This is a genomic window from Paraburkholderia sp. CI3 (assembly GCF_050436505.1).
GTDB classification, from domain to species: domain Bacteria; phylum Pseudomonadota; class Gammaproteobacteria; order Burkholderiales; family Burkholderiaceae; genus Paraburkholderia; species Paraburkholderia tuberum.
Window position 1 is genome coordinate 1 of sequence record NZ_JBNDMI010000004.1, and the last position, 114779, is coordinate 114779.

Below are 114779 nucleotides of genomic sequence, written 5' to 3' on the forward strand. Positions count from 1 at the left end.
CGGTGCCGGGTAGTGGTGGTTCAGGTGGTTCAGGCGCGGCGGGTTTGGCGGACCGATCTTTAAAAACTAACAGCCGATAAGTGTGGGCGCTTGATGCGGAATGCGGCGGCGGATTCTCCGGAGTCTGCTGTCAGGCAGAAGTATCAGAAGCCTCACACAGTATTAGAGGAAGGTTTGTCTGTCGAAAGACGGATCAATCATCGTCAGTACGTTGAGTGAGCGACCGGGTTCGAGAGAGCCCGAACACAGTAACAGGTTTGAACTGAAGAGTTTGATCCTGGCTCAGATTGAACGCTGGCGGCATGCCTTACACATGCAAGTCGAACGGCAGCACGGACTTCGGTCTGGTGGCGAGTGGCGAACGGGTGAGTAATACATCGGAACGTGTCCTGGAGTGGGGGATAGCCCGGCGAAAGCCGGATTAATACCGCATACGCTCGGGAGAGGAAAGCGGGGGATCTTTCGGGACCTCGCGCTCAAGGGGCGGCCGATGGCAGATTAGGTAGTTGGTGGGGTAAAGGCCTACCAAGCCGACGATCTGTAGCTGGTCTGAGAGGACGACCAGCCACACTGGGACTGAGACACGGCCCAGACTCCTACGGGAGGCAGCAGTGGGGAATTTTGGACAATGGGCGCAAGCCTGATCCAGCAATGCCGCGTGTGTGAAGAAGGCCTTCGGGTTGTAAAGCACTTTTGTCCGGAAAGAAAACCTCGTGGCTAATATCCGTGAGGGATGACGGTACCGGAAGAATAAGCACCGGCTAACTACGTGCCAGCAGCCGCGGTAATACGTAGGGTGCGAGCGTTAATCGGAATTACTGGGCGTAAAGCGTGCGCAGGCGGTGCTGTAAGACCGATGTGAAATCCCCGGGCTTAACCTGGGAACTGCATTGGTGACTGCAGCGCTGGAGTATGGCAGAGGGGGGTGGAATTCCACGTGTAGCAGTGAAATGCGTAGAGATGTGGAGGAACACCGATGGCGAAGGCAGCCCCCTGGGCCAATACTGACGCTCATGCACGAAAGCGTGGGGAGCAAACAGGATTAGATACCCTGGTAGTCCACGCCCTAAACGATGTCAACTGGTTGTCGGGCCTTCATTGGCTTGGTAACGTAGCTAACGCGTGAAGTTGACCGCCTGGGGAGTACGGTCGCAAGATTAAAACTCAAAGGAATTGACGGGGACCCGCACAAGCGGTGGATGATGTGGATTAATTCGATGCAACGCGAAAAACCTTACCTACCCTTGACATGTATGGAATCCTGCCGAGAGGCGGGAGTGCCCGAAAGGGAGCCATAACACAGGTGCTGCATGGCTGTCGTCAGCTCGTGTCGTGAGATGTTGGGTTAAGTCCCGCAACGAGCGCAACCCTTGTCCCTAGTTGCTACGCAAGAGCACTCCAGGGAGACTGCCGGTGACAAACCGGAGGAAGGTGGGGATGACGTCAAGTCCTCATGGCCCTTATGGGTAGGGCTTCACACGTCATACAATGGTCGGAACAGAGGGTTGCCAAGCCGCGAGGTGGAGCCAATCCCAGAAAACCGATCGTAGTCCGGATCGCACTCTGCAACTCGGGTGCGTGAAGCTGGAATCGCTAGTAATCGCGGATCAGCATGCCGCGGTGAATACGTTCCCGGGTCTTGTACACACCGCCCGTCACACCATGGGAGTGGGTTTTACCAGAAGTGGCTAGTCTAACCGCAAGGAGGACGGTCACCACGGTAGGATTCATGACTGGGGTGAAGTCGTAACAAGGTAGCCGTATCGGAAGGTGCGGCTGGATCACCTCCTTTCCAGAGCTGTGCATTCATTGCACTCAAGTGCTCACGCTTATCGGCTGTGGTTAGAAGCAACGCAGACAGACTTCAGGGGTCTGTAGCTCAGCCGGTTAGAGCACCGTCTTGATAAGGCGGGGGTCGATGGTTCGAATCCATCCAGACCCACCACGGTCTTGTCTGGTGAGCTGAAGGGCTGGGGCCGCTGGAATATCTGTGGGACTGGGGGATTAGCTCAGCTGGGAGAGCACCTGCTTTGCAAGCAGGGGGTCGTCGGTTCGATCCCGTCATCCTCCACCAATCCTCAATGCGCAGGGTTCTGCATGAAGGCAGAGCGTTGCGCATTGGCGATTGAGCCAGTCAGAGCGGTATGAGGCACAGGCTTCATACCGGCTGCCGTTCTTTAACAATCAGGAAGAAGTAGTAAAGAGATTCACGAAAGGCGCCTGGAGATGGGTGCCGAGTAGGTGAATCAGGGTTGTGATTGTATCGATGTATTTTAAAGGTGATCGAAAGATTGCCTTGGAATACGGCGCAACACGAATACTCAACCTGTAGCGAGTGCGTCTATCCCCTCCGGGGATGGGACCCACGTAAGCGCTAAAGCGCTAACGTGGGTCGACACAGAGACACACCCGTTATAGGGTCAAGCGAACAAGTGCATGTGGTGGATGCCTTGGCGATCACAGGCGATGAAGGACGCGGTAGCCTGCGAAAAGCTCCGGGGAGCTGGCAAACGAGCATTGATCCGGAGATGTCCGAATGGGGAAACCCACTCCTAATGGAGTATCCGTAGCTGAATCCATAGGCTACGTGAAGCGAACGCGGTGAACTGAAACATCTAAGTAACCGCAGGAAAAGAAATCAACCGAGATTCCCAGAGTAGTGGCGAGCGAAATGGGATCAGCCGGTACACGTTATCCGTATTGTTAGTCGAACGCTCTGGAAAGTGCGGCCATAGCAGGTGATAGCCCTGTAGACGAAAACAGCATGGAAGAACTGGGTGTACGAGAAGTAGGGCGGGACACGTGAAATCCTGTCTGAAGATGGGGGGACCATCCTCCAAGGCTAAATACTCGTGATCGACCGATAGTGAACCAGTACCGTGAGGGAAAGGCGAAAAGAACCCCGGGAGGGGAGTGAAACAGATCCTGAAACCGCATGCATACAAACAGTCGGAGCCCCGCTTTAAGCGCTTTCGGCGCATTCATGAAATGAATGCGTCAAAAGACATCAAGTCTGAAACATGACCACTGCGCGCTTGAAGTGGATTTAAGCGCGAGAGCGCTTAAAGCGGGGTGACGGCGTACCTTTTGTATAATGGGTCAGCGACTTACATTCAGTGGCGAGCTTAACCGATTAGGGCAGGCGTAGCGAAAGCGAGTCCGAACAGGGCGTCCAGTCGCTGGGTGTAGACCCGAAACCAGGTGATCTATCCATGGCCAGGTTGAAGGCACGGTAACACGTGCTGGAGGACCGAACCCACTAACGTTGAAAAGTTAGGGGATGAGCTGTGGATAGGGGTGAAAGGCTAAACAAACCTGGAAATAGCTGGTTCTCTCCGAAAACTATTTAGGTAGTGCCTCGTGTGTCACCTTCGGGGGTAGAGCACTGTCATGGTTGTGGGGTCCATTGCGGATTACTACGCCATAGCAAACTCCGAATACCGAAGAGTGCAATCACGGGAGACAGACATCGGGTGCTAACGTCCGGTGTCAAGAGGGAAACAACCCAGACCGCCAGCTAAGGTCCCCAAATATGGCTAAGTGGGAAACGAAGTGGGAAGGCTAAAACAGTCAGGAGGTTGGCTTAGAAGCAGCCACCCTTTAAAGAAAGCGTAATAGCTCACTGATCGAGTCGTCCTGCGCGGAAGATGTAACGGGGCTAAGCCATATACCGAAGCTGCGGATGCACAGTAATGTGCATGGTAGGAGAGCGTTCCGTAAGCCTGCGAAGGTGCACTGGAAAGTGTGCTGGAGGTATCGGAAGTGCGAATGCTGACATGAGTAGCGATAAAGGGGGTGAAAGGCCCCCTCGCCGTAAGCCCAAGGTTTCCTACGCAACGTTCATCGGCGTAGGGTGAGTCGGCCCCTAAGGCGAGGCAGAAATGCGTAGCTGATGGGAAGCAGATTAATATTTCTGCACCATTGTGAAATGCGATGGGGGGACGGATCGCGGAAGGTTGTCCGGGTGTTGGAAGTCCCGGTCCTTGCATTGGAGAAGGCGCTTTGGCAAATCCGGGCGCGCAATTCAAGGGTGCGAGGCGAGTCGCCTAGGCGACGAAGCAACTGGAAGGGGTTCCAGGAAAAGCCTCTAAGCTTCAGTTTCACAGTGACCGTACCGCAAACCGACACAGGTGGGCGAGATGAGTATTCTAAGGCGCTTGAGAGAACTCGGGAGAAGGAACTCGGCAAATTGGTACCGTAACTTCGGGATAAGGTACGCCCTCATAGCCTGACTGGCCTGCGCCAGAAGGGTGAAAGGGTTGCAATAAACTGGTGGCTGCGACTGTTTAATAAAAACACAGCACTCTGCAAACACGAAAGTGGACGTATAGGGTGTGACGCCTGCCCGGTGCCGGAAGATTAAATGATGGGGTGCAAGCTCCTGATTGAAGTCCCGGTAAACGGCGGCCGTAACTATAACGGTCCTAAGGTAGCGAAATTCCTTGTCGGGTAAGTTCCGACCTGCACGAATGGCGTAACGATGGCCACACTGTCTCCTCCCGAGACTCAGCGAAGTTGAAGTGTTTGTGATGATGCAATCTCCCCGCGGCTAGACGGAAAGACCCCATGAACCTTTACTGTAGCTTTGCATTGGACTTTGAACCGGTCTGTGTAGGATAGGTGGGAGGCTATGAAGTTGGGACGCCAGTCTCAATGGAGCCGTCCTTGAAATACCACCCTGATCTGTTTGAGGTTCTAACCTTGGCCCGTGATCCGGGTCGGGGACAGTGCATGGTAGGCAGTTTGACTGGGGCGGTCTCCTCCCAAAGTGTAACGGAGGAGTACGAAGGTACGCTAAGTACGGTCGGAAATCGTGCTGATAGTGCAATGGCATAAGCGTGCTTGACTGTGAGACTGACAAGTCGAACAGGTGCGAAAGCAGGTCATAGTGATCCGGTGGTTCTGTATGGAAGGGCCATCGCTCAACGGATAAAAGGTACTCTGGGGATAACAGGCTGATACCGCCCAAGAGTTCATATCGACGGCGGTGTTTGGCACCTCGATGTCGGCTCATCTCATCCTGGGGCTGTAGCCGGTCCCAAGGGTATGGCTGTTCGCCATTTAAAGAGGTACGTGAGCTGGGTTTAAAACGTCGTGAGACAGTTTGGTCCCTATCTGCCGTGGGCGCTGGATATTTGAAGGGGGCTGCTCCTAGTACGAGAGGACCGGAGTGGACGAACCTCTGGTGTACCGGTTGTCACGCCAGTGGCATCGCCGGGTAGCTATGTTCGGAAGAGATAACCGCTGAAAGCATCTAAGCGGGAAACTCGCCTTAAGATGAGATATCCCCGGGGCTTCGAGCCCCTTGAAGGGTCGTTCAAGACCAGGACGTTGATAGGTCAGGTGTGCACGTACAGTAATGTACTGAGCTAACTGATACTAATTGCCCGTAAGGCTTGATCCTATAACAGGTGTGTCTCGACCCGCGTTAGTGCTTGAGCACTTACGCCGGTCCGATCCCCGAAGGGGATTGGTGTGAACTCCCGCGGGAGCCAACAGAAACGCACGGTTGGGATTCAGTGTTGTGCCAGAAACAACACAACCCCCACACTCGAATCCTTTACGCTTCTTCCCGATTGGCTGTGGCGCAAGCGGTTGACTCCAGCCCTGCGACGCAGCAACCCGTCATGCCTGATGACCATAGCGAGTCGGTCCCACCCCTTCCCATCCCGAACAGGACCGTGAAACGACTCCACGCCGATGATAGTGCGGATTGCCCGTGTGAAAGTAGGTAATCGTCAGGCTCCCCTCCAGTCAGAAACCCCACCCGCCGCGGTGGGGTTTTTGCGTTTACGCGGCCCAAATCAACAGCAACATGCTCGACCGAGCACGAACAATAAGCGTGGTCGGACGCCGTTGCCAGCCACTGCCAAAAGTAGCCTGTTGATCGACGCTTTTTTGCGCATATGACCTGCGCACAAACAAGCGTCTAGCTCGTCCCGAGCGCTGCTCGGCGGCGTTCCCGCGCTCAACGCTAGCCTCCCGCACGCACGCATCTAAGGACACAAGGACTCTCTTACTATATCGGATAGTCTTATGCGTATCAGTAAGCCAAATCATTACGTGGAAAGGGCGATTTCAAGGTCGAAGCGCAACGGCGGGTTTAATTGTAGTGGTCAAGTTATTTCGGACAGGCTGATAGGTTCTTTTACTGTCGGTTTTGCCTCGTAGGCAACGGGCGACAGATAGCCCAAAGTCGAATGCGGACGACTCTCACGCTACATAGGATCTGATTGTTCGCTGGGTCGCTGCGCGCTGGCCAACGTGCGGCCGCAATCATGAGCCTCATCCGCTCAGCGCAACTCAACGGTCACGAACCCCACGCATATCTGAAAGACATCGGGACACGGCCGCCCACCCACAGGGCAAGCGACATCGCCGCATTGCTGCCACATAACTGGCAACCTCTTACCGCTGTCGCCTGATTCACCGTCCGTCAACGTGGGTTCGCCAGCCGCTTACCGCACGCACGTAAGGTGCCGGATCATACGGAAGTTGGCCTGTCCCTGCCACGGAAACGCGGCCAGCACCAGCCGGATCGCCATATCGAAAGGCGTGCGTCGGCCGATTCCGAGTACCTCTAAACGGCTCGATGCCAGATGACAGTTGTGCGGGCGCGGCGTCGCGTCGGTGGGTGTGCGCTGGGGCGTCAGACGCGCGTCGAGTTGAAACGCTTCTGCCAGGCGCACGGCGATCTCGTACTTGTTCATCGGTTCGTCGCCCGACCATTGCACGATGCCAGAGACCGTTTCGCCGCGCGCGTGCCGCTCGAGCATCTGTCGGATCACGAAAGCGACATCGGGCGTGAACGTAGGATAGCGGATCGCCCAAGCGTCCATCCTGGCAGCCTGGGCCCCCGGCACCGCCGCCGCTGCAATCGACGGCACGAGGCTAGTCACGGCCGATTCCGACCAACTGACGATCGGACCATATAGCAGCGGCAGACGCAGCACGCATCCGCCCTCGGCCGTGTCGGTCAGCGCTCGCTCGCCTTCGAGCTTGCTCTGTCCGTACGCGTTCAGTGGCGCAGGTGTGCTGTCGTGACGATAGGGCGGGTGCGTGCCGTCGAACACGTAGTCAGTCGAGATCGACAGTGTCCACGCGCCGTGTCGGTTCGCCGCCCCGGCGATCATTCGCACGGCATCGACGTTCAGCGCGCGAGCAAGCGCCGGGTCGCGCTCGCATACATCGGGACGGCGCTCCGCCGCGGCAATCACGACGGCATCCGGCGCTACGCGGTCGACGAAACGCTCGACCGCAACGCTATCGCGAACATCCAACGCGACCATTCGCGGGGACGTTCGGCTATATGCGGTGGAGACGGTCTGCCAGCCGGTCTGGCGCGCGAGTTCGTCGTTGAGCGCGCGGCCGAGCAATCCGGAACCACCTATTACGGCAACCTTGAACATGCGCGGCACCCTCAGCGCACAGACGTGACCGTGTATCCGGCCTCGTCAATCGCGGCCTTCAGCGCATCGACGGGTTGCGCCGACTCCACGAGCACGCGGCCGGTCGCGAGATCCACCTGAACCTGCGCGGCGGCGTCGTGCTCGCGAATCGCGCTCGTGACAGCGGCAACGCAGTGCTGGCAGCTCATGCCTTCTACATGGAGTTCGATTGTCATTGCAAAGACCTCGGCGGAATCAGATTGCGGATAGTCGAATTATGCCTGCCGTACCTTGTTTGGGTAGCTGACCTTCCCACCATGGGAAGGAGTACGATCGACTGGAGTTCAGCCGCAACCTTGAGGAAAGAGTCATGAACATAGGCGAAGCGGCCCGCGTGTCGGGCGTTACGGCAAAAATGATCCGCTACTACGAAAGTGTCGGCCTATTGACTGCGAAGGCGCGCACGAGCGCCGGTTATCGCGTGTATGGCCCGCAGGAAGTGCATTCCTTGCGCTTTATTCGCCAGGCTCGCCGGCTCGGATTTCTGGTCGAGGATATCCGGCGGCTGCTTGCTCTATGGCACGACCGCTCGCGTGCAAGTGCCGAAGTAAAGCGGATCGCGCTCGAACATGTCGCCGAACTCGATCGCCGCATCGCCGAACTGACGGACATGCGCGACACTCTCGCGCATCTGGCCGATCATTGCCATGGTGATGACCGGCCAGATTGTCCGATTATCGAGCGACTGGCGGACACCGATCTTGTATCGGGACAAGGTTGCCGTCCGCTTTAGCGGCTAATCGAAGTGCAACCCGGCCTGCCGATTCTTAAGGTCGAGCGATTCATGCACCGAAAGTGCGCATAAAAATTGCGGAAATGACGTCCACTTAAAGGACGCCTGGATGAATCCCAATAAAATCAGGAACTGCATTGCACCTTGCCGGTGCGCTATTCCAAAACGGAATGCACACCATGCGGGCATTTCACTGTTCAGGTTGCACCTTAAGGCTATAATGCGGGTTAACCCTTTTACGGGAAATCCCTGATGTCAAATCACCGGGGATTCGATCTGATCCTTGGAGAACATCATGTTTGCATTCATTCTTGAGAAGCTCAGCACCTGGTTCGAAACCGCGGAACGTAGCCGTCGTGAGGCATATCTCGCCTCGTCGTCGGATATCGTTCAGCTCGAACAGCGCATCCGTTCGCTCGAAACCAACGGCTATTCGCTGTAAGTTTCCGCTTTGAGTTTGACCTGGCGGGGCTGCTTTTGCGCGGCCATTGCAGTACCAATGTCGAGCCCCGTCAAAGCGGGGCTTTGTCGTATCTGGACATCGAAATCCGCGTGTGCCTTCGACGTTCTTTCGAGTGAACGGCGCAAGAAAGCTGCTGATGGCGAATATCGACTAGCTTCGTAACGCGGCCCGCGGTAATGTATGGCGTTTTTCGCGCAAGACGGCATTCATAACCAATCGGGCTGTCCATGTCCTCCGTCCGTTCGCTGCAAACTTTCCGAGCCGTGATGGCCGCGGCCGCCATGGCGACGCTCGCCGCCCTCTGCGCCGCGTCGGACGCATTCGCGGTGTCCGATAACGGGCGCCCCCCCGTGATCCTCGATACGCTTGGCGGCGTCAATAATGGCCAGAGCGGTACCGTACTGCTGAGCTCGCCGCCTGCGCCGGAGCCGATCGTCGCCGCGCCGCCGATCGCGGCACCGGTCGAGCTGCCTCCGGAATCGTCGCCGCCGTTCGTGGTCGCGCCGTATATCCAATTGCCGGCGGGTGGTGGCGTGCCGCCGCGGTCGATGCCTCGAGCGGTGCCCCTTCCGCAATAGGTACCGACGGCGCGAAAGATCGTCGGCGGTGCTTCTGCGGTCCCGTTTCTCCCCCATACGCCAGCTTGCCTCGCACCCGACAATCTCATTCGGGTTTGGGCGCATGGCGTCCGTGAAACCGTCCGACGACAATCGTTGCACGCCTCGCCGCCGTGAGCTTCGATCTCGGCATGTGCGCCTGCGTCACTGCTTCGAACGGAAAACACAACAAGGAGACGTCACCATGCTCAATCAATGGATGCAGCGTGCGACGCGCACCTGCGTGATGCTGCTCGCACTGGCTGCGTTGCCCGGCGCTGGGTTCGCGAAGGACACGCCGGAAATGCCGACACTGACGATGGCCGTCGGCGGCTTACCTGGCCTCTACTATCTGCCGGTCCTCGCCGCACAGCAACTCGGCTACTTCAAGGACGAAGGCCTGAACGTCACGCTCGAAGACTTCGCGGGCGGCTCGAAAGCGCTCGAAGCGGTGGTGGGCGGCAGCGCCGAAGTCGGCGCGGGCGCGTTCGAGCACACGTTGTTCATGCAGGCGAAGGGTCAGCACTATCGCGCGTTCGTGTTGATGGGCCGCGCACCGCAGATCGTGATCGGCGTGGTGAAGTCGAAGGCCGATCAGATCAAGTCGCTCGCGGACTTCAAAGGCGCGAAGGTCGGCGTGAGCGCACCGGGTTCGTCGACGGATCTCGTGCTCACTGTTGCGTTGCGCAAGGCCGGCGTGCAGCGCAGCGACATTTCGGCGATCGGCGTCGGCAGCGGCGCGACGGTGCTGGCCGCGGTGGGCAGTGGGCAGATCGACGCGCTGTCCAATGTCGATCCAATGATGACCAAGCTCACGCGGAGCGGCGCCATCAAGGTGCTTGTCGATACGCGCACGGTGAAAGGCACGCAGGAGGTGTTCGGCGGCATGATGCCCGCGGCGACGCTTTACGCGGCCGAAAGCTTCATCCAGAAAAATCCGAAGACAACGCAGGCGCTGACCAACGCGATCGTGCGTGCGAATCATTGGCTGCAGACTGCGAGCGACGCGGATCTGCTGAAGATGGTGCCGCAAGCCTATCTATTGGGCGACCCGACGCTCTATCTCGACGCCTTTCACAACGTGCGCGACGCGTATTCGCCGGACGGACTGATGCCCGCTGATGGCCCGGCGACGTCGCTGCGCGCGTTGTCGTCGTTCGATAGCCGGCTCGATCCGAAGAAGATCGATCTGAGTGCTACCTATACGAACCAGTTCGCGAGCAAGGCGGCGGCGCAGTTCAAGTGAGCGTATGCGGAGATCGGGTTGCGCAAGACAGGTGACGGGGAACCGCGCGCGGCACGCTCACGCGCCGCTCATCACGTTCAATTGCCGCGATATTCGACCTTGAACGTCGCAGCCTTGTCCTCGCCTAGCGTTTTGACGAGCCATGGCATCTGATCCTTCAGCGTCTTGGCGAGCGTATACGGCGGATTCAGGATGAACATGCCGCTACCGAACAGCCCATAGCCGTCTTCCGGGGGATTGCTGACGGTCAGGCTGACGTGCAGCCAGTTGTCCTTCTGCAACTGCTTCAGTTGATCGGGAAAGCGCTGCGACTCAGGGCGCTTGACCTGCGGATACCAGACCGCATACGTGCCGGTCGGAAACCGCTTCAGACTTTCCTCGACACAGCGCAGCGTGCGCCCGTAATCGCGCTTGTCTTCATACGACGGGTCGAGCAGGATCAGCGCGCGGCGCGGCGCGGGCGGCAACAGCGTGAGAATCCCGTCGAAGCCGTCGCCCGCATACAGCATTGCGCGTCGGCCCGCGTCGCGAAAATTGTGGCGCAGCACGTCGATCTCGGTGCTGTGCAATTCGAAGAGCCGCATACGATCCTGCGCGCGCAGTTGTCGCCACGCAAGATACGGCGAGCCCGGATAAAAATGCAACTGGCCATCGGCATTGAGCGCGCTGACTTCATCGACGTATTCAGCGAACAGCGGCGGGAGATCGTTGCGGCCCCACAGTTTCGCAATACCCGTCTCGAACTCGCCGGTCTTCGTCGCGTAGCCTTCCTTCAGCGAGTAAACGCCGGCGCCCGCGTGCGTGTCGATATACCAGTAGGCCTTGTCCTTCTGGCCAAGGTAGCGCAGGAGCTGCAACACGACGGCGTGTTTCAGAACGTCGGCGTGATTGCCGGCATGAAAGGCGTGGCGGTAGCTGAGCATGATGAGAGGACGCTGAGAGAGCGCAGGCTGGCCCGAAGGAGCCGGCGACGCGCGGTCGCGTATTGTACGCGACCGCGCGTGCCCGGATAGCCACCCGGTGCGTGGCGCTGCGTGCGCGATTACTCGTGCGCGTCGCCGATGATCTCCTCGATCCGCTGCTTTATCTCCGGTGTGATGCGCTTGGCCACCTCGGCGGACTGCATGTTTTCGCCGATCTGTTCGACACGCGAGGCGCCGGTGATCACCGTGCTGACATTCGGATTCTTCAGAATCCACGCGATCGCGAGCTGACCGACCGTGCAGCCGAGTTCGTCGGCGACCGCGCCGAGCTGGCCGACCACGTTGTTCCGGGTCGGGTCCGTGAGCTGCTGGCGCAGCCAGTCATAGCCCTGCAACTGCGCGCGACTGTCGGCTGGCACGCCGTCACGATATTTGCCGGTGAACAGACCCGATGCGAGTGGGCTCCACGTGGTCAGGCCGAGGCCGATGTCCTCGTAGAGCCGTTTGTATTCCTGCTCGACGCGTTTGCGGTGAAACAGGTTGTATTGCGGCTGCTCCATGACCGGCTTGTGCAGATGATGCCGCTCGGCGATTTCATAGGCGGCGCGAATCTCGTCGGCGCTCCATTCCGAGGTGCCCCAGTACAGCGCCTTGCCGCGCGCGATCATGTCGCTCATTGCCCACACCGTTTCCTCGACCGGCGTGTTCGGGTCCGGACGATGACAGAACACGAGATCCACATAGTCGAGCTGCAGGCGCTTCAGCGACGCGTCGATCGCGTTCATCAGGTACTTGCGGTTCAGCGTGTGGTACTGGTTCGGCGCTTCGTTGAGTCCCCAGAAGAATTTCGTCGACACGACGTAGCTCACGCGCGGCCACGCGAGCTCCTTCAACGCATGGCCCATGATCTCCTCGGATTTGCCGCCCGCGTAGACTTCGGCGTTGTCGAAGAAATTGACGCCCGCGTCGCGCGCCGCGGCAAGCGATTCGCGCGCGGCGCGGTGATCCACCTGGTTGCCGTACGTGACCCATGAGCCGATGGACAACTCGCTCACTTGCAGGCCCGAGCGGCCCAGACGTCGATAATTCATGCATGTCTCCTGATTGGTGATGCCACGGGAATGGAGCCCGGATTCAGCCCGAAAGCGTCCAGTTTAAAGAGATACGGTTCGATGTGCGTTTTACCTATGTCGTTCGCAGGGTTCATGCACAATAGCAAAGTCGGCCGCCGCGCTGCATCCGCCGAACGGTCTATACCGTTTGGCCGACTTCTCGCCGCGCGCGGTCTCGTGGTCTCATTGCTCATCAACTGCATGGAGGTTCTGGATGTCGTCTCTGAACTCGAATCTGAACGGCAAGGTTGCCGTCGTCACTGGCGCCGCGAGCGGCATCGGCAAACAGATCGCGTTGACTCTGTCGGCCGCGGGTGCTGCGGTCGCGATCGCCGACCTGAACCAGGACGGCGCGAACGCCATGGCTGAAGAAATCAGAAAGGGCGGCGGTAAGGCAATCGGCGTGGCAATGGACGTGACGAACGAAGATGCCGTCAACCAGGGGATCGACAAGGTCGCCGAGGAATTCGGTTCGATCGACATTCTCGTTTCCAACGCCGGCATCCAGATCGTCAATCCGATCGAAAACTATTCGTTCTCGGACTGGAAGAAGATGCAGGCCATTCACGTGGACGGCGCGTTCCTGACCACCAAGGCCGCGCTCAAGCACATGTACAAGGACAATCGCGGCGGCGTCGTGATTTACATGGGCTCGGTCCACTCGCATCTCGCCTCGCCGCTGAAGTCGGCGTACGTGACCGCGAAGCACGCTCTGCTGGGCCTGTCGCGCGTGCTTGCCAAGGAGGGCGCTGCGCATAACGTGCGTTCGCACGTCGTGTGTCCGGGCTTCGTGCGCACGCCGCTCGTCGACAAGCAGATTCCCGAGCAGGCGAAAGAATTCGGCATCAGCGAAGAGGAAGTGATCAAGCGTGTGATGCTGGGCGGTACCGTCGACGGTATCTTCACGACGGTCGAAGACGTCGCGCAGACCGTGCTGTTCCTGTCGACATTCCCGAGCGCGGCGCTGACCGGCCAGTCGTTCGTCGTGAGCCACGGCTGGTACATGCACTAAGGGGCGGCCCATGGCGCAACGCAATCTGAAGCGGGCGCGGGCGGGCGTGTCGGGCGACGGGGAGGGCGCGGGTCCGTCGGTCGCCGCCCGCCCGCGCCGGCATCTCCGGTTGCCCAACTACGAAACCGTCGCGCTGATGCTGCAAGGCGGCGGCGCGCTCGGCGCCTATCAGGCCGGCGTCTTTCAGGGACTTTACGAAGCCGGCATCGAACCGAACTGGATTGCGGGCATCTCGATCGGTGCACTGAATACGGCGATCATTGCGGGCAATCCACCGGAACGACGCGTCGAGCGTCTGCTGCAATTCTGGGAGACGATCTGCCAGCCGGCGTTCGGGCCGCCCTTGCCGGCCCCGATCGAGCACCTGCTGTTCAATTCGAGCGAAGCGGTGCGCAAGGCATTTACGGCAGCGCAGGCAATGAGCGCGATCGTCGAAGGGCAAAAGGGCTTTTTCGTGCCGCGTTTCCCACCGCCGTTGCCCACGGTGTCCGGTCCGCCGCAATTGGCGAGCTACTACGACACCACGCCGCTGAAGGCCACGCTCGAGTCGCTGTGTGATTTTGACCGGATTAATTCCGGCGAAATACGCGTGTCGGTGGGCGCGGTGAATTGCGGCACGGGCAATTTCGCGTACTTCGACAATACCCACACCACGCTCAGGCCGGAGCATTTCATAGCGTCTGGCGCGTTGCCGCCGGGCTTCGCGGCTGTCGAGATCGACGGTCAGTTCTACTGGGACGGCGGCCTGATGTCGAATACGCCGCTCTACGAGATGCTCCAGTCCACGCCGCGTCGCGACACGCTCGCGTTTCAGGTCGACCTATGGAGTGCGATCGGGCCGGTGCCGGACAACCTCACCGACGTGCAGGGGCGCATGAAAGACATCCAGTATTCGAGCCGTACGCGTCTCGTGACCGACATGCTGCAGCGCTCGCAGCGTTTCCGCCACGTACTGCGCGAGGTGCTGGACCGTGTGCCAGAAGACCAACGCGACGATCCGTGGTGCAAGCTGGCCGAAGATCTGTCGTGCTCAAAGCGCTACAACGTGATTCACCTGATCTACCGGCACAAGGAATACGAAGGACACTACAAGGACTTTCAATTCGGTCTGTCGACGATGCGCGAGCATTGGCGAAGCGGTCTCGAAGATATTCTCCGTTCTCTCGAGCAGCCCGACTGGCTCGATATGCCGGAAAACGATGCCGGGTTCGTCACGCACGATATTCATCGGGATTCGCGCTGATTCCTCGCGGAGAGCCCCGACGCTGCGCCAACCAAGGCCGAACCGTCAGAAAATAAAAAAACGGCGCCCTTTCAGAAAAGGGCGCCGTTTTTACAGGCGGTGGCAGCGGCGAACCTGCTGCACTTGCACGGCAAGCCTCCGCGCTGTGAATCGCCTTACTTCAGCACGTGAGCAATCGCGGTGGCGACGACGTCGAGGTTGCGCGTATTGAGCGCAGCCACGCAGATGCGGCCCGTGCTGACCGCATAGATACCGAACTCTTCGCGCAGACGGTCCACTTGCGGTGCCGTCAGACCCGAGTACGAGAACATGCCGCGCTGTGCGTTCACGAAGCTGAAGTCACGATCAACGCCGCTTGCCTTCAGACGCTCGACGAGACCATTGCGCATCGCGCGGATGCGCTCGCGCATTTCGCCCAGTTCGCTTTCCCACGTCGCGCGCAGTTCCGGCGATGCGAGCACGGCCGCGACTACCGAGCCGCCGTGCGTCGGCGGGTTCGAGTAGTTGGTGCGGATCACGCGTTTCAGTTGCGACAGCACGCGCGCCGCTTCTTCCTTGCTCGCGGTGATGATCGACAGTGCGCCGACGCGCTCGCCGTACAGCGAGAACGACTTCGAGAACGACGAAGACACGAACACGTTCAGTTCCTGCGCCGCGAACAGACGCACGGCTGCCGCGTCCGCTTCGATGTTGTCGCCGAAGCCCTGGTAGGCGATATCGAGGAACGGCACGAGGTTGCGCGCCTTGACGACCTCGACGACCTGCTTCCACTGCTCGACGCTCAGGTCGACGCCGGTCGGGTTATGGCAGCACGCATGCAGCACGACGATCGTGCCCGCCTCATAGCTGTTCAGCGCGCTCAACATGCCATCGAAGTTCACGCCGTGCGTCTGCGCGTCATAGTACGGATACGATTCGACGACGAAGCCCGCGCCTTCGAACAGCGCGCGGTGATTTTCCCAGCTCGGATCGCTGATCGCGACCTTGCTATTCGGATTCACGCGCTTCAGGAAGTCCGCGCCGATCTTCAGCGCGCCCGTGCCGCCCAGCGCCTGCGCCGTGACGACGCGGCCGGCCGCGATCAGCGGCGAGTCGTTGCCGAGCAGCAGCTTTTGCACGGCGGCATCGTAAGCGGCGATACCTTCGATCGGCAGATAGCCACGCGGCAGCGCGGCTTCGACGCGAGCCCTTTCCGCCTCGCGCACGGCGCGCAGCAGCGGAATCTTGCCTTCTTCATTGAAGTACACGCCAACGCCGAGGTTGACCTTGGTGGCGCGCGTATCGGCGTTGAAAGCTTCGTTCAGGCCCAGAATCGGGTCGCGGGGAGCAAGTTCGACGGCGGAGAACAGAGACATGATGGGTGGGCAGCAGTAGTGAAAAGAGGGCAGCTTCGCGCGCGAGCGGCCTCATCTGGGGCGTCTGCGGCGTTTCGCGGGTGGGCGTGAGTTCGACGAAACGCGAAAATCGGGGACGGCCTATGGACAGCGGCGAGCGAGCGCAACTTCGCATTGTAACGAATCCGGGCGCTTTTTTCGGACGACCAGACGGGCAAAAGGCGATTATTTGCTTGAAAAACAGGCACTGGAGAGCCATGTGGCAGTAAGGAATTCGAGCGGGCGTGGCGATGTCGACGGCGCGAACAGGCCGAGGTGCGCTGTCCATTGGCGCTGACTGCGCCACGATGACGCGTGGCGTGGAGGACAGAGCCCGGGATGGGAGTTCGCGGTAAACCCCGTCAGGGCGCGCAAGTCCGCAAAGGGCCATAACACACCGGCGCCCAGGTCCGCCCTACGTAAGCCCGCTCGATCTTCGCTTTCCGCAACCCGTTAGAATGATTCTTTGCCCAAGGCCCGGTGCCGCCCCTCATGTCCGAACACCATCTGACTGAAGCCGACGATACGCTCGACGAATCAAAATTCATCACGTTCGAAGGTTCGCCGTTCAAGCTCTACCAGCCGTATCTGCCCGCCGGCGACCAGCCTACGGCCATCGACACGCTCGTCGAAGGCGTCGGCGACGGTCTCGCGTTCCAGACGCTGCTCGGCGTGACCGGCTCCGGCAAGACTTTCACGATGGCCAACACGATCGCGCGGCTCGGCCGCCCGGCGATCGTGTTCGCGCCGAACAAGACGCTCGCCGCGCAGCTGTATTCGGAGTTCCGCGAGTTCTTTCCGCGCAACGCGGTCGAGTACTTCGTTTCGTACTACGACTACTACCAGCCGGAAGCGTATGTGCCGCAGCGCGATCTGTTCATCGAGAAAGACTCGTCGATCAACGAGCATATCGAGCAGATGCGGCTGTCGGCGACCAAGAGCCTGATGGAGCGGCGCGACGTGGTGATCGTCGCGACGGTGTCGGCGATTTACGGTATCGGCAATCCGTCCGAATACCACCAGATGATCCTGACGCTGCGCACCGGCGACCGGCTCGGTCAGCGCGACGTCATCGCGCGGCTGATCGCGATGCAGTACAGCCGCAACGAAGCCGACTTCCAGCGCGGCTCGTTCCGCGTGCGCGGCGACACCATCGATATCTTCCCGGCCGAGCACGCCGAGATGGCGGTGCGCGTCGAGTTGTTCGACGACGAGGTCGAGACGCTGCAGCTATTCGATCCGTTGACCGGCCGCGTGCGGCAGAAAATTACGCGCTTTACCGTCTATCCGTCGTCGCACTACGTGACGCCGCGCGATACCGTGCTGCGCGCCGTCGAAACGATCAAGGCCGAGCTGCGCGAGCGCCTCGAATTCTTCTATAGCCAAGGCAAGCTCGTCGAGGCGCAGCGCCTCGAGCAGCGCACCCGCTTTGACCTCGAAATGCTGCAGGAGCTCGGTTTCTGCAAGGGCATCGAGAACTATTCGCGGCACTTCTCGGGCGCGGCGCCGGGCGAGCCGCCGCCGACGCTCGTCGATTACCTGCCGCCCGACGCGATCATGATGCTCGACGAATCGCACGTGCTGATTGGCCAGCTGAACGGCATGTACAACGGCGACCGCGCGCGCAAGGAAAACCTCGTCGACTACGGCTTCCGGCTGCCGTCGGCGCTCGACAACCGGCCGCTCAAGTTCAACGAGTTCGAGCGCAAGATGCGCCAGGTCGTGTTCGTGTCGGCGACGCCTGCCGATTACGAGAAGAGGACCGCGGGGCAGGTCGCCGAACAGCTTGTGCGTCCGACCGGCCTCGTCGACCCTGAAATCGAGGTGCGGCCGGCGCGCAGCCAGGTCGACGACGTGCTTGGCGAGATCAACGAGCGCGTCAAGGCCGGCGACCGCGTGCTGGTCACGACGCTGACCAAACGGATGGCCGAGCAGCTCACCGAGTTCCTGGCCGACCACGGCATCAAGGTGCGCTATCTGCACAGCGACATCGACACGGTCGAGCGCGTCGAGATCATCCGCGATCTGCGTCTCGGCGCGTTCGACGTGCTGGTCGGGATCAACCTGCTGCGCGAGGGGCTCGATATTCCCGAGGTGTCGCTCGTCGCGATTCTCGACGCGGACAAGGAAGGCTTCCTGCGCGCCGAGCGTTCGCTGATCCAGACCATCGGCCGGGCGGCGCGTAACGTGAACGGCAAGGCGATTCTGTACGGAGACAACATCACGGACTCGATGCGTCGCGCGATCGACGAAACCGAGCGGCGCCGTACGAAGCAGATCGCGTTCAACGCCGCGCACGGCATTACGCCGCGCGGCGTCGTGAAACGGATTCGCGACATGATCGATGGCGTGTACAACGTCGACGAAGCGCGTGCCGAGTTGAAGGAGCAGCAGACTCGCGCGAAGTTCGAGGACATGTCCGAGAAGCAACTCGCCAAGGAGATCAAGCGCCTTGAAAAGCAGATGATGGAGCACGCGAAGAATCTCGAATTCGAGAAGGCCGCGCAGACCCGCGACCAGCTTGCGCTGCTGCGTCAGCGCGTGTTCGGCGCGAACGTCGGCGACCACGTGTCGGGCGTCGAATAGCTAGCGTCCCTCCACCGCTTTTGTCCACCACGAAAGGGCGCGGCCATTCGCCGCGCCTGTTCACATCGGCCGGCGCTTTAGGTCCCCCCGCAGCCGTCGGCGCGGCCAACCTGGCCGTGACGAATTCCGCCCCTGTTTCCCCGCCGCACGAGCGTTTCTTAAGCGAGCCTTAAGACCCTGCTGACATCAGGCAGAGCGTGCTGACAGGTTTGTTCTCATCAGCGATCGATGATAAACTCGTCCAATATTGAGAATCGTTCGCATTTAAATTTACATCTGACTTGCGAGCGCAGTGTTTCAACGAAGTCGATTCCCAGTCTGATCAAAACAAGGAGCTTCAATGCGGATTTCTTCCTTTGTGCGCGGTGGCGCGGCAGCGGTAGCTGCTGTCGCGGCGCTGTCGGTCTCGGCCGCCGAATATCCGATTGGCAAGCAGCAGATCCAGGGCGGCATGGAAATCGGCGCGGTCTACCTGCAGCCGGTCACGATGGAACCTGAAGGCATGATGCGCAAGGCGTCGGATTCGGACATTCACCTCGAGTCCGACATCCACGCGGTCAAGAACAATCCGACCGGTTTCGCCGAAGGCGACTGGATGCCGTATCTGCAGGTGCACTACGAACTGACGAAGGCCGGCTCGAACCAGCCGTTGAAGGGCGACCTGATGCCGATGGTCGCGAACGATGGTCCGCACTACGGCGACAACGTCAAGCTGCGAGGCCCGGGCAAGTATCACCTGAAGCTGATCGTCGAACCGCCGATGCAAATGGGCCACATGGCGTTCGGCCGTCACGTCGACAAGGAAACCGGCGTGGGTCCGTGGTTCAAGCCAATCACGCTCGAATACGACTTCACCTTCGCTGGCATCGGCAAGAAGGGCGGTTACTGATCGGCGCGCGGCGCCAACGCGGTCGCTCAACATATCAGTGAATGCAGCAGACGGCGCGCGGACAGTCGGAGTCAAATCTGGCGTTGGTGCGTCGCGTTTTCCGGAAAGGGCAATGAGAATCAACCGAAAGATCGCGATGCTTGGCGCCACGTTTTTCCTGGCGGCCACGGCTCATGCAGCCGACCTGCCGACCTTCAAGCTCGAAATGAACGACGGCAAACTGAACCCGGCCCGCATCGAAGTGCCGGCAGGCCAGCGTATCAAGATCGAAGTACGCAACACCGGCAAGGGCGCGGCCGAATTCGAAAGCGTGCAGTTGCGTAAAGAGAAGGTTCTGGCGCCGGGCGCCGATTCGTTCGTCGTGATCGCTCCGCTGGAGCCGGGCGAATACAAGTTTTTCGACGACTTTCACCAGCAGGCGCAGGGCGTGATCGTCGCGAAGTAAGCAGTGGTCTCGATCGAATGCGAACGCGAACTCGCCACGGCAAGCGGGCGCTGTCGGTCGCGCGAGGCAACGGAAGCGGGCAGTAGAAGGATCGAAGGGAGAGCTTGAATGGGTCAGATTCTGTTCATCGTGTGGCGGGAGAGCGTCGAGGCGCTGCTGGTCGTCGGCATCCTGTACGCGTGGTTGAAAAACGGCGACGACGACGCCCGCCGCGGCTTGCCGTACCTGTGGGGCGGCGTGGCGGCCGGCGTGATCGCGGCGGTGGCGCTCGGCGCGGCGCTGGTCGGCTTCACCGAGGTGCTCTCCGGTGACGCGCAGGATTACTTCCAGACCGCGATGGTGCTCATCGCCTGCGTGCTGATCGTGCAGATGGTGCTGTGGATGAAGCAGCACGGCCGCACGCTGAAGCGCGACATGGAACAGTCGCTGCAAAAGAGCCAGCGCGATTCGAACTGGTGGGGCGTGGCGCTGCTGGTCACACTGGCGATCGCGCGCGAAGGCAGCGAAACCGTGATCTTCCTGTACGGCCTCGGCTTTGGCCAGTCGGGTCATGTCGACGGCAGTCAGATGCTCGCTGTCGTGATCGGTCTCGCGCTTGCGTTCCTGACCTTCTACGTGTTGCAGCTCGGCGGCAAGATCATCTCGTGGCGGCTCTTTTTTCGCGTCACCGAAATCATGCTGCTGTTCCTCGGCGCGGGGCTGTTCCAGACCGGCGTCGACAAGCTGATCGACAAGGAAATCCTGCCGACGCTCGTCGACCAGCTGTGGAATTCGTCGGCGATTCTCGATGACTCGAGCACCTTCGGTTCGCTCGTCGCGACGCTGACCGGCTACCGCGCGCATCCGGCGCTGATGAATCTGCTCGCCTATGCCGTGTATTGGGCGGTCGTTTATCTGCTCGTGCGCCGCGCCAGTCGCAAGCCCGCGCAGCAGACGGTAGGGCGCGCGGCATGAGCGCCGTGATGGCTTCCCGGCCGGGCCGCCTCGCGGCGGCCGGCCAGTGGATGCAGCGCCACGGCGCGGTGATTCGCGGCATCCAGTGGGTCGTGGTCGCGGTGTATGCGTTCCTGATCGTCGTGCCCGCGCTGATGCCGCTGCCGGACGACACCGCGCATCTGTGGAACAACCTGACGCTCGCCGCGCAGTTCGTGTTCTGGGGCATCTGGTGGCCGTTCGTGTTGCTGTCGATGGTGATGCTCGGCCGCGTCTGGTGCGGCGTGCTGTGTCCCGAGGGCGCGCTCGCCGAATTCGCGAGCAAATTCGGCCGCGGCCGCGCTATTCCGCATTGGATGCGCTGGGGCGGCTGGCCGTTCGTCGCGTTCGGCATCACGACGATCTACGGGCAGATGGTGAGCGTCTACCAGTATCCGAAAGCGGTGTTGCTGGTGCTCGGCGGCTCGACCTTCGCGGCAATCGTGATCGGTCTGCTATACGGACGCGAGAAGCGCGTCTGGTGCAAATACCTGTGCCCCGTCAACGGGGTTTTTTCGCTTCTGTCACGGCTCGCGCCGTTTCACTACAAGGTCGACGAAGACGCGTGGCGCCGCTCGTACACGAACGGCGAGCATGGGCATCGCGTGATTCCGATCAACTGCGCGCCGCTCGTGCCGTTGCGCAACATGAAGGGTGCGGCGGACTGCCATATGTGCGGCCGCTGCAGCGGACACCGCGATGCGATCGCGCTGACGTGGCGCAAGCCGTCGACCGAAATCGTGCAGTTGGGCGACAAGAAGGCGAACCCGTGGGACACCGCGCTGATCCTGTACGGCCTGCTCGGCATCGCGATCGGCGCGTTCCACTGGACCGCATCGCGCTGGTTCATCGACCTGAAGATGTTCGCCGCGACGTGGCTCGTCGATCGCGACATCACGTGGCCGCTCGACACCAACGCGCCGTGGTTCCTGTTCACGCATTACCCCGATCAGAACGACGTGTTCTCGTGGCTCGACGGTTCGCTGCTGATCGGCTACATCCTCGCGACGGCGCTCGTCTACGGCACCGCACTGCTGCTGTTGCTGACGGGCGCGACGCGCATGCTCGGGCGCTTCGACGCAACGCGTCTGCATCACTTGACGCAGGGGCTGATTCCGATCGCGGGCGCGGGCGTATTCCTTGGTCTGTCGGCGACGACGCTGTCGCTGCTGCGCGCCGAGCACGTGTCGCTGTGGTGGGCGTCGGGTCTGCGCATCGCAATTCTCGTGATTGCGAGCGCGTGGAGCGCATGGCTCGCGTGGCTTGTCACGCGCCGCTACAGCGAGCGCTTCGTGCAACGCGCGCTGGCGATGTTGTGGTTCGTCGCGGCGCTGGCGGTCGTCAATAGCGCGTGGTGGCTGATGTTCTGGGGCTGGGCGTCGAAGTAAGTCCTTCGCCTGTATCCGGTGCGAACGCAGGCACACGCAAAAAAAAGCCGTGGGATGGTGACATCCCACGGCTTTTTCATTTTCAGCTTCAGCGATGTACGCCGTTGCGCGCATCGGCTTTCGAGCGAGAACCAAAAAAGCGGCCTGGCTTGCTGCGACGGCTGGCTTGGTGTCTGCACGAAGGGGTCTAGTTCTCGCGTGCAAACCGTCGTGGCTGGCTAATGCCTAACACCTCTCTGGGAGGTGGTCCCCACAATACCCGGTACTTACCTCGTGTTGCCTTGCTACTTCGTCAGGATCAGCTTGCCGAGGCGCGTCGCACGCAGTTGATACGTGTCGCCGTTGTGCACGATGCTGATGTGACTATGGCCTTGCAGCAGCGCGTCGCTGCGCACGACCCGTTCCGACGTCTCGCTCTGGCCGGCGGTGCGTTGCGCGCCGGGTTTCGCCGCGGGCGCGGCCGTCGTCGACGATTTCGGGCGGCTGGTTAGCGCGGCCGCCGAGCGGCGCAGGCTGAGCGTGGAGGAGCGAGTCATATCGGTCATTCGTTTTAGCTTGTTCGTCGATTCGATGCGATCATCCTAAATGATAACCATTCCTATTTGCAAGATCGAGAAATTGATCGGATCCGACTTTTGATAGCTGAATGAAAGTGCGTCTAGATGGCGATTCTGGAAGCCATTCTGACATGGCCCCGCGAAAGCGCGGGCAGGGCGCCCGCGCGGTATGTCAGTGCAACGGTCCCGGTTCCTGCCCGGCCGCGACGTACTGGCGGATCAGCCGCACCGTATCGATATCGTTCTCGCGATACGCGGACTTGACGATCTCCTGCGTCTGCACGGCGTCCTGGTCGGTCGAGACGGGCAGCGTGGTCGCGTACTCGAAGCGTAGGAACAACTGCAACTCATCGGGCTGCTCGATCGTCATCGTCAGGGAGCCGCCGACGTGCTCGGCGGTCGGCAGGATGTCGTAGCGCACGCTTTCGGTTTCCTGCAGCGTGACGCGATCGCGCACAGTGGCGTGGCCGTAGTGCAACTCACGCTCGAGCACATTGCCGTCGCGCGACAGGATCGTGCAACTGTCGAGACCCATCACGAACAGTTGCGGCTGCTCGGCGCGCAGCACGAGCCCTTCCCACAGCTGCTCGCGGGTCATCGATTCGACGAAGGGATTCAACGGATCGTTGATCTGAATAAGGTGTTCGAAATTCAAGACGACTGCGTCCTATGAAAATATTGCAATACCCGTGACCCGAACGGACGGCGTCCGACCGTCCTATGCGCGTTTGCTGCGGCTGTTAAGCGACCGCGAGCGCGGAACGGATCGAGATCGTGTGCGTGAGGATCTTGTGCACCGGGCACGCATTGGCAATTTGCAAAAGCCGTTCCCGCTGCTCGCCGGAGAGTTCGCCATCGAGCATGATCTGACGGTCGATCGTCGAGCCTGCGTCGCCGGTTTCCATCGACAGTTTGACGCGTACGCCCGCGAGCGGCCAGCCTTTGCGCTGCGCGTACATCTTTAGCGTGATCGACGTACAAGCGCCGAGGCTCGACAGCAGCAGCGAGACCGGCGTCGGGCCGCGGTCGCCGCCGCCTAGCGATTCGGGTTCGTCGGCAAGCCAGGTGTGCTTGCCGTCGTCGAACACGACCTGGAAATTCGTCGAACCGATGTGGGCGGTGACGGTGGGCTCTGCCATACGCGCTCCTCTGATAGGGATCGAATAGCGTCGCGCGCCGCGGACTGTCGAAATCAATGCGGGCCGCGCGACATGAGCCGTTATTGTGAACGAATTTATCGGCGTTCGCGGCCCGTGGCGGATGATTTGGCGGCGCGCGCGTGGCTGGTGGCAAGCTTCGCCTCGCGCCGACAGGCGTGACAAACGCGCGGCACGCGCTCGCCTGTCAGTGCGTGATCGCGCCCATCCGCCCGGCCTGATAGTCGATCACTGCCTGACGGATCTCGTCTTCGGTATTCATCACGAACGGGCCATAGCGCACCACCGGCTCCTTCAGCGGCACGCCGCCGAGCAGCAGCACTTCGAGTGGTTCGTCGCCGGCCGTGATGGTCACCGCGTCGCCGTCGTTGGCGAACACCACCATCGTGCGCGCGTCGATGTCCGCGCGCGCGTCGCCTTCGCCATACACGCCCTTGCCGGACAGCCCATACGCGAACACGCGATAGTCGGCCGGTACCGGCTGGCGAATCGTCGCGCCCGGCTGCAACGAGAAATGCTGATACAGGATCGGCGTGTGCGTTTCGATCGCGGCCTTGACGCCGAGCGCTTCGCCCGCGATGACCTTCACGCGCACCTGACCGTCTTCGGACGTCGCGGCCGGAATGCGTGTCGACGGAATTTCCTGGTAGCGCGGCGCGATCATCTTGTCGCGACGCGGCAGGTTCACCCATAGCTGCAGGCCGTGCACGCGACCGCCGGTGCGCGTGAATTCCGGGTCCGGCATTTCGCTATGCACGACGCCCGCGCCCGCGGTCATCCATTGCACGTCACCGGCGTGCAGCGTGCCGGAATGGCCCGCCGAATCCTTGTGGCCGAACTGGCCCTCGAGCACATAGGTGACCGTCTCGAAGCCGCGATGCGGATGATCGGGCGCGCCGATGGCCTCGCCGGGCGCATAGTCGACCGGCCCCATTTCGTCGAGCAGCAGGAACGGATCGAAGTCCATCAGCAGACGCGTCGGAAACGGTCGATGAACGATGAATCCGCCGCCCTCTACTGTGCGAACCGACGGGAACGTGCGTTCGATCGTGCGTGACGTAGTCATCAATATCACCTCGAAAAATGGGGAATAGCGCGATTTCTGAAACATGGGGCTATTATAGGGACCGTTTTTGGCGGTGCCAGCCGTCCCTCAGCAATGGATTGTTCTATTCATGGAACGATGAGATGAAGATCGATTCACACAATCTGAACGACCTCATGTACTTTTCGCAGGTCGTCGAACATGGCGGATTTTCGGCCGCCGAGCGGATGCTGGGCATCTCGAAGTCGCGCCTGTCGCGTCGGCTCACGGAGCTGGAGGCGTCGCTCGGCGTGCGCCTGTTGCAGCGTTCCACTCGCAAGCTCGCACTGACCGAAGCGGGCCAGCTGTTCTACCAGCACTGTCAGGCGATGCTCAGCGAAGCGCAGGCGGCGGTCAATGTCGTGCAGCAGCTGCGCTCGTCGCCGCGCGGCACGGTGCGCGTCAGCGTGCCGGTTACGATCTCGCAGACGATTCTGTCGACGATCCTGCCGGAATTCATGCACCGCTTTCCGGAGGTGCGCGTCGTGATGCGCGTGACGAATCGCGTGGTCGATCTGTTCGAGGATTCGATCGACGTCGCACTGCGCGTGCGTTCGGACCCGCCGGAAAACGCGAACATCGTCGTGCGGCCGCTGTGGCGCACCGAGCAGATGCTGGTCGGCGCGCCGAGCCTGCTGCAGCAGAATGCGCCGCCGCTGACGCCGGGCGACCTGAACCGCTTCGAAACACTCGACGTGCCGACGAGCGACGGCCGCCACGTGTACAACCTGATCTCGCCCGACGGCACGCGCCATGCTCACGAACACGAGCCGCGCCTCGTGACCGCCGATCTGATGACGATTCGCGAGGCGGTACTCGCCGGCGTCGGCATCGCCGCATTGCCGGAGATGATGTATGGAGCCGCGTTGAGAGCGGGGCAACTGTCGCCGGTGATGCCGGGCTGGAGTTTTCCGACGCCGCAGTTGTACGCGGTGTTCGTGTCGCGTCAGGGGATGGTGCCGGCCGTGCGCGCGTTCGTCGATTATCTGGTCGAGATGCTCGATCCGGATGAGGGCAAGCACATCATCGGCGAGTGTCCTGAGCGCGCCGAAAAAGCGGCGGCGCAGGCATCGGTGGCGAGGGCGTCCTCCGCTGCGTCGGCGGCGGTTTCATGAGGCTCGGTGGCAACTTAAGGGGGCACGGTGCGCCGCGGGCCGCTAGCGCGCTTCGGAAATCGTTTTTAGCATTTAAGCGCGGCCTGTCATGATTACTTTCAATGGTCGTTTGCTTGAATGCGCGCGCGCACAGGCATATAGTGAAATCCCTTTCGCTAAGGAGTGTCCTATGCGAAAACTCATGGCCGCTATCATAGCGGGCCTGATAGGGCTGACCGCGTTGTCCGTGTCGACCACGGCCCTCGCATGCGGTGATAAAAGCTATCAGTCTTCGGCCGATGGCAAATGATCCCGCCGCCCGAAGGCGCCCAGTGCGCACAAAAAAAGGCCTTCATCCGACGATGAAGGCCTTTTACTTTTTGGCCCTGTTTAAAGGGGAGTTCCCGTGGACGAGCGCGCTGCTCCGCTTGCCACGTTACCGCTTACTTCGCTTTGGGCTGCGTGACGAAACCGATCTTCGTCAGTCCGCCAGCCTGCGCGGCGGACATCACCTGAGCGACCTTCTCGTACGGCACCTTGCGGTCCGCATCGAGATGCAACTCCGGCTGCGGGCTCGCCTGCGCGGCCGCGGCGATCTTCGCGGCGAGCGCCGCATCGTCGACCTTGGTGCTGTCCCACAGCACGTTGCCGTCCGCGTCGATCGACACCGTCACCTGCGCGGGCTTCGTGTCTTCCCTCTGACTGCTCGCGTGCGGCAGATCGATCTTGACCGCGTGACGGATCACCGGAATCGTCACCATGAAGACGATCAGCAGAACCAGCATCACGTCGACGAGCGGCGTCATGTTGATCTCGTTCATCAGGGCGTCGTCATCGTCTCCGGCGAAAGGGCTCATTGCCATTGGGATGCCTCGTCGATCAGTTGGCGCGGGTTGCGAGACGCAGGCCGTCGCCGCGCCTGGTCGACGACAAGCGGGCACCGGTCACGAAGAACGCATGCAGGCCGTGCGCGAAGCGGCTCAGCTTCGCGACGATCGCCTTGTTGGCGCGCGTCAGCGCGTTATAGCCGAGCACGGCCGGAATCGCGACGAACAGACCAAACGCGGTCATGATCAGCGCTTCGCCGACCGGGCCGGCGACCTGGTCGATCGACGACTGGCCGCTCGCGCCGATCGCGAGCAGCGCGTGATAGATGCCCCACACGGTGCCGAACAGGCCGACGAACGGCGCGGTGCTGCCGATCGACGCGAGAATCGCGAGACCGCTCTGCATGCGCGCGACGCTTTCGTCCATCGTGTCTTTCAGGCAGCGCGTGATCCAGTCCGATACGTCCATGCGGTCATGCAGATGCGGCTGCGTCTGGTGATGATGGTCGGCCGCTTCCTGGCCCGACAGCGCGAGCGCGAGGAACGGGTTGTCATGCGGCGTCGAGGCGCCGCCGCCGAGCTTTTTCACGCCGTCGGCGAGGTCGTCCGAATGCCAGAACGCCTGCTCGGCGTTCTTCGTCAGGCGCTTCAGGCGCATCACGTTCCAGCCTTTGACGACGATCACGCTCCACGACATCACCGACATGATCAATAGCGCCAGCGCGATACCGCGCGTCACGAAATCCCCTTGCGCCCACACGTGTGCCAATCCGTAGTTTTGCATTGCAATTCCTTGTTTTTGAAAGCTTGCTTCAGTCGGTCAGATTGAAGTTGAAAGGCTGGGTGTACGCGGCCCTGACGGGCTCGCCGTTCTCGAGATACGGTTTGCAGGCGCTCGCGCGTACGGCGGCCACGGCCGCGTCGTCGAGACGGCTAAAGCCGCTGCTTTTCTTCAACTCGATGTTCTCGAGCTTGCCGGTCAGACCGACGACGAAGTGCACGTACGCGGTGCCGGATTCGCCGCGGCGCCGCGATAGAGCCGGGTATTCGGGCTGGCTGATATTGCAATCGAGGTGCGACACGTTTTTCGGCGCGCTGATTTCCATCGTCGGCTTGCCGATCGCGGGCGCTGCCGCGGTGGGCGGTGTCGCCGGCGCGGCGGGCGCGGCCGGCGTCGGATCGGGCGCCGCGACCGGCGTCGGCGATGGCGCAGCGGCCTGTGGCAACGGAGTTGGCGTCGGCTTGGGCGTCGGAGTCGGCTTCGGCTGGGCTTTCGGCCTCGTATGGACGGGCGGCGTTGGCCGGGGCGGCGGCGGAGCGATCGATTGCAGCGCGACCGGCGCGGCGAGCGGCGCGGGCGGCAGCAGTTCGGCGGTCATCACGTGCGATTCGAGCGCGACCGGTACAGGCTCGTGACGCAGCGTCATGATCACGGCGAGCAGAGCGACGTGAACCGCGGCGACTATGGCAGTGGCCGTCAGCGCGCGGGAATTCGGTCGGGTGGACGACGCCAGCGTGGCGCTCGCGGAAACGGGATGCGGAGCCTGCATGGTCAGTGTGGCAGCGCACCGTGCGGGCGGCGCGTCAAACAGGGCATCGTCATGTTCGGAAAATCAGCAGCGAAATGAACAAGGTAGTCACGAAACCAATCAGCAATTCCATCTCGAACTCCTTTCGAAGGGGGAGCGGGGTAGCTGGCTGGTACGAGTACTGGCTTGCTGACGGCAGTGGGATAACGGAGTACGGCGGACAGTACTGCGGTTGTGTTGCAGACGTGCGGCACATTCAACGTCGCATCGGAGCGCTACATAAAGCGTGCGTGAAGCAGAGGGGCTTTTAGATGCACCGACACGGCTTGCACCGGGCCCTGCTAGCTGAACTCAGGCTGCCTTGCGCTCGTAGAACGCGACTTGCACGACCTCGGCGACGCTCTGCACCTGCCGATGCTCGACCACGCCGCAACGGCTCGCGCACACGCCGCTTTGCAGCATCACGTCACGCACGGATTCCTCGCATTTGCCGCAGCACGAGGCGACGCCGAGTTCAAACTGCAACTCGTCGAACGAGTCGATGCCGTCCGCAATCGAGGAGCGGATTGTGCGGTCGGATACGGATTTGCAGACACAAACGATCATGGCAGGCGTCATAGCTAACGTTAATGCGAATTATTATCATTTTGTTTGGTTCGTTTGGCAAGCGTCCCGTGCGATTTTTTGTAACAAAACAGACTCTTAGAATGGATTTCGTCGGAAGGAAGGGCGGGGCGCGGGCCGGTTGCCGGCGCTAGGCGGCGCGAGAATCCGATGCGGCCGTGCGGCCCGACGGTATCGATACCTGCTCGACCGCGGCCTCGATCCGCAGCAGCGTGGCGGCGAGTTGCTGCTGATGGATGCCGTCGTCGGTGGAATAGAAGCGCGGCAGCGGCGTGCCCCCGGCCGACGCGGCGGCGCGCAGGCCGTGCTGCTCGAGCACGCGTTCTAGCTGACGCGCGATCGCCACGCTCGTATCGATCAGCGCGAGCCGCTCGCCGACGATGTCGCGGATCGCCGCGTCGAGAAAGGGGTAATGGGTGCAGCCGAGCACCAGCGTGTCGGCGCCCGCGTCGAGCATCGGTTCCAGGTAGCTGCGCAGGAGTGCCTGCAGCTCGGCCGAGCCGACGTCGCAACGCTCGACCGCCTGCACGAGCCCGTGGCCGGGCTGGCACAGAAAGCGGCAGTCGGCGGCGTAGCGTTCGAGCAGCCCCTGGAAGCGGGCGCTGCGCAGTGTCGCCTGGGTCGCGAGCACGCCGGCGACGCGGCTTTTCGATTGCAGCGCGGCGGGCTTGACACCCGGCTCGACGCCGACGAGCGGAATCGGCAGCTTTTCGCGCACCAGCGCGATCGACTGCGCGGTCGCAGTATTGCATGCGACCACGAGCGCCTTCGCGCCTTGTGCGGCGAGCCATTGGCCGATGGCCAGCGTGCGGTCGGTGATGAAGTCGTCGTCGCGCTCGCCGTAGGGCGCGTACAGCGAATCGGCGACATACAGCAACGCCTCGTCAGGCAGTTGCGCGCGCACCGCGCGCAGCACGGACAGGCCGCCGAGCCCCGAATCGAAAATGCCGATCGGCGCCTGCGACGCGGCGCCAGCGGCAACACTGCGGACAGTCGGGGACGGCGAAGGGGCGGGCATAGGCGAAAAAACGAGCGTGAAGTGGCGGTCGGCGAAAAGGGTGAAACCACGGTGAGGCGCGAACGAGCGCGCAAGTATATCGCCCGTGCGGTACGGTCCGGCGCGAATGCCTGCTGGGCAGGCATCGTGCCGCTACCGCGCGGGATGCTTCAGCGTGCTTCGATCAGGACTCGACCGAGCCCATCGCACTTTGCTGGTAGTTCTGGATACCGACCTTGTCGATCAGATCGAGCTGGGTTTCGAGCCAGTCGATGTGCTCTTCGGTGTCGTCGAGAATCTTCGTGAAGATTTCGCGCGAGATGAAATCGCGCACCGATTCGCAGTAGGCAATCGCCTCCTTGCAGGTGCCTTGCGAAATCTGTTCGAGCTTCAGATCGCATTCGAGGATCTCTTTGGTTTCCTCACCGATCAGCAGCTTGTGCAGGTCCTGCAGATTCGGCAGACCGTCGAGCATGAAGATCCGTTCGATCAGCATGTCGGCATGCTTCATTTCGCCGATCGACTCGTCGTACTCGTGCTTGCCGAGCTTGTCGAGGCCCCAGTGGCCGTACATTCGGGCATGCAGGAAGTATTGATTGATCGCGGTCAGTTCGTTCTTCAACTGCGCGTTCAGATATTCGATGACCTTCTTGTCGCCTTGCATGTTATTTCCTTTTTCGGGGACCTTGAATTTCCAACAACAATAAACGCCATGTCCAAAAAAGCCAAGAGATCCGATACAACTGTTGGCGGCGTTGGCGGCCTCGTGCGTGCGGCGCCTTGCGCGTACATGACGCACGGAAAGAAAAAGCCGGGATCGCGGCCCCGGCTTTTCGACTGACCTGAGTAGCGTTAATCGCGACTCATCAAGCCGTGGCGACCGGAATCTTGCCGATCCTGGCTTGCCATTCCTTCGGGCCGGTCTGGTGCACGGAGGTGCCGTTCGAATCGACGGCGACCGTGACCGGCATGTCCTGCACGTCGAACTCGTAGATCGCTTCCATGCCGAGGTCTTCGAACGCGAGCACCTTCGCGCTGCGGATCGCCTTCGACACGAGGTACGCCGCACCGCCGACGGCCATCAGATACGCGGCCTTGTGCTTCTTGATCGCCTCGATCGCGACCGGGCCGCGCTCGGCCTTGCCGATCATCGAAATGAGGCCTGTTTGCGCGAGCATCGTCTCGGTGAACTTGTCCATCCGCGTCGCAGTGGTCGGGCCCGCCGGGCCGACCGCTTCGTCGCGCACCGGATCGACCGGGCCGACGTAGTAGATCACGCGGTTCGTGAAATCGACCGGCAGCTTCTCGCCCTTCGCGAGCATGTCGGCGATGCGCTTGTGCGCGGCGTCGCGGCCCGTCAACATCTTGCCCGACAGCAGCAGCGTCTGGCCCGGCTTCCAGCCCGCCACTTCTTCCGGCGTCAGCGTGTTGAGGTCGACGCGCTTGCTGGTTTCCGTGTTCGGTTCCCAGTGCACCTTCGGCCATGCGTCGAGCGACGGCGCTTCGAGCCTGGCGACGCCCGAACCGTCGAGCGTGAAGTGCGCGTGGCGGGTCGCCGCGCAGTTCGGGATGATCGCGATCGGCTTGGATGCGGCGTGCGTCGGCGCGGCCATGATCTTCACGTCGAGAACAGTGGACAGACCGCCGAGGCCCTGCGCGCCGATACCGAGTGCGTTGACCTTCTCGTGCAACTCGACGCGCAGCTCTTCGATCCAGTCCTTCGGGCCGCGCGCGATCACGTCCTGAATGTCGATCGGGTCCATCAGCGATTCCTTCGCCATCACCATCGCTTTCTCAGCGGTGCCGCCGATGCCGATGCCGAGCATGCCCGGCGGGCACCAGCCCGCGCCCATCGTCGGCACGGTCTTCAGGATCCAGTCGACGATCGAGTCCGACGGGTTCAGCATCGCGAACTTCGACTTGTTCTCCGAGCCGCCACCCTTGGCCGCGACCTGCACGTCGACGGTGTTACCCGGCACGATCTCGTAGTGGATCACGGCCGGCGTGTTGTCCTTGGTGTTCTTGCGCGCGCCTTCGGGCGGGCTCACGATCGATGCGCGCAGCACGTTGTCCGGATTCAGATAACCGCGGCGCACGCCTTCGTTGATCATGTCGGTGACGCTCATCGTGGCGCCGTCCCAACGCACGTCCATACCGACCTTCACGAACACCGTGACGATGCCGGTGTCCTGGCAGATCGGGCGCTTGCCTTCGGCGCACATGCGGCTGTTGGTCAGGATCTGCGCGATCGCGTCCTTCGCTGCGGGGCTCTGTTCGAGCTCGTACGCGCGGCCGAGCGCTTCGATGTAGTCGAGCGGATGGTAGTAGCTGATGTACTGCAGCGAATCAGCGATGCTCTGAATCAGGTCTTCCTGTTTGATGACGGTCATGGCTAGCTCAGTGGGGAGTGGCGCTTGTTGTCGGATCGCAGCACGGTGCGGTCAGTCTTGCGCCTTCATGGGAGTGGAAACCTTGATGCCGCCCACGGCGTGCAATGCCGCGGGTCCTTCGAAATGTTTGGGGTGCGTGTGCGTGGTGGTTCTGGTCGGGGCTGATGAAGGTCTTCAGCAGATGGATCGACGAGATGCTGATCAGCGCCATCGACAGCTTCACTTTCAGCACGCCGGCGTTCACGTGATCGAGCCATTCCGGTTCGTCCGGATGACCGTCGAGGCCGAGGCGCGATACGAACGTTTCATACCCGCCGATGATCACCATGATCAGCAGGTTCGAGATCATCACCACGTCGATCAGGCCCAGCACGACGAGCATGATGCTGGTTTCGTCGAGCTGCATCGAGTCGGTGACCAGATGCCAGACTTCCTTCAGGAATAGCACGACGTAGACCGCCTGCGCGACGATCAGCCCGAGGTACAGCGGCACCTGCAGCCAGCGGCTCATGAAAACGAGGTGGGGCAGCGCGCGCATGGGGCGGCGCGGACGGGCGGAGGCGGGTCGCGAAGCGGACATAGGCAACGGTCAGATGAAGCGCGGGTGACGGAACAGGGGGCCAGGCGCCGACGGCGGTGCGGGGCGCGGCCATCGAAGGGGCGCGAGACTCGCGTCAGGCGCGCTATTGTACAGCGTCGGTCGAATCTGCTGCTTTGCGGCGGGCAGCGCGCGCCACACCGGAATTACGATGCGATCGGCGGCACGCTGCGCGCTTTCAGGCTCGCGAGGCCGATACCGGCGACCACGCAGGCAGGCGCGATGCCGTGCGCGAGCGCGCGGCCATCGGGCCGCTCCTTCAGGATCAGCCACGACAGCAGCGCGACGACAGCCGGAATCGTGCTCGTGATCACGCCGGCCGCGACCGCGCTGGTACGCGCGACGCCGTTGAGCATCAGCAGCGTGAAACCGAAGGTGCCGAATAGCGCCTGCAAAAACAGGTTGATCCATTCATCGCGTTTGACGCGGCGCAGTTTGGTCGCGCGCAACAGCGGCCAAAGCACGGCCATCGCGATCACGAAACGCAGCAGCGCGAACAGCGGGACGGGGACGAAGGCGACGATCGATTTACCGATTCCGACGTTGCTGCCGACCAGCAGCATCGAGGTAATGAGAAGCAGGGCGTAGCGATTCAAGCTGGAATCCGGACGGCTAGTTCAGTTAGCATTGTAAAAGGCCGTGCGAGACAGCGTAAGGTTGCGAAAGCGGGCGCGCTGGCGGTGCGTCGAGTTCGCATCAGCGGTATGCAATGTGCTGCGAGTGAGCGTAGAAGGCTCTGTAGAACGGCGATCTTTTTCGCGCGCGTCTCGTCTGATCAACGCGTAACTGCGTCGATGGCTGGCGCGATCTCAGGGTTTTCGCTTGCAGATCAACACGATGCGCGTAAGTGGCCGGTAAGTTGCAGCGCATATGGTTAAGCCTTGACGCGGGATAGGATCGCGCAGGGTGCCCGCATGCACGGATGTTGCGATGCCGCACGCACGCGCGTTTGACGGTATCGCGAGGTGGGAGACAGCGCCGCTCGTGGCGGCTCGCACGGGATAAGGCCCGCGCGCCCGACGCGCGCCGGTACAGGTTTTACGTTTCATCTTCACCAAGGGGTTGTCGATGTCTGCGATTGAATCGGTTCTTCAGGAACGCCGCGTTTTTCCGCCCTCCGCTGACACTGCGAAGGATGCCACGATCTCCGGCATGGACGCGTACCGGGCGCTCGCCGCCGAAGCGGAGCGCGACTACGAAGGCTTCTGGGGGCGTCTCGCGAAGGAGACGCTGAGTTGGCAAAAGCCGTTTACGAAGGTGCTCGACGAATCGAAGGCGCCGTTCTACACGTGGTTCGAAGACGGCCAGCTGAACGCGTCGTATAACAGCATCGACCGTCACGTCGAGGCCGGCAACGGCGAGCGCGTCGCGATCGTGTTCGAAGCCGACGACGGTACCGTCACCAACGTCACCTATCAGGATCTGCTGCAACGCGTATCGCGCTTCGCGAATGCGCTGAAAAAACGCGGCGTGAAGAAAGGCGACCCGGTCGTCATCTATATGCCGATGTCGATCGAGGGCATCGTCGCGATGCAGGCGTGCGCGCGGATCGGCGCGACGCACTCGGTCGTGTTCGGCGGCTTCTCGTCGAAGTCGCTCAACGAGCGGCTCGTCGACGTCGGCGCGGTCGCGCTGATCACGTCCGACGAACAGATGCGCGGCGGCAAGGCTTTGCCGCTGAAGAACATCGCCGACGAAGCGCTCGCGCTCGGCGGCTGCGAGAAGGTCAGGAGCGTGATCGTGTACCAGCGCACCGGCGGCAAGGTCGCGTGGGACGCAGGGCGCGACCTGTGGATGCACGAACTCGCACAGGCCGAGTCGGATCAGTGCGCGCCCGAATGGGTCGACGCCGAGCATCCGCTCTTCATCCTCTATACGTCGGGCTCGACCGGCAAGCCGAAGGGCGTGCAGCACAGCACCGGCGGCTATCTGCTGTGGGCCGCGCAAACGCTGAAATGGACCTTCGACTGGCGCCCCTCCGACGTGTTCTGGTGTACCGCCGACATCGGCTGGATCACCGGCCATAGCTACATTACGTACGGGCCGCTCACGCTTGGCGGCACCCAGGTCGTGTTCGAGGGCGTGCCGACCTATCCGGACGCCGGGCGCTTCTGGCAGATGATCGCGAAGCACAGGGTCACGCTGTTCTATACGGCTCCTACTGCGATCCGCTCGCTGATCAAGGCCTCCGAGGCCGACGCTAAAGTGCATCCGAAGAGCTACGACCTGTCGACGTTGCGCATCATCGGCACGGTCGGCGAACCGATCAATCCGGAAGCGTGGGTGTGGTACTACGAGAACGTCGGCGGCGGCCGCTGTCCGATCGTCGATACGTGGTGGCAGACCGAGACCGGCGGCCACATGATCGCGCCGATGCCGGGCGCGACGCCGCTCGTGCCGGGTTCGTGCACGTTGCCGCTGCCGGGCATCATGGCTGCGGTCGTCGACGAAACCGGGCAGGACGTGCCGAACGGGCAGGGCGGCATTCTGGTGGTCAAGCGTCCGTGGCCGGCGATGCTGCGCAACGTGTGGGGCGATCCGGACCGCTACAAGAAGAGCTACTTCCCCGACGAGCTCGGCGGCAGGCTCTACCTCGCCGGCGACGGCGCGGTGCGCGACAAGGAGACCGGCTACTTCACGATCATGGGCCGCATCGACGACGTGCTGAACGTGTCGGGCCATCGTCTCGGCACCATGGAGATCGAGTCGGCACTGGTGGCCAATCCGCTCGTCGCGGAAGCCGCCGTGGTGGGCCGCCCCGATGCGACGACCGGCGAGGCGGTGTGCGCGTTCGTGGTGCTCAAGCGTGCGCGTCCGCAAGGCGAAGAGGCCGTGAAGCTCGCGAACGACCTGCGCAACTGGGTCGGCAAGGAGATCGGTCCGATCGCGAAGCCGAAGGACATCCGCTTCGGCGAGAACCTGCCGAAGACGCGTTCGGGCAAGATCATGCGTCGTCTGTTGCGTTCGCTCGCGAAGGGCGAGGAAATCACCCAGGACGTGTCGACGCTGGAAAACCCGGCGATTCTCGATCAGCTCGGCGAGTCGATTTAAAGCGTTGTAAGCGGATCTGCGCGGACGGCGGCGGCGTGTCGATCGACACGCTTGCGGGCACGCCGTGCAGACCCGTTATTCGAGTGGACGGCTTGCGTCACGGCGTTGCGCGGACAATCCCAATTGCCTCGCCGATGCCTTTTTGATACATAGGCGCATGGCCGCGCCGCACCTATCCTCCCACGCCAGGTTGAACCCCCCGCCCGAACCGCCACCGGTCTCGGCGGCGATGGCGCTCGCGCATCGCAGGTACTGGCGTTTCAACCTCGCGCTGATCGCGGTGCTGATGACGCTTGGCTTCTTCGTCTCCTTCGTCATGCCATTGCTGGCGCCCGCGCTCGCGCAGGTGCACGCAGGCGGCTTCAGGCTGCCGTTCTACTTTGGCGCACAAGGCGCGATCCTGATCTATCTCGCGCTGATCGTCGTCTATATCGTGCTGATGCAGCGCGCCGATCGTCAGTTGCAGCACGCGTTCGAAGCGGATTCGCAGCGCGATGCGGCAAGCGGTCCCGCCGCGGATTCCACCACCGGCGCGAACGATGACGTCACGATCGGCACGGCCGCGCCGGCCGCGCGCGGGCGCTGAGCCGATGAAGCTCACGCATCGGCTGATCCGCTCGTACGCGCTCTACACGCTCGGCTTTCTGCTGTTCGTTTACGTGATGTGGCGCATCGAGCGCAGCAACGGTCCCGGGGTGTGGATCGGCTATGTGTTCCTGTTCGTGCCGATCGCGGTGTATGCGGTGATCGGCGTGCTGTCGCGCACGTCCGACCTGGTCGAATACTATGTAGCGGGGCGGCGCGTGCCGTCGGCGTTCAACGGCATGGCGACCGCGGCCGACTGGTTGTCGGCCGCGTCGTTCATCGGTCTGGCCGGCTCGATCTACGCGACCGGCTACGACGGCCTCGCGTACCTGATGGGCTGGACCGGCGGCTATTGCCTCGTCGCGTTCCTGCTCGCGCCGTATGTGCGCAAGCTCGCGCGCTACACGATTCCCGATTTTCTCGGCACGCGCTATTCGAGCAACGCGGTGCGCGGCCTCGCGGCGCTCGCCGCGATCCTGTGCTCGTTCGTCTATCTGGTCGCGCAGATCCAGGGCGTCGGGCTGATCGCGACGCGCTTTATCGGCGTCGATTTCGCGGTCGGCATTTTCTGCGGGCTCGCGGGCATTCTGGTGTGCTCGTTTCTGGGCGGCATGCGTGCCGTCACGTGGACCCAGGTCGCGCAGTACATCATCCTGATCCTCGCGATGCTGATACCGGTATCGATGATTGCGCACAAGGACGGCCTCGGCTGGGTGCCGCAATTCAGCTATGGGCGCCTGATGGAGCGCATGGAAGGGCTCGAGAAACAGGTGCGCGACGCGCCGCTCGAGGAGCGCGTGCGCGACGACTATCGACGCCGCGCCGCGTTGATGCAACTGCGGCTCGATACGCTGCCGCATTCGTTCATCGACGAAAAGCAGCGGCTCACGCAGGAGGTCGGCGATCTGCGCCGCCATAACGGTCCGTTGCGCGAGATCAAGGAGCGCGAGCGCGCGCTCGAACAGTTTCCGCGCGATGCCGCCGCCGCGCAGATCGTCTGGAGTCAGAAGCGCGACGACATGCTGATGCGGGCGAGCGCGCCGGTGCCGATGCAGGAACCGTTTCCTGCTGTCGGTGATGAAGACCGGAGCACGCACGCGCGTAACTTTCTATCGCTGCTGCTGTGTCTGTCGCTTGGCACGGCGAGCCTGCCGCATATCCTGACGCGCTATAACACGACGACTTCGGTGGCGTCGGCGCGGCGCTCGGTCGGCTGGACGCTCTTTTTCGTCGCGCTGTTCTATCTGACCGTGCCGGTGCTGGCGGTGCTGATCAAGTACGAGATCCTGTCGAATCTGGTCGGCCATCATTTCGCCGATCTGCCGCAGTGGCTGATGCAATGGCGCAAGGTCGAACCGAGCCTGATCAGCCTCGCCGATACGAACGGCGACGGTATCGTGCGCTGGAGCGAGATCCAGATGCAGCCTGATATGGTCGTGCTCGCGGCGCCCGAGATCGCGGGGCTGCCGTATGTGATGTCGGGCTTGATCGCGGCGGGGGCGCTCGGGGCGGCGCTATCGACCGCGGATGGTCTGCTGCTGACGATCGCGAACGCGCTATCGCACGACGTGTACTACCACATGATCGATCCGAACGCGTCGAGCCAGCGGCGCGTGACGATCTCGAAGATTCTGCTGCTGGGTGTCGCATTGTTCGCGTCGTACGTGGCGTCGCTGAATACGGGGAATATTCTGTTTCTGGTGGGGGCGGCGTTTTCGCTGGCGGCGTCGAGTCTGTTTCCGGCGCTCGTGCTCGGCGTGTTCTGGAAACGCACGACGCGGCTCGGCGCGGTGGCGGGGATGGTCGCAGGGCTCGTCGTGTGCATCTACTACATCGTGTCGACGTATCCGTTCTTCACGCAGATGACGGGATTCACAGGTGCGCGCTGGTTTGGCATCGAGCCGATCAGTTCGGGCGTGTTTGGTGTGCCGGCGGGTTTTCTCGTGGCGATCGGGGTGAGTTTGCTCGATCGAAAGGCGGACGCTTATACGATCGCGCTGGTCGACTATATCCGGCATCCGTAGACGGTTTGCGCGGGGCTTTGGCCAGGGTGTGGCGCAGGGCGCGAAGTTTGCTATAATTCGGCTCCCCGCCGGAGAGATGGATGAGCGGTTTAAGTCGCACGCCTGGAAAGCGTGTATAGGTTAATAGCCTATCGGGGGTTCGAATCCCCCTCTCTCCGCCAGGACATCAATGAATACGGGCCTTTCGGCCCGTTTTTCTTTTCTACCAACACCGCTACCCACACGACATCGAGCGGTGCAATTCCCTGCCTGTTGGCGGCCGGTTGGGTGCGTTGTCTACGAACAACATAGGTCGGGTTTTCCCCGGAGCGCGGCTCGACAAAGAGACTAACCGGGGAACAAATGAAAAGCCCCGCTCGGGGCGGGGCTCATTAAGGCCTGGGCCTAAGTCTTTCTGGCAGTTCGGTCGGCATGGCAAGAGAAGAAAATACCCGACAAGCTCTGTGGCATGCGTCGCCCCCGCCAAAGCTGCGCCTCTCCGTCGCGCGCGCGAGAATCCACATTGGGTCGTCTGCTCCAACGTCGGTCAACTCAACAATGTTGCGGGAATTTGGTCTCATATATCTAATCGCTGCCTCGGGGATACTCGACGATAAATGAGACAGGGTGTCGGTACTTCGAGGCGAACACCTCGGGGTGAAATGCAAACATTGTCGAGTGGATGCCCCGGGTGATATCGAACCAACCTCGCGCGGCGACGAGTGGATTAATCGCTCAGAAGACGCTTCAATTCCTCGAGAAACGAAGCGGTCGTATAGCCCCACAACTCCGGGTCGAAATCTTGCCCGTAATCCGTTTCAAACGCTGAATCCAGATCATCCGGGTGCTCGCTTATGAACGAATCTATTTCGTGGATCATTTCGAGATGGCTTTCCCGTGGGCAGTCCCTCCTGTAGCACGAAACAATTTCCGGAATCGTTTCTCCCCATAAATCAGAATCCTGATTAAGGTATGCGCCAAACAACTGATAAAGTTTCGGGTAACGCTCTGACAGCATAATTCTTGCCTTCATCCAACATATGCGGTAAGAATGTAGTACGGCATTCCATTGTAGGTTTGATATTTCAGTACAACGACAACCTCATTCATCCGCGTCATTTTTCCTGTCTGTCGTGCAATCCATAGCCGACATCACTCGCCACACGCTGCGTCAGTGTAAGGGGGCCGCCACTACCTGAGCACTCCGTCCATTTCCTGATTTGTGTCGTATGGGCGCGCATTACTTCTGATATTGCCCATTCCGCCCGCTCCAGGTTCGTGAATGACGACACTCTTTTTCGATGCGGTTCAAGTCTCAGTCTGTCGCGCAATTGCGCTTCGGTCCGCCCCACGTGCTTTTCGAGTGTGTGCCCTCCCAGCCTCGGATTGAGCGCTTTTGCTTCATGCATTTGCAGATCGATCCGGCCCATCGTAACGCTGGCCACGCGTGCAGCCTTGATCGAGCCAGCGAACCCGAACGGCACGATCATATCAACTGACAGGCCGATGTTGTTCGCCATGTCAGGACTGGCTTTCATCGCCTCGGCCAGCTTCGCCGTACCTTGCCGGGTCAGCGTGACCGTATCCCGGCCCGTCCAGATTTGACGCAAACCTGCCGACGCCGTATCTGAGCCATGTACGCCGAACACAACACATCCGGCCTTGCTCGCCATCGTCGGTTCCGGCAGCACACATAGCGCTGCTGCCCCGACCATTTCCAGCACCCCGCCTCGTCGCGCGTCGTTGTTCCAGCAGGTCCGTTCGGTGAGTGGCCGTCTCAACGTTGTTTGCCACGGAATGCGCGAGCGTGCGCTGCGAGGTCGCGCGCATAGCTCCGCCGGGACAGAACACAAAACCCCTTAATTTGATCTCGAAATCAAGGGGTTTTCATTTCTAGGGTCATTATTCTCTCAAGTCCGGTCAACGAGAATTTTGTGCACGCGGGATCGTCCCGAGAGGCGCGAAGCTTCGACAAGCCTCACCCCTCATCCCCCTCCCGCAACTCCCCCGTATTCCCCCGTTCCGCACAAGCGCCCGTAACAGGCGGCCGCCCCCGCGTCGCCTCTGACAGCGTCACTCCCTGCTGAATCCCAGCCTTCGCCAGCATATGTGCGCTAATCGGCGCGGTGAGAAACAGAAACGCCGGAATCAGCAGCTCATGCAGGCTCGCGAAGTTGTTATGCGCGCTGAAATACACCACCGACGCGAGCACGATGCCGCCCACACCGAGCGTGGTCGACTTGGTCGGACCGTGCAGCCGCATGAAGAAGTCGGGCAGCCGAGCGAGCCCGACCGCCCCGACCAGCGTGAACAGGCTGCCGGCCAGCAGCAGCAAACAAACGATCGCTTCGACAAAAGTTTCCATCGGCATACCCCACGCTAGTTGAGTTCGATGATGTCGCCGCGCTGCAGGTACTTGGTGAGCGCGACGGTACCCACGAAACCCATCACGGCAATCAGAAGCGCAACCTCGAAGAGCACCGTCGAGCGCAAGCTGATGCCGTACACGACGATCAACGCGATCGCATTGATGTTGAGCGTGTCGAGCGCGACGATGCGATCGGGTAGCGACGGCCCGCGCACGAGGCGCCACAGCGTGAGCAGGAACGCAATGCCGAGGATCGCGAGCGAGATCGGAATCACGATGGCTAGCATGCGAAGATCTCCATCAAAGGGGCTTCATAACGGGACTTGATGAGCGCGATGAGTGCCGCTTCGTCGCCGAGATCGAGCACGTGCACGGAGAGGCGCGTGCGGTCGTCGCTGAGTTCGGCGCACAGCGTGCCCGGGCTCAGCGAGACCACGCTGATGAGCACCGTGAGCGCGATCTCGTGGGTGCTGTCGAGCGGCACTTCGATGAACGCCGGGCGCATCCGCTGCGTCGGGCCGAGCACGAGCAGCGCGACCTCGACGTTGGCCACGATGATATCGACCAACACATGCCAGGCGAGGAGCACGAGCAGCCACGGTCGGCCGAAGCGCACCGGTCGCAGCCACAAGCCTTCGGCGACGCGAAAAGAGATCGCGTAGCCGAGCACGGCGCCGAGCAGCAGATTGCCCGGCGAGACGTCGTTCATCAGCAGCACCCAGCAGATGATCAGGAAGACCGCGAGCCACGGGTGGGGGAAGAGCCTTTTCAACATCGTCAGTTCCCCTGTGCGTCGGCCGTGGTCGCGGCGGCCGCTGGTGGCGAGGAGCGCGCCGCGGGCAGGATCGCGTGCACGTAGGCGGCGCGATCGAATAGCTGTGTCGCCGTATCGGTGAGATAGTGCCGCACCGCGCCCGCGCCGAGCGTGATGGCCACGACACAGCCGAGCAGGATCGCGCAGGCGGCGAGCTTCGCATTACTGCCACGCGGTGCGCGCTCCTCTTTGCCGGCGGCGGCGCGCGCGGCCGGCGCGGCCCACATCAGGCGCGTGCCCGTGCGGCTCAGCGCAACGATCGAGAGCAGGCTCGACAGCAGTACGGCCGGCCACAGCACGACTGCCGCGCCGAGCGGCGTGGCGGCCAGCACCATCGCCTTGCCGAGGAACCCGGACAGCGGCGGCAGGCCCGCGGCGCCCACCGCGGCGATCAGATAGAGCAGCGCGGCGAGGTTCGACGGCCACGGTGCATGCGTGCGCGGGACCGCTTCGACCGTAGCTTCGGCTTCGGGGTGAGCCGGTTCCCCGACCAGCACGGCGAGCGCGCCGGCCGTCTCGACCTGCAGCGGCTGCGCCCGCGCCAGCGTCGCCACCGCTTCGCCGTCCGGGTCGGGCGAGATGGCCGCCGCGGCCGCGTCGTCGAGCGCTTCGAGCGAGCCGGGCTCGATCGAATTGGCATCGGCGGAAACGGCGGCATGGGCGGCGTGCGGTGTCGGGGCTTGCTCGGGTTCGAGCGTGTCGGCGAGCAGGAACAGCGCGCCAGTGCAGAGCGTCGTGCTGATCAGGTAGTAGAGCAGCGCGCTCCATGCAAGCGGCGTCTGTAGTGCGATCGCCGCGATCAGCAGACCCACCGAAACCAGCACGAGATAGCCCGTCGTGGTCTTGAGACTCGACACCGCCAACGCGCCCAGCGCGCCGAACGCGATCGTCGCGATCGCGAGCCACCACGCCCACTGATGCATGAACGCATCGAGCACGCCGCCCGCCGCGCCGAACACGAGCGCGTCGCAGCGCAGCATCGCATAGATGCCGACCTTGGTCATGATCGCGAACAGCGCGGCCACCGGGCCGATGGCGCTGCGGTAGGCCTGCGGCAACCAGAACGACATCGGAAACACGGCGGCCTTGAGGCCGAACACGAGCATCAGCGTCGCGCCCGCGAACTGCGCGAGCGGCAGCGACTCCGGCCCGAGACGCGCCAGACGTTCGCCCATGTCGGCCATGTTGAGCGTGCCCGTGACGCCGTAGAGCACGCCGACCGCGATCAGAAAGAACGACGAACCGACGAGGTTCATCAACAGATAGTGCAGCCCGTTGCGCACCCGTCGCGCGCCGCCACCATGCAGCAGCAGCGCGTACGACGCGATCAGCAGTAGCTCGAAGAACACGAACAGGTTGAAGAGATCGCCCGCGAGGAAGGCGCCGTTCAGGCCCATCAGCTCGAACTGGAACAGCGCACGGAAATAGCGGCCGCGCCTCGCGTCCTCGCTCGAGGTGCCGAGCAGGCAGCAGACCGCCAGCACGGCGGTGAGCACCAGCATCAGCGCGCCGAGCCGGTCGAGTTCCAGCACGATGCCGAACGGCGCGGGCCATGCGCCGAGCGCGTAGCTGGCGATCTCGCCTTGCGCGGCGCGCGCCATCAGCAGGCACGCGACGGGCAGTAGCGCGATGATGGCGAGCGCGTTCAGCGCGCGTTGCAGGCGTTTCGCGCGCGGCGGCAGCACGACGATGACGCCCGCGGAAAAGAGCGGAATCAGGATCGGGAGCAGGAGAACGTGGTTCATTCGACGGGCGTCTCCTCGTCATTGACGTGATCGTTGCCCGTGATCGAAAACGAGCGCAGCGCGAGCACCACGGTGAAGGCCGTCATTGCGAAGCCGATCACGATGGCCGTCAGCACGAGCGCTTGCGGCACCGGATCGACGTATTGCGCCCCCGCCGCGATGACCGCTGGCTTGCCGATCGCAAGCCGGCCCATGCCGAGCAGGAACAGGTTGATCGCATACGAGAACAGCGTGATGCCGAGAATCACCGGCAACACGCGTGCGCACAGCAGCAGGTAGATGCCGCACGCGCAAAGCACGCCGATCGCGATGGCAAAGGCGGCTTCCATCAGCTTTTCTCCACGGACTGCATGTCCTTGTCGCGTACGCCGAGGTGCGAGACGATCGTGAGCGTCGTGCCGACCACCGCGCCTGTTACGCCGAGATCGAACAGCATCGCCGTGGACAGTTCGATCTCGCCGATCAGCGGCACGTGCAGGTGCCCGAACGCACTGGTCAAAAACGGCTGGCCGAACGCGAGACTGCCGAGCCCCGTGGCCGCGGCGATCAGAATGCCGAAGCCCGCAAGCGCGCGGTAGTTGAGGTGGATGCGCGACTCGGTCCACAGCACCCCGCTCGCGACGTACTGCAGCAACAACGCGATCGAGAGGATCAGCGACGCGATGAAGCCGCCGCCGGGCAGGTTGTGGCCGCGCAGGAACACGAACACGGCGACGAGCACGGTGAGCGGCAGCATCAGCCGCGCGAGGATCGCGAGCATCAGCGGATGCGATTGCGACGACCATGGCCGGCCATCCGGCCCCGCATCGGGCGACTTCAGGCGCAGCCCGCGCAGCAGCGCCTTGACGGCGAGCCCCGCGACCACGAGCACGCTGATTTCGACCATCGTATCGAAGCCGCGGAAATCCACGAGGATCACGTTGACGACGTTGTGGCCGCCGCTGCCGGGCAGCGCATTGGCGAGGAAGTACGGAGCGATGCCTGGCAGCGGCGCGCTCGTCATGATCCTGTACGACACGGCGCCGAGCAGCGCGCCGCCCGCGAGCGCGAGCACGCCGTTGCGCAGCCGGACGGGGAGCGGCTCGACGGCGCGTTGCAGCGCGGGCAGGAAATAGACGGCCAGCACGAGCAGCAGGATCGTGACCAGTTCGACGGAGATCTGCGTGAGCGCGAGATCGGGCGCGGAGAAGCGCACGAAGGCGAGCGACACGAGCAGGCCGCAGGTGCTCAGCATCACGAGCGCGTAAAGGGTGCGCGCACGCACGCACACCACGCCGACGGCGAGCAACGCCATCAGCACGAGGCCGCCCAGCGTGAACGGATCGGGCAGCAGGCGCGTGTGGCTGCCGCTCCAGGTGTCGAGCGCGACGAGCGGCACGCCCGGCACGATCAGCATCGCCGCGATCATCCATGCGAGGTAGGCCGGCAGCGAGCGCGTCTCGAACAAGCGCACGATCACGCCGGCGCTCTGTTCGAGACGCTGCACGAAGCGCTCGAAGATTTCGCTCGCGTTCAACTCGGTGAGCGCCGTGCGACGGTGGCGGAACGCATTGCGGCGCAGGAAAAAGAGCGACGCACCCGCCGCGAACGACACCGCGCTCATCACGAGCGGCGTATTGACGCCGTGCCACAGGCTCAGGCTGTAGTCGGGTAGCTTGCCGCCGAGCGTGACCCACGCGGCCGACTCGAGCAGCCTGCCGATGCTTTGCTGCGGGAACAGGCCGATCAGCAGGCACAGCGCCACGAGAATCTCGACCGGCAGCCGCATGAAGCGCGGCGCCTCGTGCGGCGGATAGTGCGGCAGATCGCGCGGCATCTCGCCGTCGAAAAACACGCCCCAGACGAAACGTAGCGAGTACGCCACGGAGAGCGCCGCCGCCACGATCGCGACGACCGGCACGACGAGGTTCAGCGGCCCGAACATGCTTTGCGCGAGTGTTTCGCCGAAGAACATTTCCTTCGAGAGAAAACCGTTGAGCAGCGGCACGCCGGCCATCGACAGCGACGCGACGCTCGCGAGCACGGCCGTATGCGGCATGTACCTGCGCAGGCCGCGCAGACGGCCCAGATCGCGCGTGCCGGTTTCGTGATCGACGATGCCCGCCGCCATGAAGAGCGACGCCTTGAACACCGCGTGGTTGATCGTGTGAAAGAGCGCGGCGACAGTCGAGAGCTGCGTGTCGAGGCCGAACAGCAGCACGATCAGGCCGAGATGGCTGATGGTCGAATAGGCGAGCAGGCCCTTCAGATCGCGCTGCAACAACGCCATCCCCGCGCCGCCCACCAGCGTGACGAGCCCGGCCACTGTCGCCGTGTAAGCCCATAGGTGGGTACCTTCGAGGACCGGATAGAGACGCGCGAGCAGGAACACGCCGGCCTTCACCATCGTCGCCGAATGCAGATAGGCCGACACGGGTGTGGGCGCCGACATCGCGTGCGGTAGCCAGAAGTGAAAAGGAAACTGCGCCGACTTCGTGAACGCCGCGAACAGCGTGAGCAGCAGAATGGCCGGGTAGAGCGGATCGTGCTGCACCTTGTCATGCTGGGCGAGCACGTCGTTCAGCTCGTAGCTGCCGCATACGTGGCCGAGCAACAGCACGGCCGCAAGCAGCGCGAGACCGCCCGCGCCGGTGATGGTGAGCGCCATGCGTGCGCCGCGCCTCGCGTCGGGCCGCGATGGCCAGAAGCCGATCAGCAGGAACGAGACGAGGCTCGTCAGTTCCCAGAAGATGACGAGCAGCAGCAGGTTGTTCGACAGCACGATGCCGAGCATCGCGCCCATGAAGAGCAGTAGCAGCAGGTACAGACGCGGCAACGAATCGCTGCCGGCGAGGTAGTAGCGTGCGTAGATGAAGACGAGCAGGCCGATCGCGAGTACGAGCAACGCGAACATGAACGAGAGGCCATCGAGGCGCAGCGACAGCGCGAGGCCGATGTCGGGCATCCACTCATGGCGCCATTGCAGCACGTCGTGGTCGCCCATACCCACGCGCTCGCTCAGCAGCAGCGCGCAGCCGAACAGCGCCGTCGCGAACGCGATCCAGGTGCAGAGCGCGGCGGCGCGCGGCCTCGTGAGCGCAATGAGCGCTGCGGCCATGAACGGAAGTAGGACGAGCCACCCCAGTACCATTCGATGCCCTCCGGGAGTTCGAGTGTTAGACGGTGTGGCTGGCCGGTGGGACTGGGCCGGCGTGCCACCAGCCGGGCGGCTGCCCACGGGGCACAATCATAGCCGCAAACAGCCCGGCAGTTCACATCGATACGTCAAGCATAAATATACGCACCGCGAAGCGCGCGGCGAGCCCGACTGATGCCCAATCATGCCCATTGATGCGGACGCGCGTTCGATTTAACACCCGTCGCGTGACATGCGGCGCGCTGATGCACCATAATCGGCAAACTTGACGATCAATCGAGGCGCCAAATTGAAAGGAACTGAACTGGATCTGTATGCAACTGAAGAGCCAGGCCACACTTTGGCTTTCAATCTTTTCGATGGCACATGGGTGTCCGATGTGCCGGGCTACGGTTTAGGTATGGCGCCCCATTTCGACGATGGGCGTCTCCACTGGTTCGAGATCATGTGCGGCGGCTTTTCCGGAAAAAGCGTGCTCGAACTCGGACCCATGGAAGGCGGCCATACGTTCATGATGGCCAAAGCCGGCGCTTCACGTGTCCTTGCTATCGAGGCGAATTCGAAGTCCTTTCTCAAATGCCTGCTCGTGCAGAATGCATTGAAGTTCAATGCCGAATTCATGTATGGCGATTTCAGAGAATTGCTGAAAAAACGCGATCAGCGATTCGATCTGATTCTTGCAAGCGGCGTGCTCTATCACATGATGGATCCGGTATCGCTACTGGAAGATATGGCATATGCGTCAGATTCGATCTGCATCTGGACGCACTATTACGATGCCGAAGTCGCGCGGACGAATGCGAATCTGCAAAGGCACTTCGATCCGACGCCAACCGTCTCGGAGTTTCGCGGACGCGAAGTGCATCTCCACCGACATAGTTATCTCGACAGCATCCATAACGTAAAATTCATCGGCGGGACTGCTCCGCAAGCCAACTGGATGACCCGTGAAAGCCTGATGGCAGTCCTCGACGCACTGGGTATGACGGTGATCGTCGGCGTGGACGATCGCGAACAACATCCGGCCGGCCCGTCGATTCTTCTTTACGCTGCTCGCATTCCGCATTTCAACGAGGCGCACTATCTTCAGCGCAACCCCGACGTAGCAGAAGCCGTTGCGCACAAGCACATCGGCTCTGGCGCGGAACACTACATCCGCTATGGCCGTGCGGAAGGGCGCTCGTTCGAGTGATCGACACCGCGCAGCCAGCGTCGTGTTCAAGCCAGTTACCCTAAAACGCGAACCCGGAAAGTTTCCCGAAAATGAATACTCTCGAGAATCAGCGCTTTTTCGATAAGCCCGTCGTCGCGGACGTTCCGATCGACAATCAGACCCAGGTCTTCAAATTCGAAAAATTTCCCGCGGCGGGCCCCGTTCCCTGGCTCGATCGACCGGATGCGCTGGAGCGGGTTGCCGAGCTGTTGTCCCAAGGCGTAATTAGCGAGCAGCAGGCCGAATGGTGCCGCAAATGGGTGAACGACGGCTACCTGATCATTGAGGGTTTCTTCAAGACGGAACAGCTCGATGCGACGTGGCAAGCCTACGAAAACGCGATTGCCGACGGCACGCTGCGGCCGCCGCCCGAGCCGCTTTTCGAAGGCGATACGCTGCCTGGGCGCACGCTGAATCCGCATTTCAACGTGCCGGCTGTTCGCGAGATGCTGTTCGACGCGCGCATGAACGAGATCGTGAGTCTGCTGCTGGGCGCGAAATCGGCGCCGTTCCAGACGATCGGCGGTCACAAGAGCAGCGAGCAACTCGAGCATTCCGATTCGATTCACATGTCGACCTATCCGAACGGGTATCTGGTCGCGAACTGGATCGCCTTCGAGGATATTCATCCCGACTCCGGGCCGCTCGTTTATCACCCCGGCACGCACAAGCTGCCGTATCTGATGTCGACTGAATTGGGCATGCCGTTCGGTTGCGGGTATTCCGCTTATCACGACATCTACGAACCCGCGATTCAGAAGCTCATCGCTGAACGTTCATCGGGCCCAAAGCACTTCTACCCGAAAAAGGGCGATGTGCTGTTGTGGCATGCGAACCTGCTGCACGGCGGCAGCAAGATGCGCGATCCGGAGCACGTGAGTCGCAAGGCACTGGTTTGCCATTTTTTCGCGGATGGCTGTTTGTGCTATCACGACCTGACCGGCATGCCGTCGAGCCTGACGCCAATCGTCGACTTCGACGGCGAGGCGTACCTCGAGGCCAATCCGGATGTTGCCGCGAGCGGCGGCAATGCATTGCAGCACTACATCTACTACGGTCGATTCGAAGGTCGCCCGTTGAGCAGCGCCGAATCGTTTCAACGCAAGGCGCGGCTTGCCCAACTGCCTGACGGTTTCGATCCGAAGCTTTACCTCGAAGCGAATCCCGACGTCGGCGCGGCGGGCGTCGACCCGGTCGATCACTTCGTCGACTTCGGCCGCGCGGAGGGCCGGCCGTTGCGGCCCTGAGTCATGCGTGGCACCGAAGCAGGCGAAGGCGGCCTGCTTCGGCAAGTTCGCGGACAGTGCATGTCGAAACCTTTGTCCGCGTCTCGCGCGCACAGTCACCCGGGTTGACGACCCGCCTGCGCCCAAAGCATGCGTTCGAGCGCGCCCGCCCCGGCACGGGCCGTCCGCCATCACGCCGCCCGTGCCAGCCTCCTTTGTGCATGCCCTCCGGTCTTGCTCTAAACTAGCGCGCGCCCGACCCACGCCCCGATGCGCCCCGTCACGAGCAACAACCGATGCCCCCAGCCTCCATCGATCCCGCCGATTCCCCGCATTTCAGCCTGCCGAAACACCCCCCGTTCCAGCGTTTCTGGTGCACCCGCATCCTGTCGTCGCTGTCGTTCCAGATGCTCGCGGTCGCGATGGGCTGGCATGTCTACGCGCTCACGCATAGCGCGTTCGCACTTGGCCTCGTCGGCCTCGCGCAGTTTCTGCCGATGTTCCTGCTGACGCTCGTCGTCGGCCATGTCGCCGATCGTTACGATCGCCGCCGCATCGCCGCCGTCTGCCAGAGCCTCGAAAGTGTCGCTGCATTGCTGTTCGCGATCGGCACCTTCGGCGGCTGGATCAGCGCGCCGGTCATCTACGTGCTGGCTGCCTGCGTCGGCGCGTCGCGCGCGTTCGAATCGCCGGCCGTGGCGTCGCTGCTGCCGGCCGTGGTGCCGCGCGGCTATCTGCCGAAGGCGACCGCGTGGGCGACGTCCGCCAATCAGACCGCGCAGATCGCCGGGCCCGCGCTCGGTGGTCTGCTGTACGGCATCGGTCCCGGTGCCGCGTATCTCGCGTGCACGCTGACGTTCGCGGCGGCGGCCGCGTCGGTGTGGAGCATTCCGTTGCAGATGAAGCCGGCGAGCCGCGCGCCCGTCACGCTCGAATCGATCTTTTCGGGCATCGCGTTCATTCGTCGCGAGCCGGTGATTCTCGGCGCGCTGTCGCTCGATCTGTTCGCGGTACTGTTCGGCGGCGCGACCGCGTTGCTGCCGATCTTCGCGCGCGACGTGCTGCACGCGGGCCCGCTCGGTCTCGGCCTGTTGCGCTCGGGCACGGCGATCGGCGCGCTCGCGGGCACGATCTGGCTCGCGCATTTTCCATTGCGCAACCGGCCCGGCGCGGCGATGTTCGGCGGCGTGATCGCGTTCGGCATCGCGACGATCGTGTTCGGGCTGTCGCATCAGTTCCTCGTGTCGTTGTTCGCGCTGATGGTGCTCGGCGCGTCGGACACGATCAGCGTGGTGGTGCGGCTGTCGCTCGTGCAATTGCGCACGCCCGATGAAATGCTCGGCCGCGTCAGCGCGGTCAATTCGTTGTTCATCGGGACGTCGAATCAATTGGGCGAGTTCGAATCGGGCCTGACCGCGGGATGGTGGGGCGCGCAGCCGGCGGTGCTGGTCGGCGGAGCCGCGACGATCGCGATCGCGCTGTTGTGGATGCGGTTCTTTCCCGAACTGCGGCACACGCGCACGCTCGAGCGCGAAGAGGCGCTCGCGGCGAGCGCCTGATTGCCGGGGCCTGGGCGCCATCGCCCGATCCATGACACGACGAGGAGACGAACCGCATGAGCCAGTCCGAACTGCACCCCGCCGCGCCGGTCGCGGCGACGATCTATCGTGGTGAATCCGTCGAGAACACGCATCTCGCGCACGTCGCGGTCGTCGATGCGGACGGTCGTCTGCTGTATTCGTTCGGCGACGCCGCGCGCATGACGCTCGCGCGTTCCGCCGCGAAGCCGGCCCAGGCGCTCGCGGTGCTCGAAACCGGCGCGCTCGAGCGTTGCGGTTTCGACGAAGCCGATCTCGCGCTGATGTGCGCATCGCACAGCAGCGAGCCGCGTCATATCGAACGCACGCGCGGCATGCTCGCGAAAGCGCAGGCGAGCGAGGCCGATCTGCGTTGCGGCGGCCATCCGCCGTTGTCGGATGCGGTGTACGTCGACTGGATCCGGCGCGGCTTTACGCCCACCGGCGTGTGCAGCAACTGTTCGGGCAAGCACGCGGGCATGCTGGCCGGCGCGCGTTCGATCGGCGCGGCGCTCGCCGGCTATGAACTGCCGGGGCATCCGTTGCAGGTGCGTGTGAAGCAGACGGTCGCGAGCGTCTGCGATCTGCCCGACGAGGGCGTGCAATGGGCGATCGACGGCTGCAATGTGCCGACGCCGGCGTTTGCGCTCGACCGGCTCGCACGTCTGTTCGCGAAGCTCGCGGCGGCGCAGGATCAACAGGAAACCGAAGCCGCCGCGACGACGCCGCGCGCGGCCGCGCTCGCGCGCATCTATCGCGCGATGACGTCGTACCCGGAACTGGTCGGCGGGGAGGGGCGCTTCTGTACGCTGCTGATGCAGGCTTTCGATGGCGCGCTGGTCGGCAAGGTCGGCGCGGACGGCAGCTATGCGATCGGCGTTCGCGCATCGCGGCAGACCGCGCGGCTCGGCGCGAAGGGCGCGCTAGGCATCGCGCTGAAGATCGAGGACGGCAATCCCGCCGTGCTCTACGCGGTCACCGCCGAGTTGCTCGCCGTGCTCGATATCGGTACGCCTGAACAACGCGCGGCGCTCGACGGCTTTCATGCGCCGCAGCGGCTCAACACGATGGGCGTCGAGATCGGCCGGATGGACTTCTCGATCGAGCTTGCCGCGCATCGTTGAGCGCGGCGACCCGATTCACTGCTCGACACCCCAGACCTCAAGCCGCCGCCGCCTTCGCCGGCGCGGCACCCAGCGCATCACGGATCGCATCGGCGAGCTCGCTCGCCGCGAACTTCGCGACATAGCCGTTGGCGCCCGCGTTCTTCACATGCGCCTCATTGGCCGCGCCCGTCAGCGACGAGTGAATGATCACCGGAATATCGCGCGTGCGTTCATCGGCCTTGATCTGGCGCGTCAGCATGAAGCCGTCCATCTCCGGCATCTCCAGATCGGTCAATACGAGCACGATGGTGTCTTTCGCGCGCGCGCCGTTTTTCTGCGCTTCGCGCGCGACCTGCTGCAGCGTCTGCCACGCTTCCTCGCCGGTCTTCGTCATGATGTAGTCGGCGCCGATCGCGGCGAGCGCCTGTTCGATCAGCTTGCGCGCGAAGCCGGAGTCGTCGGCGGCGAGGATCTTCGCGCCGCGGCGGATGCCGAGCGCGTGGCCGACCGAGGCCGGATCGACGCTCGGATGCTGCGACGGGAACACGTCGCGCAACACCTGCTCGACGTCGATCACCTGGGCGAGCCGCGAGTCGCCGGTATTGCCGTCGATGCGCGCGATGCTCGTGACGAGCTTGCCGCCCGCCGAGCCATCGGCCGACAGCACCTGGTTCCATTCGAGTCGCACGATGTCGTCGACTTCCTCGACCGCGAAGGCCTGCGTCGAACGCGCGAATTCGGTGACCAGCAGGATGCTCAGGCCGCGCGTCGGCTCGCAGCCCATCAACCGCGGCAGATCGATCACGGGGATGATCTGCCCGCGAATGTCGACCGCGCCCATCACGTAAGGCGACGATCCGGCGATCGGCGTGACGGTCGGCATCGTCGAGATTTCGCGCACCTTGAACACGTTGATCCCATACAACTCGTGCGCGTCGCTGCCCGGCACGTGGCCGAGGCGGTATAGCAGCAGCTCGAACTTGTTGGAGCTCGTCAGGTTGCTGCGTTCGGTGTGGCGCTCGTGATTGGCACGGTGGTCGTCTGCCATCGGAATCGTTCTCCAGAATTGCGGTGCTGAGCGGTGCTAAGCGGTGCCTGTATCTGGTTATCGGCGCCGATGGCGAAAAATCCAGCACTGCGTGGCAGCGTCGAGCGGCGCGCGCTTCACACGAATACGGCAAACGTGTGCGCATTCATATGAGGGTTACCTAAGGTTACAGAAGCGACAGCAGCGTTTCACCTGCCCGACGGCGTGGCTTCTAGAATCGGCAGCGATAAAAGCGTGGCGCCGCGCTGGGCTCGCAAGCAGTCCGCAGCGTTTTGCATCGCACGCTTCGTTCGCGGCGCACACGTGTCCGTCGTTTTGCTTTCAGATGCTTTCACCTCAAGGAGAACGTATGATCCGCCTGCCTTCCGTCCCTTCCGTCGCTTTGGCCCGCATCGCCGCCGTTGCCTGCTTCGGTGGTCTTCTGACGGCCGCCTCGGTGGCCAGCGCGCAGAGCGCCGCGTCCACGGACACGGGCCGCCTGCATGCCGCCGACCAGACCTTCATCGCGGACGGCACGCAAGCCGTCGCGACGCAGCGCGATGCCGCGCGTATCGCCACCGCGCGTTCGGCCGACCGCGACGTGAAGGCCTTTGCCGAGCGCGTGTCGAGCGACGACGCCAGGATCACCGACGCGTTGCGCGCGGCGAGTCCGCGCGGTGTCGACGTGCCGAAGAACGATCCCGATGCGGCCGTGCTCGCAAGCATCAACCATCTGCGCGGCGCGGACTTCGACAAGGTGTACATCGAGCAGGTCGCGCTCGCGGGTGAACAGAAGGCACTGTCCGCTTTCCAGGCGGAAATCGCAGCGGGCCGCGACGAGCAGTTGAAGGCCGCCGCGAAACAGGCGCTGCCGACGATCCAGCAGCACTATGCGATGGCGCAGGATCTCGCGAAGCGCAAGCATCTGTCCGTGGCCGCGCAATAAGCGGCGTCACGTCGCTATGCGGCAGGCGGCGGTACTTCGAACCCGGGCTTTTCGGCGATAATCGTGCGCTTCTTCCGACGATTCTTCGCGCCTCCGATTCCAGGTACCGCATGAGCAAGCACGCCAGTCTGCCGCAACAGTTGGACCATCTGCTTCGACAAGCCGTCGCGCTCCAGCAGAACGGCGCGCTCGTCGAAGCCGAGGAGATGTATCGCGAGATACTCGAACTGAAGCCGAAGCATGGCGATGCGTTGCGCTGGCTCGGCGAACTCGCGCTGCAAACGGGCCGCTTGCAGGAAGGCGTCGATCTGCTGAAGAAGGCGCTCGTGGTCAACGCGAGACAGCCGGCCGTGCATTCAAATCTCGCCTATGCGCTGAACGCGTTGCAGCGTCATGACGAAGCGCTCGCGTGTGCCGAGCGGGCGCTCGCGATGCAGCCGAAATTCGCCGATGCGTTGAACAATCGCGGCAACGCATTGGCGGCGCTGAACCGTCCGCTCGATGCGCTCGCGAGCTACGAACGCGCGCTTTCGCTCGTGCCGGAGTTTGCGCCGGCGTGGAACAATCGCGCATGCGTGCTGCGCGATCTCGGCCGCTATGCCGATGCGCTCGATAGCTGCGACCAGGCGCTCGCGTTGCAGCCGAACTATCCGGATGCGTGGAGCAATCGCGGCAACGTGCTCGGCGATCTGAACCGGCCGCACGAAGCACAACACTGCTACCAACGCGCGCTGGAACTTGCGCCTGCTTTCGTCGATGCATGGAACAACCTCGGTCTCGCGCAGATCGATCTGAATCAGCGCGAACAGGCGTTGTCGAGCTATCAGCGCGCGCTTGCGTTGAATCCGGCGTCGGTCGAAACGCACTGGAACCAGGCGCTGTGCCTGCTGCAAATGGGCCGCTTCGATACCGGCTGGCGCGAATACGAATGGCGTTGGGAGCGCAGCCGCATCAAGGCCGGCAGGCGCGCGTTCGCGCAGCCGTTGTGGCTCGGCGATGTTCCGCTCGACGGCAAAACGATTCTGCTGCATGCGGAGCAGGGCCTGGGCGACACGTTGCAGTTCTGCCGCTATGCGCCGCTCGTTGCGAAGCTCGGCGCGAAGGTCGTGCTCGAAGTGCCGGGCGCGTTGTTGCGATTGCTGTCGACGCTCGATGGTGTCGATCAGTTGATCGAAGCGGGGCAACCGTTGCCGCCGTTCGATTGTCATTGCCCGCTGCTGAGCTTGCCGCTTGCGTTCGGCACGAACGAAGCGAGCATTCCGGCGGCGACGCCTTATCTTTTTGCGCAGCCGGCGGCCGTCAGCGAATGGCGTGAGCGGATCGAACACGACGGCAACATCAACGCGAATGCCAACGCAATCAGGCCGCTGAAAGTCGGCCTCGTCTGGGCCGGCGAGAACCGCGCGCAGATCGCCGAGCTGCGCAAGATCGACGCGCGTCGGTCGCTCACGTTCGAGCAACTCGCGCCGCTCCTCGAGGTGCCGAACGTTCGCTTCTTCAGCGTGCAGAAGGGCGCGGCCGCGCCGCAATTAGCCGAAAGCGCCTACGGTGAACGCGTCGCCGATCACACCGGGCTGCTGCACGATTTCGCCGATACCGCCGCGCTCGTCGCCAGTCTCGATCTGGTGATTTCGGTCGACACGTCCACCGCGCATCTGGCCGGCGCGCTCGACAAACCCGTCTGGATCCTGAACCGCTTCGACACCTGCTGGCGCTGGTTGCTCGAACGCAGCGACACGCCGTGGTATCCGTCCGCACGTCTGTTCCGTCAACCGGCGCTCGGCGATTGGGGCGGCGTGATCGATGCCGTGCGCGATGCATTGGGGGATCTGAGCGCCACGCCTTCGTGACGCCTTTGGGCGGACACGCGTAGACTGAACCTCCGTTCATCGATGGCAATGCCACGGAGAGTTCTTCAATGGAATACAGACATCTGGGTGCATCGGGTTTCAAGGTGCCGGTGCTGAGTCTCGGCACCGGTACGTTCGGCGGCAAGGGTGAATTTTTTGAGGCGTGGGGCGCGACCGACGTCGCCGAAGCGCGGCGTCTGATCGACATCTGCTTCGACGCGGGCGTCACGATGTTCGACACCGCCGACATCTATTCGAAGGGCGCGTCCGAGTCGGTGCTCGGCGAGGCGCTGATGGGCAAGCGCGACAAGGCGATCCTGTCGACCAAGGCGACGTTTCGTTTCGACGACGATCCGAACGGTGTCGGCTCGTCGCGCTTCCATCTGATCCAGGCGGTCGATTCAGCGCTCAAGCGTCTGCAAACCGATTACATCGACCTGTTCCAGCTGCACGGCTTCGACGCGAAAACGCCGATCCCCGAAGTGCTGTCCACGCTCGACGACCTCGTGCGGGCGGGCAAGATCCGCTATATCGGCGTGTCGAATTTCTCCGGCTGGCATCTGATGAAGTCGCTCGATATCGCCGACCGTTACGGCTATCCGCGCTATGTCGCGAATCAGACCTACTACTCGCTGGTCGGGCGCGACTACGAGTGGGAGCTGATGCCGCTCGGCGTCGACCAGGGCGTCGGTGCCGTGGTGTGGAGCCCGCTCGGCTGGGGCCGCTTGACCGGCAAGCTCAAGCGCGGCCAGCCGCTGCCGGAGACGAGCCGTCTGCACAAGACCGCCGACATGGGGCCGCCGGTGCCGGAAGACTATCTGTTCCGCGTGCTCGACGCGCTCGACGAAATTGCCGCCGAAACCGGCAAGACCGTGCCGCAGATCGCGCTGAACTGGCTGCTGCAACGGCCGACCGTCGCAACGCTGTTGATCGGCGCGCGCAACGAGGAGCAACTGCGGCAAAACCTCGGCGCGGTCGGCTGGAATCTGACGCCGGAGCAGGTCGCGAAGCTCGATGCGGCCAGCACGGTGCGGCCCGCGTATCCGTACTGGCATCAGGAAGGCTTCGCGGAACGCAATCCAAAGGCGGTTTGAGCGGCGGCTCGACCACGTTCCAGGCGCCGCAGCCGGCGCAATGCGCTGGTCCAGCGCGGCCGCACGCTGGACCAGCGCATCCCATCAAGCCAAACCGCCATTGGCCCGCAATACCTGCCCATTGATCCAACCCGCATCCGGGCCGACCAGAAACGCGACCACGCCCGCCACGTCTTCCGGCTCGCCGAGGCGTTGCAGCGGCGGCATCTTCGCGAACGTCTCGATCTGCTCGTCGGTCTTGCCTTCGAGGAACAACGCGGTCGCGATCGGTCCCGGCGCGACCGCATTCACTGTGATGTTGCGCCCGCGCAGTTCCTTCGCGAACACACGCGTGAACGCTTCGACGGCTGCCTTGGTCGCCGTGTAGATGCCATAGCCGGACAGGTTCAGCGCGAGCACGCTGGTCGAGAAATTGACGATGCGCCCGCCGTCGTTCAGGCGCGCGGCCGCTTCGCGCAGCGTGTTGAAGGTGCCGCGCACGTTGATGTCGAAGGTTTGGTCGTAGAGTGCGTCGGGCGTGTCGGCGAGCGGCGTGGGCTTCATCACGCCCGCGTTGTTGACGAGCACATCTACCTTGCCGAGTTCGCGTTCGGTGATCTCGAACATGCGACGTACGTCGCCGGGCTTCGACACGTCGGCTTGCACCGCGACCGCCTTGCCGCCAGCTTCGCGGATCGCGCCGACGAGCGCGTCGGCTTCGCCCGCGCTCGCTGCGTAGTTGACGGCGAGCGCGTAGCCGTCGTTCGCGAGCCGCTGTGCGATCGCCGTGCCGATGCCGCGCGATGCGCCCGTGACGATGGCGACTTTCGGTTGTGGGTTCGTGCTCATGATTGGTTTCCTCATAGAAGGTGGTGGATCGGTGAGGTGAATCATGAATGCTTTGCGCGCAGAGATAATCCGGTTAGACTCGCCATCATCATTCCATTTGCTTTAATAATTCGCCGATATGGACCGTTTCGAGGAAATGCGCGTATTCGTGCGGATCGCCGAGCGCCAGAGCTTCACGCGCGCCGCCGACGACCTGCAAATTCCGCGCGCGACCGTCACCAACCTGATGAAGCGCCTCGAGCAGCGGCTCGGCGCGCGGTTGCTCGAACGCACGACCCGCACGGTGCGGCTCACGCCCGACGGTGAAGCGCACTACCAGCGCTGCGTGCGCCTGATCGCCGACATGGAGGAGGCCGAGGGGGCGTTTTCCAATCTCGCGCCAAAGGGGCTGTTGCGCGTGAACGTGCAGGGCACGCTCGCGCGGCACTTCGTGGTGCCGGCGCTGCCCGCGTTTCTCGCGCGCTTTCCCGACATCGAGCTGATGATCGGCGAGGACGACCGGCTCGTTGACCTCGTGCGCGAGGGCATCGATTGCGTGCTGCGCGCGGGCGTCCTGCAGGATTCGTCGATGGTCGGGCGGCGCGTCGCGCAACTGCAGCAGGTGACGGTCGCGAGTCCCGCGTATCTGGCCGCGTATGGCGAGCCGGCCGATCCTGACGCGCTGTCGACGCATCGCGCGGTCAACTACGTGTCGAGCGCGACCGGCAAGCCGGTGCCGCTCGAATTCCGCGTCGACGGGCGGGATACCGCGCTCGTGCTGCCGTCGGCGGTGTCGGTCAGCGGCGCCGAACTGTACACGGGCGCGGCCCTCGCCGGGCTCGGCATCGTGCAGGTGCCGCGTTACCGCGTGGATGGCGAGTTGGCGGCGGGGCGGCTGCGGGTCATTCTGGCGGACTATCCGCCGCCACCGATGCCGGTGTCGGTGCTATATCCGCAGAACCGGCAGTTGTCGTCGCGCGTGCGGGTGTTCGCGCAGTGGCTGCGGGAGATTTTCGAGCCGGTGAGCTGAGGGAGCGAAAAACGCAAAGGAATGCGTTTTCGTGGTTAACGCCTGGACATGTGCGCCTCGCATAATGTCATTCTCAAGAGCGCAGAAAGCCGCCCGTGATCGAGGGTGGACGCACAGAACGACCGGGGGATCTGATCATGAATCGTTTTCGTTCGCTGGGTGTGGCGACGGGCGCGGCGCAGTTCGCCAGTGCCGACATCCTCAGCCGGATGAGCACGGCGTCGCGCCGGCCAGGCGCCGCGCGCCCCTTCGATCTGATTTTCGAACCGCGCGCGTGGCAGGGGCCCGCCGCGCCCGAGGCGACGGACCCGCAGTTCAAGATCCACGTGTTCGACACGATGCGCGCGTTCGAAAAACGCGGCGTCGACGCGATCGTGCTGCCATGCTTTCTGAGCCACACCTTCATCGACGAACTCGCGGCCAACGTCAGCGTGCCGGTCGCCAACATCATGACCGCGCTGTCCGCGCACGTGTGGCGCACCTATCCGTCGGCGCGCCGAATCGGCGTGCTGACGTCGGCGGCGATTCGCGCGAACGGCCTGTTCGAGCGCTACTTCGAAGCCGGGCAGTTCGACGTGTGCTATCCGCGCAACGACACCGGTTTCGACGGCGTGACGAGCGCCGTCCTTGGTGTCGGGGGCATCCGCGATGGGCGCCTGCACGGGCGGCCCGTCGAGCTGCTGCGCGCGGCGTGCGCGGATCTGGTTGCGCAGGGCGTCGACTTGATCGTGCCGGGGCTCGCGGAGATCGGCCTCGTGCTGCGCGCGCTCGGGCGCATCGAGGTGCCGCTCGTCGATACGAACCAGGTGTATGCGCGCTATGTCGCGGCGGCGCAGTACACGCAGCCGGAGCGGGCGTTCCGCCTCGGCGTGGTCGGCGGCATCGGGCCGGCCGCGACCGTCGATTTCATGGCCAAGGTCGTGCGCAACACGCCGGCCGCGCGCGACCAGGACCATATCCGGATCATGGTCGAGCAGAATCCGCAGATCCCCGACCGCACCGCGGCGCTGCTCGAGCGCGGCGACGATCCCACCCTCGCGCTGTACGCGGCCTGCAAGACGCTCGAGGACGGCGGCGCGGATCTGATCGCGATTCCGTGCAATACCGCGCATGCGTTCGTCGAGCGGCTCCAGCCGGCGCTGCGCGTGCCGATCGTCAATATGCTGACCTGTACCGCCGATTATCTGCGCGAGAGCGTTCCGGGTCTGCGCGAAGTGGGCGTGCTGGCCACCTCGGGCACGCTCGCGAGCCGCGTCTACGAACAGGCGCTCGACGCGCGCGGCCTGGTGCAGATCGCGCCGTCCGCCACTGCGCAAGCGCGTCTGATGAACGCGATCTACGGCCCGCGCGGCGTGAAGGCGGGGCATACGTCGGGCGACTGTTGCGACGACCTCGCGGCGGCCGTCGACGATCTGGTCGCGCAGGGCGTGCAGGTGATCGTGCTCGCGTGCACGGAGTTGCCGTTGCTGTTGCGCGAACCGGTGCTCGCGTGTCCGGGCGGGCGCGTGGTGCGGCTGGTCGATCCGACCGACGTGCTGGCGAGGCGCTGCGTTGCGTATGCGCTTGGCGACGGTGTCGCACGTGGCACACCGGCGGGTTGCGCGACGCCGGATGCGGCCGGGTGCTCGCGGGTTGAAAGCGCGCTCGGCTAGTCGGGTGGCGTGCCCGCGGCGCAGCCGTTTGCGCCTCGCCGCCGATCCAGAGGTCAAGGCGCGTCTGCGCCCGCCATGGAAAACTGTATAAACATACAGTATAGTATCCCCCTACAGCCAGGCTTCCGGGCGCTCCTCGCGCCGACCCGGCTGCACCGAACTTGCGCGGTCGCGAGAGCCGGCCGTGAGAGGTGACCCACTCCTTCAGACGGTCGGAAAAATTGTCCTCCAACGACGCAACCCTTGACACCCTCGCTGACACTCCCCAAGGCGGCAACCCGAGCGGCAACAAGATCCAGGGCACGATCCGCATTCGCGGCGCCCGCCAGCACAACCTGAAAAATGTCGACCTCGACGTCCGCACCGGCGAAATGACGGTCGTCACGGGGCCGTCGGGCTCGGGCAAGTCGAGCCTCGTGTTCGACACGCTGTATGCGGAAGGCCAGCGCCGCTACGTCGAAACCTTCAGCGCGTACGCGCGCCAGTTCCTCGACCGGATGGATCGGCCGCAGGTCGACCGCGTCGACGGCGTGCCGCCCGCCATCGCGATCGACCAGACCAACCCGGTGCGCAGCTCGCGCTCCACGGTCGGCACGATGACCGAGCTCAACGATCACCTGAAGCTGCTGTACGCGCGCGCGGCCGAGCTGTTCGACCGCCAGAGCGCGTATCTGGTGCGGCACGACACGCCGGAGACGATCTACGCGGAACTGCTCGAGCGCACCGCGCAGGAGGAGCCGCGGCTCGTCGTCACGTTCCCGGTCGAGCTGCCGGAGTCGGCGTCCGCGCAGGAGGTCGAGCAGTGGTTGTCGGCGAGCGGCTATACGCGCGTGCAGGCGCAGCGCGAAGTCGATTCGCCGACCGGCAAGCGCAAGTTGCTCGACGTCGTCGCCGACCGCTTCCGGCTGCGCTCGGTGGATAAAGCACGCGCGATCGAGGCGATCGAGGCATCGCTGAAGCGCGGCGGCGGGCGCGTCAATATTTACGTGCTGCCGGCTACCTCGGACGAGCCGCAGGCCGAAGCCGCCGAGCCGCGCATCTGGCGTTTCTCCACCGGCTTGCACAGCCCCGAAAGCGATCTGCGCTATGCCGACCCGCAGCCCGCGCTGTTCTCGTTCAACTCGGCCTATGGCGCCTGTGATGTCTGCCGCGGTTTTGGCCGCGTGATCGGCGTCGACCTCGGTCTCGTGATCCCCGACGCGCGCAAGACGCTGCGCGAAGGTGCGGTCAAGCCGATGCAGACGCCCGCGTGGAAGGAGTGCCAGGACGACCTGATGCGCTACGCGGCGAAAGCCGACATCCGCCGCGACACGCCGTGGGGCGAGCTCAGCGAGCGCGAACGCAACTGGGTCATCAACGGCTCGCCGGACTGGAACGGCAAGTGGCAGACGCATTGGTACGGCGTCAAACGCTTCTTCGACTATCTCGAATCGAAGGCGTACAAGATGCATATCCGCGTGCTGCTGTCGAAATACCGCAGCTACACGCCGTGCGAAACCTGCGGCGGCGCGCGTCTGAAAACCGAATCGCTGCTGTGGCGCCTCGGCAGCAAGGCCAATGCGAACGACGTGCTCGCGCCCGCGCAGCGCTTCATGCCGCGCGGCGTGAAGTGGTCGCGCGCGCAGCTCGAAGCGTTGCCGGGCCTGACCGTGCACGATCTCATGCTGATGCCGATCGAGCGCATCCGCCGCTTCTTCGACGACATCACGCTGCCGAGCGCGTTGCTCGACGACGCGCTGAAGCTGCTGCTCGCCGAAGTGCGCACGCGCCTCAAGTATCTATGCGACGTCGGTCTCGGCTATCTGACGCTCGACAGGCAAAGCCGCACGCTGTCGGGCGGCGAGGTGCAGCGTATCAACCTGACCACCGCGCTCGGCACGTCGCTGACCAAGACGCTGTTCGTGCTCGACGAGCCGAGCATCGGCCTGCACCCGCGCGACCTGAACCGCATCGTCGAAGCGATGCACCGGCTGCGCGACGCGGGCAATACGCTGGTCGTGGTCGAGCATGATCCGTCGGTGATGCTCGCGGCGGATCGGCTCATCGACATGGGTCCGGGGCCGGGCGAGCGCGGCGGCTCGATCATTTTCGACGGCGCGCCCGAGGCGATTCGCTCGACCGGCACGCTGACCGGCGAGTACCTCGGCGGCCGGCGCCATGTCGCGGATGCCGCGCACTGGTCGCGTCGCGCGGTCGACGCGAGCACGCCGCGCATCGTGCTCGAAGGTGCGAGCGAGCACAATCTGCGCGACGTCACGGTCGAAATTCCATTGCAGCGGCTCGTCTGCGTGACCGGCGTGTCGGGTTCCGGCAAATCGACGCTGCTGCAGGACGTGCTGTATCCGGCGATGGCGCGCCACTTCGGGCTCGCCACCGAAGCGCCGGGCGCGTTCAAGGCGCTGAACGGCGCGGACCAGGTCACCGACGTCGTGTTCGTCGACCAGTCGCCGATCGGCAAGACCGCACGCTCGAATCCGGCCAGCTACGTCGGCGCGTTCGACGAAATCCGCAAGCTGTTCGCGAAGGCACCGCTCGCGCAACAGCGCGGCTACGGCCCCGGCATGTTCAGCTTCAATTCGGGCGACGGCCGCTGCCCGACCTGTGGCGGCTCGGGCTTCGAGCACATCGAAATGCAGTTCCTCTCCGACGTGTACCTGCGCTGCCCCGATTGCGACGGGCGCCGTTATCGCGCGGAAATTCTGGAGGTGAAGATCGAGCGCGACCAGCCGGCGCGCGGGTTGAGCATTGCCGACGTGCTCGAACTGACCGTCAGCGAGGCTGCCGCGTACTTCGCGCAGGACGCCGAAGTATTGCGCGTGCTGCAGCCGATCGTCGACGTCGGTCTCGAATACGTGAAGCTCGGCCAGCCCGTGCCGACGCTGTCGGGCGGCGAGGCGCAGCGGCTCAAGCTCGCCGGCTTTCTCGCGGAGTCGGCACAGGCGCGCGGCGCACGCGGCGCGAAGCAGGTGATCGCGAAGCGTCTGTTCATGTTCGACGAACCGACCACGGGTCTGCATTTCGACGACATCGCGAAGCTGATGCAGGCGTTCGGCAAGCTGCTCGCGAGCGGTCATTCGCTGATCGTGATCGAGCACAATCTCGACGTGATCCGCGCGGCCGACTGGATCATCGACCTCGGTCCCGAAGGCGGCGACGGCGGTGGCCGCGTGTTGTGCGCGGGCACGCCGGACGAAGTGAAAGCGTGCGCCGAATCGCATACCGGCGAGGCGTTGCTGCAATATGACCGCGCGATGGACACCGCAACCGCGGCGGAGCCCCAGGGCATCCCGCTGCAGAAGGCCCTGAGCGCGGCCCGCGCACGTCGCGCGATCGAAGGCGAGGACGTGGTGCGCATCGTCAACGCGCGCGAGCACAACCTGAAGGCGCTCGACGTCGACATTCCGCACGGCAAGTTCAACGTAATCACCGGCGTGTCGGGCTCGGGCAAATCGACGCTCGCGTTCGACATCCTGTTCCACGAAGGCCAGCGGCGCTACCTCGAATCGCTGAACGCGTATGCCCGCTCGATCGTGCAGCCAGCCGGACGGCCCGAAGTCGACGCGGTGTATGGCATTCCACCGACCGTCGCGATCGAGCAGCGGCTCTCGCGCGGCGGTCGCAAGAGTACCGTCGCCACGACCTCGGAGGTGTGGCACTTCCTGCGTCTGCTGTACGTGAAGCTCGGCTTGCAGCACTGCATTCACGACGGCACGCCGGTCACGGCGCAAAGCGCCGAATCAATCGCGGCGCAGTTGCTGCGCGATCACAAGGGCCAGCATGTCGGCTTCCTCGCGCCGCTCGTCGTGAACCGCAAGGGCGTCTATACGGACCTCGCAAAATGGGCAAAAGCGCGCGGCAATACGCATCTGCGTGTGGACGGCGAGTTCGTGCCGGTCGATCCGTGGCCGAAGCTCGATCGTTTCCGCGAGCACACGATCGAGCTGCCGGTCGCTGACCTCGTCATCTCGGCCGATCATGAAGCGGAGCTACGTGAAGCGCTCGATCAGACGCTCGACATCGGTAAAGGCATCATGCATCTGCTCGCGCCGCTCGACGGTCTGCACGACGCGCTCAACGGCGGCGAGTCCACCGCGAAGCTCGGCGACGTGAAGGTGCTGTCGACGAAGCGCGCGTGTCCGGTGTGCGGCACGAGCTACCCCGAGCTCGATCCGCGCATGTTCTCGTACAACAGCAAGCATGGCTGGTGCACGAGCTGCGTCGGCACGGGGCTGTCGCTGACGCGCGAGCAGCGGGCCGCGTACGACGACACGATCGTCGTCGACGACAATCGCGGTCGCGAGCAGAGCCTGCCCTCAGAGGAGCAGGAACCGGAAGGACTCGTCGACGAGCCGTGTCCGGATTGCGCGGGCACGCGTCTGAATCCGGTCGCGCGCGCGGTCACGTTCGACTCGCAGGCGATCGTCGACGTCGCGCAATGGACCGTGTCCGACACGCGCGCGTGGATCGATACGCTGCGGATGACGGGCCGCGACGCCGAAATCGCGCGCGACGTGGTCAGCGAAATCGGCAGCCGGCTGCAGTTCCTCGAAGAAGTCGGGCTTGGCTATCTGAGCCTCGATCGCGCGGCGCCGAGTTTGTCGGGCGGCGAAGCGCAGCGCATCCGGCTCGCCGCGCAGCTCGGCAGCAATCTGCAGGGCGTGTGTTACGTGCTCGACGAGCCGACCATCGGTCTGCATCCGCGCGACAACCAGATTTTGCTGAACGCGCTGCGCAAACTTGGCGACAAGGGCAATACGCTCGTCGTCGTCGAGCATGACGAAGATACGATCCGGCGCGCGGATCACATCATCGATATCGGGCCGGGCGCGGGCAAGCGCGGCGGCACGCTGATCGCGCAGGGCAGCGTCGCGGACCTGTCCGCACAGCCCGATTCGCTGACCGGGCGTTTCCTCGCGCAGCCGATCGTGCATCCGCTGCAGCCGCGCCGCGAGGTCGTCGCGCCGGGCAAGCGTGCGGCCGCGGTGCCGGAGAACTGGCTGACCGTGCATGGCGGCAAGCTGCATAACCTGCGCGACGTGACGGTCGGCATTCCGCTCGCGCGGCTCGTCGCGGTGACGGGCGTCAGCGGCTCCGGCAAGTCGACGCTCGCGCGCGACGTGCTGATGACCAATCTGCTCGATGCGGTCGGGCGCTCGGTGCTGTCGTCGCCGGCCACGCGCCGCGCGCGTGTGGCCGCCGAGGAGAAGCCGGCCGCGAACCGGCGTTCGAGCGTGCTCGCGCGCTCGGCGCCGCGTGCGCCGCTGAACGTCACGCACATATGGCAGGGCTGCGATTCGGTCACCGGCTGGGAAAGCATCGACCGCGTGCTGGAAGTCGATCAGACGCCGATCGGCAAGACGCCGCGTTCGTGTCCCGCCACCTACATCGGCGTGTGGGATGCGATCCGCAAGCTGTTCGCGGGCACGCTGGAGGCGCGCGCGCGCGGCTATACCGCGTCGCGTTTCTCGTTCAACACGGGCGAGGGCCGCTGCCCCGCATGCGAGGGCCAGGGCGTGCGCACGATCGGCATGAGCTTCCTGCCCGACGTGAAGGTGCCGTGCGACGTCTGCCACGGCCAGCGCTTCAATCCGGAGACACTCGCGGTCACGTGGCGCGGCAAGAACATCGGCGACGTGCTGACCATGGAAATCGACGAAGCGGTCGAGTTCTTCGCGTCGATTACGAACATCGGGCATCCGCTGCAACTGATGAAAGACGTCGGGCTCGGCTATCTGACGCTCGGCCAGCCGTCGCCGACGCTGTCGGGCGGCGAGGCGCAGCGCATCAAGCTCGTCACCGAGCTGAGCAAGGTGCGCGACGACATCACGCGGCGTGGCCAGAAGCCGCCGCACACGCTGTACGTGCTCGACGAGCCAACGGTCGGCCTGCACATGGCGGACGTCGCGAAGCTGATTCGCGTGCTGCACCGGCTCGTGGATGGCGGCCATAGCGTCGTCGTCATCGAGCACGATCTCGACGTGATCGCCGAGGCGGACTGGATCATCGACCTCGGTCCGGAGGGCGGCGTGGGCGGCGGTACGATCGTTGCAGCAACGGATCCGGAAAGCCTGTCGCGCGTGGCCGCGAGTCACACGGGCGCGGCTCTGCGGCCGGTGCTCGCGCGCACGGCCGCTACGTCGACGCTGGCCGGCGAAGGGACGAATGGCTGAGGCACGCTGACGAGCGGTGGCGCGGCCGTTGCGCGCCGCGATGCCGTTCCCCAGCCGACTGTTTCCTGGCATTCCCAGACGCGAGCATCAGGTATGCCGTTGCAACTTCGCAGGTTGCAACGGCCGGCGCCTCGTCGCGTGTCCGCCACACATGATTGCTGCGCTGCATCCAATCATCCGAGGTTCGATCAATGCGGCGCATGCGCGCGTTTAAATCATACGAAAGAGACCAGCGATGTTTCAAAATAGAAACATTTTTAGAACCCCCGATAAATCAGCATTTGGATATTAATTTGTGGTGCGGAGCGAATGCCACGGAAATGCCTAATGCCGCGGGCAATAAATTTACGCTTTGCGAATAAACTACCGAATTGCCCGGACATAATGGGGCGATAAGCAGTTCACAATTGAAACATTTTTGAACCGCGCAAGAAACGTACTCGGTAACGCGCAATGGCCGGGCTTCGCATTATCGGCAACTTTGTCCGAATGCGCGAGAGTGCCGTCCATCAAGGCTTTGCGGTAAGATCTCCTCAAGCTCTTCGCGCGGCTTGCATAGTTGCCCGGCCTGTCGCGCGCTCATATCAATTGCTCAATAACCGCTTTTCCTCAGACATGGGCTGTCGTGATGAGATTTGTTTTTCAAATTTACTATAGCGATCCATTCCGCTAACATCACGCTTAATCCTTTATGCGGCGTGAGTCTGCTTTTTCGCCGTAATAACGCATTCTCTCGTTCCGTCTGATGGCGGGGCAAATCGGGGTCCGCAACGTATGACCGTTTGGGGAAGATCATGCCGCACATGCACCTTGATACAACGAGAATTACGTGGCTACACACGCCCGCTTTGAACGTCCGTACTGCAGCGCGGCGAATCGGCATTTTGCTGTTCGACGGCTTCTGGCTGCTCGGCCCCGGTACCGTCGTGGAAATGTTCCAGACCGCCAATGAGTTCGCGGGCACGCGAGCGGGCGAAGATCCGCCCTACGAAGTGCAGTTCCTGTCGATGGACGGCGGCAATGTCGCCAGTTCGTCGTCGGCGCGCATCTGGACTGACCGCATCGACACGCGCTTTGGCGGCGGTTTCGACGCGCTGTTCATCGCTGGCGGCTACGGCGCCCACGTGGCCGCGCGCGACGAACGCCTGCTGAACTGGCTGCGCGCCGTGCAATCGCGCACGCGCGCGATCGAAACGATCGGCGAGGGGCGCCTCGTGCTCGAAGCGGCCGGCCCGACCGAGCATGACGGCCTGATGAGCCGCTATCCGGGCGCGAGCGCCAGCGAAGGCGCGTTCAGCGCGGCCAACGACCGTCACGACTGCGCCCGCAGCGCGCTGATGTTCATCAAGCGCGACCTGGGCGCCGAGCTTGCGCGCAGCGTCGCCGATCGCGTGATGCCCGGCATGGCTGCGACGTGGGTGCCGCTGCCGGCCGAGGGCGGCACGCTGAGCGTCGCCGAAAAGATTCGCGCGGCCGCGCGCTGGATGGAGGCCAACTGCGACCGTCCGGTATCGGTCGCCGATGCCGCGCAGGTCGCCGCAATGAGCGAGCGCAATTTCCTGCGCCGTTTCAAGCACGAGATGCAGATCACACCGTCGGACTACCTGCTGCAGGTGCGGCTGCGTATCGCGTGCAACTTCCTGACCGAGACCGAATTGCCGGTCGACAAGATCGCGCGTCGCAGCGGCACCGGCAACGGCGATCGTCTCGCGAAAATTTTCCGCAAGCGTATGGCTTTGTCGCCAACCGAGTATCGCGCTCGCAGCCGGGCGGCCACTGAGGCGTAGCATGTATCTTTAGCATGCGATAGGGCGCCCGCGTTGCGGGCGCGCCTCGTCTGTCGGACGCGGTCGCGAGAGCGGCCGTATGTTCGCTGGTCAGCCTTTTTACGAGCACAGTGGCGATGGGCAACAGGGTCATGGCGACGGCATTGCCGGAGGTGAAACTCATCGAGCCGGAAGTGTTCATCGACGAGTTCGGCTTCTGCTTCGAGAGTTTCAGCGCGGACGAGTTTTCGGACGACGTCGCGCAAGGTTTCAACTTCGTGCAGGACCGCCATCTGCGCGCCGTGCATGGCGTGCTGCGCGGCTTGCACTACCAGGTGCAGCGTCCCCAGGGGCGGCTGCTGCGCGTCGTGCGCGGCGAGATCTTCGACGTCTCGGTCGACGTGCGCCTGAACTCACCGCACTTCGGCAAATGGAGCGGCGAGTATCTGAGCGAAGCCAACCATCGGCAGATCTGGGTGCCGCCCGGTTTCGCGCACGGCTTCGTCGTGCTGTCCGATGTCGCCGAATGCATGTGGAAGACCACCGAGTACTGGTTCCCCGAACTCGAGCGCTGCCTGCTGTGGTCCGATCCCGACATTGGCATCGAGTGGCCGATCGACTTTCAGCCCATCCTCGGCAGCAAGGATGCGGCGGGCCGTCGTCTGTACGAGGCCGAAAACATCTCGTGAACGACGGGGCCAACCCTACACGTCGGGCATCCAGTCAGTACGAGGTGCTCAACGTGAAGCGTCGCGCAAGCCATCCGCAATCCGTTCCGGTCCGCTATGTGGGTCGCGCGTTTGCGCCGCTCGGCGCGCAGGGGCTCAATTGCACGTGCGTGGATCAAACCATCGAGACGACCCGCGGCCGTGTGCTGTGTGGCGATTGCCATGTCGCGGTGTATGAAGGACACATCGTCGGCACGATGACGCTTTATGCTTCGGATGGCGAAGCATCGTGCGAGCTATACCGGCACGGCGATGTCGCGAGCCTGCGTCAGTTCGCGGTCGATCCCGCATGGCAGGGGCGCGGCATCGGCACGTTACTGATCGCGTTCGCCGAACATTGGGCCGCGAGGCGTGGCTATGTGCAACTCGCACTCGATACGCCGCACCCGGCCACGCAGCAGATCGCGTTCCATGACGCCGCAGACGGATGCGGCCTGAAGCGATGCCGCATACGCCTTCGGCATACGGAGAGAAGAAGCGGAAGGAAAGCAGGTTGAAGCGCCCGATGCTTCGGCAACTATTGCAATATGTTGCGGCAAGTATTGCAACGGCGACAGCGGCCGCGCAGTCCTCAACGCCGTACCCACGCAGCGTGGCCGGTTCGCATCGGGCGAGGCGTGAATTCACCGAACGCTGTATGCAGCCGTCAGCGTCGGATCACGCCCATCAGCAGGGTGACGAGGAAGATCACCAGGAAGATGAAGAACAACACCTTGGCGATTTCGGTTGCGCCCGCGGCAATGCCTCCAAAGCCGAACACTGCGGCGATGATGGCGATGATGAAGAAAATCACAGCGTATCGAAGCATGGTGCCTCCACCGGTGGATTGTTGAAATGACGTTTGAACGGCGCCCCGTTGCGTACGTCACGCGGCTTCACGGGTGAGATGCCGGCGAGCGGAATTCAGCAATAGATGTGCCATCGCTTGATTGCCGCCGACGTTCCAGCGATTCACGATCAGATAGCCGACGAGCGCCGCCCGCCAAGCGCAGCGGTCCGCCGCGCGCGGCGGCTGGCCCGTCGACGACATCGGCGGCCTCGCGCTGCGTCTGCCGGAGGTCGAGACGGGGCGCTATTTCGATGCCCAGGCGAAGGAGGCTTACCAGCAGTCGCTGCTGAAGTGGCCGGTGCTCGCGCGGCTGATGAACCTCGTGCCGCGCGACGAAGCCGATGCGCTCGCCGCGCGAGGCGAGCCGCAAGAATCGGCGCTGAAATAAGGCCCGCGTCGAACGCTCAACGCAATTGCGTGAACGCGAGCAGCAACACCATGCTGCCGATCGCGCCATCCAGCACGCGCCACGCGGTTGCGCGGCGAAACAGCGGCGCGAGCATGCGAGCGCCATAGCCGAGCGCAACGAACCACACCGCGCTGACCGTCATCGCGCCGAGCGCGAAGGCGACCCGCGCGCCTTCCGGCTCACGCGCGCCGGCCGTACCGATCAACAGGAACGTGTCCAGATAGACGTGCGGATTGAGCCACGTGAACGCAAGCGTCATCAGGATGATCGGCAGCGCGCGTTGCGCAGGCGGCGCCTGATCGCGGGACGCGCCGGCCGAGCCATCGAGCACCGCGTGTCCGGGCCGCACCGCGCGGCGCAGCGCGCTGATGCCGAACCAGGCGAGATACACGAGCCCAACATAGAGCATCGCGTGCACGAAGCGCGGGAAACGCTCCATCAGCACCGCGGCGCCGCCGACGCCCGCGCCGATCAGAATGAAATCGGACAACGTACACAACAGCACGATCTTGCCGACATGCGAGCGCATGATGCCCTGCCGCAGCACGAACGCGTTCTGCGCGCCGATCGTGACGATCAGCGACGCGCACAGCGCCGCGCCATGGGAAAAAGACAACCAGTTCATAAATGGTCCGGAAAAAGGAAAGCAGCGGGGATAGACGGGAAAATCCAACAGCGCTAGTCTGCGGGTTGGCATCTCATAAGAGAAGCTAATTTGCTTAATGCCGATTAAGGAACGCTAATGCTCGACTACGCCTTGCTCGACGCGCTGGCCGCCGTGGTCCGCCACGGCTCGTTCGACCGTGCCGCGAGCGAGCTCAATATCACGCCGTCCGCGGTGTCGCAGCGGGTCAAGCTGCTCGAGGAGCGCGTCGGCAGCGTGCTCGTGAAGCGCGGGCAGCCGTGCGTCGCGACCACCTCGGGCGCGCTGCTATGCCGCCATACCGAACGCGTGCAACTGCTCGAAGCGGAGCTGAACGGCCGCCTGCCGGCATTGCCCGGCGCGCTCGTCGAGCAGTGGCCGGCACTGCGCGTCGCGGTCAACGACGACAGCGTCGGCACCTGGTTCATCGACGCGGTCGCGCCGTTCTGCGTCGAACGCGAGATGCTGCTCGACCTCGTGATCGACGACCAGGACTACACCGCGCAGCGCATTCGCGATGGCAGCGTGCAGGGCGCGATCACGACGCAGGCCGAACCGGTGCAGGGCTGTCGCTCGACGCGCCTCGGCCGCATGCGATACCTGGCGGTGTGCTCGCCGGCGTTTTTCGCGCGCTATTTCGCCGACGGCGTCACGCGCGACAGCCTGCGGCGCACGCCGTGCGTCGACTTCAATCCAAAGGATCAGTTGCAAAAGCGCTTCATGCGGCGCATTACGCGCGCGGAGCTCGATCCGCCGCTGCACTGGATTCCGCACGTCGCCGGTTTTTTGCGCGCGTGCGTGATGAGCCTCGGCTGGGGCATGTGTCCCGAGCGGATGATCGCCGGGCATCTGCAGCGCGGCGAACTGGTCGAGATCGCGCCGGGCAAGCATATCGACGTCGATCTGTACTGGCAGAGCTGGCGTCTGTCGATCGGCTGGCTCGACGATTTCAGCGCGATGCTCAGAAAGCGGGCCGACGAGTTTCTCGATTGACTACGCGGCGGTGCCGCATGCAGAAATGCGGCAGCTGCTATAGCAACAGCTCGATCGAATGAAACAGGCGGCGCTGTTCCGGGTCCTGCGAGCGCGCGCCTTCGTCGATCGTCTCGCGCAGGCAGTCGAGAAAGCAGGCGGCCGCCGGGCTCGTGGGCGCGCCACGCCGCGACGTGATGCTGATGATGGTTTCGTCCAGCGTTTCACGCAGCGGCAGCGCCCACAGGTTTTCCTTCGCGCGTATCACCTCGACGAGCGGCCACGGAAAGATGCTGACCATGTCCGTGTGCGCGAGCAGGCCCAGCACGATCGCGAGCGAATGCGCGAGCACGATCGTGTGCGGCACCGGCATGCCGCGCTTGACGAACAGATTGTTCGACATCGACTCGCGGCTCGCCGGGTCCCAGTTCAGTATCCATTCCGCGTCTTGAAGGTCGAGCAGCGTGCGGCAACCGGCCTTCGGATGGTCGCGCCGCGCGACCACCGCCGCATGCGTCGAAAAGAGCGGCGCGTTCTGAAACTCCGACTGCGGCGACGCGGGCGGCGGCCGACCGATCGAAAAATCGAGGCTGCCGTCGCGCAGACGTGGCTGCACGACCGCGAGCAGGCCTTCGAAAAATTCCAGTTGCACCTCCGGCATCCGCTCGCGAAAACGCCGCACGGCAGGCGGCAGAAAAGTCAGCGCGACCCACGGCGTGACGCCGATCGACAGCTTGCCGGCGGCGGCTCCGCGCAACGCCTCGATCTCGGCTTGCGCGCGCTGCAACTGGCCGAGCACGAGCCGCGCATGCACGACGAGCGCACGGCCGAACTCGGTGAACGCGACACCGCTCGCGCTGCGCACGACGAGCGGCGCGTGCAGATCGGCTTCGAGCTCGCGCATCGCCTTGGTCACGGCGGCCGGGGAAAGCCCCAGCGAGCGGGCGGCCGCCCGGATACTTCCGGTATCGGCGATCGTCGCCAAGGTATTGAGCTGATGCAGTTTCATTCGAATGAGAGGCGTGAAAGGGGCAACCATGGGTTGGCACCCGCAACGATTTTACGCCTGCCGCCCGAATATCGGCGCCGCTATGCTGGGTTCACGCTGACAGGGGCGCAACCAGTTGCATGGGATCGGACCAAGCGCTGAAGCGCCAGGTCCGATCGACAGGAGATGGCATGAACACGATGGTCATTCCGGCGGGCATCGCCGAAGTCGAACAGGAAATGATCGCGCTGCGACGCAGCATCCACGCGCATCCGGAGCTGGCCTACGAGGAGTTCGCAACCGGCGATCTGGTCGCCGACCGCCTGCGGGAGTGGGGCTACAGCGTCCATCGCGGCTTGGGGCAGACCGGCGTGGTCGGGCAACTGAAGCTCGGCCACGGCACCCGCCGGCTCGGCCTGCGCGCTGACATGGACGCGCTGCCGATCCACGAAACCACTGGCCTGCCGTACGCGAGCAAGCTGCCCGGCAAGATGCACGCATGCGGTCACGACGGCCATACGGCGATGCTGCTCGCCGCCGCCAGGCATCTGGCGCGCGAAAAGAGCTTCGACGGCACGCTGAATCTGATCTTCCAGCCGGCCGAGGAAGGGCTCGCCGGCGCCAGGAAAATGCTCGACGACGGCCTGTTCGAACAGTTTCCCTGCGACGCCGTGTTCGCGATGCACAACATGCCGGGCTTTCCTACGGCCAAGCTGGGCTTCATGCCGGGGTCGTTCATGGCGTCGTCGGATACGGTGATCATCAAGGTGATCGGCCGCGGCGGTCATGGCGCGGTGCCGCACAAGGCGGTCGATCCGGTCGTCGTGTGCGCGCAGATCGTGCTCGCGCTGCAGTCGATCGTGTCGCGCAACATCGCGCCGCTCGATATGGCGATCATCACGGTCGGCGCGATTCACGCGGGCGAAGCGCCGAACGTGATCCCCGAAACCGCCGAGATGCGCCTGTCGGTGCGCGCGCTTCGGCCCGAGGTGCGTGACCATCTGCAGCAGCGCATCACCGAGGTCGCGACCGGGCAGGCGGCCGTGTTCGGCGCGCGTGCCGAGGTCGACTATCAGCGCCGCTACCCGGTGCTCGTCAACGATGCGGCCATGACCGCGCTCGCGCGCCAGGTCGCGCTCGACTGGCTGGGCGTCGACGGGCTGATTCACGACATGCAACCGCTGACCGGCAGCGAGGACTTCGCGTTCCTGCTCGAACGCTGCGCGGGCAGCTATCTGATCATCGGCAATGGCGACGGCGAGGGCGGCTGCATGGTCCACAACCCGGGCTACGACTTCAACGACGCTTGCCTCGCGACCGGCGCGGCCTACTGGGTCAAGCTCGCGCAGACGTTCCTCGTTTGACGCGGCGGCGGCGCGCGAGCGCCTTGCCGTAGCAGCCACAAGATAATGACGGAGACACAGATGGACTATTCAGCCACACCGCGGTCCGCGAGCGCCAATGCGCTCGATGCGCTCGATGCACAGCGCCTCGCCGATGAACCTCAAAAGCGCGTCGGCCACGCGAAGGCGATCGCCGCGATCACGCTCGGCAACGGCCTCGAGTTTTTCGACTTCACGATTTACAGCTTCTTCGCGACGATCATCGGCAAGCTGTTTTTCCCGGTCGAAGGTCAGCTCGTGCAGCTGATGCTCGCGGTCGGCACGTTCGGCGTCGGCTTCATCATGCGGCCGGTGGGCGGCATCGTGCTGGGCGGCTACGCGGACCGCGCCGGACGCAAGGCCGCGATGAGCCTGACGCTGTGGCTGATGACGCTCGGTTCCGCGATCATCGCGTTCGCGCCGACCTATGCGGCGATCGGCGTCGCGGCGCCGCTGCTCGTGATTCTCGCGCGGCTGATCCAGGGTTTCGCGCTGGGCGGCGAGGTGGGCGCATCGACGGCGCTGCTGCTCGAATACGGCAGCGATCGCACGCGCGGCTTCTACGGCAGCTGGCAGTTCGTGAGCCAGGGAATGAACACGGTGGTGGGGTCGCTGCTCGGCGTTGCCCTGGCCGCGACGCTGTCGCCGGCCGCGCTCGAAAGCTGGGGCTGGCGCGTGCCGTTCGTGATCGGCATGGCGATGGGGCCGGTCGGCATCTATATCCGGCGGCATCTCGACGAGACGCTGCCGGGTGTTGAAGATGGCACGGCAGCGTCTGGCGGCGCTGTTGCGCAGGCTGGTTCGGATACCGTTGCGAAGCCCGCTGCGCAAGTTCCGTCGCTACCTGTGCGCGACCTGTTCCGCGACCACGCGCGCTCGATCACGACCGGCGTGCTGACGACGATCGGCGGCACCGCGGCGAACTACATCGTACTGTTCTACCTGTCGACGTACGCGATCCGCATCCTGCATCTGCCGATGGCGACCGCGCTGTGGGCCGCGTGGGCCGGCGCGGTGGTCACGGTGATCTGCTCGCCGTTCGCGGGCGCGCTGTCGGATCGGGTCGGCCGCAAGCGCGTGCTGTGGGTATCGCGCGTGCTGCTGATTCTCGCCGTCTACCCGGCCTTCATGACGATCAACGCGTCACCGACGGTGCCGGTGCTGCTTGCGGTGGTCGCGGGCCTCGCGCTGCTCGTCACGTTCACCGCGGTGCCCAATATCGTGATGCTGCCCGAGCTGTTTCCGCGCGCGATCCGCGCGACCGGCATGTCGATCGTGTACTGCCTCGGCGTGTCGGTCTTCGGCGGCTTCGCGCAGTTTTTCGCGACCTGGCTGATCCAGATTTCGGGCAGCAATCTCGCGCCGGCGTGGTATCTGATCGGTTGCAGCGTCGTGTCGTTGCTGCCGTTGCCGTTCATGCGAGAGACCGCGGGTAGGGCGATCGATTGACGTGATGGCGATCGGGGACCGCTGCAAAAAGAGGCGCGATCTTTTCGATCGCGCCTCTTTTGCCATTTGCCCTGCTTCACGCTGACTATCGGATCTTGATGACAACCTTACCCTTGGTACGTCCGGTTTCGACATAAGCCAAAGCCTCCTGGGTCGACTCAAACGGAAAGACCCGATCGATGACGGGTCGTATCGCTCGCGCGTCGATCAGTGCGGCAATCCGGCTGAGCTGTTCTCCGGTGGCCCGCATAAAGAGAAATGTATAGCTGACGTCACGACGTTTCGCGGCCTTTCTGATGCGATAACTCAGAAAGCGCATCACCGTTTTCAGGAACCACGACGTACCGATCTCTTTCGCAAATTCGGCATCAGGCGGACCGGCGATCCCGATGAGTTTGCCACCCGGCTTGAGCACACGCAGCGACTTCTCGAGCGCATTGCCGCCTTGCGTATCCAGTACCAGGTCGTAGTCCTTCAGGATGGTCGCAAAGTCGTCTTTCCTGTAATCGATGACGATATCCGCGCCGAGTTGCTGCACCAGTTCGATATTCCGCGCGCTCGCTGTTGTCGCGACGGTCGCGCCCACATGCTTCGCCAGTTGAATGGCGAAGCTGCCGACACCGCCCGAGCCGGCATGTATCAGCACTTTCTGCCCTTTCTTCAATTGCCCTTTTTCGATCAGCGCCTGCCAGGCGGTCAATCCCACCAGCGGGATTGAAGCCGCTTCCTCCATCGTGAGCGCTGTCGGCTTGAGGGCCACGCCATCCTCTTTGACCGCGATGAATTCCGCGAAAGTGCCGATGCGATCCTTGTGCGGGCGCGCGTAGACCTCGTCGCCGGGCTTGAATCGCCGCACGCGCGAGCCGACGCGCACGACAACTCCTGCCAGATCGTTGCCCAAAATCAGCGGCAAACGATAGGGCAAAATGAGCTTGAACTCTCCGTCTCTGATTTTGGCATCGAGCGGGTTCACGCCCGCGGCGTGGATCTGGATCAATACGTCGTCCTCCCGCGGCTCTGGAACCGGCATATCGTCGGATCGTAAGCCATTCTTGCGTCCATATCGATCGACGACGAATGCTTGCATCATGGTTCCTTGTCAGTTGCTCGTTAAGTCTGGTTGTTTCGCTGGCAATAGCACGGATGCAGAGCCTTTGAACAGGGAGGGGACAGTCACGTCGTCTACGTTGCCAGCCGCAGATCTTTGCGGATACCGGCGTCCACCAGTCCAGCGGGCGCAAATCTGCGCAGCAATCGCAGACGGGCGGCGAGTCCGCCAGCGGTATAGCGGAGTTTCGGACGAGCCGCGATGGCGGCCTGCAGTACGGTTTCGGCTACGACCTCGGGACCGTCGGCGCCCTCGACCACTTCCTTCACTCGCTTGTCCACGGCCGAGCGCACCTCGTGGTATTCGTCGAGAGGGGCGTCGGGCGCGATGAAGTTCGCGTCGAAAGGCGTCTTGATGTAGGCAGGTTCAATGACCGATACGCGGATGCCCAGCGTACGCAACTCATGGTCGAGCGACTCCGAATAACCTGCCACCGCGTGCTTGGTGGCGGAATACAGCGCCATATAGGGCATTGGTAGAAAACCGAGCACGGAACCGATGTTGATGATGCGGCCGCTGCGTTGACGCCGCATATGAGGCACGACAGCACGCGTCATGCGGATGATCCCGAAGAAGTTCGTATCGAAGATCGTGCGTGCCTGGTCGATCGAACTCTCTTCCGCGGCGGCAGGGGCGACGCCGAAACCGGCATTGTTCACCAGCAGGTCGATGCGGCCCTGCAGGCGCAGCACTTCGCTGACGGCGGCTGCAACGGATGCATCGCTGGTCACATCGAGCGGCAGCATGTCGAACGACTGTTGGCCGGCTCGTTGGCCGCGCCGACTGGTGCCGTAGACCTTGTATCCGGCCTTCGCAAGCCGCTTTGCCGTGGCTTCGCCGATTCCTGACGAGGCGCCCGTCACGAGCGCTATTTTGGTTTGCATGATGTTCTTCCCAAGATGTCTTTGCGTGGTTGGTTGGGCATTCGTTTCACTCAAATATTATGGCAGTCATATTTTCGGTCCAACGAAAACCGGCACGGGCCCGGCGTTTTTACGCATCAGTCGGTGCGAGTTTTTTCAATGCCGCTTCAAGAAAACTCTCCGATAGTTTGGGGTCGTCGACGGCACGCGCCATCACCATCGTGCCAACCATTGTGGCGACCATCAAAAGCGCCTGTTCGTGCGCGCCTGGCTGACCCCAATCGGGCAATTGGCGCGCAACGACATCGATCATCTCCTTGATGCGGCGGGTGGCCGCGCGCCGTACGGCCGGCGCCTGGCGCGGCATCTCCGAGCCGAGGGCAGAGATCGGGCAACCTGTCTCGATGCTCTCGCAATGCTCCTTCGACAGATAGGCGCGCATCATCGCCGGCAACGCCTGTTCCGGCGGCACGGACGCGGCGATACGCTCCGACAGCGCCACGGATTCAGCTCCGGCGCGGTCAGCGGCTTCGGCAAGCAGCACCTCGCGCGACGGGAAATGGGCATAGAAGCCGCCATGCGTCAGACCTGCCTCCTTCATGATGTCAGCCACGCCCGTGCCGTCGTAGCCGCTGCGCCGAATCGCGCGTGCGGCGACCTCGACGATGCGCTCATGCGTGATTTCCTTGCGGCTGGCTGGCTTCCGGGTGATGGGTGGATTTTTCATGATGACCATCATATATCATTCCGGCGGGATTTGCAGGGGCCACCCAGAGACCGACGGTTCAGGCGGTAACCGCTAGAATTGCGGCTTTAGCCCGGAATACACCAATGTCTTTTGCCTCGCTTGGCCTGATCGATCCCTTGCTGCGCAATGTGCAGGACCTCAATTACCAGACACCTACGCCGGTGCAGGCCAAGGCGATTCCTGCTGTGCTCAGTGGCAAGGACGTCATGGCTGCGGCACAGACCGGCACGGGCAAAACGGCGGGTTTTGCGCTGCCGCTGTTGCAACGGCTGGTGCAACACGGCCCGGCGGTGTCCAGCAACCGCGCGCGTGTTCTGGTGCTGGTGCCCACGCGTGAACTGGCCGAACAGGTGCTGCAAAGCTTTATCGCTTACGGCAAAGGCCTCGACTTACGATTTCTGGCCGCCTACGGCGGTGTGAGTATCAACCCGCAGATGATGAAGTTGCGCAAAGGCGTGGACGTGCTCGTCGCCACGCCGGGCCGTTTGCTAGATCTCCATCGCCAGAACGCAGTGCAGTTTGATCAGGTACAAACGCTGGTGCTGGATGAAGCCGACCGCATGCTGGATCTGGGCTTTGCGCGCGAGCTCAACGCCGTCTTTGCTGCCTTGCCCGCTCAGCGCCAGACCCTGCTGTTCTCTGCCACGTTTACCGATGAGATCCGCGCCATGGCGGCGGGCATTCTGCGCGGCCCGGTCAATATCAGCGTCAGCCCGCCCAATGCCACGGCCAGCAAGATCAAGCAGTGGGTGGTGCCGGTGGATAAAAAGAACAAGCCCGACCTTTTCATGCACCTTGTGGCTGAGAACGACTGGAAGCACGCGCTGGTGTTCGTCAAAACCCGCAATGGCGTGGATTACCTGGCGGCCATGCTGGATGAAGCGGGCTATGCGGTCGACACGATCCACGGCGACAAACCGCAACCCGCGCGCCTGCGTGCGCTGGAGCGCTTCAAGACGGGCGAAGTACATATGCTGGTAGCTACCGATGTGGCTGCGCGCGGGCTGGATATCGACGATCTGCCGCTGGTGATCAACGTTGATCTGCCGATCGTGGCGCAAGACTATGTGCACCGTATTGGCCGTACCGGCCGAGCGGGCGCCAGCGGCGTGGCGGTGTCCCTTGTGTGCGCCGATGAAGCCCCGCAACTGGCCGCGATTGAAGCGCTGATCCGGCAAACGCTGCCGCGTGAAGAAGAGCCGGGTTTTGAAGCCGAACACCGCGTGCCGCAAACTAGCGCGACGGGCCAGATCATCAAGAAACCCAAAAAGCCCAAGAAGCCCAAAGTGCCGCAAGCTGCGCCGGGCGCCATGCAGGTGCTCAGCAAAAAACCGCGCCCGCAAAGTGGCGAAAACAAACGCAAGCCTGCAGCGCAACGCGCTGTGGCCGCGGGTAAAGGCACAAGCTTGTCCAGCGGTAGCCCATTCAGCGTGCAAAAGCCACGCAGCAAACCGGCCAGCAAGCCAGCTGCGGGTTCACGTAAGCCGGCTGGCAAACCCGCTGGTGGTCGCGGCAAACGCCAACCCTGATCCGTGTGTGACGGCAACACACACGCCATTCCATCTCACATCATCCGACCTTAGCGGATTCCGCGTTTGATCAACGGAATGAGCGAGTCGATCGTCGCAGGTGTTTGGACGCCTGCGCCGGTGTTGATGGTCAGTCCCGCGAAATGATAAGCAGCCGAGAGCACGCATTGCGTGACCGGCAGGAAGCCTTGCAGATAAAGTTGCTGGTCGAGCGTCGCGGTAATGTATTTGCTCTGCAGCCCCGAAATCGTGGCCGGTGCCAGATCGATGCCACCAATGATGATTTGCCCCGGCTTCTTGCCAGCCTGCTGGAGCGCCTGCGGAATGAACCCGGTTACACCGCCGTGCTGAGTCCCAATCGCCTTCAGATTAGGGTGCGCCTGGATAAAGGCGACCAGGATCGGCACGGCGAGCGATGAATCGGAATCCACCTGAGGTGAGATATTGAGCCTGGTCACCTTTACGCCGGCCTTCTCCAGCGTTTCGGCAAGGCCACGGTCAGACTGACTGCGCACACTCTCGTTGAACACACCGTATTCCAGCGCCTCGTCGCCCTTCTTGATCCCAGCGTTGAGCATCGCCTGCGCGGTGATCTGCCCGCCTACGTAGAGTTCGACGCCGGCGTAGCCGAAGCCCTTCGCGTCGTAAAGTTTCTGGTTCTCGGGTAGCGGTGTGTTGCCGACGGTAACGATGATGCCCTGGTCTACCGCCTGCTTGATCAGTGGCGCGAACGCTGGATCGCCCGGATGGCCCATGATGCCGATGCACGTCGGATGCGCCGCCATCGCCTGGCGAAACTGCGCAAGCATTGTCTCTGGGCTCCAGGCCGAGAACTGCTCGATCACCTTGATGCCTAAGGCATGCCCCGCGTCCGCAGCCCCGGTCTGACGTGGCAGCGTCGCGCCGTCGCCAGGGTTTCCGCCCATCTGCATGTACATTGTCATACCGGCGCCGAGCGGCCCCGTCGTGGTCGGCTCAGTGGCACCGGCCGTCTGCGCGAGGCCAAACGCGAGAATACCCGCCCCCAGGAGGGATCCCGTCATGATCTTGATCATTTCTGCTCCTTTCTCCTGATTTAACGGCTTTATCGCCCTCCAAGCCTGAATCTTTCGCGCAACACGCGCAGCTTGGCGGGATTCTCTACCAACAGATGCAGCGTCACAGCGACGATGAACACCACCCCTTCGATCGCCTGTACCCAGAAGCCGGCGATACCTGTCGCAACGATTCCGGCCTCCAGCATGCCTATCACGAAAGTGCCGAAGAAGGTACCCACGATCGTCGCCGTGCCACCAAACACCGAGGTTCCGCCGATGAACACGCCGGCCAGCGCCGGCAGCAGATAGCCCTGCCCCTGGGTTGAAAAATAGTTCAGATTCTCGAGCGTGAGCAGCACCGTGGCGAAACCGGCCAGCACACCCATCAGCGTGAACAATTTCACCGTCTCACGCACGACATTGATGCCCACGACCTTCGCCACGTTTCGGTTGTCTCCGATGAACAGCAGGTGCTCGCCAAAACGGTGACGATTGAGGATGAACCACATGAACACTGCAAGCCCGAGCGCCCAGAGCGCTTGCATCGGGATCACACCGAACAACGTGCCCGCGAATACTGCATAGGCTGAACCGTTGGCGAGCTCCTGTAGCGCATTCGAGAGCCCGCCGGACAGGATCGAAGCAACCCCAGCCCAGAGGAACTGCGTGCCGATTGTCACGATGATCGAAGGCACACCGACCACCGCGACCAGCACCCCGTTCACCACGCCGACCAGCGCGCCGCCCGCCAATGCCGCGATCACGGCTAGCCAGGCTGATCCGGTGGTGTTCACGCACCAGGCGAACAGAAAGCCCGAGAATGCCATCACGGAGGGGAAGGACAGATCAATTTCCCCCGCCGCAACCACCAGAGTGAGCCCGATCGCCAACACCGCCAGCGGTGGCACGGTGGTCAGGAAGGAGAAGTAGATTGGCCAGCCTAAAAAGACGCGCGGTGCGGTTGCCATGAACAGGCCGACCACCAACGCGAACACGACCAGGCTCGGCACTCCCTCGATGCGTGCAAAATCCGGCAGGCGAAAACGCACCAGCCGCGCCGGCTGTTCGTCTTTTATCGGATCACTCACGTCCTTGCCCCGCAGCCAGCGCCGGCCCGTGCCCGCTCTGCTGTAGCGAAATCAGGAACCGGGTGAGTTCCTCGAGGCTCATCTCGCCCGACTTCATATCCGCGACGATCCGGCCACGATCGAGCACGACGAGCCGATCGGCGAGCTCGTGCACATGGGCGAGGTTATGTTCGATGTAGATGCAGGCGCGGCCGGACTCCTTGATCGACCGGACGAAGTCGAGAACCTTACGTACCTCGCTAATGGCAAGCGCAACCGTGGGTTCATCGAGAATGATCAGATCGCTGTCGAAATACATCGCCCGTCCGATCGCGATGCCCTGGCGCTCGCCACCGGAGAGTTTCGCAATCAGCGAATCCGCGTCGATCCCCACGCCGCGGAAACCGAGCTGGCGCTTCAAAATATCGTTGGCAATGCGCCGCTGTTCGGCAACTTTGATGAAGCCGAACCGGTTGGTGATCTGCCGGCCGACAAAAAAATTACGCCACAGCGGCTGCTTCTCGCCCAGCGATTTTTCCTGATAGACCGTCTCGAAGCGCAGTCGGTGCGCCTCGCGCACCGAAAAGCGGTTCCAGTCGACCTCCTCGTCCCGGATGAACAGCTTGCCCGTGCTCGGCCGCACGACACCAGTCAGTACCTTGATGAGCGTCGACTTACCCGCGCCGTTATCACCGATCAGGCCGACGATCTCGTTCCGCCCAATGGCCAGATCGATGCCGGACAGCGCCCGTATCTTGCCGTAGGACAGGCTGATACCTTGGGCGCGCACGATATGCTGATAGGCGCACGTACCGGGCGCTGCCTGGTTCGGCATCACGCCACGCTCCAGCTCGAATGACCCACAGCGATGTTGTGAACGACGACAGCCATAGATCTTTCCCCTTTGCTTATCGATCGCCGCATCAACTTACATTGGAAATGTCCCTGAAATTTAGCAAGCCTTAGAGTCCAGTTCAAGAATCGCTTACGAGACCGCTTATATTTCATCGGGAAAATATTAGTCCTGGGCACTTGAACAACGCACAATCTATGGAATAGAAGAAGCGCGTCAGAAGGGTTCCCATGGGACGAGCGGCCACAAACGCCCGATCAAAAAGGCGCAAAAAGCAGAGGTATCGGCATGCATCCGCCACTCCAGCGGCTATTCTTCAGACGCTACGACTAACGCGGTTCAAGCCGGCTCTGCGGGTCGTCGTCAGCCATTCCGCGCCCCACGCGGAAAAGGGGGGTACAGCGTCTCCAGCGGCAACCGGTTGGTGATCGGCGGCATCTGCGCAGGCTGCTCCGGTGGTCTTGGCAGCGACGTTTACTGGGACGTCCAGAGTACTGGGCAAGCGTCGAGCGGCGGCAATCTACCTGCATCCAACGGGCTCACCACGGCCCAGATGAGCAACCCGGCCAGCTTCGTCGGCTGGGACTTCGGGCCGAACGGCGTGTGGGTCATGCCGACGGGCGCCACGCATCCAGTGCTGCGGTGGCAAGTGGAACATTAGCCTGGCGCGACGTTGGTGGAATTGTCCATCGCGCAGACGACTTGAGACCGCAGTGGGTCGATCCGAGCTATCGGTCTTGATGATCGCACGCGGGATGAGCGCATCGCTACGTCTGGTGACATTCGGCAGTCCAATCGATCGTATCGCGTCAGCCACAGATCAACGTAACCTCTGCACCCAACGCCACTTTCGAACCATCAAGGCCCAACTCTCTCGGCGCTCGTACGTTAGATGGCTACCCGTTCCGGCTCTTCGAATTCCGGGACGACATCCCCGATCGCGCCGATCCTTACCCTTAATCGATGCCAGCACGGATGCAAGGACGATCAACCCACCACCGATTGCCGCAAGCACAGATACCCTTTCCCCGGGCCAAACGCTAGCGAAAGGCGCCCATCTCGCGACGCCCAGAGCGAGCGCGGCGCAACCGAACGACACAAAGCCGGATTGCACGGCCGTCATCGCTAGCGGAGAAACGGCGTTGACCTGCATGACGCGCTTCGTTGCGCATACCGGTTGAAGTTCAACTCAGTCGTCGACGCCGGACATCCGGCGCAGAGCCAGATCTCGGTTGCCCAGCCAAAACAGATGGCGCCGGGTTCGCCGATTCGAGCCTGGGCTGACGTATGGTGTGCGAAGCTAAACGCTTCGTTCCTGTTTCGCCCCCGAACCCGTTTGTGAAGGCCTTGTCCGTTCTCCGCCGATCGAGCAGTTCCGAATGCTCAGTGGTTTGTCCGCCTGGCCATTACGTTGCGAATGCGTTATCCGGTCACTCCTGCCTCGCCACTCGCCGGCCAGGGCACAATGGCAGGTGGTATGGAACGCCCCGGGTACTGCTCGAGGGATGATTCGTGTGCAGTCCTGGAAGGATATGTCGGACCGCTAATACTCAACGGGGGGGGCGAATGCACGGCGACGAGGACGATATCGAATCACGGTGGCCGCCGCTGCTGATCGCGCATGTATCGGAGTACGCGATCTTCAGGCTGACCGGGCACGGCGAGGTCGCCAGCTGGAACCCCGGCGCGAGACGCATCAAAGGCTACGCGGCCGATGAAATCATTGGCCGGCACTTCTCCGTCTTTTACACGGACGACGACCGGCACACCGGTGTTCCTGACGCCGCGCTGCGCGCGGCGCGCGAGCACGGCCAATATGATTCCGAAGGCTGGCGCGTACGCAAGGACGGCACGAAGTTCTGGGCCAGCGTTCTCATTACGCCTCTTTATGCGGCTGACGGCACCTTCATCGGCTTTGGCAAGATTGTGCGCGACATAACCGACAAACGCATGGCCTATGAAGCCGTAATCGAAAGCGAGCGGCGGTTCCGGCTGCTGGTGCAAGGGGTAACCGATTACGCGATCTTCATGCTGTCCCCCGAGGGCCACGTGACTAACTGGAATCTGGGCGCGGCGCGGATCAAGGGCTATGAGGCCAGCGAAGTGCTCGGAACGCACTTCAGGCGGTTCTACACAGCCGAAGAGGCGGCTCAGGGTCTGCCGGAACACGGTCTGCATACGGCCGCAACGGAAGGGCGGTTCGAGACCGAGGGCTGGAGGGTCAGGAAAGACGGCAGCCGGTTCTGGGCCAATGTCGTGATCGATGCAATCCGCGACGAGGAAGGGACGCTGGTCGGCTTCGCCAAGATTACCCGCGACGTGACGGAGCGCAAGACCGCTCAGGAGCAACTGGAAAAGGCACGCGCGGCGCTGCTTCAGTCCCAGAAGATGGAGGCGCTTGGAAAACTGACGGGGGGCGTCGCACACGATTTCAACAATGTGCTGCAGGTGTTACGCGGCAATCTGGAATTGCTCGAAGGCCGCCATGGCCGTGATGCCTGGACAAGAGAGCGCCTCTACAAGGCAATTGATGCGGTCGAGCACGGGGCCAACCTGGCCTCTCAACTGCTCGCGTTCGGACGCCGTCAGGCGTTGCAGCCCATTGTCGTGAACCTGGCTGTCATGCTGCGGAGCATGGACGACCTGCTCAGACGGGCGCTGGGCGAAGTGATTGAGATCGAAACCGTCATTGCCGGCGGGCTGTGGAACACGCTGGTCGACCCGAACCACCTCGAGAACGTGGTGTTGAACCTGGCCATCAACGCGCGCGATGCCATGCCGGAAGGCGGCAAGCTGACGCTGGAGCTGTCGAACGCCATGCTCGACGAGCACTACAGCGCGCTGGCCGCTGACGTTCGCGAGGGGCAATACGTGCTGCTCGCCATCACCGACACTGGAACAGGGATGACCCGCGATGTCCTCGAACGCGCTTTTGAGCCGTTCTTCACGACCAAGCCGGAAGGGCAAGGCACGGGCCTGGGCCTGAGCATGGCGTACGGGTTTATCAAGCAAAGCGGAGGTCACGTCAGGATCTACAGCGAGCCCGGGCACGGGACAACCGTGAAGATCTATCTGCCCCGCTCGATGGAGAAAGCCGTTGAGCTCGAACCCAGACAGCCGGTGACGCTCACCGGCGGGTCTGAAACCATTCTGGTCGTTGAGGATGACAGACGCGTTCAGGCAACCGTGGTCGAAACGCTCAGACAGTTTGGTTATACCGTACTGAAGGCAGACGACGCCCAGAGCGCGCTCGTGATCGTGCAAAGCGGGATACATATCGATCTGATGTTCACGGACGTGGTGATGCCCGGCACGATGCGCAGCACCGAACTCGCGAAACTCGCGACCAGGATGCTGCCGCATCTGAAGATCCTGTTTACATCGGGATATACCCAGAATGCCATCGTCCATGGCGGCCGGCTGGACACGGGTGTGCATCTGCTGAGCAAGCCGTACAGCCGGGAGCAGCTTGCATCGAAAATCCGCCGGATGCTGGGACCGGCCGGCACGGCCGATGTGCGCCCGTCGGTCGCATCGCCGTCGGCAGATTCGCCGTCGTCCGAGCCGTCTCACGCGCCAGAAAGCTTCGCAATCCTTGTCGTGGACGATGACAGAAGCGCGCGGGAGGCGATCAGTGAACTGCTGACCACCCTGGGCTATGACGTGCGTCAGGCTGCCGATGCAGAAGCAGCAATGCGCGCATTGATGACAGGGAAGACCGATGTGCTTCTCACGGACATCGTCCTTCCGGGGCGGTCGGGTATCGAGCTGGCGAGAGCTGCCGTCGAGCGCAATCCGGGCATCAGGATCGTGTTTGCTTCCGGTCGCGACGCTCCGACGCCAGAGGAGGTCGGATTCGATTGCACGTCGCTGCGCAAGCCATTCGCGATCGAACAGTTGCATGCGCTGATCGCGGCGATGCACGGACAGGTTGAACAAGGAAGAAACGAGTAAGGGCATAAGCAGTCGCCGGCAGCCGTACGGCATCGCGCCCGCTCCCGATCAGATATCGGGACAGCGAACAGATGAGTCGTTGAATAATGGCCTTCCGGGCATTCCAAAGCCGCTCGATCGATTTTGATGACCGATCCGAAGCGAAGCAGCGCCGACGTGGGGCAACGACCGGCAAGGGCCGGCCAATTTCAGCCACTCGAAAAGGCTCGTTGGTCGTCCCCTTCCGGCTGGACACGAAACATTCGTCGATGTTGATTTGATCCGTGGTTCACCGCTCCGCTTCACCCGTCGTCTTGCTACGAGAATCAGCGGCCCAACGCGCTGGCTAGCCAGGCGATGCATCGCGGGCCCCAGCACTTCGTTGTGCATTTTTGCGGCGCCACGTCGAAACGCTGCAGCCGAAGCGGCCGTTGAACCAGCGGGAAAACGCGCTCAGCGATGAGAAGCCTACCAGCGTAGCCACTTCAGACAGCGGCCGGTCGCCGCTACTGACATACCGCATCACCTGTTCAACCCGCACCGCATCGACAATCGACAGAAAGCTGTCACCCTGACGGGTGAGGTGGCGATTCACGGTCGTGCGATCCACGCCCAGATGCTGCGCGATCCGGTCGGCCGAGCAGGTGCCAGACGGCAAAAGCGCAATGACCAGTTTCCTGACCTTGTCGGACATGGTTACGTTGGACTGAAGCAGCATCGAATCCAGATACTGGCGCACCTGCTGCGCCATGACCGGATCGTAAGCTGGAATCGCGGCGTCGAGATCCGCTGCGAGGCACACGATGCCGTCGAAATCCTGGTTGAACTCAACGGGCGCGCCAAATACACGCGTATGCATGGCGAGGCTGGCTGGAGCGCTGTACGTGAGACAGATGGTGCGCGGCTTCCACGCTGCGCCCAGCACCAGGCCAAGCGTCCGATACATGACGCCCAGCATCAACACCGTTGCCTGGCGCATCGAGCCAGGCATGCCGCCCATGAGGTCTTCCCGGATGATGGCGAGTCCTGCCGTTTCCTCGACGCGCATCACCACCGCTTCGTTCTGCAGGCGCAGATAGTGCGCCATCGATTCGAGCGCGCGGCGCAACGTCGGCTGTTCCCGCATCGCAAAACCGAGAGGGCCAAGGTTGGAGAGGTGGCGGGTCTCGGCCATGCGCAGCGCGAAATCCTCGACGGCAGCGGCCCGGGCGGAGGTTTCCAGCAATCGCGCCACTGCCTCGGCCGGAATCATGATGTCGGGGTTCAGCAACGCAGAACGGTCAATGCCGGCATCACTTAACTGCTGGTAGGGATCAAGGCCCACCGATCGGGCCACTTCGACGTAACTGGTCAGGGCGGCACTGCGAAGCAGATAGGACATATGGTTTTCCCTCGTGCATCAAAATGTAAATTTTTTGCCTCAATCTGTCAAACCGCTATTTGCCAGTATCCGATACTTGCCTCCAGAGACGCGTGATGACCAACGCGTACGGAAATTCGAGAAGTTCGAGAGGAGGCGAAACAATGAGCAATGAGACGAGCCGCAGCGCGACCCCGGTCTGCGATCAGTTGCGTGCAACCGGCAACTGGAATCCCGCCTGGGATGCCATTGCAGAACTCGATCCTGTCTGGGCCGAGAAATTCATGGCGATGGGCATGCACCCGATCATCTCGGGCGTGCTGGAACCGAAGGTCCTGGAATTCCTTGCCATCGCGGTCGACGCATCGTGCACGCACATGTATGCGCCGGGCACACGCCGCCATATCCGCAAGGCGCTTGAACTAGGCGCCACCAAAGAGGAAATCGCTGCGGTGCTGCAGGCGGTGAGCGTTCTCGGTATCCATTCCAGCAGCCTCGGCGCGCCGATCCTGCTGGAAGAACTGGCCGCCTTCGAAAAGGCAAACGGCGAGGGTGCGCAGGCCGCTGCCTGACATCCAGCTCACCACTCCACGCATTCCTTAACAGGAGCACAAACATGCATTTTCTAGACGACTCCCTGCTGCCTGAGAACCAGGAAAAACTCGTGATCCAGGTGGCGCCCTATGGGCCGCAATGGATCCCCGGCGATTCGGACGATATCCCGGTCACGATGGACGAGCAGGTGCAGAAGGCCGTCGACTGCTACAACGCAGGCGCGACCGTGCTGCACGTGCACGTGCGCGAAGAGGACGGCAAGGGCAGCAAGCGCCTGTCGAAGTTCAACGAGATGCTGGCGCGCCTGCGCGACGCGGTGCCGAACATGGTGCTGCAGGTTGGCGGCTCGATCTCGTTCGCGCCTGAGAATGAAGGCGAAGCCGCCAAATGGCAGAACGACGATACGCGTCATATGCTCGCGCAGCTGGACCCGCGTCCCGATCAGGTCACCGTTGCGATCAACACCAGCCAGATGAACGTAATGGAGTTGATGACCGAGGCCGACATCGCGGGCACCTCGCTCATGAACCCGGCGCTGCAGGCTGCCTATCGCGACATGATCGTGCCGTCCAATCCCTCATGGCACGTCGAACACATCAGGCGTCTCGTCGCCAACGGCATCCAGCCGCAGTTCATGCTGGGGAATCTGACGCAACTCGAAACGGTCGAGCGTCTTATTCGCAACGGTGCGTATAGCGGTCCGCTGAATATCAATTACGTGGCAATTGGCGGCGGCGCGGCCGGGTTGCATCCCGCCGACATGATCGAGTTTGCCCGCCGCACCCCGGAGGGCGCGGTGCTTACGTTCGAAACGCTGAACCGGAACGTGGTGCCGATGAATACGCTGGCGATTGCGCTGGGCCTGCATGTACGGGTCGGTATCGAAGACACGCTGTTCGGCCCGAACGGCGAGCGGGCGACTTCAGTGCAGCAGATCGAGCAGATGGTGCGCATTGCGCGCGAGCTCAATCGCGACATCGCGAGCGGCGAGGATGCCCACCGCATCTATCAGATCGGCACCCAGTGGGGTTCGGTCGACGAGACGCTGGACAAACTGCGCATGGTCCCTAATCGCACGTCCGGCCGGCGCGACGTGCCGGCACGCAAGGTTGCCTGAGCGGGGATAACGGGGCGCAACGCGGCAGCGTATCGCGTTGCGCCTCGCTCTGAACCCTCTCAGGCATGGAGACAGATGATGTTCTGGAAGAAAAACCCCTCTGCGGTTCTGGCATCGCTACTGGTGATCCACCTGCTGGCACACATCGACCGCAATATGCTGCTCGGTTTCTCGCCGCAGATCATTAAAGATCTGGCGCTCAGCAACACGCAATACGGCTTTCTGGTCGGCGCGGTATGGGTGCTGAGCTTCGGCGTGATGGCGATGTTCATGGGCACCCTTGCGGACCGCTTCAGCCGCACACGGGTCATCGCCGCCGGCGTGCTGATCTGGAGCGCCTGCACGCTGGCCTCGGGCCATGCCCAGAGCTTTGAGCAGATGGTCTTGGCGCGGTTTTTCGTTGCCAGCGGCGAGGCGGCGCTGGTACCTGCCGCGGTGGCCCTGCTGGCTGAGCTCTTCTCGGAGAAGCGACGAGGCACGGCAATGGGGCTGTTCTTCATGGGGATCCCCATGGGCGTCGGCTGCAGTTTCCTGCTCGCCGGCAGCTTTGGCGCCACGCATGGCTGGCGGACCACGTTCTATGTCCTTGGCATCGTCGGCGTCGCCGTTGCCTTGCCGCTCGCGCTGCTCGAGGAAGACCGTAGCCAACTCGCACCGCAGGAACGCGGCGCGCCGTTCCTGCCGCAAGCGCTGGCGGTGTTGCGCACCGTCGGTGGCAACCGTGCGCTGGGCTTCGTGATCGTTGGTTTCGTACTGGTGCACCTCGTTTTTGCCAGCTTTTCCTTCCAGCAGTTGTGGCTCGTCAACGAACGCGGCATGAACGCGGCTGGCATTGCCACCAGGATCGGCGCGCTACAACTGGTGTTCGGCACGCTGGGCGCGGTGATGGGTGGCGTCATGGGCGATCGTGTGGCAAGCAAACTGCGCGGCGGACACGCCAGCTTCATGGCGCTCCTTGTCGTGATCTGCGCGCCGTTGATGCTGGCCTGTCGTTTCGTCCCGGTCAGTTCGCCGCTGTTCTACATCGGCATGTGCGCGGGATTCTTCCTGCCGCTGGCGGTGTACGGCCCGGGGGCGGCGGCGATCATGAGCATGGCACCCCAGAAGATGCGCTCGACGATCTTCGGTTTCACGATGCTCTCGATCAACGTATTCGCCCTTGCCATCGGCACCGTGGTGATCGGGATGGCCGCCGACCATTTCATCAAGGCTGGCGCCACCGCTCCGCTGACGGGTGTCCTGATCGCCACCGACGTGCTGACGATCAGTTCGGCGCTGTTTTTCGCCCTCGCGGCGCGCGCCTCGCGCAGGCAGCGTGCGCTCGCGCTGCAAAACATACAACCTGCGAGGTAATGGAAATGCAAGACCAACGTCGGAATCTGGAAGGGCGTGTCGCCCTCGTCACCGGTGCCGGTCGTGGGATGGGCGGTGCCATCGCCGTTGATCTGGCCCGCGCCGGTGCACGGATCGCGATCTGCGATATCGACATGCCGGCCCTCGAAGAAACGCGCGCTGCGGTAGAAGCGGCCGGCGCACCGTGTCTGGCGCTGCGCTGCGACGTCTCGTCCAGCAGCGAAGTCGCCAACCTGTTCGCCGCGATCGTCGAGCGTTTTGGGACGTTGCACATTCTCGTCAACAACGCCGCGCTCGTGCCGAACACGCCGATCGATACGGAACGCCGCAACAGGCATTACGCCTATATCACCACGCCCGTGCCGCGGCAATCGCTGGCTTTCACCAGCAGCATCAGCGACGAGGAGTGGCATCGTTACTGGGACGTCAACGTGCACGGCCTCTTTTACTGCACCCGCGAAGCGCTCAGGCTGATGCAGCCGCAGCGCGACGGCCGGATCATCAACATCGCGTCGATTGCGGGCATCTCGGCCATGAGCGCGCATAGCCCGCACTACAGCGCCACCAAGGGCGCGGTGGTTGCCTTCACGAAGTCGGTCGCAGCTGAAGTGGCGGGCGCCAATATCTTCGTCAACGCGATGGCGCCTGGGGGTGTGGCCACTGCGGAATTTACGGAATACTTCGAAGCCGCCGGTGAGGAAAAGCGCAACCAGTTCTGGCAAGTGGTGCCAGCCGGACGCCTGGGCACGATGGAGGAATACGCCTCGATGGTGACCTATCTGGCCGGCGACCACTACCTGGTCGGCCAGGTGATCAGCCCGAATGGCGGCGTAGTGATATGACCGGATGCGCCGCGTGACCTGAAGCGATCACGCCTGAAAATCCTTGCATCGACCTCTTCAGCATCTGCCATAACAATCAGTTGTGCGAATAGGACTGTGAGCGCTTCTGGAGATCGGTCTTTGACAAAAGACGACTGACCGGCGGTAAAAGACCGCAGGCGCCCAATGGCTCGAATGCTGCCGCAGGCGATGTCGGTTCGTGACCCTGCTTTAAAGAATGGACGAACGAAATGAACGGTTTGATGCTGCAAAAGCAGTTGCTGATTTCCTCGCTGATCGTGCATGCCGATCGCCATCATGGGGATACGGAGATCGTGTCGCGGCGGGTAGAGGGTGACATCCATCGCTACACCTTCCGCGACTGTCACCGGCGCGCGCGACAGATGGCCAATGCGCTCACGAGTCTGGGCATCAGGCCGTCCGACCGTGTCGGCACCCTCGCCTGGAACGGTTATCGCCACATGGAGCTGTACTACGGCATATCCGGCATGGGCGCAGTGATGCATACGATCAATCCGCGCCTGCACGCAGACCAGATCGCCTACATCGTCGACCATGCGGAAGATCAGGTCCTGTTCTTCGATCTGACGTTCCTGCCGCTGGTCAAGGCCATTGCCGGCCGCTGCAAGACTGTCAAGGCGTTTGTCGCGATGACCGATCGCGCGCATATGCCGCTGGATACCGGCATTGCCAACCTGCTGTGCTACGAAGATCTGCTCGAGCGCAGTTCGTCGACCTACGTGTGGCCGAATTTTGACGAGGATACCGCCTGTGCGCTGTGCTACACGTCCGGTACCACCGGCAACCCGAAGGGCGTCCTCTACTCGCATCGCTCGTCGCTGCTTCACACGTTCGCTGCCGCACTGCCGGATGCGCTGAACTGCTCGGCGCGCGACGTGATCCTGCCGGTCGTGCCGATGTTCCATGTCAATGCGTGGGGCATTCCGTATGTCGCGTGCATGGTCGGGGCCAAGCTGGTTTTCCCCGGCCCCGGGTTGGACGGCCAAGCGCTCTACGAACTCGTCGAAGCCGAGCAGGTCACCTTCGCGGCTGGTGTGCCGACAGTATGGCAAGGCCTGCTGACCTGGCTCGAGCAAGGCGGCCTGAACTTCTCGACCCTGAAGCGCACCGTCATTGGCGGCGCAGCCTGCCCGCCCGCAATGCTTCACACGTTCCAGGATGGGTACGGCGTGGAAGTCCTGCACGCATGGGGCATGACCGAACTGAGTCCGTTCGGGACCATCGGCGCGTTGAAAGCAAGGCACCTCGCACTGGGTCCGGAAGACCGTTGCGCCCTGCAATCCAAACAGGGGCGCGCGGTATTTGGCGTCGATATGAAGATCCTCGGTGAGAACGGCCAGGAACTGCCATGGGACGGCGTGAGCTCGGGCGATCTGCTGGTGCGTGGCCCTTGGGTGGTGCGCAACTACTTCCGCAATGAAGGTGGCAACCCGCTGCGGATCGATGCCGACGCGCATGGCTGGTTCCCGACCGGCGATATCGCGACCATCGACGCCGACGGCTTCATGCAGATCACCGATCGCAGCAAGGACGTGATCAAGTCCGGCGGCGAGTGGATCAGCTCGATCGAGATCGAGAACCTCGCAGCCGCGCATCCCGCGATAGCGAGCGCGGCCTGCATTGCGGCGAAGCATATGAAGTGGGACGAGCGGCCACTGCTTGTCGCCGTGAAACAGCCCGGTGCACAGGTGACAGCCGAAGAATTGCTGGCGTTCTTCGAAGGAAAGATCGCGAAATGGTGGACGCCGGATGCAGTCGTATTTGTCGATGCGGTGCCGCTTGGCGCTACCGGCAAGGTGCTGAAGAACCAGCTGCGCGAAGCGTTTCAGGACTATCTGTTGCCGTCTCAAGGAAGCAGGTGGTCTGGCGTGTTGAGTATTGAACGTACGTCTTGAACGTACGTCGTTACGGGTGGATTCAAGCTACAAAAGCTACAAAACTGGAGACGCAATGAAACTGAAATGGGTAGCTGCGGCCGCGGTGGCCGTCCTTGGAAGTCCGGCCTATGCGCAGTCGTCGGTGACGCTGTACGGCGTCGTGGATTCCGGTCTGCTATATCAAAGTACCTCGGCGGCCTCGTTCAGCCCGACGGCGAAGAATCTGGGGAAGGTCTATCGCTACAAGGACGGCGGGATCTACGCGAGCATCTGGGGCATGAAGGGGACCGAGGATATCGGCGGCGGCTATCACGTGAACTTCAAGCTGCAGGGGTCGTTCGACAGCGGCACCGGCAAGTTCGGCCTGGCGGATACGCCGGGCGCGGTGGCGCAGTTCAACCAGTTCGCGACGCTCGGCGTGTCGGGACCGTTCGGTACGGTGAACTTCGGTCGCCAGATCGTGCCGATGGCCTACGCGATGGCCGATACCGACGTGCGGGCGGGCCAGTATTTCGGCAGCATCCTGACGGCATGGCTGGGCATGAACCAGGCCGCAGGCTGGTCCGGCACCAGCACCAACGGACCGATCGGCGCGCTGTACGACAGCAATGCGATCGTCTACGAGTCGCCGACATTCGCCGGCGTGTCCGCAGCGCTCGAATATGCGCCCGGCGGTGTGGCAGGCAGCTTCCAGGGCGGCACGCGCGAGTCCGCCGTGCTCAAATACTCGAACTATGGCCTCAATCTGAGAGCCGTCTACTACAACGGTCACGACACCAATCCCGGACCGACGACGGTGCCCACCGGACTCGCCAACAACCGCCTCTACTACCTCGGGGCGCTGTACACCTATCACGCCTTCTCCATTTCCGCGTCATATACCAACGGCAGGAATCCGGCGCACGCGAATCTGGTCAACCTCGACCTGTATTCGGCCGGCCTCGGCTATCAGTTCTCACCGGCATTCAAGCTCACCAGTGGCGTGTACTACCTGAAGGACAGGAACAGCTCGGCGAACAAATCGCTCGAGGTCGCCGGAGGCGCCGAATACAGTCTGTCCAAGGCCACTTTGCTCTATGGCCAGGTGGGCTGGGTGAACAACCACGGAGATATGACGCAGACGATTACGTACGGCCAGCCCGTCGCGCCTGGCCTCGGGACGACGGCGGTCATGCTCGGGATGCGCCACTACTTCTAGGGATCCTCCGTATTGGGCTCGAAATGAAGGCCTCTGGCCGGTGAAGCGTGCCGGCTCGCCACGCGGTAGCAGAACAGCGATTCCAACGGGGATCCCACAAGACTCAGGAAGATTGGAGAAAGCAATGAAGGTAATCAGGGCACTCAAACTGGCGGTCGGCGCACTGATCGTGACGACATGGATCAATGCATGGTCCCAGCCTGGCGAATCGGGCAGTGCGCCAGCGTCAACCGTCATGGCGTCGCCGGGCAGCGGCGCTTCGGCGAGTTCCAGACAGGCTGATCGCGCGCTCGGCAGGAAGGTACGCGCTGCGCTCATGAAGGACAAGGAGATCAGTGCTTCAAACATCAGTGTCCGTGCGAGAGGTGGCGCGGTGACACTGTTTGGCACGGTGCCCGATGCAGCGCAGATCGACAGGGCGGCCGGGGTTGCCGAAACCGTGCCGGGCGTGACAACCGTGAAAAACAATCTGACACTCAAACGCGTATTCGGCCAGTAAGTGGTCCTCGTCAGTAAGTCCGGACCGCTGCCAGGCTTGCACCGGCGACACCGCTCTGCCTACGACGTCAGTCTGCCGGCGCATCTGGTTGGCGGACGGCGCAAATGGATCGATTGCGCAGATGAGCCCGGTTTCGTCGAAGGGGTGACGGCATTCGTCGGGAGGCAAAACACCCAACGTCGACCGAGCGTGCCGCACCGTTCTTCAGCTTTAGCGAATAGACGAACCGACAGAAAAGTGCTGCTGTCGGTAACGCCCTACCTTGAACGGATCTCGGCAGCACAGAGGTCGCGCTGATGTGTGGCAATCTGCCATGTGTTTCCCCACGGATCTCTTACCATCGCTCGCCTGTCGCCGTATGGCATGTCGGTCGGAACTTCGAGTGAGATCGCATTCGCCGCAATCGCTCGCTGGTAGGTCGAATCGGCGTCCTCGACGTAGACATACAGAAATGCCGGCATCGGATCGCGAAGGCCGTCTCCGCCGCTAACCATCACGACGGAATCGCCGATCATGATTTCGGCAGGCCGCCCGTGACGGAATTCGCCCTGTGCCTGAAACACCATCTTGATGAATGTGATCAGGTTTTCCGGATCCCGTACGACGATTCGGGGCGTGACGGTATGCCATCCATCGGGCTGAAATTTAGCCATGTTGGGCAGCCTCGGAAGAGATTCGCAAGGGCATTGTCCTCCGAGCGCCGGATGTCCGCAAAGGGGGCGAACTCGGCCGAAATTTTTCGCTCGTCGCCACGGCGCAGCATCATTTCACATCGCCGAGCGCATCGAGCATCATTGACCAGATACAAACGTCCGCCGGTTGCCCGAATCGTTGCAGCCCGCGCTCTCAAGTCTCGCGATCGATTTCGCGCGGCCTGCAAGCGTCATTACTGGCCGGTTGCGCTCTTCACCGCGCATTGCCCGACGATACTCTCGCCGTCACTGAATTTGAACGTGACGGGAACCGTCGAACCGACCGTCAGCGGCTTCTTTTCCTTCTCGAACATCACGTGATAGCCGCCCGGCGCGAATGCGAGTGTCCCGTTGGCCGGGACGGTCACCTTGTCGACCATGACCATCTTCGACGTGCTCCCGGTAGTCTGCGTCTGATGCAGCATGGACATCCCGAACGCATCGGTGCTAACACCTTCGAGATCGACGGGCTTGTCTCCCATGTTCATCAGCTTGAAGTAGCCGCCGGACGGCACGTCGCCCGGCATCGAGCGGATCCAGCAGTCGGACACCATCATGGCGCCCGACGAAGCGGCGAAAGCGGTTAGCGAAGCAGCCGCGAGCGGCAGCGCGATAGCCAGGCGGAAGAAGGGGTGGTGCATGGCATAACCTCCTGTTCTACGTTAAGGAAAATGTGATGGGTTGGCGGGACGTACGTCGCGGCACCCGGGCGCCGCTCGATCGTCATATCGGTCGCATGTCTACATGGTCGCTCCGCTATCCGCCCGTCGGCGACGTATGGCCCAGCACCGCAGCCAGCGCAAGTACGGCGAGCATGACGATCGCTTCAACAGAGAGAACGCCGTCGAAGCGGCGTTGCGCGGCAGGGTAATCCGGATCGTTCCGCTCGGCAAGCACGAGCAGATCGGGCAGAATCGCCATCCGGTTCCAGCCGCCGAGCAATGTCACCAGGACCACGCATGCAAGCTTTGCGGCGAGCAACCGGCCCCAGTGTGTGCGCAGCAGCGGCGCGCTGGCCTGCGCCGTGTCCTGAACGGCGTTGTAGAAACCGGTGACGAGAACAAACACGAGCGCAGCCGTGGCCAGATGAGACAGCGCCGAGCAGAACGCAGCCCTCCGGCCGGGCGGACGGCCTGGTTCGCGTTCGAGCCGGCGCAGCAGGATCGCGGCGACGATGACACTGCCGGCCCAAAGCGCAGTCGCGGAAAGGTGGACGACGTGAATCGCCTCACGCCACGAGAAGTCGCCGGAGTCGGCCGCATGGCTCGCGGTTGCCTTGCCCGCGACCCACAGGACGAACCCCGCAGCAAAGAGCGCTGAGCCGCGCTCTTTCTTGAGGCCACTCAACGCCGCGAGCAGCGCGCCGGCAACGCCGATCGACCACGCCTTACCGAAGTGGGACTGCGTCAGTACTGGGGCGATAGCCGAACCAGCTTCACCGAGCGGCGAACCGCTCATGATTGCGGCCTGAAGCCAGAGGTACGCCAGGGCGGTGAGAGCGAGTGCGACTGACGCGACGGTCCGCCAGACTCGCGTCGTGTCTTGCCCAGGCAATCCGCTACGCGCGCCCAGGACGCCGCATGCAAGAGCGCCGGTAGCGACGGCAAACAGAATGTCCTGCATCGCGGCCAGTGCAATCTGGGCGACGACGAGCGGATCCACCGTTACTTCACCGTGAACGTGTAATGCCCCTGGGTGCGATGGCCGTCGTTGGCAACGGCGACCCACGAGACGGTATAGGCGCCCGGCACGAGGGGATTTAGCCCTACCGACATGTGCTTCCTGTTCGACGGGTCAACCGCAGCTTTGCCGCTCGTCACGGACTTGCCTCGCGAGTCGGTGACGGCGATCGAGCTGAATGCGGGCTCCAGACCATCGTCGAAGTCGATCGCCACGTCCTTCTGCGAGGTCGTGACGGTCGCACCGGCCCCCGGCGCCTCCTGGGTCGGGTAGGCGTGCGCCTGCGCGAGATTGCAGCCGGCGATCATCAGCGCGGCGATGGCCGCGCGTGCAATCGTGTGCAGTTTCATGAGAGGACTCCTTACACGTTAGAACAGCGGCTTGCCGAGTGTTTTCGGCGCAATATCGTCGAAGAAAAGATGGGCCTGTACCAGGATGCCCACATGCGAACCGCTCGCGCTGTTGATTGGTATCTGGGCTTCGACACCGAACTGGCCATAGCGGTTGATCCAGATGAACCCTGGATTGATTGTGCCAGTGGTTTGGCCCTGACTTCTCGATAGCGGAAACTCGACGATGGGAACAATGTTCGAGAGCGGCTGCGGCAAGCCGAAATCATGCACCTGCTGCTGCAGATAGGGCAGGCTGTACTGGACCGTGAAACCGTAGTCGAAAGAATTGGGCTGACCGGCCCCGGTGGTCAACGAAGGCCCAGCTTCGGCGGTAATGGCAACGGGTCGGAGATAGGCCAGTGAGTCAGGCAGATCGCCCATACCCTTGCCCACGTAGATCGTCGGCGAGATGGTCGAAAAGCTGTTCGCAATCGCGTGGCTGCCGGTTCCACCCAATTCCGCATGCACCCCGACTGAAGTCATGAATTCGTGCGGGGCGTTCACATACAGCAGATACTTCAGGCCGACTCCAAAGTTATCGAACCCGTGCGCAGTCGGATTGTTCTGCATCACGTAAGCGCCGTCGACGGACAGGGCAAGCCTTGACGTGATCAGCTTGTCGTATTCGAAGCTGAACGTATTGATGCTTTGATCGCCGTTGTCTCCAGGAACACGCAGATGCCCGTATTCGAAGTTAGCTTCATCGCCGACGCCTGGATCATCGACAGCCAACGTTGACGGAAAGACGCGGTCGCCCGCGATGGCATGGGCAGCGGCTGGCGATGAGGCGAGCAGGAGCGCAGTTGCGGCGAACGAGATCGATGCCGTGGCGAAGAAGGGTTTCCCATGGCGCGAGGTATTGGCATTCATGTTTCATCCATTGATTGAGGTCGTCATCGCGCCGCCGCGTGTCTGTGAAGGGACACGACGACGCCTGGCGATGCGTTCGTGCACGGCATCGCCACCAGGGCTCAATTCAGGATGAAACGGGGGGCGCGCGCGGCTGGGCGGATGCCAGCGGTTCGACGCGACGGATGCTCTCGAACCGCGTCGCAACGCGATGCTGGATGGCCCAGACCGTGACCGCAAATTCAGGCCGGACGCTCGGCAGTACGGGCATGTGCGCAATCAGGTTGCAGTAGCCGCAAGCATGCCAGTGAGCAGCCAGCGAGTGGGAGGTGTCCTCGTTGCCCGGCGGATTGCCTGGAGTCGAATGTGCGGAGCAGAGCGAGGCTGAAGGAAGCCCAGCCTCGTTGCGGTCAGCCAGTGCCTGCGAAACCGTCGGCGCGAGCGTTGCCATCAGGATTGCCAGCAATCCCAGATAGGAGCCCAATTTCCGGCAGAAACAGCTCAGCATAAGGCCGACGATTCGATATTGGTCTGGTGAAGGTGAATGCGGCGCATTATGCCATGTGTTACTTGCAGGCATCGACCTATGACAGCTTGCCGCGTTGCCAGAAGTCTCAAGTCGGCCATATACGGACCTTCGGCCCCAAAGTGCAAATTGGTGACAATCGATTCGGCGCGATAGTATTCGCACAAGAAGTAAGCCTCGCGAATCCTTTGACCGGAAGCCGTTCCCCATGAACATCGCCTTTTCCGATACAACCGAGTCCGACGCCGACACACTGGTCGCCATTCGTATCGCCGCGATGCGTGAGAGTCTGGAGCGCATCGGTCGTTTCGACCCGCAGCGTGCCCGCGAGCGCTTCCTCGCGTCATTCGACCCTGCGCGGTGTCGATTCATAGAGGTCGATGGCGTTCGGTCGGGCTTTATCCTCATCCGCCCACAGGCAGACTACTGGCTACTGGACCACCTTTACATTCTGCCGGCGCACCAAGGGAAAGGAATCGGCGCAGCCGTCTTGCGGGACGTCTTCGCGAACGCCGACGCGCAACGCATGCCAATCCGCCTCGGTGCTCTACGCGGCCGTGATTCAAACCGCTTCTACCAGCGGTACGGATTTGTACAGACTGACGAAGGAGAATGGGATATCTACTATGTGCGTCAGCCAATCGAAACACAGGAAGAAAGCTAGGCTGCATTGATATTCATAGGGCGCGGCCCATCGCTGGAGTCGGCGACAGAAGTTCGAGCGTCCAGACGCCTAACCATGTACTGCCGAGTTCGGGCAGTAGCGGTCAGTCGGCACGATCGCCCAAATTGCCGACACCTGGACCAGGACTACATGTGACTTCGAGTAGACATCGAAGAGCGGGCGTTTGTGTGATTTCGAACAGAGCAGTCATGCCATAGCACGTAGTGTCGCGTTTTTAGAAAGCCGTACGGTGGAGTTTCGAAAGCATCACTTTGGAGATATGCATTGCTGATAAGGCGGACTCGCCTCGGTGATCGGGTCGATCGTGCTTGCAGCCAAGGTCCGGGAGAAGAACTATGAAAGCAGGCCGGCTTTTGGTGTCCTCGATTACAGGCGTTGCCTGCGCAAAGCTGGTGAGCGCGGCCACCGCCGTTGCCAGCAACCATCTCTTTGCAAGGGCCTATGGCCCCCAGCAATTCGGCCAGTTGCAGCTCGCGCTGGCACTCGCATTTGCGTTCAGCAGCCTTGGCCTCGCGTTCAGCGACGAATCCGTAGCGCCGATGCTCGGCAAGTAAAGTATAGCCGCCTGCGCCACTTCGTCTGTTACATGACCTTCCGCTTGCGCTTCGTTTCGACGCTCGGTGTCATGCTTGCATTCGCCGTCGGAGTCTGGGTCGGTATTGATCGGGCCGATGCGTATTTCACGCTGGCAGTCAGCGCTGTCCTCATCGTCGAGCCTGCGACACCGTCGTGTAGAGATCGTGGAACTTGTGGCCGATGGCGGCGTGCAGCCGGTTCCACGCCTGCCAGAACGTGACGGAGGTGTCCGGCTTGCGGTGCAGCAGACAAGTCGCCCGCACGAGGTGGTCCGAAACGCCGCTCGCGCGGTCCATGGCGCCGAGCTTCTGGTCCAGCACGCCAGCGAAGGCAAGCAGATTGTTACGCTGGTTCTGCAGGGCAACGCGCGTCGCACCGATGCGCGATGGATCCTCCGGTTCGCGCCGATGAAGTTCCTCGACGATGAAGTCGACATTTCTTATCGCTTCTGTGGGGCAGCGCACGAAATACATCGCGGCCCTATACATTTCCCTAAACTTTTTCCGTCACAATCGTACGTAAAAGCAAACGAGAGAAAGGGCAACGGCACCTTCGCTTTTTCTGGTTATTTATCGAGATGAAATATGCAATGATCGCCGCGGAATCAGCGGAGCAGGTCTGAACCCCGCGCGAGCAGACGTTCCGGCAACCCTGCGGCGGGCTCAAGGACCTGTTCAGCGCAGAGCTGGTCGGTTACGCGATGAGCGAGCGTATGACCAGGCATCTGGTGATGCAGGCGGTGTTTCGGGCGGTCGCGTCGCACCGACCGCCGGCCGGTCTGATTCACCACACAGACCGCGGCAGCCAATATTGCGCGCATGCTTACCAGAATCTTGTCGGCCAGTTCGGCATGCAAGCCTCAATGAGCAGACGAGGAAACTGCTTTGACAACGCATCGATCGAATAATGTTGGGGCACGCTGAAGAGCGAGTTGGCCTATCGTCGGCGGTTCGCCAGTCGGCAGCAGGCGCAGCAAGAGATCACGGAATACATCGAGATTCTTTATGACCGGCAGCGGACACAAGCGCAGCTTGACTATCTGTCTCCCGCGGTTTTCACGCAGCGTTTCTACTTGAACAAGATCGCTGCTAAACCCGTTGGCGTCCACGGATTCCGACCGGCCTCATTAACTCTCATGCCATGAATCCACGCCATAACGCTACTACTGCGCCGCAACTCACCCGTCCTGCGCACGCGGCATACATCGACGGTTTGCGTGCGGTCGCAGTGTTGTCGGTCATCGTTTATCACCTGTACGCGCAGTGGTTACCCGGCGGGCTTGCAGGGGTCGACATCTTTTTCGTGGTTTCCGGGTTTGTTGTCAGCGCATCCGTTGGAAACCTCGAATCGATGCAGTTTTCGCGCTTCGTGTTCTATTTCTATTCGCGTCGAGTGCAGCGGATCGTGCCAGCGCTCGTGGTGTGCCTGCTGGTGACCGGCTTGTTTTCAGCACTGTTCATTCCAAACGCGTGGCTGAGCGATACCAACAAATACACCGGCTTCTTTGCTTTCTTTGGATTGAGCAATGTGGTGCTCGCGTTCATCGGTGATGACTATTTTTCGCCACGCGCCGAATTCAACCCGTACCTGCATACCTGGTCGCTTGGGGTAGAAGAGCAGTTTTATCTGATCTTTCCGTTGCTTTTCTTCATGTGGGTGAGCAAACGTCCGAGAAAGACGCTTTGCGTTGTTCTGTTCGCCGGCGGGCTCGCTCTGTCCGTGTTGAGCGCATGGTGGCTTTCGAGGCGAAATGAGGGGCTAAACTTTTACCTGATTCCAGGGCGTTTCTGGGAATTGGCATCCGGTATCCTGCTATACCAGTTCCTCGCGCTCGCGAAGCGCCCGCTCGGCGTGATCGACCGCAATGGGACGCTGGGTTCGATGGCGTTGCTCGTTGGTTCGCTGGTGCTGCTTGCGGCCGGTTTCAAGGTCTTGCGCCCGGAGCAGCTTCCTTTTCCGGGAGCGCTGCTGCCGGTTGCCGGCACGCTTGGCGTACTGTACGCGCTGCACGGAAGAGCGCCGCGGGATTGGCTGCACAGGCTGCTCATTTCACCAGCGGTGACTTTCGTCGGCAAGATCTCATATTCGCTTTATCTCTGGCACTGGCCTGTGATCGTGCTGCTGCGGTGGACGACGGGGATCGATGCGCCTGTCTGGCGCGTGCTTGCGGCCGTACTGAGCTTCGCGCTGGCAACAGCGTCCTGGTACTACGTCGAGAATCCCGTGCGGCGCTCGGCGGTCCTGAAAGGCATGCGGCGTCCCGCTGTCGTAGGTGCGGGCGTAGCTACGTTGACGTGCGGAGCGCTGTTGTGGGTCGGCATTCAGGCAGCCCAACTGAAACTGAATCTGTCGCTGAGCGTGGTGTCACAACGTGCCGACGACTGGTATCCGAGCCGCCCCCTTGAGCCCAGCAATGACGGATGTCTGGACACGTGGAATAGGACGAAGCTCAACGGGGGGCCCGTATGGACATATTCACGTGCGGGATGTTCGCTTCCGGCGACCTATCGCGGGCGCCTGTACGTGATCGGCGATTCGCACGCGATGGCCTACAACAGGATGTTGCGCGAATTCGCCCGGGATACTGGCGTGAAGGTCTTCGCGTACAACAATGGAGGCTGTCCGTTCATTGCTTTGCTGCCGCGCAAACAAGATGAGGTGGCGAGCTGTGCGCCGGGGACGGATGCGGCAATCGCTCAAATCGAGGCGCAGGTCAGGCCCGGTGACGTGGTCTTCCTGCCTTCGCTGCGGCTGCCACGTTTCTCCGACGAGTGGGCCCGCTTCGACGACTCGAGCGCCTGGGGCTACATGTTTGGTCCAGAGGCCGTGCAAAGCCGGGTAGACGGCGTGCGAGAGGCCATTCCAATCTTGCAGAAACTGGCAGCCAAAGGGGCGAAGGTCATCCTGGAGGGGCCGACACCCGAGTTTCGGAGCCAGCCGTTCCGATGTTCGGACTGGTTCAATCGCGACAATCCCATCTGTTCCGGCGGCGACCGCATCGCCCGTGCGGATCTGGAAGCCTTGCGGGCGCCGGTGCTCGAATCCTATGCGCACATCGTGCAGGCGGTCCCCGAAGTTAGCGTATGGGACCCGTTGCCACCACTGTGCCCAGATTCGGTCTGCTCAACGCACACCGCCGACGGCCGGCCGCTCGTCTTCGATGGCGATCACCTCAGCGGCTATGCGAACAGGCTTCTGTTGCCAAGCTTTAAGCAGCTCGTCAGCAAGCTTATGGAAGCGGGGTCCGCGAGCTGATGCGGGGAAGAGTTCCGGCGATGGCTGGCGAGGTAGTTAGTCCGAAGATCGAGTACCGGCTGTGCGAGCTTGGGTACTGTCAGGTTGACGGAGGGGGCGACGAATACAATGGGGCATGCAGAAAGGTTCCCTCTCCGTTCTGCCGTCGGCCGATGCACCGGTTTCGTTCAAGGGCTATGGAGTGCCGTTACAACCTATTGGGACTCTCCCTTTTTAGCAAGATCGGTTCGTGGTTCATGTGTCTGTTGCCAGGTTCCCCGCCATGGCGGGCATTGGGCCTCAGATTCGCAGCCCGCGTTGTGCAGTGATTTATACCGGCAACGCCCTTGGCAAGGGGAACCGAGGCTGCGGTGAACCGGTTCAACCTCACCGGTTGCGAGGTATTTCTGGAAAGTGAAAATCCGGCCAGCGTGAGCGTCCGTTTCGGATCAAGATAACAGGCCGTTGCGGGTCGCGTGCTGCCGATCGCAGCTCGTGTGAAGTTCAGGCAGCGTATGCTCATTGCATGAGACTGCAACCGGCCACTTTGAGCCATTCGACATAACGATGTAGATCGTCGACAAAGCTTGTCTTCGCCACCAAAGGTCAGGTGATTGCCGAGCACGACCGGCGCATTAAGCGCAGTCACGACCCTGGCGAAACCATTTACGACTGGCGTCACTGCCTGGCAGTTCTGCAGCGCAAACCTAGAGCGCTTCGCAATGGCGCACCCTTCGCCGCGTTTCCAGCCAGTTCCGCAAGTTGCAGGTGTTTTTGAAGTGTCCCGGCGGGGACCGCGAGATGGTCGAGATTCTGGCGCCGGTCCTGCTGAACGACAAACAGATGGTGCTCGCAGCCGTCGAGCCGGCGTTCGAAGCCGGCGCCCCAAACAAGCAAACGGTGCTGAACATCCTGAGTAGGCTGATCGACAGCCCGCCTGTGCCGCCGCTGCAGACGCCGCAGGCCTTCCAAACTGAAGGTTGAGCCTCGGCCAACGCGTGCCGCTACGGCCGTTTGAGGGGCCGGAAGGACACCTCACGCCGATTGATGAATGCAAGGTCGCTTCGAAGGCTCCGCATTTTCCGACGTCGCCCATTTTCGGTTACTTGAAAAGGCTTTTCAGGTTTCCGCAAAGCAAGTCAAGCTGCTGTGAATGCCGCGACTTCGCTTGTCAAGGCGTCGATCGCGCTGCGTATGCGTTGGGGCAGATGGGGCGTTGCCGGCCAGATCAAAGAGATGTTCGACACGATGGCGCCTGCGGCTGGGAGCACTTCCACGAGTTCACCGGCCCGAAGCCGGTCACGTACTAGCCAGTGCGCCAGCCAGGCCAAGCCAAAACCCGCTGCAGCAGCATCAGAGATTGCTTCGATATCGTTGAGGTTAAGCTTTGCCGGCGGTGTGACGTAACAGGGCGAACCGCCCGTCCGTAGAAACGACCACGACTGAACCCGCCCACGCCGACCATAAGCGATCGCTTGATGAGCGGCAAGATCGGCGAGCGTTTCCGGTGTGCCATTTTCCTCGAGGTAGCGAGGTGACGCGCACACCAGCATGCGTTCTGTAGCAATCTCGCGGGTGATCAGGCCGGCGCTTTGTCCTGGAGGTCCATTGCGCACGCAGAGATCGAATCCGTCGTCGACAAGATCGACCAGCCGGTCGCTGAAATGCATATCCAGTTCGAGTTTCGGATGCGTCGCGGAGAGTCGCAAGAGGATCGGCGCGACACATCGGCGGCCGAACAGCACGGGCATCGATACACGCAATCTGCCGCGAATCTCGGTACGACCGGAGTCCATGAGATCCTGCCCGGCACGTAACTCGACGAGCGCGCGCTGGCAATACTCGTAAAACGATTGACCGTCTTCAGTGAGACTTTGCGCACGGGTGGTCCGATGAAAGAGCCGCCCGCCGACGCGCTCTTCAAGGCGCGAGACCGCCTTCCCCACAGCGGAGCGTGACAGATTCAGCCGACGCGCGGCATCGGAAAAACTGCCGGCTTCCACCACGGCGACAAAAGCGGGAATGTCATTGAATTCCTCGGTCACGATCATCCTCTTTGTATCGTTTTGAGCGCCAATATCGAGAAAATATATCCGCACTGTAGACTAAAAATCGACGATACGATAAGTGATCGACTCAGATCAGCGAGTTCAAACGTCACTTTGGAGAATCGACATGATCGATCGCCGGCATTTTCTGGGAGTCACGCTCGGCTCCTTTCTCGTTGCCAGGATGGCCGAGTCCAAGCCGGTCCCTGCATCAACACGGTTAAGCGAACTCGGCTCGGAGAATCAGACGCTCGTCGAGCGCACGGGTCTTTGGGACGTGACCGAGACGGTGTGGAGTTCGCCGTCGGCACCGCCTGAGACAACGACCGGACTGGTCGCCGAGCGTCGCTTGATTGGCTCGATGCTGCAGGAGTTCCTATATCCCGCCAACGATCGCGCGGCGATCCTGCGGATTGATTATCTCAGTTTCAATCGGGTTGAAGGCCGGTGGGATTATGTATCGATGGATACTCGCGCCGCAGTCGGCATCATGCCGGCATGGAGCTTCGCGCGAGGCGATGCGGACAATATCACCCTCACGTTCGAGCCATTCGCCTTGCCTGGCAACAGCGAAGCAGTCTCTGGCCAGATGTTGCGAATGGACGAGGTCATCAGCCATCAGGGACTTGACCGGGACAGGAAAGACCAGCATTTCATCATGGCGGACGGAACCGGGATGGCATGGCTCGCGCATCAGTATTCGTACACGCGTCGGGAGCGGCAATAGGTTGCTCGCCGGGTGGTCGGGTTCCGCCGATCGCCGACAGGCAGGGGGCGGCCACTTTCGGCCGTTCACCGGGGCGCCGCCAGGACACTCGATTGGCTGTTTCACCCGGAAGCCGGGCCTCCGGGATGGCGACGGGGCACGACGAACATCGGATCCCCACCAGTCACGGTGTTCCCAACCGCGATAGCGCGACTTTCACCTTCCAGGATTGAAACGAACTCTTTAGCCTACGTAGCGATGCCCAAACATCGGGCATCGCCTTCCGTGTCCGGTCCTTTATGCCTTCGCAGAAGGGCGGTCCGACATCTTGTCGTACCAGGTCTGCAGGGCATCGAATTCGGCGGGAATGCTCATCTTCATGGCGCCCGCCGCAAAATCGACGGTAGCCAGCGTTGTGATGTCAGCGGCGGAAAACTCGTCGCCTGCCACGAAAGGAACCGTCTTTAGACGCTCGTTGAAGTCGGCGAAGAAGTTGGCTACGCGCAGCTTGCTGCGCTCGACGATCTCAGGAATCTGTTCATAAGCATGCGGGCCCGACAATGCACGCCCCTTCAATCCGGCGACCGCGTTTCGCACGCCTTCCATCACGGCCGCAAATCCGTCGAGTTCGGCGCGCCGCTCCCACATCGCGATCAGCGCCTTCTCTCGCGGCGCCGTGCCTAGCAATGCGGCCTTCGTGGGATACGCGTCCTCGATGTAGCGCCAGATTGCAGGGACTTCGCCAATCGCCGTGCCGTCTTCGAGTACAAGCGTCGGAACCTGTCGGCGAGGATTGATTGCGACGTACGCATCGGAGAATTGCTCTTTCGTACCAAGGTCCACAGCTTTCGTCGGAATCTCAATGCCTTTCTCGGCAAGAAAAATGCGGACTCGACGAGCGTTGGGAGAAGCCTTGGATTCGTAAAGCGTGAGATCGGTATTCATGTAGTGGTCCAGTTTGATGAGAAGAGTTGACTCGCCCGCAAAGCAGTCGCTACGCAGGCGAGCATGTCAGGTCGCTTTAGCCTGCCGTCTTGCCGCCGTCGACCGTCAGGATCTGACCGGTGACGAACGCGGCGCCGTCGGCAGCGAGATAGAGCACCGCTGCGGCGATGTCGTCGGGCTTGCCGATGCGCGCGAGCGGCACCGTGGCGGCGAGCGCTGCCTTGTTTTCGGCCGTGCTGGTAAAGCGGTCGAGCATTCCCGTGTCGGTTGGCCCCGGCGCGACTGCGTTGACGCGAACACCCGTCGATGCAACTTCAAGCGCGGCCGATTTCGTGATGCCTTCGACGGCATGCTTGCTGCCTGCATAGACCGATGCGAACGCAGCGCCTTCGTGACCGTAAGTCGACGAGATGTTGACGATGCTGCCGGCCTTTTGCGCGGTCATCACGCGCAGTTCGTGCTTGAGACTCAGCAGCGTTCCGAGGACGTTGGTGTCGAACGTGTCGGCATAACTGTCGGCGGTCTGCTCGACGACGGGCCCAGGCCGACCTTCGGTGCCGGCGTTGTTGACGGCCACGTCCAGCCGGCCGTAGCGGGCGACGGTTTGATCCACGAGGTTGCGGACTTCGTCGTCGCGGCGCACGTCCGCCTGTACGAAGTGTGCTTCGGCGCCAACTACGCGAAGCTCTGCTTCAAGCGCTGCGCCTTCCGCAGCGCGTCGACCGGATACGACGAGCCGCGCACCTGAACGGGCGAACGCAAAAGCGGTTGCGCGGCCGATGCCCGCAAGGGCGCCAGTGATGAGAACGACGGGTTGGTTCATTTGAGGCTCCTGTCAGTGGGTTTCACGACACGTCGGTCGTATCGCGCTGCTCGGTAAGCATGACGGAGCTAACTTTAGGCGTCTCTTGCGGCCGTGAAAAAGACTTTCCAGGCTGGAGGGCATGCCTGGTAGGCATGTTGTACGGATCAGGGCGCCGAACGTCTTTCAGCACATCGGGCATATTGCGGGGAACACCTTGCGCACGCACTCGTGCGTACTTTCGAAGCGGGCAACCGTTCGCTCAGACAGCTTGCCCATCACGGATTACTACAAGAGGTCCCGAACCTTCCCGAGCTTGCTGCCGTCAGCACGCACGCTACGGCTATCGCGATGCGCAATTCGTGACGGCATCGCTCAGGCCTGCGTGGGACGCCGTAATCGCGAACGCGAGGCTGCCCATGAAGAGAAGCGCGTACCCGATGCCAGCCACGAGGACGGAGATGACCAGCAGCGGCAGCGAATGAATGCGCGCGGCGAGTGCGAGCAACAGCATCGATACGGCTGCCGCGCCACCGCCGGCACGAATTGGTCCGTGACAACGCGGGCGTTTGAAAAGAAGGTTGGTCATGCCCCAGACAATCGCGAAGATCGTCGTGTTGCTCGCGTGCCAGGCGCGCACGCCAGGCGTCGCTCATCGCGGGCGCGGCGCTCGTCCACAACGTCTGAACGATCGCACGCGCCGCGATTCAGAACGGCGCGCGGCTGCGAGCACCTCAGAGCTTCGATCCGCCGTCGACGCGCAAGGTGTCGCCCGTTACCCAGCGCGCGTCGTCGGAGGCGAGGAACACGGCGGCGCCCGCGATATCGTCAGGCTGCGCGACGCGTTTGAGCGCCTGCATGCCCAGCGTGAAATCGCGGCCCGCGTCCGTTTTCGCGAAGTTCGACATGTCTGTTTCGACGACGCCCGGCGCGATCGCGTTGACACGAATGCCACGTTCGCCGAGTGCGGACGCAAAGTGGCGCACGAGCGTGTCGACAGCGCCTTTGGTCGCTGCATATGCCGACAGATTGTTCATGGAGGCGCGCGCCGCGAGCGACGACAGCAACACGACGCTGCTGCCGTCGCCCAGCACGGGCAGCAACTGCTGCACGAGGAAGAACGGCGCGCGCACATTGACGGCGAACAGGTTGTCGAAATCCTCGACGGTCGTTTCTTCGATCGGGGCGGCCTCCGAGATGCCCGCGTTCGCGACGAGAATGTCGAGCCGTTCGCCCGTCAGCGAGCGCACGCGCTTCGCGAGTTCATGTGGCCCGTGCGCGTCGCGCAGATCGGCGGCGACCTTGTCGGCCTGTCCGCCTGCCGCGCGAATCGCCGCGACGACCGAGTCGGCGGCCTGCTCGGCGCTGCTGTAGTGGACCAGCACGCGCGCGCCTGCTTTGGCGAGCGCGATCGCCGTGGCGCGGCCGATGCCGCGGGATGCGCCCGTCACGAGGCCGGTTTTGCCTGTCAGGTTGGTCATGATGAAATTCCGTTCGATGTCGTGTGAGAGGGCGTTACGCCTGCGGCGCGTCCGCTTCCGAGAGGAACTGATCGACGTGCGCGGCGAAGCGCTCCGGGTACTGGTACAGCGAGCCGTGATTGGCGTCCGGATAGAGGATCAGCTGCGCGTTGGGGATGTGCTGCTGCAAGTGCCACGAGTTGATCGAGTAGATGATCACGTCGTTGTCGCCGTTGACGACGAGCGTCGGCTGCTTTAGCGCGTCCAGATAGTCGTACGGGTTCTCGCGCGGCGCGCCCCACTTCGCGAGCGCGGCGAGTTGCGCGGGCGCGACCTTGTCGCTGGCTTCGGGATCGCGGTTGTCGGCGCGCAGACGGAACCGTCCGACAAAGCCACGACCTGCCGCCTGGCTCGCTTCCGAATGCGAAAAGTGCACGCGCAGCCACAGGTCGTCGGGATTCGCATACGAGGCGCCGAATATCTCCTGTGCTTCCGGTGTGAGCGTCGCCATGCCTTCGCCGCTGCGTGGGCCCGTGCCGACGAGAATGACGCGGCGCACGAGCAGAGGCTTCGCGATCGCGAGTTCCTGCGCGATCAGTCCGCCCATCGAAAAGCCGAGCACGTCGACCTGCTTCAGTCCGAGCGCTTCGATGAACGCGCCGGCATTGGCGGCCATCTCTTCGATCGACTCCGGCACCGTGCCCGAGCTGCTCGAAATGCCGGCGTTGTTGAACAGGATCACTTCGCGGTTTTGCGCGAGACCGTCGGTGACGGCGGGATCCCAATGATCCATCGTGCCCGTGAAGTGGATGTTCATCACGAGCGGCACGGCACCGGGATTGCCGAAGCGGCGATACGCGAAACGGATGCCGTTGGCCTCGACGAACTGGGTCGGCGCGGTCTGGTGAGTATGGCGGGTCATGGCAGTTGTCCTTTCAGAACCGGTTGAAGTCGATGCGGCACGGTATAGCTGAAACGTATGGGTTGCGTCGGGCTTGCTGCGGGGGGCTGGCCCGTCTGCGCTTCTTATCGCGCCGTATTGACAGGTAATGTAGGCGCGTCGAACCACGAAGAAAAAGACTTTATAGGCTGTGTGGCATGCCTGAAAGGCATGACACGGGGGCTGGCTCACGACGCCGTGCGGCCGCCGTTCACGCGCAGCACTTCGCCCGTCATGAAGCCGGCCGACGCCAGGTACACGATTGCTTCGGCGATTTCGTCAGGCGTGCCGGCGCGTTTGAGCGGCACGGTGTCGAGAAACGCTGTCTTGCGCTCGGACGTCTGCGTGAGCCTGTCGAGCATCGGCGTTTGCACGGGCCCCGGCGCGACCGCGTTGACGCGCACGCCGGATGCAGCGGCTTCGAGCGCGGCCGACTTCGTCAGCCCTTCGACGGCGTGCTTGCTCGCGACGTACAGCGACGCGCCCGCCGCGCCGCGCGCGCCCATCGTCGAGGACACGTTGACGATGCTGCCGCCGCGTTGCGCCGACATCGCGCGCAGCTCGTGCTTCATCGCGAGCAAGGTGCCGAGCACGTTCGCGTCGAACACGGCTGCATAGCGCGCGGTCGTCTGTTCGACGACGGGCGCGGATTCGCCTTCCGTGCCGGCCGCGTTCACCGCGATATCGAGCCTGCCGAAGCGCGCGACCGTGCGCTCGACGAGCGCCTGCACGTCGTCTTCGACGCGCACGTCGGCTTCAATGAACTCCGCCTGAGCACCGAGCGAGCGGAGCGTATCGGCGAGCGCCTGACCTTCGTCTGCTCGCCGGCCTGAGATCACGACGCGTGCTTTCGAGCGCGCGAAGGCGAGCGCGGTCGCGCGGCCAATGCCGCTCAATGCGCCCGTGACGAGCACCACTGTCTGTTCGTTCATGTCGGTTCCTTATGCGTGTTCTTCGATCGAATCGACACGGTCGGTGTAGAACGCGAGGCGATCACGGATCGGCTCGACGGCGGGATAGGGCGACTCGTAAGTCCAGATCGCATTGACGGCGCGCTCGCCGCCCGACGGGATCGAGAAGTACGCGGCATCGCCCTTGTACGGGCAGTACGTCGAATGGCCGGTGCGTTCGAGCAGCGTCATGTCGACATCTTTTCTCGGGATATAGAGCACGCGCGGATAGTGCGCTTCACGCAGCGTCAGCGCGTCGCGCGTGTCGGCGACCGTGTGGCCGGCGACCTTGACCACGACGTGCGAAGGATTGCGCTCGATCGTGATCGGATGATCGGGGCCGGGAATCTTGACGGTTTTCGCTGTGTTGGAGGCGTTACTGGTCGACATGCCGTGACTCCTTGAATCAGGTGGTTTCGTCTGTCGACGCTTCGGCGGCAGCGTCGCTGCGGGCTGCGTCGTACGCGGAAAAGTCGGTGTAGGCGCGTTCGTCGCCGCCCCAGAACGCGTCGCGCTGATACGGCGTGAGCGGCAAATTGCGGCGCAGGCGCTCGGGCAAATCAGGGTTCGACGAGAACCAGCGGCCGAACGCGACGAGATCCGCATCGCCGCGTTGCAGGATCTGTTCGGCGCCTGCGCGATCGAAACCACCGACGGCGATAATCGGCCCGTCGAACACATTCCGCAGGAACGACGACGCGACGGCGGGCGCCTGGCCTTCGTCGAGCGTCTCCGTGCCCATCACGCGTGGCTCGATCACGTGCAGATACGCGAGGCCATATCCGTTCAGACGCGCGGCGAAATGGCCGAAGGTCGCTTCGGGATCGCTGTCGGAAATCGCGCCCCAGCGGCCGCTCGGCGAGACACGCACACCCACGCGATCCGCGCCCCACACGGACGCGAACGCGTCCACCAGTTCCAGCGAAAAACGCGCGCGCTTTTCGATCGTGCCGCCATAGGCGTCGGTGCGTTTGTTCGTGCCGTCCTGCAGGAACGTGTCGGCGAGATAGCCGTTCGCGTTGTGCAACTCGACGCCGTCGAAACCCGCGGCTTTCGCGCGTTCCGCCGCGCGACGAAACGACTCGACGATGGCCGGAATTTCGTCGATCTCCAGCGCACGGTGCGGCGAGTTTGGCACCCAGCCGTTCCGCGTGAACACGGTGGTTTCGTACGGGACGACAGAGGGCGCAACGGGCGCATTGCCCCGGCTCAGATCGACGTGCGACTGACGGCCGTCGTGTGCGATCTGCATGAAGATATGCGCGCCTTTCGCGTGAACGGCGTCGGTGATGTTTTTCCACGCTTCGACGTGCTGGTCCATGTAAATGCCCGGCGCGCCGACATAGCCACGGCTGTCGTATGAAGGATGCGCGCTCTCGGTAATCAGCAGACCGCCTTGCGACGCGCGCTGCCGGTAGTACTCGACCATCATCGCGCTCGGGCTGTCGTCGGAGTCGGAACGCAGGCGCGTCATCGGTGCGTGTACGACGCGATGTGACAGTTGCAGTCGTCCTACTGTGGTGGACGAGAACAGTTTGAAGTTTGTATCAGTCATTCCGGATGCCTTATCGATTGAAATGGATCGGGTCCACTGCGGTTCCACCGTGATGGCTCAGAGCTTCGATCCGCCGTCGACGCGCAGGGCGTCGCCCGTGATCCAGTTCGCCCTGTCTGACGCAAGAAAGGTCACCGCGCCGGCGATGTCGTCGGGCTGCGCGACGCGCTTCAAGGCCTGCAGGCTCAGGGCATAATCGCGGCCTTGGTCGGTTGTCACGAAGCTGGACATATCGGTCGCGACGACGCCGGGCGCGACGGCGTTCACGCGCACGCCGCGCTCGCCGAGCGCGGAAGCGAAGTGGCGCACGAGCGTATCGACTGCGCCTTTGGTCGCGGCGTACGCAGCCAGTTCGCCAACCGATGCACGCGATGCCAGCGACGAAAGCAGCACGACGCTGCTGCCTTTGCACAACATCGGCAGAAGCTGCTGGACGAGGAAATAGGGCGCACGCACGTTGACGGCGAAGAGGTCGTCGAAGTTTTCGACCGTCGTGTCTTCGATGCTCGCGGCGCTGGCGATGCCCGCGTTGGCGACGAGCACGTCCAGCCGTCCGCCGACGACGGCGCGCACGCGTCGGGCGAGCGTATGCGGGCCGTCGGCGGTGCGCAGATCGGCGGCGATTTTCTGCGCGTGGCCGCCGCTTGCGACGATGTCGGCGACGGCCGAATCGGCCGCCGCTTCGTTGCTGCTGTAGTGCACGAGCACCTGCGCGCCGGCGCGGCCGAGTGAGAGTGCGATGGCGCGGCCGATGCCGCGAGATGCGCCCGTGACAAGCGCGGTTTTTCCTGCGAGGTCATTCATGGCGAAGCTCCGTCTGGTTGATCGGCGGGCCGTCAGCGATAACAGGCAGGTATGCCTGCGAAACTGGGCCGCCGGCTTCCGCGCTGCTCGATGCGACTGCTGGCAGATAATCTAGCCATTGCT

At 62.8% G+C, this 114779-nt stretch carries 98 protein-coding genes, 3 tRNA genes, 3 rRNA genes and 6 pseudogenes; 54 read left to right on the plus strand and 56 right to left on the minus strand.

From position 1 onward, the window contains the following. The first annotated feature begins 259 nt into the window (after positions 1-259). The 6 genes and pseudogenes from OKW29_RS21525 to OKW29_RS21550 form a co-directional block, all read left to right on the plus strand. Positions 260-1792, plus strand: a 16S ribosomal RNA gene (locus OKW29_RS21525). 76 nt (positions 1793-1868) lie between these two features. Continuing rightward, positions 1869-1945: transfer RNA gene (locus OKW29_RS21530), tRNA-Ile, on the plus strand. Positions 1946-1998: 53 nt separating this feature from the next. Beyond that, positions 1999-2074, plus strand: a tRNA-Ala gene (locus tag OKW29_RS21535). A gap of 344 nt (positions 2075-2418) precedes the next feature. Beyond that, a 23S ribosomal RNA gene (locus OKW29_RS21540) occupies positions 2419-5404 on the plus strand. A gap of 226 nt (positions 5405-5630) precedes the next feature. After that, positions 5631-5744 (plus strand): 5S ribosomal RNA (gene rrf / locus OKW29_RS21545). The 16S, 23S and 5S rRNA genes sit together here with 2 tRNA genes alongside, the layout of an rRNA operon. 489 nt (positions 5745-6233) lie before the next feature. Beyond that, a pseudogene (locus OKW29_RS21550) lies at positions 6234-6425 on the plus strand (transposase domain-containing protein); the annotation flags it as partial. A gap of 33 nt (positions 6426-6458) precedes the next feature. Here the strand turns inward: OKW29_RS21550 and OKW29_RS21555 are convergent. Both OKW29_RS21555 and OKW29_RS21560 read right to left on the minus strand, forming a co-directional pair. Next, the gene (locus tag OKW29_RS21555) at positions 6459-7409 is read right to left on the minus strand and encodes a dTDP-4-dehydrorhamnose reductase family protein (protein ID WP_429292555.1); all 951 of its coding nucleotides are present in this window, start codon (positions 7407-7409) and stop codon (positions 6459-6461) included. A gap of 11 nt (positions 7410-7420) precedes the next feature. After that, positions 7421-7624, minus strand: a complete 204-nt coding sequence (locus OKW29_RS21560) for a heavy-metal-associated domain-containing protein (RefSeq protein WP_090803824.1) — start codon at positions 7622-7624, stop codon at positions 7421-7423. Between the two features lie 134 nt (positions 7625-7758). Between OKW29_RS21560 and cueR the strand changes: the two genes are divergently transcribed. The 4 genes from cueR to OKW29_RS21580 all read left to right on the plus strand — a co-directional run bounded on the left by cueR (position 7759) and on the right by OKW29_RS21580 (position 10486). Beyond that, entirely contained in the window at positions 7759-8181 is a 423-nt protein-coding gene (cueR, locus tag OKW29_RS21565) for a Cu(I)-responsive transcriptional regulator (protein WP_018418651.1), read from the plus strand. A 295-nt stretch (positions 8182-8476) separates the two neighbouring features. Beyond that, positions 8477-8623, plus strand: a complete 147-nt coding sequence (locus OKW29_RS21570; protein ID WP_018418650.1) for a DUF3563 family protein — start codon at positions 8477-8479, stop codon at positions 8621-8623. A gap of 248 nt (positions 8624-8871) precedes the next feature. Next, positions 8872-9222, plus strand: a complete 351-nt coding sequence (locus OKW29_RS21575; RefSeq protein WP_429292556.1) for a hypothetical protein — start codon at positions 8872-8874, stop codon at positions 9220-9222. Positions 9223-9445: 223 nt separating this feature from the next. After that, positions 9446-10486 carry an ABC transporter substrate-binding protein gene (locus tag OKW29_RS21580; RefSeq protein WP_187619694.1) on the plus strand — a complete coding sequence of 347 codons (1041 nt, stop codon included), beginning with the start codon at positions 9446-9448 and terminating at the stop codon, positions 10484-10486. Between the two features lie 77 nt (positions 10487-10563). Here the strand turns inward: OKW29_RS21580 and OKW29_RS21585 are convergent, their stop codons facing one another. Both OKW29_RS21585 and OKW29_RS21590 read right to left on the minus strand, forming a co-directional pair. Further along, on the minus strand, positions 10564-11409 hold the full coding sequence (locus OKW29_RS21585) for a 23S rRNA (adenine(2030)-N(6))-methyltransferase RlmJ (RefSeq protein ID WP_184032566.1): 846 nt from the start codon (positions 11407-11409) through the stop codon (positions 10564-10566). A gap of 119 nt (positions 11410-11528) precedes the next feature. Continuing rightward, on the minus strand, positions 11529-12500 hold the full coding sequence (locus OKW29_RS21590; RefSeq protein WP_429292557.1) for a potassium channel beta subunit family protein: 972 nt from the start codon (positions 12498-12500) through the stop codon (positions 11529-11531). Between the two features lie 235 nt (positions 12501-12735). On the opposite strand from OKW29_RS21590, the gene OKW29_RS21595 reads away from it, so the two are divergent. Beyond that, positions 12736-13533 carry a 3-hydroxybutyrate dehydrogenase gene (locus tag OKW29_RS21595; RefSeq protein ID WP_429292558.1) on the plus strand — a complete coding sequence of 266 codons (798 nt, stop codon included), beginning with the start codon at positions 12736-12738 and terminating at the stop codon, positions 13531-13533. 10 nt (positions 13534-13543) lie between these two features. Then, complete coding sequence (locus OKW29_RS21600) at positions 13544-14776, plus strand: patatin-like phospholipase family protein (protein ID WP_429292559.1); 1233 nt, start codon at positions 13544-13546, stop codon at positions 14774-14776. A gap of 155 nt (positions 14777-14931) precedes the next feature. Here the strand turns inward: OKW29_RS21600 and OKW29_RS21605 are convergent, their stop codons facing one another. Next, positions 14932-16131, minus strand: coding sequence for an amino acid aminotransferase (locus tag OKW29_RS21605; RefSeq protein WP_429292560.1), 1200 nt, complete (start codon positions 16129-16131; stop codon positions 14932-14934). Positions 16132-16641: 510 nt separating this feature from the next. Between OKW29_RS21605 and uvrB the strand changes: the two genes are divergently transcribed. The 5 genes from uvrB to OKW29_RS21630 all read left to right on the plus strand — a co-directional run bounded on the left by uvrB (position 16642) and on the right by OKW29_RS21630 (position 22429). Then, positions 16642-18735, plus strand: coding sequence for an excinuclease ABC subunit UvrB (uvrB, locus tag OKW29_RS21610; protein ID WP_429292561.1), 2094 nt, complete (start codon positions 16642-16644; stop codon positions 18733-18735). Positions 18736-19075: 340 nt separating this feature from the next. Continuing rightward, positions 19076-19624, plus strand: coding sequence for an iron transporter (locus tag OKW29_RS21615; RefSeq protein ID WP_429292562.1), 549 nt, complete (start codon positions 19076-19078; stop codon positions 19622-19624). A 112-nt stretch (positions 19625-19736) separates the two neighbouring features. Next, the gene (locus OKW29_RS21620) at positions 19737-20069 is read left to right on the plus strand and encodes a cupredoxin domain-containing protein (RefSeq protein WP_429292563.1); all 333 of its coding nucleotides are present in this window, start codon (positions 19737-19739) and stop codon (positions 20067-20069) included. 108 nt (positions 20070-20177) lie between these two features. Continuing rightward, positions 20178-21023, plus strand: coding sequence for an FTR1 family iron permease (locus OKW29_RS21625; protein WP_429292564.1), 846 nt, complete (start codon positions 20178-20180; stop codon positions 21021-21023). After that, positions 21020-22429, plus strand: coding sequence for a 4Fe-4S binding protein (locus OKW29_RS21630; protein ID WP_429292565.1), 1410 nt, complete (start codon positions 21020-21022; stop codon positions 22427-22429). Before OKW29_RS21625 ends, OKW29_RS21630 begins: the two co-directional genes overlap by 4 nt. Positions 22430-22713: 284 nt before the next feature. On the opposite strand, the gene hemP is transcribed toward OKW29_RS21630, so the two are convergent. The 4 genes from hemP to OKW29_RS21650 form a co-directional block, all read right to left on the minus strand. Next, a complete protein-coding gene (hemP, locus tag OKW29_RS21635) occupies positions 22714-22974 on the minus strand; it encodes a hemin uptake protein HemP (RefSeq protein WP_090803846.1) in 261 nt (86 codons plus the stop codon). Positions 22975-23158: 184 nt separating this feature from the next. Further along, on the minus strand, positions 23159-23641 hold the full coding sequence (locus OKW29_RS21640; RefSeq protein ID WP_184070189.1) for an SRPBCC family protein: 483 nt from the start codon (positions 23639-23641) through the stop codon (positions 23159-23161). An 85-nt stretch (positions 23642-23726) separates the two neighbouring features. Continuing rightward, a complete protein-coding gene (locus OKW29_RS21645) occupies positions 23727-24125 on the minus strand; it encodes an OsmC family protein (RefSeq protein WP_184044399.1) in 399 nt (132 codons plus the stop codon). 205 nt (positions 24126-24330) lie between these two features. Then, a complete protein-coding gene (locus OKW29_RS21650; protein WP_429292566.1) occupies positions 24331-25209 on the minus strand; it encodes a pirin family protein in 879 nt (292 codons plus the stop codon). A gap of 122 nt (positions 25210-25331) precedes the next feature. Between OKW29_RS21650 and OKW29_RS21655 the strand changes: the two genes are divergently transcribed. Next, positions 25332-26342, plus strand: coding sequence for a LysR family transcriptional regulator (locus tag OKW29_RS21655; protein WP_184070185.1), 1011 nt, complete (start codon positions 25332-25334; stop codon positions 26340-26342). A 422-nt stretch (positions 26343-26764) separates the two neighbouring features. Here OKW29_RS21655 and OKW29_RS21660 read toward each other — a convergent pair whose 3' ends face one another. From OKW29_RS21660 to OKW29_RS21700, 9 genes and pseudogenes are all read right to left on the minus strand, one after another. Beyond that, positions 26765-27184, minus strand: a complete 420-nt coding sequence (locus OKW29_RS21660; protein ID WP_429292567.1) for an ExbD/TolR family protein — start codon at positions 27182-27184, stop codon at positions 26765-26767. Between the two features lie 16 nt (positions 27185-27200). Next, on the minus strand, positions 27201-27932 hold the full coding sequence (locus tag OKW29_RS21665) for a MotA/TolQ/ExbB proton channel family protein (protein ID WP_018418631.1): 732 nt from the start codon (positions 27930-27932) through the stop codon (positions 27201-27203). Between the two features lie 28 nt (positions 27933-27960). Continuing rightward, positions 27961-28698 (minus strand): energy transducer TonB, encoded by a 738-nt coding sequence (locus OKW29_RS21670; RefSeq protein ID WP_429292568.1) that lies wholly within the window; start codon positions 28696-28698, stop codon positions 27961-27963. Between the two features lie 330 nt (positions 28699-29028). Next, positions 29029-29283, minus strand: a complete 255-nt coding sequence (locus OKW29_RS21675; protein ID WP_090803857.1) for a (2Fe-2S)-binding protein — start codon at positions 29281-29283, stop codon at positions 29029-29031. Between the two features lie 148 nt (positions 29284-29431). Next, the gene (murI, locus tag OKW29_RS21680) at positions 29432-30319 is read right to left on the minus strand and encodes a glutamate racemase (protein ID WP_429292569.1); all 888 of its coding nucleotides are present in this window, start codon (positions 30317-30319) and stop codon (positions 29432-29434) included. 163 nt (positions 30320-30482) lie between these two features. Next, positions 30483-30962, minus strand: a complete 480-nt coding sequence (gene bfr, locus OKW29_RS21685; RefSeq protein WP_018418627.1) for a bacterioferritin — start codon at positions 30960-30962, stop codon at positions 30483-30485. Between the two features lie 202 nt (positions 30963-31164). Next, positions 31165-32688 (minus strand): fumarate hydratase, encoded by a 1524-nt coding sequence (locus tag OKW29_RS21690; protein ID WP_429292570.1) that lies wholly within the window; start codon positions 32686-32688, stop codon positions 31165-31167. Positions 32689-32695: 7 nt separating this feature from the next. Then, positions 32696-33226, minus strand: coding sequence for a TIGR00645 family protein (locus OKW29_RS21695; RefSeq protein WP_429292571.1), 531 nt, complete (start codon positions 33224-33226; stop codon positions 32696-32698). Positions 33227-33468: 242 nt separating this feature from the next. Next, positions 33469-33882, minus strand: a pseudogene (locus OKW29_RS21700) (EamA family transporter); the annotation flags it as partial. A gap of 472 nt (positions 33883-34354) precedes the next feature. On the opposite strand from OKW29_RS21700, the gene acs reads away from it, so the two are divergent. The 4 genes from acs (at position 34355) to OKW29_RS21720 (ending at position 39107) form a co-directional block, all read left to right on the plus strand. Further along, entirely contained in the window at positions 34355-36337 is a 1983-nt protein-coding gene (acs, locus tag OKW29_RS21705; RefSeq protein ID WP_429292572.1) for an acetate--CoA ligase, read from the plus strand. A gap of 157 nt (positions 36338-36494) precedes the next feature. Then, complete coding sequence (locus tag OKW29_RS21710) at positions 36495-36923, plus strand: DUF4212 domain-containing protein (protein WP_429292573.1); 429 nt, start codon at positions 36495-36497, stop codon at positions 36921-36923. Between the two features lie 4 nt (positions 36924-36927). Next, entirely contained in the window at positions 36928-38946 is a 2019-nt protein-coding gene (locus tag OKW29_RS21715) for a sodium:solute symporter family protein (protein ID WP_429294904.1), read from the plus strand. A gap of 70 nt (positions 38947-39016) precedes the next feature. Then, a tRNA-Ser gene (locus OKW29_RS21720) sits at positions 39017-39107 on the plus strand. A gap of 545 nt (positions 39108-39652) precedes the next feature. On the opposite strand, the gene OKW29_RS21725 is transcribed toward OKW29_RS21720, so the two are convergent. The 8 genes and pseudogenes from OKW29_RS21725 to OKW29_RS21760 form a co-directional block, all read right to left on the minus strand. After that, on the minus strand, positions 39653-39958 hold the full coding sequence (locus OKW29_RS21725; protein ID WP_429292574.1) for a contact-dependent growth inhibition system immunity protein: 306 nt from the start codon (positions 39956-39958) through the stop codon (positions 39653-39655). Continuing rightward, positions 39955-40706: pseudogene (locus OKW29_RS21730) on the minus strand (RNase A-like domain-containing protein). The gene OKW29_RS21725 and the pseudogene OKW29_RS21730 overlap by 4 nt, the downstream one beginning before the upstream one ends. A gap of 197 nt (positions 40707-40903) precedes the next feature. Beyond that, positions 40904-41296, minus strand: coding sequence for a Na+/H+ antiporter subunit G (locus OKW29_RS21735; protein ID WP_090803870.1), 393 nt, complete (start codon positions 41294-41296; stop codon positions 40904-40906). An 8-nt stretch (positions 41297-41304) separates the two neighbouring features. Next, positions 41305-41580, minus strand: coding sequence for a K+/H+ antiporter subunit F (locus OKW29_RS21740; RefSeq protein ID WP_008922284.1), 276 nt, complete (start codon positions 41578-41580; stop codon positions 41305-41307). Next, positions 41574-42068: a Na+/H+ antiporter subunit E gene (locus tag OKW29_RS21745; protein ID WP_429292575.1), complete on the minus strand. Its 495-nt coding sequence runs from the start codon at positions 42066-42068 to the stop codon at positions 41574-41576. Before OKW29_RS21745 ends, OKW29_RS21740 begins: the two co-directional genes overlap by 7 nt. A gap of 2 nt (positions 42069-42070) precedes the next feature. After that, entirely contained in the window at positions 42071-43852 is a 1782-nt protein-coding gene (locus OKW29_RS21750; protein WP_429292576.1) for a monovalent cation/H+ antiporter subunit D, read from the minus strand. Further along, a complete protein-coding gene (locus OKW29_RS21755) occupies positions 43849-44181 on the minus strand; it encodes a Na+/H+ antiporter subunit C (RefSeq protein WP_090803875.1) in 333 nt (110 codons plus the stop codon). The genes OKW29_RS21750 and OKW29_RS21755 overlap by 4 nt, the downstream gene beginning before the upstream one ends. Continuing rightward, complete coding sequence (locus tag OKW29_RS21760) at positions 44181-46982, minus strand: monovalent cation/H+ antiporter subunit A (RefSeq protein WP_429292577.1); 2802 nt, start codon at positions 46980-46982, stop codon at positions 44181-44183. Before OKW29_RS21760 ends, OKW29_RS21755 begins: the two co-directional genes overlap by 1 nt. Positions 46983-47277: 295 nt before the next feature. Here OKW29_RS21760 and OKW29_RS21765 point away from each other — a divergent pair, with 295 nt between their 5' ends. The 4 genes from OKW29_RS21765 (at position 47278) to OKW29_RS21780 (ending at position 52128) form a co-directional block, all read left to right on the plus strand. Next, entirely contained in the window at positions 47278-48180 is a 903-nt protein-coding gene (locus OKW29_RS21765; protein ID WP_429292578.1) for a class I SAM-dependent methyltransferase, read from the plus strand. 71 nt (positions 48181-48251) lie between these two features. Further along, on the plus strand, positions 48252-49448 hold the full coding sequence (locus OKW29_RS21770; RefSeq protein ID WP_429292579.1) for a phytanoyl-CoA dioxygenase family protein: 1197 nt from the start codon (positions 48252-48254) through the stop codon (positions 49446-49448). 275 nt (positions 49449-49723) lie between these two features. Then, a complete protein-coding gene (locus tag OKW29_RS21775) occupies positions 49724-50986 on the plus strand; it encodes an MFS transporter (RefSeq protein ID WP_429292580.1) in 1263 nt (420 codons plus the stop codon). 56 nt (positions 50987-51042) lie between these two features. Next, complete coding sequence (locus tag OKW29_RS21780) at positions 51043-52128, plus strand: asparaginase (protein WP_429292581.1); 1086 nt, start codon at positions 51043-51045, stop codon at positions 52126-52128. Between the two features lie 37 nt (positions 52129-52165). Here OKW29_RS21780 and OKW29_RS21785 read toward each other — a convergent pair whose 3' ends face one another. After that, positions 52166-53158: a chemotaxis protein gene (locus OKW29_RS21785; protein WP_429292582.1), complete on the minus strand. Its 993-nt coding sequence runs from the start codon at positions 53156-53158 to the stop codon at positions 52166-52168. A gap of 349 nt (positions 53159-53507) precedes the next feature. Between OKW29_RS21785 and OKW29_RS21790 the strand changes: the two genes are divergently transcribed. The 3 genes from OKW29_RS21790 to OKW29_RS21800 all read left to right on the plus strand — a co-directional run bounded on the left by OKW29_RS21790 (position 53508) and on the right by OKW29_RS21800 (position 57027). Beyond that, positions 53508-54083, plus strand: coding sequence for a DUF4142 domain-containing protein (locus tag OKW29_RS21790; protein WP_429292583.1), 576 nt, complete (start codon positions 53508-53510; stop codon positions 54081-54083). A gap of 110 nt (positions 54084-54193) precedes the next feature. Further along, positions 54194-55933 carry a tetratricopeptide repeat protein gene (locus OKW29_RS21795; protein ID WP_429292584.1) on the plus strand — a complete coding sequence of 580 codons (1740 nt, stop codon included), beginning with the start codon at positions 54194-54196 and terminating at the stop codon, positions 55931-55933. Between the two features lie 68 nt (positions 55934-56001). Further along, a complete protein-coding gene (locus OKW29_RS21800; protein WP_429292585.1) occupies positions 56002-57027 on the plus strand; it encodes an aldo/keto reductase in 1026 nt (341 codons plus the stop codon). Between the two features lie 84 nt (positions 57028-57111). Here OKW29_RS21800 and OKW29_RS21805 read toward each other — a convergent pair whose 3' ends face one another. Next, on the minus strand, positions 57112-57855 hold the full coding sequence (locus OKW29_RS21805; RefSeq protein WP_429292586.1) for an SDR family oxidoreductase: 744 nt from the start codon (positions 57853-57855) through the stop codon (positions 57112-57114). 118 nt (positions 57856-57973) lie between these two features. Between OKW29_RS21805 and OKW29_RS21810 the strand changes: the two genes are divergently transcribed. From OKW29_RS21810 to OKW29_RS21835, 6 genes are all read left to right on the plus strand, one after another. Beyond that, on the plus strand, positions 57974-58864 hold the full coding sequence (locus OKW29_RS21810; protein ID WP_184032672.1) for a LysR family transcriptional regulator: 891 nt from the start codon (positions 57974-57976) through the stop codon (positions 58862-58864). Positions 58865-59001: 137 nt separating this feature from the next. Next, entirely contained in the window at positions 59002-60516 is a 1515-nt protein-coding gene (locus tag OKW29_RS21815) for an amino acid racemase (RefSeq protein WP_429292587.1), read from the plus strand. A 221-nt stretch (positions 60517-60737) separates the two neighbouring features. Beyond that, positions 60738-66686, plus strand: coding sequence for an excinuclease ABC subunit UvrA (gene uvrA / locus OKW29_RS21820; RefSeq protein ID WP_429292588.1), 5949 nt, complete (start codon positions 60738-60740; stop codon positions 66684-66686). Positions 66687-67480: 794 nt separating this feature from the next. After that, positions 67481-68473, plus strand: a complete 993-nt coding sequence (locus OKW29_RS21825) for a GlxA family transcriptional regulator (RefSeq protein ID WP_184032677.1) — start codon at positions 67481-67483, stop codon at positions 68471-68473. A 116-nt stretch (positions 68474-68589) separates the two neighbouring features. Then, complete coding sequence (gene rfbC / locus OKW29_RS21830) at positions 68590-69141, plus strand: dTDP-4-dehydrorhamnose 3,5-epimerase (protein ID WP_429292589.1); 552 nt, start codon at positions 68590-68592, stop codon at positions 69139-69141. 53 nt (positions 69142-69194) lie between these two features. Beyond that, the gene (locus tag OKW29_RS21835) at positions 69195-69677 is read left to right on the plus strand and encodes a GNAT family N-acetyltransferase (RefSeq protein WP_429292590.1); all 483 of its coding nucleotides are present in this window, start codon (positions 69195-69197) and stop codon (positions 69675-69677) included. Between the two features lie 149 nt (positions 69678-69826). Here OKW29_RS21835 and OKW29_RS21840 read toward each other — a convergent pair whose 3' ends face one another. The 3 genes from OKW29_RS21840 to OKW29_RS21850 form a co-directional block, all read right to left on the minus strand. Further along, entirely contained in the window at positions 69827-69988 is a 162-nt protein-coding gene (locus OKW29_RS21840) for a DUF1328 domain-containing protein (protein ID WP_013089029.1), read from the minus strand. 57 nt (positions 69989-70045) lie between these two features. Then, on the minus strand, positions 70046-70210 hold the full coding sequence (locus tag OKW29_RS21845) for a hypothetical protein (RefSeq protein WP_187629170.1): 165 nt from the start codon (positions 70208-70210) through the stop codon (positions 70046-70048). A gap of 203 nt (positions 70211-70413) precedes the next feature. Next, complete coding sequence (locus OKW29_RS21850) at positions 70414-71043, minus strand: LysE/ArgO family amino acid transporter (protein ID WP_429292591.1); 630 nt, start codon at positions 71041-71043, stop codon at positions 70414-70416. A gap of 117 nt (positions 71044-71160) precedes the next feature. On the opposite strand from OKW29_RS21850, the gene OKW29_RS21855 reads away from it, so the two are divergent. Further along, positions 71161-72054, plus strand: coding sequence for a LysR family transcriptional regulator ArgP (locus OKW29_RS21855; RefSeq protein WP_429292592.1), 894 nt, complete (start codon positions 71161-71163; stop codon positions 72052-72054). A gap of 37 nt (positions 72055-72091) precedes the next feature. Here OKW29_RS21855 and OKW29_RS21860 read toward each other — a convergent pair whose 3' ends face one another. Then, positions 72092-73042 carry a LysR substrate-binding domain-containing protein gene (locus tag OKW29_RS21860; protein WP_429292593.1) on the minus strand — a complete coding sequence of 317 codons (951 nt, stop codon included), beginning with the start codon at positions 73040-73042 and terminating at the stop codon, positions 72092-72094. Between the two features lie 170 nt (positions 73043-73212). On the opposite strand from OKW29_RS21860, the gene OKW29_RS21865 reads away from it, so the two are divergent. Next, positions 73213-74385, plus strand: a complete 1173-nt coding sequence (locus OKW29_RS21865; protein WP_429292594.1) for a M20 aminoacylase family protein — start codon at positions 73213-73215, stop codon at positions 74383-74385. A 60-nt stretch (positions 74386-74445) separates the two neighbouring features. Beyond that, a complete protein-coding gene (locus tag OKW29_RS21870) occupies positions 74446-75852 on the plus strand; it encodes an MFS transporter (RefSeq protein WP_429292595.1) in 1407 nt (468 codons plus the stop codon). Between the two features lie 85 nt (positions 75853-75937). Here the strand turns inward: OKW29_RS21870 and OKW29_RS21875 are convergent, their stop codons facing one another. From OKW29_RS21875 to OKW29_RS21885, 3 genes are all read right to left on the minus strand, one after another. Beyond that, complete coding sequence (locus tag OKW29_RS21875) at positions 75938-76939, minus strand: NADP-dependent oxidoreductase (RefSeq protein WP_429292596.1); 1002 nt, start codon at positions 76937-76939, stop codon at positions 75938-75940. A gap of 95 nt (positions 76940-77034) precedes the next feature. Further along, positions 77035-77844 carry an oxidoreductase gene (locus tag OKW29_RS21880; protein ID WP_429292597.1) on the minus strand — a complete coding sequence of 270 codons (810 nt, stop codon included), beginning with the start codon at positions 77842-77844 and terminating at the stop codon, positions 77035-77037. Positions 77845-77953: 109 nt separating this feature from the next. Further along, on the minus strand, positions 77954-78562 hold the full coding sequence (locus tag OKW29_RS21885) for a TetR/AcrR family transcriptional regulator (RefSeq protein ID WP_429292598.1): 609 nt from the start codon (positions 78560-78562) through the stop codon (positions 77954-77956). Positions 78563-78654: 92 nt separating this feature from the next. On the opposite strand from OKW29_RS21885, the gene OKW29_RS21890 reads away from it, so the two are divergent. Beyond that, the gene (locus tag OKW29_RS21890; RefSeq protein WP_429292599.1) at positions 78655-80100 is read left to right on the plus strand and encodes a DEAD/DEAH box helicase; all 1446 of its coding nucleotides are present in this window, start codon (positions 78655-78657) and stop codon (positions 80098-80100) included. A 50-nt stretch (positions 80101-80150) separates the two neighbouring features. On the opposite strand, the gene OKW29_RS21895 is transcribed toward OKW29_RS21890, so the two are convergent. From OKW29_RS21895 to OKW29_RS21905, 3 genes are read right to left on the minus strand one after another with little or no spacing between them, the layout of a single operon-like run. Continuing rightward, entirely contained in the window at positions 80151-81155 is a 1005-nt protein-coding gene (locus tag OKW29_RS21895; protein ID WP_429292600.1) for a substrate-binding domain-containing protein, read from the minus strand. A gap of 29 nt (positions 81156-81184) precedes the next feature. Then, the gene (locus tag OKW29_RS21900; protein ID WP_311540101.1) at positions 81185-82225 is read right to left on the minus strand and encodes an ABC transporter permease; all 1041 of its coding nucleotides are present in this window, start codon (positions 82223-82225) and stop codon (positions 81185-81187) included. Then, positions 82218-83039 carry an ATP-binding cassette domain-containing protein gene (locus OKW29_RS21905; RefSeq protein ID WP_221307813.1) on the minus strand — a complete coding sequence of 274 codons (822 nt, stop codon included), beginning with the start codon at positions 83037-83039 and terminating at the stop codon, positions 82218-82220. Before OKW29_RS21905 ends, OKW29_RS21900 begins: the two co-directional genes overlap by 8 nt. 448 nt (positions 83040-83487) lie before the next feature. On the opposite strand from OKW29_RS21905, the pseudogene OKW29_RS21910 reads away from it, so the two are divergent. Beyond that, positions 83488-83718, plus strand: a pseudogene (locus OKW29_RS21910) (filamentous hemagglutinin); the annotation flags it as partial. Positions 83719-84623: 905 nt separating this feature from the next. After that, on the plus strand, positions 84624-87011 hold the full coding sequence (locus OKW29_RS21915) for a PAS domain S-box protein (protein WP_429292601.1): 2388 nt from the start codon (positions 84624-84626) through the stop codon (positions 87009-87011). Positions 87012-87336: 325 nt separating this feature from the next. Here the strand turns inward: OKW29_RS21915 and OKW29_RS21920 are convergent, their stop codons facing one another. Continuing rightward, positions 87337-88371 carry an AraC family transcriptional regulator gene (locus OKW29_RS21920; protein WP_429292602.1) on the minus strand — a complete coding sequence of 345 codons (1035 nt, stop codon included), beginning with the start codon at positions 88369-88371 and terminating at the stop codon, positions 87337-87339. 143 nt (positions 88372-88514) lie between these two features. On the opposite strand from OKW29_RS21920, the gene OKW29_RS21925 reads away from it, so the two are divergent. From OKW29_RS21925 to OKW29_RS21955, 7 genes are all read left to right on the plus strand, one after another. Then, on the plus strand, positions 88515-88922 hold the full coding sequence (locus tag OKW29_RS21925; protein WP_429292603.1) for a carboxymuconolactone decarboxylase family protein: 408 nt from the start codon (positions 88515-88517) through the stop codon (positions 88920-88922). 44 nt (positions 88923-88966) lie between these two features. Beyond that, positions 88967-90022 (plus strand): 3-keto-5-aminohexanoate cleavage protein, encoded by a 1056-nt coding sequence (locus OKW29_RS21930; protein ID WP_429292604.1) that lies wholly within the window; start codon positions 88967-88969, stop codon positions 90020-90022. A 75-nt stretch (positions 90023-90097) separates the two neighbouring features. After that, on the plus strand, positions 90098-91375 hold the full coding sequence (locus OKW29_RS21935; RefSeq protein ID WP_429292605.1) for an MFS transporter: 1278 nt from the start codon (positions 90098-90100) through the stop codon (positions 91373-91375). A 5-nt stretch (positions 91376-91380) separates the two neighbouring features. After that, entirely contained in the window at positions 91381-92217 is an 837-nt protein-coding gene (locus OKW29_RS21940) for an SDR family NAD(P)-dependent oxidoreductase (RefSeq protein WP_429292606.1), read from the plus strand. 230 nt (positions 92218-92447) lie between these two features. Further along, entirely contained in the window at positions 92448-94133 is a 1686-nt protein-coding gene (locus tag OKW29_RS21945; RefSeq protein ID WP_429292607.1) for a 3-(methylthio)propionyl-CoA ligase, read from the plus strand. A gap of 55 nt (positions 94134-94188) precedes the next feature. Continuing rightward, positions 94189-95313 (plus strand): porin, encoded by a 1125-nt coding sequence (locus OKW29_RS21950; protein ID WP_429292608.1) that lies wholly within the window; start codon positions 94189-94191, stop codon positions 95311-95313. Positions 95314-95437: 124 nt separating this feature from the next. Next, positions 95438-95812 (plus strand): BON domain-containing protein, encoded by a 375-nt coding sequence (locus tag OKW29_RS21955; RefSeq protein ID WP_429292609.1) that lies wholly within the window; start codon positions 95438-95440, stop codon positions 95810-95812. A 257-nt stretch (positions 95813-96069) separates the two neighbouring features. Here the strand turns inward: OKW29_RS21955 and OKW29_RS21960 are convergent, their stop codons facing one another. The 6 genes from OKW29_RS21960 to OKW29_RS21985 form a co-directional block, all read right to left on the minus strand. After that, complete coding sequence (locus OKW29_RS21960; protein WP_187629190.1) at positions 96070-96465, minus strand: VOC family protein; 396 nt, start codon at positions 96463-96465, stop codon at positions 96070-96072. 233 nt (positions 96466-96698) lie between these two features. Next, the gene (locus tag OKW29_RS21965) at positions 96699-97145 is read right to left on the minus strand and encodes a copper chaperone PCu(A)C (RefSeq protein WP_244145121.1); all 447 of its coding nucleotides are present in this window, start codon (positions 97143-97145) and stop codon (positions 96699-96701) included. Between the two features lie 115 nt (positions 97146-97260). Continuing rightward, positions 97261-98166 carry a copper resistance D family protein gene (locus OKW29_RS21970; RefSeq protein WP_429292610.1) on the minus strand — a complete coding sequence of 302 codons (906 nt, stop codon included), beginning with the start codon at positions 98164-98166 and terminating at the stop codon, positions 97261-97263. A gap of 2 nt (positions 98167-98168) precedes the next feature. After that, positions 98169-98534 carry a copper resistance CopC family protein gene (locus OKW29_RS21975; protein WP_120294174.1) on the minus strand — a complete coding sequence of 122 codons (366 nt, stop codon included), beginning with the start codon at positions 98532-98534 and terminating at the stop codon, positions 98169-98171. An 18-nt stretch (positions 98535-98552) separates the two neighbouring features. Beyond that, positions 98553-99446: a hypothetical protein gene (locus OKW29_RS21980; protein WP_429292611.1), complete on the minus strand. Its 894-nt coding sequence runs from the start codon at positions 99444-99446 to the stop codon at positions 98553-98555. A gap of 106 nt (positions 99447-99552) precedes the next feature. After that, entirely contained in the window at positions 99553-99933 is a 381-nt protein-coding gene (locus OKW29_RS21985; RefSeq protein WP_187629148.1) for a DUF2946 domain-containing protein, read from the minus strand. Between the two features lie 226 nt (positions 99934-100159). Here OKW29_RS21985 and OKW29_RS21990 point away from each other — a divergent pair, with 226 nt between their 5' ends. Both OKW29_RS21990 and OKW29_RS21995 read left to right on the plus strand, forming a co-directional pair. Then, positions 100160-100615 carry a GNAT family N-acetyltransferase gene (locus OKW29_RS21990; RefSeq protein WP_429292612.1) on the plus strand — a complete coding sequence of 152 codons (456 nt, stop codon included), beginning with the start codon at positions 100160-100162 and terminating at the stop codon, positions 100613-100615. A 356-nt stretch (positions 100616-100971) separates the two neighbouring features. Then, positions 100972-101190 carry a hypothetical protein gene (locus OKW29_RS21995; protein WP_429292613.1) on the plus strand — a complete coding sequence of 73 codons (219 nt, stop codon included), beginning with the start codon at positions 100972-100974 and terminating at the stop codon, positions 101188-101190. A 150-nt stretch (positions 101191-101340) separates the two neighbouring features. On the opposite strand, the gene OKW29_RS22000 is transcribed toward OKW29_RS21995, so the two are convergent. Then, the gene (locus OKW29_RS22000; protein WP_429292614.1) at positions 101341-101685 is read right to left on the minus strand and encodes a hypothetical protein; all 345 of its coding nucleotides are present in this window, start codon (positions 101683-101685) and stop codon (positions 101341-101343) included. A 185-nt stretch (positions 101686-101870) separates the two neighbouring features. On the opposite strand from OKW29_RS22000, the pseudogene OKW29_RS22005 reads away from it, so the two are divergent. The 3 genes and pseudogenes from OKW29_RS22005 to OKW29_RS22015 all read left to right on the plus strand — a co-directional run. Continuing rightward, positions 101871-102356 (plus strand): annotated as a pseudogene (locus OKW29_RS22005) (DDE-type integrase/transposase/recombinase); the annotation flags it as partial. Continuing rightward, positions 102353-104467 (plus strand): acyltransferase family protein, encoded by a 2115-nt coding sequence (locus tag OKW29_RS22010; RefSeq protein WP_429292615.1) that lies wholly within the window; start codon positions 102353-102355, stop codon positions 104465-104467. The pseudogene OKW29_RS22005 and the gene OKW29_RS22010, both read left to right, overlap by 4 nt. Positions 104468-105029: 562 nt before the next feature. Next, a pseudogene (locus tag OKW29_RS22015) lies at positions 105030-105430 on the plus strand (IS21 family transposase); the annotation flags it as partial. 155 nt (positions 105431-105585) lie between these two features. Here OKW29_RS22015 and OKW29_RS22020 read toward each other — a convergent pair. Next, entirely contained in the window at positions 105586-106497 is a 912-nt protein-coding gene (locus OKW29_RS22020) for a LysR substrate-binding domain-containing protein (RefSeq protein WP_429292616.1), read from the minus strand. Between the two features lie 124 nt (positions 106498-106621). Between OKW29_RS22020 and OKW29_RS22025 the strand changes: the two genes are divergently transcribed. Beyond that, the gene (locus OKW29_RS22025; RefSeq protein WP_429292617.1) at positions 106622-107221 is read left to right on the plus strand and encodes a hypothetical protein; all 600 of its coding nucleotides are present in this window, start codon (positions 106622-106624) and stop codon (positions 107219-107221) included. 276 nt (positions 107222-107497) lie between these two features. Here the strand turns inward: OKW29_RS22025 and OKW29_RS22030 are convergent, their stop codons facing one another. The 9 genes from OKW29_RS22030 to OKW29_RS22070 form a co-directional block, all read right to left on the minus strand. Continuing rightward, positions 107498-108145, minus strand: a complete 648-nt coding sequence (locus OKW29_RS22030) for a glutathione S-transferase (protein ID WP_429292618.1) — start codon at positions 108143-108145, stop codon at positions 107498-107500. A 76-nt stretch (positions 108146-108221) separates the two neighbouring features. Next, a complete protein-coding gene (locus OKW29_RS22035) occupies positions 108222-108968 on the minus strand; it encodes an SDR family NAD(P)-dependent oxidoreductase (protein ID WP_429292619.1) in 747 nt (248 codons plus the stop codon). A gap of 322 nt (positions 108969-109290) precedes the next feature. Next, complete coding sequence (locus OKW29_RS22040; protein WP_429292620.1) at positions 109291-109587, minus strand: hypothetical protein; 297 nt, start codon at positions 109585-109587, stop codon at positions 109291-109293. Between the two features lie 94 nt (positions 109588-109681). Further along, a complete protein-coding gene (locus OKW29_RS22045) occupies positions 109682-110428 on the minus strand; it encodes an SDR family NAD(P)-dependent oxidoreductase (RefSeq protein ID WP_429292621.1) in 747 nt (248 codons plus the stop codon). A gap of 34 nt (positions 110429-110462) precedes the next feature. Continuing rightward, positions 110463-111329 (minus strand): alpha/beta fold hydrolase, encoded by an 867-nt coding sequence (locus OKW29_RS22050; RefSeq protein WP_184070360.1) that lies wholly within the window; start codon positions 111327-111329, stop codon positions 110463-110465. Between the two features lie 206 nt (positions 111330-111535). Beyond that, entirely contained in the window at positions 111536-112279 is a 744-nt protein-coding gene (locus OKW29_RS22055; RefSeq protein ID WP_184070362.1) for an SDR family NAD(P)-dependent oxidoreductase, read from the minus strand. A gap of 9 nt (positions 112280-112288) precedes the next feature. Further along, positions 112289-112687, minus strand: a complete 399-nt coding sequence (locus tag OKW29_RS22060; RefSeq protein WP_429292622.1) for a DUF427 domain-containing protein — start codon at positions 112685-112687, stop codon at positions 112289-112291. A 16-nt stretch (positions 112688-112703) separates the two neighbouring features. Further along, positions 112704-113852 carry an alkene reductase gene (locus OKW29_RS22065; protein ID WP_429292623.1) on the minus strand — a complete coding sequence of 383 codons (1149 nt, stop codon included), beginning with the start codon at positions 113850-113852 and terminating at the stop codon, positions 112704-112706. A gap of 57 nt (positions 113853-113909) precedes the next feature. Further along, on the minus strand, positions 113910-114656 hold the full coding sequence (locus OKW29_RS22070; protein ID WP_429292624.1) for an SDR family NAD(P)-dependent oxidoreductase: 747 nt from the start codon (positions 114654-114656) through the stop codon (positions 113910-113912). Positions 114657-114779: the final 123 nt, after the last annotated feature.

Coding starts and splice junctions, on each gene's coding strand:
- OKW29_RS21555 (WP_429292555.1), bottom strand. CDS start 7,409: ATGTTCAAGGTTGCCGTAATAGGTGGTTCCGGATTGCTCGGCCGCGCG.
- OKW29_RS21560 (WP_090803824.1), bottom strand. CDS start 7,624: ATGACAATCGAACTCCATGTAGAAGGCATGAGCTGCCAGCACTGCGTT.
- cueR (WP_018418651.1), top strand. CDS start 7,759: ATGAACATAGGCGAAGCGGCCCGCGTGTCGGGCGTTACGGCAAAAATG.
- OKW29_RS21570 (WP_018418650.1), top strand. CDS start 8,477: ATGTTTGCATTCATTCTTGAGAAGCTCAGCACCTGGTTCGAAACCGCG.
- OKW29_RS21575 (WP_429292556.1), top strand. CDS start 8,872: ATGTCCTCCGTCCGTTCGCTGCAAACTTTCCGAGCCGTGATGGCCGCG.
- OKW29_RS21580 (WP_187619694.1), top strand. CDS start 9,446: ATGCTCAATCAATGGATGCAGCGTGCGACGCGCACCTGCGTGATGCTG.
- OKW29_RS21585 (WP_184032566.1), bottom strand. CDS start 11,409: ATGCTCAGCTACCGCCACGCCTTTCATGCCGGCAATCACGCCGACGTT.
- OKW29_RS21590 (WP_429292557.1), bottom strand. CDS start 12,500: ATGAATTATCGACGTCTGGGCCGCTCGGGCCTGCAAGTGAGCGAGTTG.
- OKW29_RS21595 (WP_429292558.1), top strand. CDS start 12,736: ATGTCGTCTCTGAACTCGAATCTGAACGGCAAGGTTGCCGTCGTCACT.
- OKW29_RS21600 (WP_429292559.1), top strand. CDS start 13,544: ATGGCGCAACGCAATCTGAAGCGGGCGCGGGCGGGCGTGTCGGGCGAC.
- OKW29_RS21605 (WP_429292560.1), bottom strand. CDS start 16,131: ATGTCTCTGTTCTCCGCCGTCGAACTTGCTCCCCGCGACCCGATTCTG.
- uvrB (WP_429292561.1), top strand. CDS start 16,642: ATGTCCGAACACCATCTGACTGAAGCCGACGATACGCTCGACGAATCA.
- OKW29_RS21615 (WP_429292562.1), top strand. CDS start 19,076: ATGCGGATTTCTTCCTTTGTGCGCGGTGGCGCGGCAGCGGTAGCTGCT.
- OKW29_RS21620 (WP_429292563.1), top strand. CDS start 19,737: ATGAGAATCAACCGAAAGATCGCGATGCTTGGCGCCACGTTTTTCCTG.
- OKW29_RS21625 (WP_429292564.1), top strand. CDS start 20,178: ATGGGTCAGATTCTGTTCATCGTGTGGCGGGAGAGCGTCGAGGCGCTG.
- OKW29_RS21630 (WP_429292565.1), top strand. CDS start 21,020: ATGAGCGCCGTGATGGCTTCCCGGCCGGGCCGCCTCGCGGCGGCCGGC.
- hemP (WP_090803846.1), bottom strand. CDS start 22,974: ATGACCGATATGACTCGCTCCTCCACGCTCAGCCTGCGCCGCTCGGCG.
- OKW29_RS21645 (WP_184044399.1), bottom strand. CDS start 24,125: ATGGCAGAGCCCACCGTCACCGCCCACATCGGTTCGACGAATTTCCAG.
- OKW29_RS21650 (WP_429292566.1), bottom strand. CDS start 25,209: ATGACTACGTCACGCACGATCGAACGCACGTTCCCGTCGGTTCGCACA.
- OKW29_RS21655 (WP_184070185.1), top strand. CDS start 25,332: ATGAAGATCGATTCACACAATCTGAACGACCTCATGTACTTTTCGCAG.
- OKW29_RS21660 (WP_429292567.1), bottom strand. CDS start 27,184: ATGGCAATGAGCCCTTTCGCCGGAGACGATGACGACGCCCTGATGAAC.
- OKW29_RS21665 (WP_018418631.1), bottom strand. CDS start 27,932: ATGCAAAACTACGGATTGGCACACGTGTGGGCGCAAGGGGATTTCGTG.
- OKW29_RS21670 (WP_429292568.1), bottom strand. CDS start 28,698: ATGCAGGCTCCGCATCCCGTTTCCGCGAGCGCCACGCTGGCGTCGTCC.
- OKW29_RS21675 (WP_090803857.1), bottom strand. CDS start 29,283: ATGATCGTTTGTGTCTGCAAATCCGTATCCGACCGCACAATCCGCTCC.
- murI (WP_429292569.1), bottom strand. CDS start 30,319: ATGCCCGCCCCTTCGCCGTCCCCGACTGTCCGCAGTGTTGCCGCTGGC.
- bfr (WP_018418627.1), bottom strand. CDS start 30,962: ATGCAAGGCGACAAGAAGGTCATCGAATATCTGAACGCGCAGTTGAAG.
- OKW29_RS21690 (WP_429292570.1), bottom strand. CDS start 32,688: ATGACCGTCATCAAACAGGAAGACCTGATTCAGAGCATCGCTGATTCG.
- OKW29_RS21695 (WP_429292571.1), bottom strand. CDS start 33,226: ATGCGCGCGCTGCCCCACCTCGTTTTCATGAGCCGCTGGCTGCAGGTG.
- acs (WP_429292572.1), top strand. CDS start 34,355: ATGTCTGCGATTGAATCGGTTCTTCAGGAACGCCGCGTTTTTCCGCCC.
- OKW29_RS21710 (WP_429292573.1), top strand. CDS start 36,495: ATGGCCGCGCCGCACCTATCCTCCCACGCCAGGTTGAACCCCCCGCCC.
- OKW29_RS21715 (WP_429294904.1), top strand. CDS start 36,928: ATGAAGCTCACGCATCGGCTGATCCGCTCGTACGCGCTCTACACGCTC.
- OKW29_RS21725 (WP_429292574.1), bottom strand. CDS start 39,958: ATGAAGGCAAGAATTATGCTGTCAGAGCGTTACCCGAAACTTTATCAG.
- OKW29_RS21735 (WP_090803870.1), bottom strand. CDS start 41,296: ATGCCGATGGAAACTTTTGTCGAAGCGATCGTTTGTTTGCTGCTGCTG.
- OKW29_RS21740 (WP_008922284.1), bottom strand. CDS start 41,580: ATGCTAGCCATCGTGATTCCGATCTCGCTCGCGATCCTCGGCATTGCG.
- OKW29_RS21745 (WP_429292575.1), bottom strand. CDS start 42,068: ATGTTGAAAAGGCTCTTCCCCCACCCGTGGCTCGCGGTCTTCCTGATC.
- OKW29_RS21750 (WP_429292576.1), bottom strand. CDS start 43,852: ATGAACCACGTTCTCCTGCTCCCGATCCTGATTCCGCTCTTTTCCGCG.
- OKW29_RS21755 (WP_090803875.1), bottom strand. CDS start 44,181: ATGGAAGCCGCCTTTGCCATCGCGATCGGCGTGCTTTGCGCGTGCGGC.
- OKW29_RS21760 (WP_429292577.1), bottom strand. CDS start 46,982: ATGGTACTGGGGTGGCTCGTCCTACTTCCGTTCATGGCCGCAGCGCTC.
- OKW29_RS21770 (WP_429292579.1), top strand. CDS start 48,252: ATGAATACTCTCGAGAATCAGCGCTTTTTCGATAAGCCCGTCGTCGCG.
- OKW29_RS21775 (WP_429292580.1), top strand. CDS start 49,724: ATGCCCCCAGCCTCCATCGATCCCGCCGATTCCCCGCATTTCAGCCTG.
- OKW29_RS21780 (WP_429292581.1), top strand. CDS start 51,043: ATGAGCCAGTCCGAACTGCACCCCGCCGCGCCGGTCGCGGCGACGATC.
- OKW29_RS21785 (WP_429292582.1), bottom strand. CDS start 53,158: ATGGCAGACGACCACCGTGCCAATCACGAGCGCCACACCGAACGCAGC.
- OKW29_RS21790 (WP_429292583.1), top strand. CDS start 53,508: ATGATCCGCCTGCCTTCCGTCCCTTCCGTCGCTTTGGCCCGCATCGCC.
- OKW29_RS21795 (WP_429292584.1), top strand. CDS start 54,194: ATGAGCAAGCACGCCAGTCTGCCGCAACAGTTGGACCATCTGCTTCGA.
- OKW29_RS21800 (WP_429292585.1), top strand. CDS start 56,002: ATGGAATACAGACATCTGGGTGCATCGGGTTTCAAGGTGCCGGTGCTG.
- OKW29_RS21805 (WP_429292586.1), bottom strand. CDS start 57,855: ATGAGCACGAACCCACAACCGAAAGTCGCCATCGTCACGGGCGCATCG.
- OKW29_RS21810 (WP_184032672.1), top strand. CDS start 57,974: ATGGACCGTTTCGAGGAAATGCGCGTATTCGTGCGGATCGCCGAGCGC.
- OKW29_RS21815 (WP_429292587.1), top strand. CDS start 59,002: ATGAATCGTTTTCGTTCGCTGGGTGTGGCGACGGGCGCGGCGCAGTTC.
- OKW29_RS21825 (WP_184032677.1), top strand. CDS start 67,481: ATGCCGCACATGCACCTTGATACAACGAGAATTACGTGGCTACACACG.
- rfbC (WP_429292589.1), top strand. CDS start 68,590: ATGGGCAACAGGGTCATGGCGACGGCATTGCCGGAGGTGAAACTCATC.
- OKW29_RS21840 (WP_013089029.1), bottom strand. CDS start 69,988: ATGCTTCGATACGCTGTGATTTTCTTCATCATCGCCATCATCGCCGCA.
- OKW29_RS21845 (WP_187629170.1), bottom strand. CDS start 70,210: ATGTCGTCGACGGGCCAGCCGCCGCGCGCGGCGGACCGCTGCGCTTGG.
- OKW29_RS21850 (WP_429292591.1), bottom strand. CDS start 71,043: ATGAACTGGTTGTCTTTTTCCCATGGCGCGGCGCTGTGCGCGTCGCTG.
- OKW29_RS21855 (WP_429292592.1), top strand. CDS start 71,161: ATGCTCGACTACGCCTTGCTCGACGCGCTGGCCGCCGTGGTCCGCCAC.
- OKW29_RS21860 (WP_429292593.1), bottom strand. CDS start 73,042: ATGAAACTGCATCAGCTCAATACCTTGGCGACGATCGCCGATACCGGA.
- OKW29_RS21865 (WP_429292594.1), top strand. CDS start 73,213: ATGAACACGATGGTCATTCCGGCGGGCATCGCCGAAGTCGAACAGGAA.
- OKW29_RS21870 (WP_429292595.1), top strand. CDS start 74,446: ATGGACTATTCAGCCACACCGCGGTCCGCGAGCGCCAATGCGCTCGAT.
- OKW29_RS21875 (WP_429292596.1), bottom strand. CDS start 76,939: ATGCAAGCATTCGTCGTCGATCGATATGGACGCAAGAATGGCTTACGA.
- OKW29_RS21880 (WP_429292597.1), bottom strand. CDS start 77,844: ATGCAAACCAAAATAGCGCTCGTGACGGGCGCCTCGTCAGGAATCGGC.
- OKW29_RS21885 (WP_429292598.1), bottom strand. CDS start 78,562: ATGATGGTCATCATGAAAAATCCACCCATCACCCGGAAGCCAGCCAGC.
- OKW29_RS21890 (WP_429292599.1), top strand. CDS start 78,655: ATGTCTTTTGCCTCGCTTGGCCTGATCGATCCCTTGCTGCGCAATGTG.
- OKW29_RS21895 (WP_429292600.1), bottom strand. CDS start 81,155: ATGATCAAGATCATGACGGGATCCCTCCTGGGGGCGGGTATTCTCGCG.
- OKW29_RS21905 (WP_221307813.1), bottom strand. CDS start 83,039: ATGCCGAACCAGGCAGCGCCCGGTACGTGCGCCTATCAGCATATCGTG.
- OKW29_RS21915 (WP_429292601.1), top strand. CDS start 84,624: ATGCACGGCGACGAGGACGATATCGAATCACGGTGGCCGCCGCTGCTG.
- OKW29_RS21920 (WP_429292602.1), bottom strand. CDS start 88,371: ATGTCCTATCTGCTTCGCAGTGCCGCCCTGACCAGTTACGTCGAAGTG.
- OKW29_RS21925 (WP_429292603.1), top strand. CDS start 88,515: ATGAGCAATGAGACGAGCCGCAGCGCGACCCCGGTCTGCGATCAGTTG.
- OKW29_RS21930 (WP_429292604.1), top strand. CDS start 88,967: ATGCATTTTCTAGACGACTCCCTGCTGCCTGAGAACCAGGAAAAACTC.
- OKW29_RS21935 (WP_429292605.1), top strand. CDS start 90,098: ATGATGTTCTGGAAGAAAAACCCCTCTGCGGTTCTGGCATCGCTACTG.
- OKW29_RS21940 (WP_429292606.1), top strand. CDS start 91,381: ATGCAAGACCAACGTCGGAATCTGGAAGGGCGTGTCGCCCTCGTCACC.
- OKW29_RS21945 (WP_429292607.1), top strand. CDS start 92,448: ATGAACGGTTTGATGCTGCAAAAGCAGTTGCTGATTTCCTCGCTGATC.
- OKW29_RS21950 (WP_429292608.1), top strand. CDS start 94,189: ATGAAACTGAAATGGGTAGCTGCGGCCGCGGTGGCCGTCCTTGGAAGT.
- OKW29_RS21955 (WP_429292609.1), top strand. CDS start 95,438: ATGAAGGTAATCAGGGCACTCAAACTGGCGGTCGGCGCACTGATCGTG.
- OKW29_RS21960 (WP_187629190.1), bottom strand. CDS start 96,465: ATGGCTAAATTTCAGCCCGATGGATGGCATACCGTCACGCCCCGAATC.
- OKW29_RS21965 (WP_244145121.1), bottom strand. CDS start 97,145: ATGCACCACCCCTTCTTCCGCCTGGCTATCGCGCTGCCGCTCGCGGCT.
- OKW29_RS21975 (WP_120294174.1), bottom strand. CDS start 98,534: ATGAAACTGCACACGATTGCACGCGCGGCCATCGCCGCGCTGATGATC.
- OKW29_RS21980 (WP_429292611.1), bottom strand. CDS start 99,446: ATGAATGCCAATACCTCGCGCCATGGGAAACCCTTCTTCGCCACGGCA.
- OKW29_RS21985 (WP_187629148.1), bottom strand. CDS start 99,933: ATGCTGAGCTGTTTCTGCCGGAAATTGGGCTCCTATCTGGGATTGCTG.
- OKW29_RS21990 (WP_429292612.1), top strand. CDS start 100,160: ATGAACATCGCCTTTTCCGATACAACCGAGTCCGACGCCGACACACTG.
- OKW29_RS21995 (WP_429292613.1), top strand. CDS start 100,972: ATGAAAGCAGGCCGGCTTTTGGTGTCCTCGATTACAGGCGTTGCCTGC.
- OKW29_RS22000 (WP_429292614.1), bottom strand. CDS start 101,685: ATGTATTTCGTGCGCTGCCCCACAGAAGCGATAAGAAATGTCGACTTC.
- OKW29_RS22010 (WP_429292615.1), top strand. CDS start 102,353: ATGAATCCACGCCATAACGCTACTACTGCGCCGCAACTCACCCGTCCT.
- OKW29_RS22020 (WP_429292616.1), bottom strand. CDS start 106,497: ATGATCGTGACCGAGGAATTCAATGACATTCCCGCTTTTGTCGCCGTG.
- OKW29_RS22025 (WP_429292617.1), top strand. CDS start 106,622: ATGATCGATCGCCGGCATTTTCTGGGAGTCACGCTCGGCTCCTTTCTC.
- OKW29_RS22030 (WP_429292618.1), bottom strand. CDS start 108,145: ATGAATACCGATCTCACGCTTTACGAATCCAAGGCTTCTCCCAACGCT.
- OKW29_RS22035 (WP_429292619.1), bottom strand. CDS start 108,968: ATGAACCAACCCGTCGTTCTCATCACTGGCGCCCTTGCGGGCATCGGC.
- OKW29_RS22045 (WP_429292621.1), bottom strand. CDS start 110,428: ATGACCAACCTGACAGGCAAAACCGGCCTCGTGACGGGCGCATCCCGC.
- OKW29_RS22050 (WP_184070360.1), bottom strand. CDS start 111,329: ATGACCCGCCATACTCACCAGACCGCGCCGACCCAGTTCGTCGAGGCC.
- OKW29_RS22055 (WP_184070362.1), bottom strand. CDS start 112,279: ATGAACGAACAGACAGTGGTGCTCGTCACGGGCGCATTGAGCGGCATT.
- OKW29_RS22060 (WP_429292622.1), bottom strand. CDS start 112,687: ATGTCGACCAGTAACGCCTCCAACACAGCGAAAACCGTCAAGATTCCC.
- OKW29_RS22065 (WP_429292623.1), bottom strand. CDS start 113,852: ATGACTGATACAAACTTCAAACTGTTCTCGTCCACCACAGTAGGACGA.
- OKW29_RS22070 (WP_429292624.1), bottom strand. CDS start 114,656: ATGAATGACCTCGCAGGAAAAACCGCGCTTGTCACGGGCGCATCTCGC.